The organism is Paenibacillus sp. FSL K6-2393, assembly GCF_038002545.1.
GTDB lineage: Bacteria > Bacillota > Bacilli > Paenibacillales > Paenibacillaceae > Paenibacillus.
On sequence record NZ_JBBOCU010000001.1, the window covers coordinates 4,959,748 to 5,075,090 of the forward strand.

A 115,343-nucleotide genomic window follows, 5' to 3' on the forward strand; every position below is an offset into this window, starting at 1 on the left:
CCTTATGATCCTTCTCATAGGATTCAATGACGGTCCCATCAGGAGCTTTAAGACTAAAATTCATCCTCACAACCTCCTTCAATGATATTGCTAAACTGCTAAATAGAACTTTTACCTGAATTATAGCATACAACCATGTTGCATCTCAGCCATCAATTTTAGGATTACCAATAATATCAATCATATAAAATATACCAGGTTTTAACTCCCTCTTTTCTAATCATTCCCCTTACAAACTGCTCTAAAAACTAAAACGGCAAGTTCCCTATACGTGATTGGGGATTTGCCGTTTAAGATATACTTCAGCTAAACTGTAAGATCCTTTAATTGAAATGTTCACTCTGATTATACCAGTGGTGCACCATTACCCTGCAATCGCAGCGGCACAAAAAAATCATGCTCCACTTCACTTGCTGGCAGTGGACGACTGAAATAATACCCCTGTATCTCCCGGCAATCATTCTGCATCAGAATATCCAGTTGGCCTTTCGTCTCAATGCCTTCGGCAATCACTTCCATCTTGAGATTCTGTGCCATCGATATAATGGTCGCCACAATGGCCTGATCGCTATGACTCTCCGTAATGTCCGTCACAAATGAACGATCAATCTTAAGCTTGTGAATCGGGAAATGCTTCAGATAACTCAGTGAACTGTATCCCGTACCGAAATCATCCAAGCTGATCTTGACACCCAGTGCTGTCAGTTCATTCAGAATCGCCGTAGATACCGTTGCATCCATCATCATGCTCTCTGTTATTTCCAGCTCCAGATATCGGGACTCAAGCCCTGTCTCTAAGAGTGCATTCTTGACCTGTTCTACCAAGTTGGATTGGTGGAACTGCTGGCTGGACAAGTTAACCGATACCGGAATGAGCGGTCCGCCACTCGCGTGCCAGAGCTTCATCTGTCTGCAAGCTTCCCGCAGCGTCCAGTTGCCAATCTCATAGATCATGCCTGTCTCTTCTGCAAGCGGGATAAACACATTGGGTGCGAGCAGACCTTTGAGTGGATGGTTCCAACGTATAAGAGCCTCCACACCAATCATGCGGCTATCCTCGGTACGAATCTGTGGTTGATAGTATAGGACCATCTCATCGCGTTCCAAAGCTTTACGAAGATAACCCTCCAGCTCAATGCGTTCATATAGTTCGGAATCCAGTTGGGCAGTGTAGAATTGGAAGCCATTTTTGCCGTTTTTCTTCACTTCATACATGGCGGAGTCCGCATGTTTCAGCAAAGCATCAACGCCCACTCCATGATCCGGATACATCGCAATCCCAATGCTGGCGGTCACATAAAAATCATTTTCCTTCAGTCGATAAGGTAACTGAATGGCTTCAACAATCTGTTTTGCAAGTTCTGCCACTCTTACTTCTGTCGCTTGATCCTGGGTCACAACGAGTGTGAACTCGTCACCGCCCATCCGGGCCAGCATGACATTCTCCATAGCCAAGGGATCAGAAGCTTCTATGGCTTTCATGATCCGGCTGCTGACTTCTCTTAGAAATACATCTCCAATGGAATGTCCCAGCGAGTCATTAATCATCTTGAAACGATCTATATCCATCACCATAACGGCAAAAGAATTCCCTTTTTCTGCTGAATCGTGAATCGTACAAGCCAGCACATCATCCAACTTGCGCCGATTGGGCAACCCCGTCAACGGATCATGCAAAGCTTGGTGACGAATCTTCTCCTGAGCCTGTTTCTCCTCCGTAACGTCTTTGATCAAAATGTGACTTCCCACATGTCTGCCATCAATGACAACAGGAACTACAACAATACTAAGGTCCAGAAGTTCACCCTGTACGTCTCTCATTTTGGCCATGTAGTGCGCCTGCTCCAGTCCATGATCATCCCAATCGATGGAATCAAATTCACTTATCCACTGGATATCGATTTGCTGAGCGATCTCATCAATGGAACGATCCATGACCCCTTTTTCAGGATATCCGGTGATTGTTGTTACAGCAGCATTAATCCCTTTGACAATACCTTCCTTATTCACTGAAATAATAGCATCCGAATGGTTATGATACAGGGCCTGATACCATTGCTCATTCTCATGAATCCGTCGATCTTTCTGTGACATTCGCTGATTGATAAATATGCCAAACAACGTCAAGCCCAAAGCAATAAATGTGCCCGATGCGATCAAGTAGGCGAGAATGCCTGGCTCAATCTGCATACCTGAACTTGCCATCGAGCCATGTGAGTGATGGAAATGTGCGGCTGACATCCCGGTATAATGCATGCCAGAGATTCCAATACCCATAATGAGACCGCTGCCCATCTTGTAAACCCAGGTATGTCTTGATTGATGATAACGGAAGAAAAACATAAGCCACAATGCTGCAAAGGAAGCAAGCGCTGCAATCAGAATGGATAACACCACTCTGCCTGGTTCATACGTAACCGGAGTTGACATCGCTGCCATTCCCACATAATGCATCGAGCTGATCCCCGCTGTCATCAGCACTCCAGCAATCATGAGCTTGCTTATCCTGCCCGATTGTCTACCCGCAATGTTCAAGGCCACTCCCGATGCGACAATAGCAAGTAGAACAGATAAAACAACCTTACCGGTGGAATAGGAGACTTGCGTAGGCAGAACAAAAGCCAGCATACCTACGAAATGCATGGACCAGATTCCCAACCCCATCGAGACTGCTCCGCAGGTAAGCCATACATTTCGCGCCATCCCGCTGGCCTGACTTACACGGCCTGCAAGGTCGAGGGCTGCGTATGAAGCTAACGATGCAATAATATAGGATAAAATAACAAGTTCTAAGTTGTACGTACCATGTAGGTGCTCCACTCACTCTGTCCTTTCAACCGGGAAATGCCTTGTATGTATGCAAAAATGTAAAAAAGAAGCGAGTGCGCTGTCTGGATGACAGGCACTCCCTCCGCATCATTTGACTCGTGACCACAGACTTAGTTGAAGCCGTTGTCATACATTGGAACCCGTTTATTTGAATGTATATAGTCTAAACGTCCCAGCATTTAAAATCAACACTTATTTCCAGATATACGATGTCGAATAGCTAACATTCTCATATTCTAATTTACAACTGAATATTCTATTTGCGAGTCAGTAACAGACTGCCAAAACCGGAAGTATCTTGATAAGAATTACCTGATGAATCACTCCAGATGGACACACTGCTTCGCTTGCCATCCCCCGCGCCATCATCATTAACTTGCAGATCAAATCCAATCCATCTTTGGCCTTCAGCACGAACGCTATCTAGTGGGATTGCCACTTCAACTGTATACCCTCCGCTTGTTAATCGAGTAGCTGATTTGAAGCTTTCTTTACGTGCATTTCCTCCAAAAGAAGCCTCATTATCAAAATTGACCCGGTACTGGGCGTCATCCTCCTGATAGAATGTTGTCTGATCTTTGCTCGGGTCGATAAAAATCTCAATCGAATCCTGCTCATGTGCATTAGAACTTAATTTGCTTCGCAAAGGATCCGTCACATCTGCCAATACGTACAGGTATTTCTCATCCCATAACAGCTGTGCAGTTGCCGTTGCACCGGAGTTTCCGACCACCCAGACATCCGTTTTAACAGATGCAGCCTTTTTCCAGACGTTATCCTTTTTTGCATCAATTACAGGTTTGCCATAAGTGACCTTGGTTTGTTTCAAGACAGAACCGAGCTTCAGTTTGCCCCGGTTGGCTGGTTTGTCGGGCTGCTGATTGGAAATATCATTCCAAACAATGGTCGCTGTCTTTCCAGCAGCATGTTCATCCGTAATCCGAAAATCCAGAGACAAGACCTGGCCTTCGGTAAGTAAAGCAGCTGACATAGGCAGTGATGCGTATACAACATACCCGGTTTTTGTCTCCTGTACGTTGTAAGTATTTTTATCTTTGCCTTTACCGCCATCCCGTTTAAATGTATATTGACCATTTGCAGACGACGGATTTTTCTTCTTGGCAGACAGATCAGCTTCAGAAGTTGCAGCGCCTGTCCCCTTGACTTCTTCCGCGAGGAAAACCTGCACCTGATCCCCTTTGCGACGTGTGGTATCCTTCACTTCCACTCGTAAATTCACCTTTTTGGCATCCCACATCATACGAGCCTCACCCGTAACAGCAGATGTACCATCTGCCAGATGATTAATTTCAAGTCCTTTCACAGCACCCCAAAGAATATCTTCCTGTCCTTTGTGATTCGGGAAAGAAGGGCTGGCCTTAAGTGCTGTCCATTCATTACGATAGATCGGAAGAGTGGTAGCATCCACCAGTGCCCAATAGGCCGGTTTCGCTTTCAATTTACGATCAAACAGCAACGGTGCATCTTTGCGTCCTTTGACTGGATGATTGTCAAGCCATGTACCATCATCCGCAAGTCCCCAGACCGTAACACTGTCCATTACACCGCGTTTTCCTAACTCGTCGAACAGGTCGAACAGTTCACGATAACGATAAGCCTGTTGCAGCATTAATTCATCTGTGACAGGCATCTCCAGTTCAGAATTACTTGAATAGATCGAAACGTCCAGCTCTGTAACCTGTACATTCACACCAAGAGCGATCACTTTCTCAAAAGCCTCACGAATGAGCTTTACATCCGGTCCGTACATGGATACATGCATCTGGAATCCAACCGCATCAATCGGTGTTCCTTTAGCAAGCAGCTTCTCTACAAGCTTCACCATATCATTCAGCTTGTTTCCATTGCCCTCCATTCCATAGTCATTAATCACCAATACCGCATCAGGGTCAGCCTCGCGTGCATATCGGAAAGCCAGCTCAATGTAATCACTGTCATCTCCGTCGCCATCCACATCCCCAATAATATCTTTCCACTTGGAATTACTGGCCCCATTCCGCAAGCCGCCTCCGTCTGAGATGACTTCATTGACGACATCCCATGTATGAACCTTTCCTTTGTAACGAGTCACGATGGTCTGAATATGAGTTTTCATCCGTGCAAGCAACTGTTCCCGCGTGGCAGGTTTTGAAGCATCATTCGGATCGGTAAAGAACCAGTCCGGCACCTGACTATGCCATAACAGCGTATGACCTCTTACCTCCATGTCATTTGCTTCGGCGAAGTTCACCAGACGATCCGCCTCTGACCAGACAAACTGCCCTTCCTTTGGTTGCATCGCATCCATTTTCATAAAATTGCCCGCTGTAATACTATTAAAATGTTTCGTTAACAACTGGGAATGTGGATCTTCTGCATCCAGTGCAGACTGGTCGATTGCCGCTCCCATTGCATAGTGTTGTCCCACAACATCCACTAGATTCGGAATGTTTGGCTCTATTTCAATTTTTTCGGCTTCCGTAATCAGAACATCATCCACGTAAAATGTAATTGTATCCGCCGGCGTCACTTCCGCTGACGTCTTCCAAGGTGTCTCTGCATACATGCGGAATCCAGTGATGCCGCTATTTTCACCAGGGATCACCACATCTGCCTCGATTTTTTTCCACTGTCCCTTGTTCAGAGTTGCAGAGGCAAACGTAGCATATTCACGACTTGAAGCATCGTTATTGTACTCTTTCTCAAGCGAACCGTTAATGACCTGACTGTCCGGTCCTTCATCGTACATGGCCCAAAACGAAATATGAACCGTGCTGCCCTTTTGTACATGGTCTATTACTTCAATTAAGGGTCCATGGAACGTTTCGGTACGGGAAGAGGTTCTCAGGCTGCGTGTACTGTCGTGACCTACTTGCGTTACGATATCTAGCTTTTCACTCGCACGTGGACGCCATTGTCCCAATACACCATCTTCAAAATTAGCCTCGAACAGCACTTCATCATCGCCAGTCTTAACGTCCGCTGCCGAAACACGTGTCCCTCCTGTTCCCACACTTGGGAACAAACTGAAGATCAATACAGCCGACAAGCACAAGCTCCACCATTTTCTCAAATGCATCCGATCTCCTCCTTGGTTGGTTGTGAAGAGTAACCTTTGTTCTGTCATGCGCCAGCCCTTTACAAGATCGTTGTGCAGGATTGGATAGACGTTATTCAATAGAAATTGAAAGCACTTTCATTATACGATTGCCAGCGAACTTTGTTTACCCGTTAAACTATAGGACTTGCACCACTCCATAAACCATATGTTTCCAAATCAGATATAGAACGACAAAAAGCACAGCTTATTAGCTGTGCTTCGTGTAAACATCTTTACTATTTAGGCTTTTAAGGGTGCTGTCGTCTGACGAATGACCAGATTGGAAGGTTCCGTCACCACAGGAGGAGAATAAGATGGATTCTCGATCATCGCAATCAGATATTCGATGGACTTAATGCCGATGGAATAGATATTCTGATTCACCGTGGTCAACCCCGGTTTGAATACCTCAGCATAATACGTGTTATCGAACCCGACAACCGAGATATCTTCTGGTACACTCAGTCCATGCTTTTCAATTTCATGAATCGCACCAAACGCAGACATGTCTGATGCACAGACAATTCCCGTTGGTTGATCCTGAAGTGCCAACAATCGTCGGGCAGCCTTGCTTCCTCCGTCGAAGGAATAATCGCAGATCTCCAGATATACCGTAGAATACGGGATGCCGCATTCTCGCAGCCCTTCCCGATATCCTTCCAATCGCAGATTGGCTACGGCAGGTCCAAGTGTCCCTGAGATATAGGCAATTTTGCGGTGCCCAAGCTCATGCAGATGTTTGACACCCATCGAGATCCCGTTCGCGTTATCCGTAGTAATGTAACCGGCACGCTTGCCCAACATGTCCGTATCGATAAACATCGTTGGAATCTCTGCATCCACCAGTTCCTGAATACTCGCGTTTTCTCTGCCTTCCCCGAATACCACAACCCCATCCACATTACGACTGCGGCAATGTTTGATGAACGAGTACGCCGGATCATCGAATCGAGTAGACAACCGGACCAGATCATATCCACTGTTCTCCAGCGCTGTTTTGATCCCTTCCAGCAACTCCGACACAAAAGGGTTCGTAAACGGAACCGTTAACAGTACTCCCACCGTCCATGAACGGCGTTTGACAAGTCCACGTGCGACCACATTGGGTTGATATTTCAATAATTCGATGGCTATATTGACTTTTTTGCGTGTTTTTTCACTTACATCAGGATAATCGTTTATCACTTTGGAAACGGTTGCAACAGATACTCCCGCTTCCTTGGCTACATCATGGATAGAAGCCATCTGATCACCTCAACCTCTTTCAAATCCCCTGTCTCCGGCTGCTTTTCTATAACATCGGCAGGTTTGTCTACCCATTATAGCTTAAAACAGCCTGAAACGGTATGGAAGGTTCCTAATGCTTTTAAGCTCTATTCCTGCTGTTCCAGATTCTTCAAATCCAGAGACAGTTTCTCCATTGTTGTTGCAAATACAGCGAGTTCAGCCGAGCGTGAAGCTTGGCTACGTGCTCCGCGAGAGGTATGATCTGACTCCTGCTGCACACTGCTCAGTTTCTTCATGATCTGCTCCAGATTAGACTGAATTTTACCCTGGGCGTCCCGAGAACTGGCTGCAAGCTTGCGCACCTCACTGGCAACCACTTCGAAGCCACGTCCGAACTCTCCTGCATGAGCAGCTTCAATCGCTGCATTCAGACCGACAAGATGACTCTGATCCGATATCTCGCGAATGAGTTCACCCATTTTTCCGATCTGCTGGATCTCCCCTGTTAATTCCGTGAGCAGAACTTGAGCCTGATCCTGAGAAGCCGCTGTTTCTTTGGCTACACTCGATATAGCCATTGCACTCTCATTTAATTCACTAATCATGCCTGTAAGCTCTTGGGTAATCTGCGTAATCGCCTGCAACGTATGTTGTTGGTCATCGGCAAGCTGATGTAACTTTTCTTTTTCTTTCTTCTCATAGGCTTCAAGGACAAGCTGTGAATCCAGATTAAACATTTTGCTGAGCGCCTGAATGACAAGATGCCAGGAATCAGGGATAACCTGTTGGAATATGCTCGTTGCAATATCTAGGTATACCATATAGGTACCCAGATAATAATCTTCGGACAGGCCAATACGGGAATGAACAAGCCCAATTGCAATCCGTTGCTCAATATATGCGTCGTCCACGATTCCATCCGTCATCGATAACCAGTACATCTTCTGTGTTTCTTTTAGACGATCAATGGTAGAAAATCGAGCGATCAGATCTACCAATTCAGGATAATTTCCCACATGATTGTAGAAATGATCTACCACTTCATTAACGACTTTTTTAAAAACAGGCCGATGATCGGCAAGCAGTTTTAGATCCCCTGCGGTTAATCCCATGTAATCAAGTTGCTTCTGTCTTGTTGCGGAAATACTGCTCATATCTGGTTCAGTCAGCTCCTTAATAAACACTAAATTACTTTAAATTGTAAATATATGTATTGATTATAGACTAAAATACCTAAATATACATATACCATTAGAACTAATTCTCTTTAAAATTAACCTTATTTGTCAGCTTTTTAGATTAATATGACCTTCATGTAATTAAAAAGGCCCTGACCCTGCTGTGAAGGAGCCTCACAACAGGCATCAGGAGCCTGATCCGGAATGGTTCGTTGCCGATTAGCGGTTAAGCAGACTGCCCACATAACGTAACAGTTCATTCGCGCTGGCTGCGGTGTATCCATGTTCCTCAATTAAGCGTTTAATGACTTCATTCATACGTTTCAATTGTGTTGCATCCGGTGTTTTGGTTGAGGTTGTGATCTTGACGATGTCTTTCAGATCGGTGAACAACTTCTTCTCAATCGCTTCACGCAAACGGTCATGACTGCTGTATTCGAACTTGCGCTCCTTGCGGGAGTATGCCGAGATTCGGATCAGAATCTCTTCTCTGAACGCTTTCTTTGCATTCTCGGAGATCCCGATCTGTTCCTCAATGGATCGCATTAGACGCTCATCCGGGTCCATCTCTTCATCCGTGAGCGGGTCACGAATCTTGGACCAGTTGCAGAATGCTTCAATATTATCGAGGTAATTCTCGAATAACGTTCTTGCGGATTCCTCGAATGAGTACACAAATGCTTTCTGCACTTCCTTCTTGGCCAGTTCATCATACTCCTTACGTGCAAGAGCAATGAAGTTCAGATAACGCTCCCGCTCTTCCTTTGTAATCGAGGCATGTTGGTCCAGACCGTCTTTGATCGCCCGCAGAATGTCCAGCGCGTTAATGCACTGAAGATTTTGCTTGATCAAAGCACTTGAGATCCGGTTAATAACATACCGTGGATCAATGCCGGACATCCCTTCATCCAAATACTCATTTTGCATCTCGCGCAGATCGGCTTCTTTATAACCTTCTACTTCCTCACCGTCATACATGCGCATCTTTTTAACGAGATCCATGCCTTGTTTCTTCGTTTCCTTCAAGCGGGTAAGTATCGAAAAAATGGCTGCAGTCCGCAGTGCATGCGGTGCAATATGAACATGCTTCATGTCACTTTGCTGAATGAGCTTGGCATAGATTTTCTCTTCCTCGGACACTTTCAGATTGTACGGAATCGGCATGACAATCATCCGGGATTGCAGTGCCTCATTCTTCTTGTTGGAGATAAAAGACTTATACTCCGATTCATTTGTATGCGCCACAATCATTTCATCCGCACTGATTAAAGCGAAGCGTCCTGCTTTGAAGTTCCCTTCCTGCGTGAGCGACAGGAGATTCCAGAGGAATTTCTCATCACATTTCAACATCTCCTGGAACTCCATCAGTCCACGGTTCGCCTTGTTCAACTCCCCATCAAAACGATAGGCACGTGGATCGGATTCGGAACCAAACTCGGTAATGGTGGAGAAGTCGATACTACCCGTCAGATCGGCAATATCCTGTGATTTCGGATCGGATGGACTGAACGTTCCTATCCCCACCCGATTATCTTCGGAAACAATGACCCGTTCCACCGGCACCTTGCTGATATCACCACCATATTCGGTACGGAGTCTCATCTGGCAGGATGGGCAAAGGTTACCCTCAATACGGACTCCAATTTCCTTTTCCACTTCAGGACGAAGCTCCAGTGGAATCAGATGCAGCGGTTCCTCATGCATCGGGCATCCATCAATGGCGTATATGGCACCTTTCTCTGTCCGCGAGAACTGTTCAAGCCCCCGCTTCAGCAGCGTCACCAGCGTTGATTTCCCTCCACTTACGGGACCCATCAGGAGCAAAATCCGTTTACGTACATCCAGACGACGTGCTGCCGAGTGGAAGTATTCTTCAACCAACTTTTCAATCGAACGATCCAGTCCAAAGATCTCCTGTTCAAAAAACTTGTACCGCTTATGCCCACCTACTTCTTCTACGCCAAACGATTCAATCATCTCATACACTCTGGCGTGAGCCGTCATTGCCGGAGTCGGGTCCTCTCTCAGCAGTGCAATATAATCTTCAAATGTTCCGTTCCATGTCAAACGGTCACTCTCTGCCCGATGTTCCGCAACGCGTTCAAAAATATTCATGCTTGGTACCTCCCATGGCTCCTTTAGTGTGATTGTCAACCATTCCGAATGGTATGAAGAAATCAATAGAATTGCGGCTCCTGCTTGAATACCAATCTTGCGGTCCTGTGTAGTCCCGCCACCCTCTGTCCAAACGTCTTGTTTTGTTGTGAAAAGTGTATTACATACCTATGCGGCAATTCGGATAAGTTGACCTCTTTTTTTTCAATCAACCGCTTCGAATTTTGGCTTTTCCCTGTTCTATCAGACATCTTGTGCCTTCAGAAAAAAAAGAACGAATATGATATAATGAGGGTTCTAAATTCAGGACACCGGACAACACATGGTCAGAGACAGGCCACTTCTGGAAAGGAGCACGGACGATGGCAGTGAAATACGAAACAGAATTATATTCGCCTGTGAAGGCTTTCTTCGAGCAGCGTGGCTTCGACGTCAAGGCGGAAGTCAGACATTGTGACCTCGTCGGGGTCAGATCGGACCAGAACGAACCACTCATTGTGGAAATGAAAAAAACATTTAACCTCTCCCTGTTGTTGCAGGGCATGCAGCGATTGAAGCTTAGCCCGTTTGTGTATCTGGCCGTCGAACGTAATCGCAGCAAACGCGGAGCTGTGAACCAACGCTGGAGCGAACTGACCGCACTATGCAGACAACTCGGTCTGGGGCTGCTGACTGTCACATTTTACAAAACCAAAGCTCCCCTGATTGATGTACTGTGCGAACCATCTGCCCAGACGGCCCTCACTAGCCACAATCAAGTTACCCGCAAAAGCGGTATTCGGCGGAAACGTTTGCTTAAGGAATTCGATGAACGCAGCGGAGACTACAATACGGGAGGCAGTACACGCAGACAGCTGGTCACCGCATATCGTGAGAAGGCCTTACGCGTCGCATCCGCTCTACGGACGAACGGAGAAGCCTCTCCTGCCAATCTTGCCAGACAGACAGGTGTAGGTTCTGCAGCGGCGATTCTGCAAAAAAATTATTATGGCTGGTTTGAACGCCTCTCCCGCGGAAAGTATATTCTGACAATTAAGGGAGTACAGGCGTTAACCGAGCATGCACACATGCTTGAGGATAATGATATGATTGAACAAACCATTAATGAACTCGATGTAACGTATTCTGTATCTGGTGATAATAAGGACGACCTTGCACACATCGCTGAAGCAGCGGAGTTTTACTTAAAAAATACAGGCAAGATCTGAACCGAATCATCTGAAGTAACGGATGTGAAAAAAATGAGAATGCAAAAAAAACACCTGTAATCTCCACTGGAGACTACAGGTGTTTTGATGTGTTCTATATAGAAGATTGTTATTAGAATTTTACTGCTACTTCGGAAGCCAATTTCAGACCTGCAGTAACGATTTCTTCAGCACGATCTGCAGAAGCGTTATGTCCTTCAACGATAACCAATTCAGGGTTTTGAATGCCCCAGAAAGCCAATACGTTAGTTACATATTTAACAGACATTTCAACAGAAGCCATTGGCTCTACGGAATAAACGCCACCACGTGCGTTCAGCAATGCCACTTTTTTGTCGCCTACGAGACCTACAGGGCCTTCAGCTGTGTATTTAAACATTTTACCAGCTTGGCTCAGGTAGGAGATGTAGTTTACCAGTGGAGCCGGAACAGTGAAGTTCCAGAGTGGGAATGCAAATACCACTTTGTCTGCTGCCAAAAATTGATCTTGCAGTTGTGCAGCAAGCGCTGCAGCTTTTTGCTCTTCAGCAGTTGCTTCAATGCCGTTTGCTGCTTTATAGCCACCTGTAATTACAGTGTTGCCATAGTAAGGAATATCTGTATTGTAGAGATCCAGCTCAGTAACTGTGTCACCTGGGTGGGACTCTTTGTATGCGCTCAAGAATGCATCGTACAATTTAACGCTGACTGCTTGATCTGCAGGACGGTCATTTGCTTTTACGAATAAAATATTAGACATGTTGAATTTTCCCCCGTTAAATAAAATATATGAGTGCTTTTTCTGAACTGGCCACCATTGTAGCTTATATAAAGAAACCAACAACTCATTAATACATATTATATATAAAAATGTTAGTGGATGCAATAACGTAATCACTTTGGTCATGAACCAATTTTAATTTTTGCTACAATCTATTTGTTGATCTGACTTAGCTACGAGCCGTAAATTCGGAAATGGCTTCACTGATCAGGTTCATGCCAAGCAGCAATTCATCCCGGCCTGGATGGCTAAAGTTCAATCGAATGTAACGTTGATCCTGTACACCTGTGGAGCATAGCGATCCAGGAAGAAAAGATACACCTTTGGGCAAAGCCGCCTTAAGCAGAGCGCCACTATCCAAACCTTCAGGCAACTGTACCCACAGATACATTCCGCCCTGAGGGATGTTGTACTGACACCCTTTCCAGCCCGGTCTCTTCAACAGTTCAAGCATCAGTTTGAGTCTTGTCTTATACTCCCTATTCAACATGGATAGGTGATCACTCCAACGAAAAGGGGAATGGGCAAGCAATTGATACAACAGCCGCTGATTCATCGGACTGGACTGACCATCTGCAATTCGTTTAACCGAGGCCATTGCCTGAATCAGCGCAGGATGTCCAGCAGCCCATCCGGTTCGAAGAGCGGGCGCTACTGTTTTGCTGAATGAACCAATGTAGAGAACATGTCCACCCTGATCGGCAGTATCCAGTGCAAAGAGTGAAGGATATTTACGATAGAATTCCGTTGGCTCAAGGCCATCGAAATGGAGCTCTCCGTAAGAATCATCTTCCACAAGCAGTACACCATAGCGCGAACACAGCTCAAGGACAGCCTCCCGCCGCTCCATACTCCACAAAGCACCGGTCGGATTCGAGAAACTGGGTGCAGCAAAAAGCAGCTTCGGTCTAACCTGCTGCATGTGTTGCTCCAAAAGGTCTGGCAGTATGCCGTCCCGATCACCCATTACGGGCACAATCTTGGCTCCTTGCATCTCCAATACCTCAAGACAGCCTGGAGATGTGGGATGTTCAACCAGTACAGAATCTCCTGGCTCAAGCAATAGACGCATCACCAGATCGATGGCCTGCTGGGTACCAGTGGTCAACAGAATCTGCTCGGGTACCGTTCGTATGCCTTTGCGTGCATTCCAGTCTTTGTTCAACCACTCTCTTAGGGGCGTGTAGCCTGCTGGCTCTCCATATTGCAATGCGGAGGGGCCTGAACTAAAGACAGACACGGCTGCTTCTTCCAACAATTTGAAAGGAAACAACTCCTCCGCAGGCAATTCTTCTGCCAGAGAAATGAAATAATCCCTGCCAGACATCTCACGTATATCCCTCAGTGGTGATGACAAAAGCCTGTTGGTACGGGAAGCAAAGAAATATTTCATCGATCCGTTCCCCTTTCGTCCCTATTCCGAAACTGTAATCGCAGTCCGCAGCCCTACAACCTATTCCTGCGCGCCATCGAATATGACCGGATGCATACAGAACTGTTGTGATCATGGGAAGAACAAACCTGTTTCGTCAGGATCCCGTCTTCACTTGTCTTGCATACAAGGCATAACGTTCAATGGCCTGTGCTCTACTGCTTACTTCCAGCTTCACGTATATTTTACGCAGGTAATTATCAATGGAACGTCTGCTAACGTTGATCTCATTCGCTATTTTATCATAGGTTACACCCTGAACAATTCTTTCCATGATAAAAGTTTCGGTTTCTGTTAATTCAATGACACGTGCTTCTGTCGGAGACTCCACAGGTTGCGCCCACTCCGCACTGTTTAACCACGACAATGGAATGGACACATGGCCCTCACGTAATCCAGAGATCAGATGAATCAGCTGGCTAGGGGAAGCCTGTTTGGATAACATGCCGCTTGCACCAAGGCTCATCAGATGACGAAACAGCTTCACATTGTCTTCATCCGTCAAAATGATGATGTGACTGTGAGCTGACAGATTCTTCATCTGGGCAATATATTGATCTGCCTGGCCCTCTGGAAGACGATAATCCATGAGAATCAGATCAGGCTGGTGAATATTCACCAGATCGAGCCCTTCTGTTCCGGTCGAAGTCATGCCACGTACCGTCAGATCTTGCTGCTCTTCCAAAATCAATTTTGTACCGAGCATGCTGGTGGGGTGGATATCTATGATGACCACCTGCCATACTTTTTTCATTGTTGTTCCCCCTGTTATGTATTGGACAAATAACTTCTAGCTTCTATCATGATATTTCCATTGTCTATGCGACAGTCCGAGTATAGAAGAAGCATAGGTCGGATTATGTCGAAAAACAGAAAAATACAGGAGGCAGCCGATAAAAAAGCTCTATTTTCACTGTATTTTGTTATAAAAACACCATGACGTCCATCTTCCCATCCCCGGAAAGGTCAAAATATAGTATAAATTTCCTGCATTTCTATCTAAAAAAGTCGAAAAACCTGCCCAAAGTTCCTACTTATTGCATCTATAAGAAATTGTATCCTAGGACTTCCTTCCGATGCAATCTCTTTTTACTCTATTAAGTAAAGAATTTCATTTTTGCGTAATCAATAGGGGCATGATAGAATGAGGACTGGAAATTTTTTTGTACCTATTAATGACCAGGAGTGATGATATGAAACCATCTGCCCCGTCCTCTGACATCCATCACACCCGGAGCGCCAAAGGCAAGGCTGGATCTTCAATCAAGCTGTTTCTGGTAATGTGGATTGTCCTCATTGCACTAGGAGTCGTTGGAACCTACTATTATAGTAACCATCTCCAACAACAGATGATTAACCAGCTTCAAGCCCATAATCAGCAGCAGATTGCAGCGCTAAAAACCGACTACGAAAATCAGCTAACAACGATATCTAAGGAAGTAGAAGACCTGCAGGGACAGGTTCAATCCTTCAATGAATTGCTGACTTTCACCAAGGATAATGCAAGTGACAAAACGGATAACAGCAACAAACTGTATACCCAGCTGAGCGAAGTCAAAAAACAACTGGAGACACTCCAGAAAAAGATGGACCTGCTCAAATGATTACACCCGTCAAACAGGTTAATCGTTTTTTTATGCTTGCACTCGCTCCTTTTGTTGGATTGATATTATGCCTGCTGCTGCTTCGTCCTCCACTTGAACCCGGAGGTTTGATGCCTACCGAACTGTCAGAGGATACGATTACACCCCGGACCCAAGCAATTAGCCAAGAGCTTGCGGGGGCAAAAGATGCTGCTGTCCAGACTTCTTCTTCTATTAAAAGAACGACACAGCTCTATAATAAAACAACAAGTACGATGTCTACACTTGTGCAGAAGGCTTCCGCCCAAGCGGATCGTCCGGAAACGATCTACAACAAACGGATTTCATCCAAGCTTGGCGTTCCATTTGAACGGGTAGACAGTGACCGGCTAACGATTGAAATGTACAGAGTGAATCCTGGCAGCTATAAGGGCTATGCCATGAAGATCAAGTTAAAAGACCCTACGGCCATGCAGATGGCTCTAGACAGTGAACCTGGGCGTTCTGAGACGACCATGCAGGCTGTGAAGCGTAACGGCGCAATTGCCGGGATCAACGCAGGTGGATTTGCTGACAGTGGAGGCAAACGTTATCCACTTAGCACAACCGTCATGGACGGGAAATACGTGAACGGTTTCCAGGCCAGTTTCAAAGATCTGTTTTTTGTAGGACTTAATGATGCCGGCAAACTGGTTGGAGGCAAGTTCTTTGACAAAAACTCACTGGATCGCCTGCAACCACAATTTGGAGCTACGTTTGTACCCGTGCTGCTACAGAATGGACGTAAAACCGCAATTCCCGACAAATGGAAAGTATCACCAAAACGAGCACCACGTACAGTCATTGGCAATTATAAGGATGATCAGTTATTGATTATTGTAGTTGACGGATATAATGAGGGCGGAAGTTCCGGTGCTACCCTTGAAGAGTTGCAAGGGAGGTTGTACAAGCTTGGGGTGATCGACGCCTATAATCTGGATGGCGGTGGATCATCCTCGCTTATTCTGAATAATCGGGTCGTGAATAACCCTTCAGATGGCAGCCTCAGACCGGTGCCCACACACTTTTTATTTTACAAATAATAGGGTGAAGCATTTCTTTTCTACCTATAATGGTTATAATAGAAGAAAATGAGCTTGTGCAGGAGGTGCGAAGGGCATGTCATTTTCACTGACATTCTGGATTATTGCAATTGTATTGACTCTCTTCATTACAGGCATTCTCACTTCATCCTACAACAATGACAAAACAAAAGGCTTGTAAAGGCCAAGCCTCTCTCCGGAGAGGCTTTTTCTATTGCTTCATCCTCGAAATAGCAAGAGACAAGGCTTAAAAGAATGATTCGATTCTTCTAAGCCTTGTCTCTTGCTGTATTCGGGATCAATAGCTAACCGCCCGGTCATTCCGCATAGATATAACCGAATCAGACGAAATAGGCCCACTCACCGACCCGCCCTCAACTAATGTGACATAAATTCGTTCATGATCGACGGGTTCTCCAGCAATAATTTTGATCAATTGTTCAGCAGCGAGCGATCCCCACTTGCGCTTGGAATAATCAATGCTTGCCAGTCTCGGCTGCACGTATTTGCTCAATTCAATATTGTCGAATCCAATGACATCAATCTCCTGACCAACGCCAAGTGCACTGTCTGCCAGACGATCACACAAGCCAATAGCCATCTCATCATTGAGGCAGAATACCGCTGCGGGTCCATCATACACCTGCGCAATTTGATCTGCGGCTTTTTCTCCACCACTCTTTTCAAAATCTCCCGTGATCTCAATCCATTCCACATCGGCTTCACGTTCAGCAACCTGTCTCACAGCCTTTAACCGCTGCACAGAGTCAAACGAACCTTCCGGTCCTGTCACCACGTAGATTTTCTTGTGTCCCTGTTCAATAAGATGTTCCATCGCAAGTGTTGCCCCGGCCTTATTATCCAGCAGAACCTGATTAATGTTGGGATGATCCATCTCACGGTCCAATACAACGATTTTGTGCCCACGATCGGCATACTGCATTAGTTCCTCACTTGCAAACGTATGATCCAGAATGATCGCACCATCAATCATTCTCTCTGGAAGCATGCGATGGGATTGTTTACCACTGCACACGATCAGGTCATAGCCTTGAGCATTACATACGGCTTTCATGCCACTCAGCAAGTCTCCATACACATCTCCTCTAAAATCGGTCAAGAATACACCTAGAATTTTGGATTCCCTCTTCTTCAGTGTTCTTGCTGCGGCATTTGGAACATAGTTCAGTTCTTTGGCAATGGCCAAAATTTTGGAACTCGTCTCATCGGTCACTTTGTTGCTGCCATTCAGCGCATATGACACAGTAGAGATGGAAACTCCCGCCTGTTTGGCGATATCCTTGATACTGACCACATTCTTCGCTCCCCTGTTATGTTCATCAGGCCTTTCATAACAAAAGGCCTGACACATTACTCTTTTCATTCACCGGATTAAACAAGTCTGAATGATTTCTTCTGAGTATCCCGACTGTTTGCACCCACAAGAATATGGAACTCGCCTCGATCACTGCGATGGCTTAAGTCGGAATGGTGATAACGAAGCTGTTCTTCATTTAAAGTAAACGTAGCTGTACCACTCTCGCCTGGCTCCAGTGCAAGCTTCACATATCCTTTCAGCTCACGCATAGGACGAACAACTTCACCTGTTACATCACGAACGTACAACTGGACGGTCTCCACACCTGCGCGCTCACCTGTGTTCGTTACACGTACTTGGATGCTCAGGGACTCTTTGGCAGTCATCTCGTTACTTGACACTTCAAGATCACCATAAGAGAAAGAAGTATATGAGAGACCATAACCGAACGGAAGCAGAGGTTCATTCGGGCTGTCAATGTATTTGGAGACATAACGTTCTTCTGTCTTCTCCGGGTTCAACGGACGACCTGTATTGAAATGGTTGTAATAGACCGGAATCTGACCTACGGATTGTGGGAAGGACATCGTCAGACGTGCAGATGGATTCACTACACCTGTCAGAACATCTGCGATCGCTGCCCCGCCTTCACTACCTGGGAACCAAGCTTCAAGAACTGCATCCGATTCATCGATTACACCATGCAGATCCAATGGACGGCCGTTGAAAATAACGCTGGCAATCGGTTTTCCCGCTGCTTTGAGCTGTTTAACCAATTCCAGTTGGGCTGCTGGCAGACGAATATCCGTGCGCGAGCCACCTTCTCCACTCATCTCTGAGTCTTCACCAAGAGCAAGGACAATCAGATCTGCTTTGCTTGCCACTTCCAAGGCTTCGGCGATCTGCTCAGCTGTAATCGTATGAACATTACTGCCTTGAGCAAATTGAACTTTCCCACCCGTCAGGCGTTCTTGCAGAGCTGTTCCCAACTTAACTGCGTCTTCCTTAACCCCTTCACAGGACCACCAGCCCAGAATATCAGGACTCTGTGCAAAAGGACCAATGAGGGCTACATTAGCGTCAGGTTGAAGTGGAAGCACGCTGTCATCATTTTTCAACAAGACAGCAGATTTGGTTGCCAGTTCATACGATACCTGACGGTGCTCTTTGGAGAATACAATCTCACGTTCACGTTCAGGATCAGCTGCACGCAGCGGGTTATCGAACAATCCCAGCTTCTCTTTCAGTTGCAGAATTCGCAGAACAGCTTCATCAATGAGCTTCTCTTCCACTTCACCACTCTCAATCAGTTCAGGCAAATGATGCACATAACAAGGTGTCATCATCTCCATATCTACTCCTGCGCGAATGGCACGATATGCCGCTTCACGATCATCTTCTGCAGCACCATGCGCAATCATCTCGCGAATGGAAGCCCAATCCGAGATTAATACACCATCAAAGCCCCACTCGTCACGCAAAATGCCGCGCATTAACTTCTCATTGCCACTTGCCGGAATACCGTCAACCGTATTGAACGAAGTCATGACCATCTCCACACCCGCATCCAACGCTGCTTTGTACGCTGGCAAATAGTACTCACGCAAGTTACGCTCGGACATGTCCACCGTATTGTAATCCCGACCACCCTCAGCTGCTCCATATGCCGCAAAGTGTTTAACACAGGCTGCAAGACGATCTGGCTCATCCTTCAAGCTATCGCCCTGATATCCACGTACAAACGCAGCCGCAAACAAACTGTTCAGAAAAGGATCTTCTCCTGTCGTTTCCATCACACGACCCCAGCGCGGGTCACGAACCAGATCCACCATCGGTGCAAAGGTAACATGCAAACCGGATACAGCTGATTCACGTGCTGCAATTTCAGCACTTTTCTCAGCCAGTTCTGTGTCCCATGAACAACCGATCGCCAGTGGAATCGGGAAAATGGTTTTGAATCCATGAACTACGTCAGCCATGAACAAAAGCGGAATGCCCAAACGGCTTTTTTTCATATAAGCTTGCTGTACATCAATGATGGCCTGCGCACCGGACAACCCCAGAATGGACCCACTGGCATCCACGGACTGCTCCGTAATCCCCATCTCTTCCATCGGCCCTGTGATCTGACCTTCGACATTTGTTCCTTCATAAAAGTTGGCAGTCAACTGAAGAAGCTGAGCTGTTTTTTCCTCCAACGTCATCTGTTTTACCAGGTCTAACAACTGCTCGTTATTCATCTGATCGTATCCTCCACTACAAGTTGTTGAAATAAAGAACCCGGCTGCGTTCGGGGAGAGACCGCGCACCGGGTTCAAAATGAATTACTGAATGATTACTAGAATTTATCGTTTAGCTCATCCAGGTAAGGTTGAACCAGGGACATTTTACTGTTTACCCATTCTTTCCAGTTCGCCTCTAGATCTCCGTTTTTGAGGATCAAGTTGGCATATTCGTTCTGGTAGTCGAATGAAGCCTGACTCTTAGCTTTGGAATCGTACAGGTTGACATCCCAATCGTAAGTTGCAAGGGATTTACCTTCTGTACCAAGTTTTGCTTTTTCTTCGAACAATTTCACGGCTCTATCACGGTAATCTTTTTTGATTGCAGGGTTTACAACACTGAAGTCGTCACCGAGCAGATACAGACCTTCGAAACGTGCTGGATATTTATCTTCCAATACCGTTCCTTCTGGCAACAAGCTAACGAGTTCGTTGTTTTCATCATATTTCCAATCTTTTCCTTCAAAGCCCATATTGATGAGCAACTGTCCTTCTTTTGTTGCGGAGTAATCGATCAGATCCATGATCCGTTCGAATTTCTCGTCACTGATGTCCGGATTGAAGATCAATGCAGACCAGAAGTTGGCTTGCTCCATGTTACGGTATTTCCCGTCATCGCCTACTACGATTGCTGTGTGTACCAGTTCATCACTATCTACACCCAGATTTTTTCTCATATCGGAATCCAGACCTTGTCTGTACGAAGCCAATCCGCCCAGACTTGTTACAGCAGCTGTACCTGTTACTTTGAAGTTGTTTTGACCTTCATTGTTTTTCCATGTGTAGAACTCAGGATTGAGCAGTCCGTCTTTATAGGCTTTTTGCATCAATTTAAGTCCTGTCAGCGTTTCAGGATCTGCTGGTCCCCAGTGGAATTGGCCATCTTCACCTTTGTAGAACGGAGAGTCAGTCATGGCATGCACACTGTTTGGCATAATCATGTTTGTCATGGCATCTGCCGCATTGTAGGACAGAGGTACAAGTTTGTTACCCACTTTGCCTGGATCTTTTTCTTTCACTAGTGCAGCATATTCATTCAATTCGGTTGTTGTATAAGCATCTTTAAGTTCAAAACCAACTGCTTCAGCCCAGTCTTTACGAAGCGCGATGACACCAATTTGGTTCGTCAGTGGGTCAGCTGGTTTGTTCTCGAAATAGATTGGTCTAGGCAGGACATATGTTCCACCCGTCAATTCTTCCAACTTGTCTCCAAGACCCGTCAAATTGTAAGCTGCTGCCACGTTAGGCCAGCGTTCTTTCCAGTCATCCGGGAATTTGTAGAACAAACCTTGTTCAATACTGTTAATGGCATCGCCATGTACGTAGTTCCATACCGCTACATCCGGCAAGTCGCCAGAGTTGATCCACAGACGAAGCTTCTCGCCCCATGAATCCCAATCGATATAGTTGTAGTCCCAAGTTACATTGAATTTGTCTGTCCAGAACTTGTGGAAGTCATTATCCAGGTTCCCGTTTTTGATTTCGGTCAGGTTAGCTACAGAGATGGTCAGGTTGTCTTTGTAATTTCCCTCTGCATCTTTTTCGTTACCACCTGAAGCTCCTTGGCTGGAACAAGCGGTCACCATCAGCATAACTACACTAAGCGTGATGGCAAAGAGAGCTCTTACTGACAACTTTTTGTTCGTTTTCATGTTTTACCCCCATGTTTTTAGTAGAATTTTATTGCAAAATCCTATACGTATAATCAGGTCTTGATTGCCCCTGTTAATACCCCTTTGGCAAAGTGTTTTTGCAGCATTGGGAAGAAACACATAATTGGTACCATGGTGACAAATACGGCCGCCATCTTCATGCCCATTGAGAAGTTGCTTGCCTGGGCAGCATCCACACTGGATGCATTGGATGCATTCGTCGTAGATGTCACGATAATATTTCGGAGTACATTCTGGAGCGGTAACTGATCCGCTTTTCGAAGGAATATCATCGCATCATACCAACTGTTCCAGTAAGCCACACCGTAGAACAACGTGATTGTAGCCATAATTGGTGTAGCCAGCGGAAGAACAACGGAGAACAAAATTCTCCACTCTCCGGCTCCATCCAGTCTCGCCGATTCCATGAGTGATTCAGGCAAGGTGTAGAAGTAGTTCATCATCAGAATCATGTTAAACGCACTGAAGCTTCCCGCCAGGATAACAGACCAAAGCGTACCTGTAAGATGAAGAGATTTCATGATCAGATACAGCGGTACGATACCACCATTAAAGATCATGGTGAACAGTACTAGGAAAAAGAGAAATTTCTTAAACGGAAATTTGTTGCGACTAAGGCCATATGCCATGCTTGTTGTCAGGAACAAGCTGAGTGGCAAGCCGATGACTAGCAATATAATTGTATTTTTGTACCCCGACAGAATCGTTCCGTCAGCGAACAATGCCTTGTAGGAATCCAATGTCCATTCTTTAGGGAACATCAAAAATGGATTGTCAGCATATTCTTTTTGTGTTGCAAACGAGATCATGATAACATTCCAGAACGGAATCAGGATCATCAGGGCAAGCACTAGTAATACGGCAAAAATAATGTAATCGAGAAGTGTCATTTTTTCTGTACCAATTCTCGGTTTTTTGTTAGCTTTCTTGCTCATCTCATTTTTCCTCCTCTCTTATCGGAACAAACCGTCTCCGCCAAGCCACTTGGCAAATCTGTCAGCAAGAAGCAGCAAGGCCATATTCACCAGGGAACGGAACAAGCTGACCGCTGTCGAGAATGAGAAATCGGTAGATGACTGGAACGTAATCCGATAGATATATACATCGAGTACTTCCGATACATTTTTGGTAGCGGCATTTGCCAAGTTGAAGATCTGGTCAAACCCGGAAGACATCAATCCACCAACCGACAGAATAAACATGATTGTGATGGTTGGAAGGATGTTAGGTAAAGTAATTTTGAACATCTGTTGCATACGGGAAGCCCCGTCAATCTGTGCTGATTCATACTGATCCTGATCAATACCGGAAATGGCAGCCAAGAATATAATCGCGCCCCATCCACTTGATTTCCAAATATCAGTCAACAGCAACATTGGTACAAAGTTGGATTCAGACCCCAGGAAGTTAATCGTTGGCAATCCGAGTAATCCGAGCGCGCTGTTTACCAGTCCGTCATATGCCAGCACATTGATGACTACCCCGGATACGATGATCCAGGACAGGAAGTGCGGGAACGTAAGAACGGTTTGGAACAATTTTTTCCCTCTGCGCATCCGCAATTCATTCAACAACAGCGCCAGAATGATCGGGAATGGGAACTGAATAATCAGTTTTAGAATATTGATGTACAGCGTACGCCATACTGCGTCGATAAAGGTTGGATCACGGAAAACATATTTGAAGTTCTCGAATCCGCTCCATGGACTTCCCCAGATGCCCAGGTTGGCTTTGTAATCTTTGAATGCCAGAGACAGGCCACCCATCGGCATGTAGGCAAACAGGATTAGCCAGACAAGCCCCGGAATAAGCAGGGTGTATGTCATTCGGTGCTTCCAGATTTCAGTCCAGAGCGAATTGCCCTTCACGTTTCCCTTCAGCTTTTTGCTAGGTCCTTCGGCTGCAGGTTTCACATTGCATCTCCTCACTCTACTATGGTCTTGTCGTTGTACAGAAAATCAAACATCGTTCTCAGGTGGTGCTCCCAAAATCTCCATTCATGAGCCCCCGGCGTCTCCACATACCGAAAATCAAAGGCAGTCCCCTGCATGTATTTCGCATAGTCGCGATTCATCTCTACGAAGGGGTCACTATCGCCACAGCAACTGAGGATATCCGGTAAAGGAACACCCTGTTCCAGCAACTTGGCCGACAGTGCGTAAATATCCTGATCGGCTTTCACCTGTAAACGTTCTCCAAAAACCGCTTTCATTTCCTTGATCATGCTCGCTGGCATATGGGGATCATGAAGTCGTGTCTGGATATCCGTTACGCCGGATAGAGACACTACTTTGCGATATCGCTCTGGATAAGTTAGTCCACATTTCAGTGCACCATATCCACCCATGGATAAACCGGCGACGTATGTTTTCTCCGGATCAGGATTCAGATTGAGCAGACGCTTGCATATTTCAGGTAACTCCTGCGTGATGTAGTGGAAGTAATTCAGGCCGTATTCCATATCGGTGTAGTAGCTTCGATTCGCTTCCGGCATAATGATGGTACAGCCATATTGGGCTGCATACATCTCAATTGTAGTTAACCGCTGCCAGGTACTCGCATTATCGCCTGCCCCGTGCAACAGATATAGTGTACCGCCTGAAGTCTCTCCGGAGTCACTGGACACAACATGTATGCTGGTGTTCATGCATAAAGTTGGCGATCCAGTTTCGATCGTTATATGTGCCATAATGTAACCCCTCTCATCATCGCCTGCTGTCTTTACTCATTCGTTTCTCTGGCGTTGGATTGCAGGCTGTTGTAGATTCCCTTGTATTACGATGGGTTATCGAAACGATTTTCTCGAATCGTTTCAAAACATAGCCAACGTTGATTCACATGGACTTCATTACAACACTTTTAATGTGGAAGCGATTTCTTCGAATCGTTTCGAATAAATCATAAGCCCGATGAGTAAATCCTGTCAATAACCTTTTTACAAATTTCGCGTTTTTTTCTCGAAAAAATGCTTTTTTAAGTCTAAATTTGCATCGAAAGACACTATTATTACGAAAAAATGAAAATTTAGTAAGTGCTATTACAACTTTAATTGACACCAAACCAGGTTTATACTAACATGAGTTCTGATTTTGCATTCGAATTACGGAAACGTTTCACCAACCGATTTTACTCAGGTTTCACCTGATATTAGGGAGGTTAATATGTCTGAGCAACTCAAAGGTTTCATTCATACGATTACTGAGCAAAAATTGAACGTTTTTTCCATTCGCATATTACAAAAAGGGCATCTGCTTGCCCATTGGGACCGGGATAAGGATCAGCGCAGGGTACAACATTCCATCAGTAAATCCTTCACGTGTATGGCCGTTGGTCTTGCGCTTGAAGAAGGTCTGTTACATCTGGATGCGACACTTGGTGATTATTTCTCTTATGATCATGTACCAACTGCACAGCGCAATCTTCCATCGCCGCAGGAATTGAAACTGCGTGATCTTCTCCGAATGTCTTCGGGCCATGACTCTCCCCCTCTTTGGGCTGATGAACGAGCTTCATTGACCGAAAAGGACTGGGCGAAATATTACATGTCGCTGCCTCTGGACCGGCTACCTGGAGAACAATTTACATATAGCAGTGGGGATACATTTATGATCTCAGCCATGCTACAGGCTGCTACAGGCCAAACCGTGAAAGATTACCTGACTCCACGGTTATTTGATCCACTTGGCATTCATGATGTAGAGTGGGAAACCTCTCCATTGGGGGTAACACTTGGCTGTGCAGGTCTTTGGATAAGCAATGAGGAACTGAGTCGATTTGGACAGTTACTGTTGCAGGAGGGCTTTTGGGAAGGCAGACAGCTTGTACCTGCGGATTGGATTCGACAGGCTACGTCCCAGCAAATCGAAACGACTGGAGACGGTGATTGGGGAAAAGGTTACGGCTATCAGTTCTGGATGTGTTCTCATGGCGCTTATCGCGCGGATGGAGCCTATGGTCAATTGTGTATCGTAATTCCCTCAAAGGAAGCTGTCATATGTATTAATAGTGAGGAAGAAAATATGCAAGGCATCCTGAATGCCGTATGGAGTGAGGTTTTACCTATATGTATTCAACCTTAGATTTCATACTCTTCTTTTATTCATATGGAACTGAACCATGCACTGGATACTGAAAACAAAAAAAACGCCACGGGGTTAATAAACCCCATGGCGTTACTTCTTATCCGTGTTGTGGAAGCTGAGTCATTTCATCTAAACATTGTGCGCATATGTAACGCTCTTTGAACTCGTTGACTTCCTCGATGGATCCGCAGAAAATACATTTTGGACGATATCTCTCCAAGATAATATGGTCCCCTTGTACTAAGATTTCTACAGGATCTCCCTCATTCATTTGATACCTTTTACGCAAAGATTTAGGCAATACGATCCTACCTAATTGGTCAACTTTGCGAACTACTCCAGCTGGCTTCATAGCTACGGCACACCTCTCCTATCTTACTCTAAATTTCTAGGTACATTTGTACTATGTTTATAGATTCGCCAACATTTTGTCGAATCCTGCTGGAAATAAACATTTTTTGTCCTTTTTTTTGAAAAATGTTTTTTTACCGAATTCTAGCCGTCATTTATAACCCGGATTTATCCTTCTAACCCCGGAAAATTAAGCTGACGCAGTGCTTCATACACAATAATTGCTGCCGAATTGGACAGATTTAATGATCTAACATCACCAGTCATTGGCATTTTCATGCATGTATCGGGATTCGCAGCAATTAATTCAGGTGGCAGGCCTTTAGTCTCTTTACCAAAAACGAGGAAATCCCCATCCTGAAAATTAAAGTCACTGTATCGGTTCTTTGCCTTCGTAGTTGCGTAGAAGAAGCGACCTTCCGGATATTTTTCCTGAACCTCTGCAAATGAGTCGTGGTATTCAATATGAACGGCATGCCAGTAGTCCAGCCCTGCCCGTTTCAATGTAGCATCATCTGTTCGAAATCCAAGTGGACGCACGAGATGCAGATGGGTACCGGTTGCCGCACAAGTACGCGAAATATTTCCTGTGTTCGCCGGAATTTCTGGTTCAACCAGAACGATGTGTAAAGCCATATGTGTTCAATCTCCTTTTCATTTCATGTTGACGACAACCCTCTAATCTTAAAGAAAAGCCCTCCACACGTCAATGTGGAAGGCTCTGGTAAGGCACAGGATAAGACACGAAGGTCCATTACACCGTACCCTATACTAATTATCCATTTGTCTTCTGGAAGTGGCTCATAAAGTCTGTCAGTGCCTTAACACTCTCATAAGGAGCAGCATTATAAATGGAGGCACGGAGACCACCCACACTGCGATGTCCTTTCAGACCTACAAATCCTTCTCCCTCCGATGCCTTGATGAACTTTTTCTCCAGTTCCTCAGAAGCAAGACGGAAGGTTACATTCATCAGGGAACGATCTTCTGGTTCCACACAACCACGGTAGAAATCGCCGGAAGCGTCAATTGTGTTATAGAGCAATTCCGCTTTTTTCGTATTTTTTTGCTCAATACCAGCCAGTCCGCCCTGTTCTTCAATCCATTTCAATACTTCATTCACCATATATACCGAGAAGGATGGCGGCGTATTGTACAGGGAGTTGTTATCTACATGTGTGCTGTAACGAAGCATGGTTGGAATCGTTTTAGGCGATTCGCTCACCAGTTCCTCACGAGCAATTACAACCGTAATTCCGGATGGACCCAGGTTCTTCTGTGCACCCGCGTAGATCATGCCAAACTGATTAAGATCAAATGGTTTACAGAAAATATCACTCGACATGTCCGCAATCAGAGGTACTGAACCGGTATCCGGGAACGACTTGAATTGCGTACCTTCGATCGTTTCGTTGGAAGTCAGATGTACATAAGCCGTACGTTCTGGCAAACTCAGATTCGAAACATCCGGCAATTTCATGAACTTCTCTGCTTCTGAAGATGCAGCAACATGTGTCTCGCCAATCAATTTCGCCTCAGACAGAGCCTTTTTGGCCCAGCTGCCAGTCATCACGTAACTTGCAGTCTGCCCTGCACCGAGCAGGTTCATTGGCAACATCGCGAACTGAGTGCTTGCACCGCCCTGCAGAAAGAGAACCTTGTATCCTTTTGGATTGCCTAGAAGCGACAACAACCGCTCCTGAGCTTCATTATGTACAGACTCATACACCGCTCCACGGTGAGACATCTCCATAATCGACATGCCTGTATTACGAAAATCTACAAATTCCGCCTGTGCACGCTCCAGTACCTCAAGTGGTAACGCCGCAGGTCCTGCATTAAAGTTATACGCTCTTTTTGTCACAAAATCCCCCGCCCTTTCCATCCGTAACTCTGACATACAAACAGCATTTTGCACAATTCGATTAGAATCGCTCACGGGTATAAGATATAGACCAATCGAATCATTTTGATCTATATCTTACTTATTGAAAGTCGATCTATGGATTTGCGCAAAATGCACTCAAAGTGAATATTATCGCTATGATATCAGTATTCTCTATCTGCTTCAAGGGCAATATGCACTGAAGTGTTGAATTCAGGTCATCAAATTCCTTTATCACCCTGCAAAGTTAAAGCACTACATTGTTTAATTCAAGGAAAAGCCTCCGAGAACGTGTCCCGGAGGCTTTAAGTTGGAACAAGAACTGTTCCGACCCCAACCGATTAGCAGTCGAAGTAGAGGCTGTACTCGTGCGGATGAATGCGGATCGCTACTGCTTTTGCTTCATCACGTTTGAGGTTGATGTAGTTTTCAATGAATTCTTTTGTGAATACGCCGCCTTCAGTCAAGAACTCGTTATCAGCTGCCAATGCATCAAGTGCTTCTTCGAGAGAAGCTGGCACACTGCGGATGTTTTCTTTATCTGCATCAGACAGGTCATAGATGTTTTTATCGAGCGGACCATATCCAAGCTCAGTTGGGTTGATTTTGCGTTTGATTCCATCCAGACCAGCCATCAACATTGCGGAGAATGCCAAGTATGGGTTAGCTGTGGAGTCTGGTGTACGGAACTCGATACGACAACCTTTTGGTGTCACTGCTGCAACTGGAATACGAACTGCTGCGGAACGGTTACCTTTGGAGTAAACCAGGTTAACTGGTGCTTCGTAACCAGGTACAAGACGTTTGAATGAGTTTGTACTAGGGTTAGTCAAAGCGATCAGTGCCGGAGCATGGTACAAGATACCTCCGATATAGTGCAATGCCATTTCACTCAGGTTAGCATATCCCGCTTTGTCATAGAACAATGGGGAGTCGCCATCAAAGATGGATTGGTGAACGTGCATTCCGCTACCATTATCACCGAACAATGGTTTTGGCATGAAAGTTGCTACTTTACCATATTGACGTGCAGTGTTGTGCACGATGTATTTGTATGCAAGCAGGTTATCTGCTGTTTTCTTCAGTGTATCAAAACGGAAGTTGATTTCGGCTTGACCCGCTGTCGCCACTTCATGGTGATGACGCTCGATCGACAGGCCTGCTTCTTCCAAAAGGCGACACATTTCGCTACGAATATCTTGTTGTGTATCCACTGGCGCTACTGGAACATATCCACCTTTAGTGCGAACTTTGAAGCCCAGGTTTCCGCCTTCTTCTTTGCGGTTAGTGTTCCATGAAGCTTCTTCGGAATCTACATAGTAAGAAGAGCTGTTCGTGCCGCTCTCATAACGTACATCGTCGAAGATGAAGAACTCGGATTCAGGTGCGAAGAATGCCGCTGTACCTACACCGCTCTCTTGCAAATAAGCTTCTGCTTTAACAGCGATGCTGCGTGGGTCACGCTCATAACGCTCGCCATCCGGAGTGAAGATATCACACATAACATTCAATGTAGGGTGTGCAGTGAACGGATCGACATAAGTCGCTTCAGGATCTGGCATCATAACCATATCGGACTCTTCAATTCCGCGGAAACCTTGGATAGAAGAACCGTCAAAAGCTACTCCATTTACGAACGTGTCTGCATCAACAGCCGAAGCTGGCAACGAGATGTGATGTGCACGACCAGCTAAATCTACAAAACGAAAATCTACCCACTCGATGTTGTTCTCTTGAATTGATTTCAATACGTTTTCAACCGACATGTATTCGTCCTCCCAAATATTCCGAACATTAAACAACCCCACTAAGAAAATGTCTAAATTCGAATTTTTTTCTGTCGTCATTATAAATTTTAAAACATGACATCGTCAATACTTATGTAAGGTATTTTTTGAAGGGATGTTAGATATACTCACACTTTATAAATAACATAAATTCATATAACAACTAGTTTCATATACATTTAACTGGTTTAATGCGGTAAAGCGACCTCTATTTTAACCTAAATCATGGAAAAAACTTCACATCATAAATGTTTCTTATCACTATTGATTAATAAATACGTTCAAAACTGCAAAATATGCAAAAAACCGAGCATCTATCTGATTCCGTTGCAATGAACGAGATCGGAGGAGATGCCCGGATGATGATCCAGACCTTGACTATGAAATTCTTATTATACGCCTACACGTGCCGGGAAAAATTCTGCCGGTTGTTTGGCTGTGCTGAATGATTTACCCACGATTGGTGCCAATTTCTCCAGATCCTGCAACAGGTTGGCGAATTGGTCAGGGAACAAGGACTGCACACCATCTCCTGTCATGGAGTTATCCGGATCGGTATGCATTTCAATGATCAGTCCATTGGCGCCCGCAGCAACGGAAGCTTTTGTCATCGGCTCCACCAGTTCACGTCGTCCAGTACCATGACTTGGGTCAGAAATAACCGGCAAATGGCTCAGAGACTGCAGAACAGGGATCGCTGACAGATCCAGCGTATTCCGTGTGTAGGATTCAAACGTACGAATACCACGCTCACACAGCATGACATTTGGGTTACCACCCGCAAGAATGTACTCAGCCGCATTCAACAATTCATCGTATGTCGCACTGAAGCCACGTTTCAACAATACCGGTTTGCCACACTCACCCAATTTGCGGAGCAGATCAAAGTTCTGCATGTTACGTGTACCTACTTGCAGAATATCGGCGTACTCGGCGCAAATATCCACATACTCAGGTGTCATGACTTCTGTAATGGTCAGCAGATCATGTTTCTTGCCTGCTTCCGCCATCATGATCAATCCCTCTACGCCCGTTCCCTGGAAACTGTAAGGACCCGTACGCGGCTTAAATGCACCTCCACGTAACACTTGCCCACCAGCAGCTTTCACAAGCCCGGCAATCTCATCAATCTGGGCAGCGGATTCAACCGCACATGGTCCGCCCATGACAACAAGTTCTTTTCCGCCGATATCTACACCTTTGATGGAGATCACCGTATCTTCCGGATGGAAGTCGCGGCTTGCCAATTTGTAGGACTTCGAGATTTTAACGACATTCTCGACACCTTTCATTTGGCGAAGATGCTCTTGCATTTTAGGTTCAACTTTTCCAATCAAACCAATGATAGTACGATCCTCTCCGCGAGAGATATGCACCTGAAGCCCTTCTTTTTCAATAACTGCAACGATATCCTGAATCTGTTCCTCCGGCGTAGCCTTGCCTGCAATAACGATCATATTAATTCCCATCCTTCCTAGTATGAGAGCACCATAATTTCTTAATGTGCGTCTGATTAAATATAAAAACTCTGTCGCGCTTAAACGCTTGTTCGCTTTTAAGCTTTTATCCGTTAAAGTGAATATAACATAGTTCTCCTATTGCGTCAAGGTACACATTCTTTATCCCTATATCAAAAAGAACCCTGCTCCACAGGCTCCGACATTCGGATCTGCGTAACAGGGTTCTTCTCATTCACAACTCGTTTTTAATTCACATACACGTAGACTTACATTTTACATTTCTTTCGCCCTATGGTGTACGTGTTTTTTCTCGAACTGGAGGCAGCAGTTTGCTCATGTTCACGGTACGTTTGATCTCCCACGTCTCCGGCTTGTCATGTTCATACTGCTCCAGATAAAGGATGACTTCCTTCGTAATCGGTGTTGGTGTTGATGCACCCGAAGTAACCGCCACCTTATTTACACCTTTCAGCCATTCTTGCTGAATCTCGGAAACATCGGATACACGGTAGGCCGTAACCCCGGCGATCTCCTCCGACACTTGTGCCAGACGATTAGAGTTATTGCTGCGAGGATCACCCACCACGATAACCAGGTCCGCTTGACCTGCCTGTTCAGCAACAGCTTCCTGACGAACCTGAGTTGCGAGGCAAATCTCATTATGAATCTCTGCGCCCGGAAACTTCTCCAACAGACGGCTCATAATGTGTTTGATATCCCACTGGCTCATCGTTGTCTGATTCGTAATAAGGATTTTGCCCGGAGATACGCTCAGTTCTTCGATCTCTTCTTCCTTCTCGATCAGATGAACGAGATCTGGTGCAACACCTACGGCACCTTCTGGTTCAGGGTGATTCTTTTTGCCGATATAGATGATCTGATAACCCTCTGCCGTCTTCTCCCGAATGAGATCATGGGTCTTGGTGACATCAGGGCATGTTGCATCCACTGTTGTCAATCCTTTGTCCCGTGCCAGCTTACGCACTTCAGGAGACACACCATGAGCTGTGAAAATAATCGTGCCACTCTCCACTTGGCTCAAAATATCCATCCGGTTCGGACCATCCAATGTAATAATGCCTTCATCTTCAAAGGAATCCGTCACATGTTGGTTATGCACAATCATACCCAATATATAAATAGGTCGTGGTAAATCCAGATTGCGTGCCGCTTGACGCGCGAGCACCATCGCATCCACAACGCCGTAACAATATCCCCGCGGCGAAATTCGTAGTACTTCCACTTGGTTGCCACCCGCTTTCTTTCTCGGCAACGTTGCCGATGTAATTGCAGTCCTGTCTATTATACCTTTATTCGATAGGCGGAGCAAAGACAACCGGCAACCAGATAATAAAGGTGGTTCCTTCTGCACGTCTGGTCACAACCTCAACCGATCCATGATGTTCCTCAATAATCCACTTCGCAATCGAAAGTCCCAGACCTATGCCCGGTGTAGCCCCGCGGGATTCATCTGCCCGATAGAAGCGATCAAAGATGAACGGCACTTCGTCCCGATCCATCCCAATACCGGTGTCGCTGATGCGTAGTCCCACTTGGCCTTTGTATAATACGGCATCCAGCGTCACAGAGCCTTCAGGTGTGTATTTAAATGCATTTTCGATGAAGATAAATAACATCTGTTGCAGATAGTCCTTGCTACCGTTCACATAAATGCCGTTAAGGATGGAAAAATCTCCCGGAAGCCAGTCTGCCTGACGATCCAGAAATTGTGCTCTGCGTGCCACTTCCTGTACGAGAATCTGCAGCGGGATCGGATTCAGTTCAATTTTCTGACCCGTATCCGCTCTCGCCAGCGATAACATGTCGCTGATCAGCCTGCTCATACGTTTTCCCTCGTCCGCCATATCTTCAATGGCTTCCAGCGACATTTGTTTGACAGTCTCCTCATCCAGATTCGGTCGGTCGGTTCCCTCCTGATCCCACAGCTTCTTCAAGAAGTCTACGTTCCCGCGAATGGTGGTCAGCGGCGTACGCAGTTCATGCGATGCATCGGATACAAAGCGGCGCTGGGCAGCATTCGTCTCCTCCAAACCACGGAATGACAATTCTGTACGTTCAAGCATATTATTCACCGTTTCAATCAGACGCCCGATCTCATCCTTCGGCCCAGCATATTGAATACGTACACTTAAGTCATCTCCAGATTGAATCTGATTGGCGGCATCAATGACAGTCACGAGCGGACGCATCGACTTGCGAGCCAAGACGAGACCTGAGGTAATAGCGAGGGCCATCGCTACCAGCCAACCAAAAACCAAAATATTAAGCAACGCTTCCAACAGGCGCTCCTGTGAACTTACATTCGCACCAACCTGAAGAATTCCACGTACTTCATTGGTACCCTGAAGAGAAAGGGGAAGCTGATTCACCAGAAACGGTGTCCCATCCACATAGATCTTGGATATGCCACGCTTTTCAAGAATTTCATTGGTTTTTAATACCGGAAACTGAATCCCTAATTTCTTCATATTGCCGGAAATTATGCCCGAGCGGCTCTGGTAATCCCAGAGTTGAATATAGATTTGTGCCTCCTGAAGCTGACTCTCTGTAAATGGGTCCAGATCCAACGACTGTGAAAGAGGATTAACACCGATCTGCTCCGTAATCCGGGTACTCTTCACCTTCAATTGCTGTTCGACTTCCTGATAGGAGTTAAAATAAACAAAGGCATAAATTACAACGCCCCAAAAGATAAGAACAGCCGCCAAAATGCCAGAATACCATGCGGTTAGTCTTAACCGGATGGACATATCAGGAGTCACCTCTCAGGATATAGCCGGCTCCCCGGATGGTCTGGATTAGACGCTTGCCACCGTATTCTTCGGTCTTCTGTCTGAGCATGGCAATGTACACTTCAAGCACATTAGACTCACCGCTGTAATCATAACCCCAGATTTTATCCATAATCAGATCACGGGAAAGTACCCGTCTTGGATTTTGCATGAACAGATTCAACAGTTCGAATTCTTTGGCAGTCAGCTCCAGACGCTGCCCATCTCGCAATACTTCACGTGAGTCATTGTCCAAAATGATATCTTCATACATTAAGCGGTTGTCCGGCGTACCCCCACTATCAGACTTGCGGCGCAGCAATGCACGGACACGTGCCAATAATTCTTCCAGCGCAAAAGGTTTTACAAGGTAGTCATCGGCTCCCGTGTCCAGTCCGGTCACGCGGCTCTGCACTTCATCCTTGGCCGTCAGCATCAGCACAGGCACTTTACTGCCTGCTTCTCTCAATCTGCGACATACCTCAAATCCGTCAATCTGCGGCATCATCACATCCAGCACAACGATGTCCGGCTCCTTGTCCATCAGTTTGCTGAGGCCTTCAGCTCCGTTGGAAGCCGTCTGTACCTCATATCCTTCAAAAGCCAGCCCCCGGCGGAGCATGGATACAATTTTTTCGTCATCATCCACAATCAAAATAGTTGAGCGCATGGTCTTTCTCCTTTATCCTAACGTTTTATCCCATTGTAACAGGCAGAAGCACAATCTGCATCTTCAAGTAGGCGGACTCCAATCAGTATTAGTCCATTAAACCTTACCCCATCAGGGCAAAAAAACGGAAGGGCCTTCAAACCCTTCCGTTCTGTCAATCCGTACCCGATATTTATGGTTGCTGCTGTTGTGTACCTGTTGTTTGTGAAGTATCAAAATCATTTTTGTTGCCGATTTTGATTTTCAGATCCATTTTCTTACCGTCACGCACCACGTTTAATGTCACTTCACTGCCGATTTCCTGTTTCTTGATGAAATCAATCAGATCTTGACTTGTCGCGTAAGGCGTACCGTTGGCACCTGTGATGATGTCATATGCACGAAGATCTGCTTGATAAGCCGGTGATTGGAAGATCGTGCTGGCTACGACAGAACCTTCGGTTACATCTGTTCCCATTTGTTTAGCAACTTCAGGCGTGAGAGCCATCAGGGACGCACCGATAAATGGTACTGGCTCTTTGGGAACTTCTTTGTTCTCTTTAAGATATTTAACAGCTTCAGAGATGACGCTCGACGGGATCGCAAAACCAATCCCTTGTGCATCTGCGCTTACTGCAACGTTCATTCCGATGACTTCCCCATTCAGGTTAAGCAATGGGCCACCGGAGTTACCCGGATTAATCGAAGCATCTGTTTGCAGCAAATGGCTGTACTCACGTGTTTTTCCTGTTTCTTCATCTGGAATGCTGATCGTACGTTCTTTAGCACTCAATACACCTGCTGTAACCGTGTGTTCAAATCCTTCCGGGTTACCGATAGCTACAAGCCACTCACCGACTTGAGTACTATTGGAATCACCCAGTGGAGCTACAGGGAACGCATCGTCACCACTGTTTTTCTCAATTTTCAATACAGCCAAATCCAGATCAAAGCTGCTTCCCAGCAGTTTAGCTTCATATGGTTTGCTGTTGTTCTCCAGGGTTACCTGTATTACGTCTGCACCCTGAACAACGTGTTGATTCGTCAGGATATATCCTTCTTTGTCAAAAATGAACCCGGAACCAATGCCCATAGGCACAAGCTGATTACTGCTTTGTGGTTGCTGGCTTTGGCCTTGATTGCCTTCCGTTCCGCCGCCATTACCAAAGAAATATTGGTACAACGGATCACTTGTATTTGATCCACCCTGACCCAATCCTGTACGTGAGGACTGCTTCGCGAGTGTTTCGATTTTGACGACAGCCGGACTTGTACTTGTTACTACGGAAGACACATCTTCTTTGCCTGTTGGCAGTAACGACGCTGTCACATTGTTGCCTCCGCCTGTGTTTGTGGACGCTTCCTGTCCTGAACTTTGATTGTCAGTGTTCGTAAGTGCCGTCTCCGGTGTGAACATGTTTGTTCTGTCAGCTGTGTACATGAGAACGGTGATGACCAGCATACCGGCAATAAAGGAAAATAGAAGTGATCTTACGGAAGAACGCGGCTTGCGGTTATTATAGTTCCAGTTGCCTTTGCCGCCATTCCCTTGATCTCCACCGTTACCTGAGCCGTTTCCGCCGCCTCCTGATGATCTTTTCGCTTGTTCAGATGATTCACTATTATAGTAAGTAGGTACGGGTCTCACCGGATCAGGTTTTGTAATCTCTACATTTCCTTCTTCACGCTGATTATTGCTTCCCATGTGATTTGCTGTATCTTCCTGATTCACGGACTGAAAAGGTCCATAAGAATAATAATAGGAGGATTCGTCCGTTCCGGAAGAATTGCGGTTCTCCGTTTGTTTGGTTTCGTTTTCCTCGTCTTGACGGTTCGATCTATAGTTGCGTTCGTCCATGCCTCTCTACCTCCCAATCTCTTATTCCCAAGAGATATTCTTTAACTGTCCTTATTTTGTACTTTAAACCTTAACCGTACCTTAAAAACAATTAAAAAGGAGATAAAAGCACGTAAGAATAGACTCTTTTCCCTGTCATGACAGCATTTTACCCTTTCGTTTTCACCCAACCCTGACGATGCGCATAGATGGCCAATTGTGTACGATCGTCCATCTCACATTTCATCAGCAGGTTACTCACATGTGTTTTGACGGTTTTGATACTGATATGTAATTCTTCTCCGATATCTTTGTTGGTCTTTCCCTCTGCAATAAGCAGCAGCACTTCCTTCTCCCGTTCAGTCAGACCCGATTCACTCTCTCTAGCTGTACGTTGTCTGATTCCCCGGGTTAATGCCTGCGACACATCACCTGTCATAACAGGCATGCCTCTATAGGCCCCTTGAAGAGCATAGATCAGTTCTTCAGCAGAGACTGTCTTCAGTACATAACTTACCGCACCCGCTTCAATCGCTTGCACAACAAGATCATCCTCCAGAAAACTGGTGAGCATCACAATTTTCATCCCTGGAAATTCAGTCATAATGGCTTTTGTTGCTTCAGCGCCATTCATTACCGGCATCATCAGGTCCATCAGGATCAGGTCCGGCATTTCGCTATCATTTAACTTACGCAACTGATCAAGCGCATCCTGCCCGTGGCCCGCTTCTCCCATCACATGAAAAGTAGGTTCCAGCATCAGATACGTTTTCAACCCCATGCGCACCATATCATGGTCATCCACAATCATTACGTTTACTTTCCCACTCATTCCGTCTCCCCCTCTGGTTCATTCAGAAACATTCGGAAATTTCGGGATTAATACCCGTACCGTTGTTCCCGCTCCCGGCTTTGATATAATCTGAACTTGCCCCCCAAGCTTCTCCGCCCGTTCACGCATGGTAGATAAACCGTATGAACCCGGACGCTCCGCTTGCTGCAAAAATCCCTGACCATCATCGCTGATGCTCATGCTGATCTGATGTTCACTCTCCCGTATGGACAGACTAACCACTCCCGCCTCTGCATGCTTCACAACATTGGCAACCGCCTCCTGAATAACAAGAAACAGCTGGTGCTCAATGGCATCCGAGATTCCGCCATCCAGTTCCAGCTCTTTCACACCTTTAAGACCATTCTGCCTGCAATAATCAGGAAACCAACTATCCAGTGCTGCGGTGAGATCACGCCCTTCCAGCTCCACCGGTCGAAGTTGGGCAATCAGTCCTCGCATCTGACGCTGTGCAATATGTGACATCTGGATTAACTGGTCCAGTACTTTTCCGCCATGTTCAGGATTCATCTCCAGCAGACGAGGTAAGGACGAAGCCGACATATGCATGGCAAACAGCTGCTGGCTAACCGTGTCATGAAGGTCCCTTGCCATTCGTTTGCGCTCTTCAAGCACAGCCCGCTCCGAGGCTTGCTCCTTCTCAATGACTTCCTGCTCACCGAGGCGCTGAAGCAGTCTCATTTTTTTCTCAATCGAATCCATCATGACATTGAACTCCTGATAGACACGACCAAACGAAGCGTCATCCGCTTCAGGCATTCGCACCGCCAGATTACCCTTGGAAACTTTCAACATGTTGAGATCTAGCAGGTCGATCTTACGCTGAAGCCGTAATGCAGCGATATATCCGGTGATAACGGTGGCCAGCACAACAACGGCAACATAGGTCCATGCCCGCTGACGACCAGCCCCCATCAACACCTCTCCATACAATAGATAGAAGCCGCCCAGCGTAATCAGACCGGTTAGCGCAAAATACATCATCAGTTCCCATTTATTGGCCTTGAGAATTGTTCGAATCATGCGTTAACCCACCTTATTCACTTTGACGTCTCCGATAAACACACTTACGATAATCCGTACCTTTTTGCTTGCTTCATGGTAATGAGCAGTTTCAGCTTGGGCACTACTCAGGAATCCGCCGCGTTTCTGGTTCAACAGTGACATATCTCCAATGAAGGAATTTGTCGTCACCGTCACACCCAAATCCATATCTTCCGGTACAAATACTTTCACATCCCCAATAAATGAAGAAATGACAATCTTCGTCTCCCCATAAGGAATCTGTGCCTTGGTCAAATCAATTACAGTATCTCCGATAAAAGCCGAGATGTTCATTGGTTTCAACGAGAACACTTCCTGCCCCATGTACAGATCACCGATGAACGCCGATTTGTTAATGGTATTGCCACTGCCATAATCCCCATAACCATTTCCGTAGCCATCACCATAATGTTCTCCATATCCGGTATCGTTAGAGTTATACGATTGATGTTTCTTCTTATATTGATGCCCTTGTGATGATGAATCCGTTGATCCTGTGAAATGAGGGCCATGTGAATCGTTCTTCTGTTCCTGTTTTGGTTTGCCAAATGTTTTCTCGAATTGTTCGTCAAACGACGACGGCATCTCCAGATCCTCCGGAGCCAACGGTTTATAAGGTTGCTCAGGTGCTGGAGGTGGCTGCATCTTGTCATGATGTTTCCGATCACGACGTCGTGGCCCGATCAGTACAAACAATCCTCCGCCAATCAGCATAACCGGAATCAGATAACGGATGAACTCACCCATGGAGTAATCAATCCATCCCAGGTTACGGGCAAGAAAGTAACCACCAATCGCCAGTACAATTACCGGTCCAATAAAGGCGTAACCCCCGTTGCGACGAATCTCGGAGATTCCTTTGACCCCCCACCAGATTAGAAATAACGGCCAATATGTTCTGAAAATATATCCTACATCAATGTCATATCCCAATTGTCTGAACAAGATCATCGCACCAATAGCAATAAGAGGTATGCCAACCCACCAGCGGTCACGCGTCGATCGTTTCATCGCTCATGTCTCCTTTGTCTGTATTATGTATCCAGTGTAACTCAGACAAGACAATGAGAACAGCGGCGGCAGATGGAATTCATCTCGGTCTCGAGACTGAGATGAGAGGATATTAATGTAAAAAACTTCGCATATGTAAAACACCCCGGAGCTGCTGCTCCAGGGTGCTGAATCATCATTAGATTAATGAATCTTCAATTATTTTTTGTATTTTGATGCTTTGCCTTGACCTTGGCCAGTTTGGCCTGTGTTTTCTACACCGAACTCGGCATTGTATTTTTCATCAGGTGTTTGGAAATTATCTTGTACTTTGTTTTGAGCGGATTGCTTCACTTTTGCTGCTGCATTCTCTTCTCCAAACTCTGCATTGTACTTCTCGTTTGGCGTTTGGTACCCTTGTGATTTCTTAGCCACAACGAATCACCTCTCTCTTCATATTTACGATGCATTGCTGCACCGCGGGGTTCGTCCCCAGTCAATATTATGTGGAGAGAGCACTTCTGTTATTCATGTTCACATGTGAAATTAAATGGCCTTGTCCAGCCAGGAATCCGGTACAGATTTGTACACATCGATCGCATCGGCCAACTCGCTGAGCATCTTTTCTGTACACTTTCCAGCGCCTTGCCTGATCACCTGTACCTCCACATCCTTTTTGCCCCACTCTTTGTACACTTGCTTGGTTGTCGGGAAATACAGATCGATTTTATTACCTTTGATCGCCGAACCAGTATCTGCAACAATACCGTATCCATAACCCGGAATATACAGAATGGAACCCATCGGGAACAATTTTGGATCAGCTGCAATCGTGGAAACTGTTTCTTTATCACGACGTACTTTGACACCGGAATACGTAATTCCGTATTGAGGATGTTTAGGCCCTTTTCCTGTAGACTCCACTCCTGCCGTATATCCCGTTGCTGTAACCTTTTGTGTACCCAGGATTTGTTCAGAACGCGGAGCAAGCACCGGCATAGACGGATCCGCCACTTGTTTTTCTGGAAGCTCAGGCCTTGGAATGACCATTGGTTGTGGTGACCACAATAATGCCATATACACCATGGTGGTCAGCTGGGCCTCATCGCTGTATTGATGGCTGACCTGTTCTGGAAATTCTTGATAAGACTTGCTCGAAGTTTCAATAATCGGACCTTCACTGCTGCTGCTCTGACTCTCGACATGCAGTACTGTACTTTCCTCTTCAAATGTATAGGCATCCGCCTGATTCAGGTTAATCATCATCCCGGCGAATATCACACAGCCAACCAATAAACCCCGTATATGTTTCTTTTGAATTGAGAATTGCTTTTTCATTGTATAACCTCCCCCTCACTGCAAAGGTTTTCCAAAAAGCAATTAATCTATACTTTTTACTGCAAACACTACGAAAAAACGCCTGAATAACATAGTCAATCCCATGTTATCCAGGCGTTATGCAGAGTGATCAGCGCAACTTATGCACTGGTTATCTGATAGATCATTTGTTCATTTATACCAAACGTGTTGCAATTTCTTCTTTCAATTGAGCGATAATTTCATCGACCGGTTTCATGCCCAGATCGCCTTCTCCACGCTTACGCACAGATACTGCTTCTGCATTGCGCTCATTCTCACCAACAACAAACATATAAGGCATTTTCTCAAGCTGCGCCTCACGGATTTTATATCCAAGCTTCTCATTCCGCAGATCAGCTTCAGCAGAGATTCCCGCACGTTTCAGCTTTGCTTCCACTTCACGCGCATAATCGTCGAAGTTTCCGGATACCGGGATTACTTTTGCCTGAACCGGAGACAACCACAGCGGGAAAGCTCCTGCAAAGTTCTCCAGCAAGAATGCTGTGAAACGTTCCATTGTACTAATTACACCGCGGTGAATAACGACCGGACGATGTTTCTGTCCGTCATCTCCCACATATTCAAGTTCAAAGCGCTCAGGCAACAGGAAGTCCAGTTGAACCGTAGACAATGTCTCTTCTTTGCCCAGAGCTGTTTTGATCTGAACATCCAGCTTCGGACCGTAGAACGCTGCTTCACCTTCTGCTTCATAGAATGGAAGGTCAAGCTCTTCCACAACTTCACGCAGCATGCGTTGGGACATTTCCCACATCTCGTCGTTCTGGAAGTATTTCTCGGTATCCTTCGGATCACGATAGGACAGACGGAAACGGTATTCGTTAATACCGAAATCCTTGTACACGGTTTGAATCAACTCGATAACACGAGCAAACTCTTCTTTGATCTGATCCGGGCGTGCAAAAATGTGTGAGTCATTCAGTGTCATTGCACGTACACGGTGCAGACCTGTTAATGCCCCCGACATTTCATAACGGTGCATCATTCCAAGCTCGGCAATCCGGATTGGCAGATCACGGTAGCTGTGCATACTGGACTTGTACACCATCATATGGTGAGGACAGTTCATTGGACGGAGAACAAGTTCCTCATTATCCATAACCATTTTCGGGAACATATCTTCCTGGTAGTGCTCCCAGTGTCCAGATGTTTTGTACAATTCCACGTTACCCAGAACCGGTGTGTATACATGTTGATATCCAAGGCTTTCTTCCAGATCCACAATATAACGCTCCAGAGTACGGCGCAGCTTCGCACCGTTAGGCAACCAGATTGGCAGGCCTTGACCGACCAGTTGGGAGAATGTGAACATTTCCAGCTCTTTACCCAACTTGCGGTGATCCCGTTTGCGAGCTTCTTCGAGGAAGTGCAGATGCTCGTCCAGCTGTGCTTTTTTCACAAAAGCCGTACCATAGATACGTTGAAGCATTTTGTTTTTGCTATCTCCACGCCAGTAAGCACCCGCGACATTCATCAGTTTGAACACTTTGATTTTGCTAGTTGATGGTACGTGAGGGCCACGACACAAGTCGAAGAATTCACCTTGCTCATAAATCGTGATCACACTGTCCGCTGGTAAATCACGAATCAACTCAAGTTTGTAAGGATCGCCCACTTCTTCGAACGTTTTGATCGCGTCCTCGCGGCTAACTTCCTTACGTACAATTGGCAAGTTCTCGTTCACAATACGTTCCATTTCCTTCTCGATCTTTTGCAGATCTTCAGGATTGAGCGCATGTTCGAGGTCCATATCATAGTAGAAACCATCTTCAATGACAGGGCCGATACCGAGGCGTACCTCTTTGTTACCATATAAACGTTTCACTGCTTGAGCCATCAAGTGAGCTGTACTATGACGCATCACTTCAAGTCCTTCTGGTGAATCCAGAGTTACGATCTCCACCAATGCTCCCTCATGAAGTGTTGTGGACAAGTCCACCACGATACCATCCAGCTTGCCGGCTACGGCATTTTTGCGCAATCCGCTGCTAATCGAAGCGGCTACGTCTTCAATGGTGCTGCCATCCGCGTACTCACGTACCGAACCATCCGGTAGTTTAATGTTCACTGCCATTTGTCTCATTCCTCCTGTTAATGTAACCTTCGTGTCCAGATATTTATGGACTGATTATCTATTGCTATTCCAGTCATTTTGCAAAGGAACGCAAAAAACACCCGTCCCGGCAAAGGGACGAGTGATATATACTCGTGGTTCCACCCTAATTCAGCTGATTCATCCATATTCGGAAATACAGCCCTCATTGGCATGACGATAACGGGCATGACCCGGCAGATCCTTACTCGCGGATAATCCCCAATAAAGGCGATATGCTAACTCCACTTTCAAAATTGCAGCTACAAAGGGGTAAACCATACGTGATATCCGGAGGAAATTTCAGCCTAGGTTCCTCTCTCTGCACCGATCTTGCGTGTGGTTGTTGTCTTTGTCAACGCTTTTGGTTCAAAGGTTCACATGAAAAATTCATGGATCAACAGTTATTATAATTGCCGAGATCACTTGCGTCAAGACCTGTCAACAATCCTGAGCGCAGCACTTCGCATTCCGGGCAATGATGACATATTTGCACTTTGTCTTCGAAGATCTGGCATATGGTCGAGATGATTGGCAGATCCGGGGTGCGTGTATGGAGCATGACCTTCTCAGGAGAGATGGAGATGAGTGTACTTACAATCATATCTTCGATATCCATCTCCAGTTCCAGACCCGGCATTTCCACAACGACCTGTTCATCCTTTTGCACGGGTAACAGATTAAGTCCAGCATCCAGGACCTGAAATTCATGCATTCCCTTGTGTACAAGATGAACCAGAGGTACTTTGGCTTCTTGAAAAAACACAAAATATTTTAACAGCCCCATAAACTCTTCATATTGCCGATCCATCCAGAACTCATCCAGCGCATACTCCACTAATTCCTGAAGCTCCTGCTTATATGGCCGTATACGGAAATTGATAATGCCTTCAAGGTGAAAAAAGTGAACATCCTCCAGATCCTGCCGTAGTCCACTGGCTAATGTAGTACGCCGGCGCTCCCGAAGTCCGGGCTGATCCAGATCACCATTTAATAGAAGGGGCATGCAGATTCGATTAACCTTCTCCACCTCATGCTCATCCATGACAGAACATGCCTTGGCGATCATATCCTCTACGATGTTCCGTTCTTGTGTCTCCATAATGAAGTCGGCGAGTCCAAGGGAGAGCAGATCACTGATCCGGGGAAGCCATTGCTGGAAGTCTTCGTGATTCTCATTCCCTCTGCACACCCAGGTTGCTCTTCCATCATTATGTTTGAAGGTGAGCCGGAATCCTCTTTTACTTATATGTAAACCTTTGGTTTTTTCCTTGACACAACGATAAAATTGATCCGCTTCCTCTTGCCCTGATACATCGGTCCATACAGCAAACAGTTCCACAAGAATCACTCCTTTCCTTCCTGTTCAAAGTATATGGCAAGGCCGATAGGGATATACGAAGCGGATTGATGGAAAGCGTGTCATGATTTCTCAGTATATTATGAAGAGGTTTGGAGTTAAGACAAAAATGTGTTATTATTTTAATAACAGTATGTTTCACGGAAAAGGAGGGAAGCCAAAATGAGACAACAACCTAGAATACTCCACTATACTATCATTATCATTTTGTGCGTTTTCCAAGCCTTGTGCTTCCCTATTCCGATGCAGTCCGAATCTGCCGTTGGGGTGTCTGTAGAAGCAACTTCCAACAAGGAAGTGCTGTTGCAAATACCCGAATCCCAGCAGAAACCTGTCATTCGCAAATACCCACAAGTCATGTCCAAGCTGATTGCGGTTACGCATAATAAGCCTGTCTTTCTTGTCCTCGCATTGTTATTGATGCTGCGAATCCCTACAACGGGTCTGTCCTTTAAACCGTGGTATTGTCTGTTTAAACGCAGATTATTTCTGCTACCTATTAAGTTTACCAGCATGTATGTATCCCTCACCCCTATAGCACCAAAATACGTGAACGCTCTTAACTAGCCGTTACGACGTATTTACAGGTTGCTTTTGCATGGAGACACCTCTGTATTTATAAGACGGTGTGCTTGTGCATAACTTATAACCCTTTTAGCACACGTTAGATAAACCCATGTTTATGACAGTACCTATTTTTGTTGTACCCACACCGACAAATTCAAATCATATGGCTGTGTCAGGAATTTCTGGCTCTGTTTACCCGCATCTTTTGATGTTCCTTTGAGCAGCAGATTAATCATTTTCGGGAAATAAGCCTGTCTTCTGTGGCCAGCCCCTAATTATAAGGAGGCAACAATCCATGGATGTACGCGAAACAGACTTGCCGGGAATCGGCAAAAAATTTCAGATTGAAACAAGCAGCGGTGATAAAATTGTCATTATTATTCACGATGACGGTCGCCGGGAAATGTACCACTTCGAGTATGACGATCCCGATCAAAGCATCTCGATGATCACACTTGACGATTATGAAGCACGACAGATTGCTGCTATTGTTGGCGGATTAACTTACAAACCAAAGCAGCTTGAAAATATTGAAGTAACGTTTGACGACCTGATTATCGAGTGGTACAAAATCGAACCATCCTTCGGATGTATCGGCAAATCCATCGGTGAATTGGACGTACGTCAAAACTCTGGGGCAACGGTTATCGCCGTTGTAGAGAAAAATCACAAAAAACATATCAGCCCAGGTCCGGAGGTAGTTATCAGTGCAGAATCCACGGTGGTAGCCGTTGGCGAACGCAATCAGCAGAAACTGTTTAAATCCCTCCTCCTGACTGGAAGGGGGTAAATAGATGGATCATTTGATATTCGAAGTAGGTCTGGCCCTTGTGCTCATTGCGGCAGCCGGCCTTTTATCGGCAAAACTAAGATTTTCGGTCGTTCCGTTTTATATTCTGATCGGGATGGCCGTTGGGCCACATGCCATGAAAATCTGGCATCTGGACTTCCGTTTTATTGAGAGTCAGCCTTTTATTGAATTTATGGGTCGGATCGGTATCCTGTTCCTTCTCTTCTACCTTGGACTTGAATTCTCGGTAGGTCGTTTAATTAAATCGGGTCGCTCTATTGCAGTTGGCGGCTCGATCTACATCGGCATTAACTTTACGCTGGGATTAATATTTGGTTTTATGTCCGGTTTCCCAGTTGCAGAAGCACTTATTATCGCAGGTATAACTACCATCTCTTCCAGTGCCATTGTGGCCAAGGTACTCGTCGATTTGAAACGAACGGCCAACCCGGAAACAGAGATGATATTGGGTATTATTATGTTCGAAGATGTATTCCTCGCTGTATATATCTCGATCTTGTCCGGACTTGTGCTTAGTGATTCATCCTCCATCGGAGGCGTCATCATGTCCGCACTTATTGCCCTCGGATTCATGCTTATCGTGATTATCCTTGGACGCAAAGCAACACCGCTACTAAACAAATTGCTTAAAATCCGATCGAATGAGTTATTCTCTCTCGTAGTATTCGGAGCCTTGTTCCTGGTAGCCGGTTTCTCAGAAACCATTCATGTTGCCGAAGCGATCGGTGCATTACTGGTTGGACTGGTGCTTGCTGAAACAGAACACGCGAAACGGATTGAGCACTTGATTCTGCCGTTCCGTGACTTCTTCGGAGCCATCTTCTTCTTCAGCTTTGGATTGTCCATTGATCCATTGTCTCTGGGTGGCGAAGCCGTATGGTTAGCTCTGATTGCAGTTGTTATTACATTGTTCGGTAACTTCCTGGCAGGTATGATGGCCGGACGCAGTGCAGGACTATCGCCCAAAGCATCGGCCAATATTGGATTAACCATTGTGTCACGGGGTGAATTCTCCATCATCTTGGCCAACATGGGTAAAGCAGGAGGACTGCTGCCAATGATTCAACCGTTTGCCGCACTGTATGTCCTAATTCTGGCCATTCTGGGTCCTTTATTAACCAAAGAGTCCAAACATGTATTCCGTTTATTGGATAAAATATTCAAGTTCAAAGATCCTCGGAAAAAGAAAGAAGAACCAAAGGTTCTGCAGAAAGAAGGATAATCCCTATGTCTGTACAGAACAGACATACTAACGTACTTCGCGGCTCTTACGCCGATCTTTCTGTGACTAACCCAGGGAGAATGGCTCGAAAGCCGCACTAAGGAGGATGACCTATGAAAGCACCTCTGATATCGGCTAATCCGGTGCCAAACACCGCCAAGACCAGAATCTCGTCAACCCGCCGCTGGTTAAACCTGTTGCTTGTGATTGTTGGTGGAATTCTGGCCTCCGTGGGACTTGAATTGTTCTTACACCCCAATAAGATCATTATTGGAGGCATTACAGGCATTTCCTCCCTGTTCGCCCACTGGACCGAAATGAGAATTGGATTATTCCTATTTTTATTCAATGTTCCGTTTATATTTCTGTCCTACAAGATTGTGCAGAAGAAATTTGTACTGGTTACTGTTCTGGGTCTGGTTGTCTTTTCGATCGGTGCCATTGTGCTTCATCCCATGCCGCCACTTGTAGAGCATCCGCTGGCTGCCGCCATGTTTGGCGGATTATGCCTCGGACTCGGAATTGGGCTCGTCGTGCGGTATGGTGGGACACTGGATACGCTGGAAATCGGTGATCCGTCTTCCCGCCCACCTGAACGTGTATTTAGCGGAAAACGGATGCTTATCGAAAAAATAATCATGCTGCTTAACTTGTTGATACTGACAGCCGCTGGTGTTGTCTTTGGCTGGGACCAAGCGATGTATTCCGTAATCGCCTACCTTATTGCTTATGAAATGGTGTACATTGCGTTCAGGGGTTTCTCTTCCAAACGCAAAGTATGCATTTTGACCACACAAAGCTCTCAAGTTGAAAAAGCTGTACGCAAACGGCTGCGCCGTGAACCTGGAACGCTGGAAGCCACTTCTGACTCAACACAACTCGCGATGGCTGAAGGATGGATCAGGCAGATCCCGGGTGCACTTTATTATGAGGTACATGTGCTGGAGATGATCTGGTTGAAGTCCATTGTTCGTCACATTGATCCACATGCGGGCATTATGACGAATCCGGAAAAATAAAAAAACGCTCTCTTACCCTATGGATGAACAGTTTTGTTCAACAAGGTCAGAGAGCGTTTTTTTCTGTTTTTATAATTAATTGATATTATAGTTCAACGATAGCTTTGACTACATGTGAATCTGGCAATAACCATTGGTCTATTGCAGTAGGTAACTCATCAAATTCCACTCGGTGTGTGATATACCCATCCATACTTAATTTCTTTTGACGCAAGGTGGACAGGACCTGTTCAAAATCTTCACGGGTTGCGTTCCGACTGCCCAGGATACTCATTTCCCGCTTGTGAAACTCAGGATCATGAAAGGTAATATCCGCTTTCACCAGTCCTACAAAAATGAGTTGACCACTATGCGCAACATATTGAATGGCCTCATTCATGGAATTCACGTTACCTGTTGCATCGAAGACAGCCGTAGCATAGTCGCCCCCCGTGATTTCAGCCACTTGTTGTACAGTATGTTCATTAGCCTGGACCAGGTCATCGGCTCCAGCCCAAGTCCGGCTAAGCTCAAGTCTGTCCAGATTACGATCAACAGCGATAACACGCGCCCCCGCCTGTTTGGCAAATGCCATCACGCCCAATCCAATAGGGCCAGCTCCAATCACAACCACATGCTCACCAGGTTTAATTCCTGCTCTTCTGACGGCATGGGCTCCAATGCTTAATGGTTCTACCATTGCCGTCTCATCCAGCGTCAAACCTTCTGCTGAGAGTAAATGTGAGACAGGCACGCTGATTTTTTCTCTCATGCCTCCGTCTACGTGCACACCCATGACTTGCATGGACGCACAACAATTGGTTTTTCCACTGCGACATGCAATACAGTGACCACAATGAAGATAGGGAATAATACTTACCTGATCCCCTGGCTGTAGCCCTACATCGTTCGGACCGATCTCTTCAATAACAGCCGCCAGTTCATGACCCAGAACACGAGGATAGGTAAAGAATGGTTGGTTGCCTTTGTATGCATGCAGATCCGTTCCACAGATCCCAATCCGCCGAATGGCAACCAACGCCTCTCCTTCTGCTCGTTCCGGTTGAGGCAGGTCCTGGAGCTTCAATTGATCTATTTCTTCACATACAATGGCTCTCATCGTTGTTCCCCCTTGGATGCTTTCGCTGTCGTGTTGCTTGGCTTAATATTATATTCGGGTCGTCCGCTTGACCACGTCTCGTTATGCAATGGAGCCAGAATGCGCAGCACTTCATCCAGCAGGCTCTGATCCAACGGTTCCTCTATCCAGACTGCATTATTGAGGATATTGCGCTGGCTGGCACTGCTCACCAGTGTTGTTGGAATTCGTTCATTCGACGTGGAGAATTGCACGGCCAGCTTGGCAATGTCACTACCTTGTTCTGCACAGAAGCGGGCTGCCTTCAGGCAGAGCTCTTTCACCCGATCATCTGCCGGATGCCAGGCAGGAGCACCTCGGGTACTCAACAAGCCCATAGAAAGAGGCGAAGCATTGACGAGGCCAATTTCTTTTTTTTCCAACAAGGGCAATAACGATAATAATGAGGTATCATTCAATGAATAATGACAATACGAGATGATCGCATCCGCATCGATCTGCGGCAGAACCTTCTCGAACAACGGTAAGGGCAATCCACAAATGCCCGCATGTCGTATAACTCCCTGCTCTTTCAGTCGCAGCAACGTTGGAAAGGCTTCTTCTACGATGATCTCTGCTGGCACAAATTCAATATCATGCAGGAACAGAATGTCGATATAGTCTGTATGCAGTCGATCCAGGCTCTCTTGCACGCTATCCAGAATCCGCTGACGTGAAAAATCAAACTCATTTTCCCCGTACCGTCCGGCTTTGGTTGATAACATATATGAACTGCGCGGCAAGCTGCGGATGGCTTCACCCAACACTGTCTCCGCCTTTGTCAGGCCGTAGTAAGGTGAAACGTCTATGTAATTCATCCCCGCATCTACTGCCGCATGTACAGTGCGAATCCCTTCGTCCCGGTCAATGTCACGAAATACAGAACCGAGTGAGGATGCTCCAAAGCTCAATACAGGTACGTCCAGTTCCGTCTTGCCAAGTATTCTTCTCTTCATCGGTTTACCCCTTCCAGCGTGTCTGACTACACAAGTTCCCTTTCATTGTAACAGTTCAATTTCAATATAAAATATCGCCAATTGCGTAACTTGTACTGTTTGATGACCTCAATCCGCAGAAACAAATCAAAAAGCCCGCCGTCTCTCCAAACGGAGTAGTCAGCGGGCTTGGTTTCATAAATTTTCATAGATACTTATCTAACGATCAGCATTTATGGGAGTAGTATTCAAATAATCAGGATTAGTTCTGCATTACGAAATCTTCATGCACGGAATTCTCTTCGTCGAACATGCGCACAATCTCGTATCGGGTGTTACGTTGTGCCGGAATATAACCGGACTCCCGAATCAAACGCAGAATGGATTCAATGTTAACTTTATATGTTGCACCAGCAGCAGATACAACGTTCTCTTCGATCATCGTACTACCGAAGTCATTACAGCCAAATTCAAGCGACTTCTTACCAATCTCCGGACCCATGGTTACCCATGAGGATTGGATGTTCTTGATATTATCCAGCACCAGTCGGCTGATGGCTACAGTCTTCAAGTATTCTTCCGGAGTCTGGCGCTCCAGCTTAAGGTTTGTATTGTCTGGCTGGAAAGTCCAAGGAATGAACGCCAGGAAACCTTCGGAATCATACTTGTTGGCAATACATTCGTCCTGAGCTTCACGTACGCGGAGCAAGTGCAATGCACGCTCTTCCATCGATTCACCAAGGCCGATAACCATCGTTGCCGTGGTGTTCATGCCGATGCGGTGTGCAGTTTGCATAACGTCCATCCAATCCCGCCATGAGCCTTTCAAGCGGCTGATCTTCCGACGTGTGCGGTCATCCAGAATTTCAGCACCGCCGCCAGGCAAGGAATCCAGACCAGCTTCGTGAATGGCACGTACAACCTCTTCCAATGTAAGGCCATCGGATACTTCAACCATTTTCATAATCTCCGCTGGGGAGAAAGAGTGCATCGTGATATTTGGGAAACGCTCTTTGATGGCTTTCAACAGGTCTGTATAATAGCTGAAAGGCAAGTTTGGATTCGTTCCACCTTGCATCAAAATCTCGGTACCATTCACATCTTCCGTTTCCTGAATCTTCTGGAAAATAACTTCGTCCGGAAGCACATAACCTTCATCCGAACCAGGTCTCCGGTAGAAAGCACAAAAACGGCAGTACACATCACACACGTTTGTGTAGTTGACGTTACGCCCAATTACAAATGTTCTGTATGGTTCAGGGTGCATGCGTTTCATAATAACATTAGCAGCTGCCCCGATTTTGTCCACTTCATTCGATTCAAATAGCTCAATCGTGTCTTCCAAGTCCAAACGTTCGCCCCGAAGGGCTTTATCTAAGATACGGTCTACCGTACTCATCGTAAAAAAGCCTCCCTCATGAAGAGAAATTATATAACGATCCGTCCCAACTTGTTCAAGAGAAGCAAGTTCTGGTGGCAACATCGTATTTCTGTACTCCACATATCGTAACACAGGTTACATGTGAAAAAAAGCACCTTATGTACAGGTGCTTTAAAAATAAGTAAAAATTTTTACATATGGAATGGAATTTATTCGAGATTAAGTGATACGCATCGGCGTATTCGGTCATCCACTTTTATTAGGATTCCTGAAGTGCTTGCTCCAAATCTACAATGAGATCTTCGATATCTTCCAGACCTACAGAGAAGCGCAGCAACCCATCTGTAATGCCACGGTCACGGCGAACCTCAGCTGGCATTGCCGCATGAGACATCATGGCTGGGTAGGATAGAATACTCTCCACAGCTCCCAAGCTTACAGCAACAATAGGTAGCTTCACCCGGTTAAGAACTGCTTTTGCGCGATCGCCTGAACCGACGTCAAATGAAACGACAGCTCCATATCCTGTGGACTGGCGCTCATGTGCCTCACGGCCCGGATGATCCTCCAGTCCAGGATAAAAGACAGCGGTAATATCACTACGCTCATTAAGCCATGCCGCAAGTTTAGCTGTGCTCCGTTCACTATGAGCCATGCGAGCCCCCAAGGTTTTCATCCCGCGCATCAGAAGCCAGGATTCTTGTGCCCCGAGTACAGTTCCAAGTCCATTTTGTAACTGTTTCAGTTGTACGCCAAGTGATTCCGTACGAGCAACGGCTAACCCTGCCAGTACATCACTATGACCTCCGAGAAACTTCGTAGCACTATGTACGACGATGTCCACACCAAGCTCAATTGGACGCTGATAGTACGGAGTCATAAAGGTGTTATCCAGAATCGTGATCAGGTCATGTTCCTTCGACCAGTCAGTTACGGCAGCGATATCCGTAATTCGCAGTGTAGGGTTGGACGGTGTTTCCATATAAACTGCCTTGGTGTTTGGCTTGAGTGCCGCTTTTACTTCATCAATGTTGGTCATGTCTACAAAGGTTGTCTCGATCTGCATACGGCTTAATATGGAAGTAAGCAAACGATACGTACCTCCATATACGTCTTCCGTTACAATCATGTGATCCCCTGCGGAGAACATCATGAACACGCTTGAAATCGCAGCCATCCCCGAAGAATAGGCAAAGCCTCGTGCACCGCCCTCCAGCAATGTGATGTAATCTTCCAAAGCCTGACGTGTCGGATTACCCGAACGACTGTAATCATGCTGAGGCGGATTGAAGATATCAAAATGATGGAAGGTTGATGCTTGGTAGATCGGTACACTGGATGCTCCAGTCGTTTTGTCAATTTCATCTCCAAAATGGAGCAATTTGGTATCAAATTTCAACTCGGAATTAGGCTTGTTATTGGACTCACTCATGAGTGCACGCCTCCTTCCACTTCCTGTTGTGCAGCTGTCAGCGCATTGCCGAGATCTGCAATCAGATCATCCGCATGTTCAATGCCTACGGAGAACCGGAGCAAACGGTCATCCACACCCACGGCGTCACGAATCTCAAGCGGAATATCCGCATGCGTTTGTACCGCTGGGTAGGTCATGAGTGATTCGACTCCGCCGAGACTTTCGGCAAAAGCAATGAGTTTGATATGACGCAGCAATGGTTCAACATAACGTGCATCCTTCACTTTGAAAGAGAAGATACCTGTGTTACCCGTGGATTGTTTGTTCTGTATCTCATACCCCGGATGATCGGATAGACCTGGATGATATACTTCAACCACCGCTGGGTGCTCAAGCAAGTATTTAGCAATAGTAAGTGCATTGTGCTCATGACGCTCCATGCGAAGAGCCAGCGTTTTCATACCTTTCATCAACTGGTAGGAGTCACTTGGAGACAATACCGCTCCAATGGAATTATGCAGGAACGCCATCTCTGCAGATAACGCTTCACCTTTGGTAATAATTAGTCCGGCCAACACATCATTGTGTCCGCCCAGATATTTGGTAGCGCTATGAATGATGATATCGGCACCCAGTTCAATCGGACGTTGGAAAAATGGAGTCAGCAACGTGTTGTCAACAATAGTCAACAGGTTGTAACTTTTCGCCCAGGAAGCAACGGCTTCCACATCGGTGATCATCATCAGTGGATTGGTTGGTGTCTCAATAAATACAGCTTTTGTATTCGGCTGACGAACCTTCTCCAGTGCTGCAAGGTCATTCGTGTCCACATAACTTGCCGTTACGCCGAAACGGGACAGAATACGTTCCAGCAGACGATAGGTTCCACCATACAGATCCAGCGATACAATCAGATGATCCCCTTGACCAAACATGGCAAAAATCGTTTGCAGCGCGGCCATTCCCGAGCTACAGGCAAACCCTGCATCACCAGACTCCAGCGCTGCGGCCGCTTCTTCCAATACTTTACGGGTTGGATTAGTCGTACGAATATAATCAAACCCCGTGCTTTGTCCAAGCTTCGGGTGGCGAAACGCAGTGGATTGATAGATCGGAAAGTTAATGGCGCCTGTTACCGGTTCATTGATGGACCCAATTTGTGCTAAGCGGCTTTCGATTTTCAACTTGTTGTTGTCTTCCATTGCTGCATCCTCCTGTAATCTCGATTAGATTTGCGGGCCAATATCGTAAGGTGTTTCTTGATACACATAGTAATTGAGCCAGTTAGAGAATAATAAGTTGGCATGAGCGCGCCAAGTAGCCGGTGGCACACGGGAAGGATCATCATTCGGATAATAATGTCTAGGCAATGCGATATCCAACCCTTTGGCTGCATCCCGGTCATACTCCCACTTTAATGAGAACGGGTCATACTCGGCATGTCCTGTGGCAAAAATCTGTTTGCCGTCTTTGGTAGCAACCAGGAAGATCCCCGCTTCCTCGGATTCAGCCAAAATCTCTAAATTCTCATTCTTTTCAATATCTTCGCGTCTCACTTCCGTATGACGGGAATGTGGAACGTTGAATACTTCATCGAATCCACGCAACAACGGAACATGTGGTTTATTGATGGTATGCGGGAAAACGCCAAAACACTTTTCATCCAGTGCAACCTTGGGTACGTCAAAATGATGGTATAAACCTGCCTGGGAAGCCCAACATATGTGGAGGGTTGAAGTCACATTGGTTTTGGTCCATTCAAAGATCTCTTGGATTTCATTCCAATAGTTCACGTCTTCGAAATCCATCTGTTCCACCGGAGCACCCGTAATAATCATTCCATCGAAACGGCGGTTCTCAATCTCATCAAAGGTTTTATAGAACAGATCCAAATACTCCTGAGACGTATTCTTCGACGTATGGGATTTGGGATGTACGAGAACAACATCTACCTGAATAGGCGTGTTTCCCACCAGACGAAGCAATTGTGTTTCGGTCGTTTCCTTTGTGGGCATCAGGTTTAATATAGCGATACGGAGTGGACGAATATCCTGCTGATATGCAGAAGTTTCATCCATGACGAAGATATTCTCTCCTTCAAGTACTTCTTTTGCTGGTAGAGTATCGGGTATTTTGATTGGCATAGTAAGTCTAACTCCTCCTTTTGCATAGATAGATGCAGCCACCCCTGGCTTGATGTCTTCACATCAATACAGGTATAGACTGCCTTGAGCTTGTAAAAACATTGAATTACTCTTTCATCCAACGTTACAAACAACCTCAAGTTCCTTAGCGAAAATCACTGCTGAGAAGTCGGGGCATATAACAAAGACCTTCCTCGGATTTCGAGAAAGGTCATATGTAAAAAAGATATGCGCCTCTCTCATCTCTCAGTTACAACAGTGCCACTTGACACTTAGTCGCTGCAAGAATTAGCACCGTGCGGTATACCGCCGGTTGCCGGGTTTCATCGGGCCAGTCCCTCCACCTACTCTTGATAAGATTTCGCTGTATTAGATTGTAATTAAATATGGTTCACCGTCTACTTTATTACATTAATGCCCTCACGTCAAGATGCAGTTCGATGTCTGCTTCCCAGATCGGAACCGTTCATCATCCGTTGTCATACACTGCCTCAGGGCGCGAAATAGACACATTTTTGCGCTTGAAAGCACCTTGTACCAGCGGTATACTAAACAAGGTGTTATAAACCCTTATGTGAGAGGTGACATATTAAATGGATGGCGACCCGAGGCCTGACTGGCAGCCGAATTCCGACAAACTGCATAGAGAATTGACATCAGCATGCCGGCAGCGGGACGTGACTTCCGTTTGATTATATAATGAACGCAGCCCTGATCTCCAGGCTCCGCTGCCGACCGGCTGATTTGTTCTTTTTGCGCCCATAATGATAATATCCGCCAAGTTGGCGGGTGCAGAAGGAGTAGATTAACGATGAAAATCCGGTTGGTAAACAACGGTGTATTTATTCCGGTGGACGACATTCAGCAGGCGCTGACTCCACCAGCGGAAGGATTTTACTGGATTGATGCAGACGTAGACGATTTGGCGGTACTTCAGCCGCTGTTCTTGATGCATGATCTGGCTGTGGAAGACTGTCTCAGTGACGAAGAACAACGTCCGAAGATTGAAATTTATGAGAACCATTATTTTATTGTGATTAATAGTATCCGTTTCGATGATGAAGAGATATTTCTACGTGCGGTGAACTTATTCCTCGGCAGACATTTCATTATTAGTGTTACGAAGCAAAAGGTCAGCGAATTGCGCACACTGAAACCAATCCTGTGGGAACAGGAAATCAGTACACCGGATCGCCTGCTGTATTTGCTGGTTGACTTGATTGTTGATAATTATTTCACCGTAGGTGACCGAATTGAAGCACGGATTGAGAAGCTTGAGGAAGACATTCTGATGCACACCAAAAAGTCACATCTGAATGAAATTATCGGGCTACGCAGTGAGATTCTGTGGCTCAAGAAAGTGCTCGGACCTCAGAAAGAGGTCATTAACACCCTGAACAAAAAAGATCTGCGTCTCATTGATGATCAACTGCAAAAGTATTTCAGTGACATCTATGAGAATGCTGTAAAAATATCTGAAACCTTTGAGACTTATCGCGACCTGATGGGCAACTTGCGAGAAGCCTACCAATCCAGTATTGCGAACCGGGCGAATGAGATCATGCGTGTATTTACCGCCATTACCACGGTCTTCATGCCGCTGACGGTCATTACCGGTATATACGGCATGAACTTTACGAATATGCCAGAGCTTAACTGGAAATACAGCTATTTTGTTGTGATTGGTCTGATGGTTACACTGGGCCTGAGCATGTTCTTCATTTTCCGCAAGAAAGACTGGGTATGAACTCGTATGAAATAACAAAGACGAAGCGCTCCTCCGGGAGAAACGCCTCGTCTTTTTTCATTTCTGATCATTAACCAACATTCTTCTCTGTCTCTGCGTGCCGACGAAAACGGATTCGAATCATGCGCAGTCTTTCATAGACCTGCTCCAGACTTCCTCCATCGGGTTTCTCTCCTCCATACACCTTATGTAATACTGGCTTCAGGAACGTATCTCCCAGCTCCTCATACGCACTCCATACGGCCTCTTGTTCGTTCTCTGGCATCACTGCCAGCTCCACATCAAGAAGACAATCGGTGTCATAACCTTCGTGATCCAGTGCCTCTAACAGCTCAACCAACTCGCGTCGGGATAATCCGGATCGATTAACAATCTCCTCTAACGTATACCCTTCCTTCATGCCTTCAAGCACCTGCTTACGCGTGGTGAACTTATCAAGTTCCTGCTTGTACTTTTGCTCTCTCTGCCTGTATAACCAACTCTCATACTCTTTTTCCTTCAGCGCCGTGTATACCCAGTCCAGCGGGAATGTCGTTGAACGCTCCAACCCGTTTGTAATCTCCATCCATTCCGTACCATACTCAGTTGCTTTGCTCTCTCCTACGCCCGGCAGTTGCATCAGTTCATCCAGCGATTGCGGAACAAAGGCACTGATCAAACGCAGCAGACGATTCGTTGCAATAAAATACGGTGCCTTCCGGTCAGACACAGCTCTCTTCCTGCGCCATGTGCACAGATCCGTATATAATTGTTCATTGCCGTATAACTCACTGTAACAATGGAGCCGCTGTCCACCATAACTGCGTGACTTCAGATCATCATTCTCATGAAATAACCCCTGCAACTGCGGTCGGTACCCCTCACTCATCTGTATGGCAAGCTGATGACGGTAAATATGAAGCAGCTCCTCCCAAGAAGTCCCTTCATACCAGATGCTGTCCTCACGCTCTCCTTCCTCGTAGCGACTCCATCCCAGCTGCCAACTATCTTCCTCTTCCCCAATCCATAACTGTGCATACTCTGCATTCTGATCTGACATTCTGGACAATCTGTTCATGAAAATGACTTCCATTTTCGTTCCCTCCCTTTGAATATTCAGCTTATACGAGTTAGAGATACTACCTACAGGCAGCACAAAAAAAACACCCCTCCTGCAAAATCCATGCAAGAGAGGTGCTTCCTCATTAACCGTACTATGCTGTTGCCCATATCATACCACAATGGTAAAATTCGTCAATCCCTTATTGCTCTACTTATTCAATGCCAATTTGGCAAGCGCCAGCGAACCACACAGCCCTGCATTGTCGCCAAGTCCTGGTGAGACAACATACTGGTCAATCTCGGATTGAAGTGCCGGATGCTGAACGTATCCAGCCAACAACTCCTGCAGTTTGCTACGCACCATCGGGAAGAGATGCTCCTGCTTCATTACTCCGCCACCCATGACGATTTTCTGCGGAGAGAGAATCAGAACATAGTTCATCAGTGCATGTGCCAGGTAATGCGCTTCGATCTCCCAAGCTTTATGATCTGCCGGCAGTTCATAAGCCGGTTGCTCCCAACGTTTGTTAATGGCCGGGCCTGCTGCAAGACCTTCAAGGCAGTCACCATGATACGGACAGAAACCTTCGTATGTATCCTCCGGATGTCTGCGTACAATGATATGTCCCATCTCTGGATGTGACAATCCATGGACCATTTTACCGCCAACCACAGCACCTGCACCAATACCTGTACCCACAGTGATATACAGACAGCTCTCAAGACCTTGTGCAGCACCCCAGGTTGCTTCTCCAAGTGCCGCACCATTCACATCCGTATCAAATGTCATCGGTACATCAAAATGCTCCTTGAGCTTGCCAATCACGTTATACTGTCCCCAATGTGGTTTTGGTGTTGTTGTGATATAGCCATATGTTGGGCTTCCTTCAATCGGATCAATCGGACCAAATGAACCTACACCCAAAGCTTCAATGCCTTTGCCTTCAAAAAATGAAATCACTTGAGCCATGGTCTCTTCCGGTGTTGTTGTTGGAAAACTTACACGTTCCAAAACTTCTCCGTTTTCTGTGCCAATACCACATACAAATTTGGTTCCGCCTGCTTCAATTGCGCCTAAGATCGTCATGTTAGTCACACTCCCAAGTTAGTTTAAAAAAGGAATTCGGATTATTTTACTTGATGACACTATAATTACCCTGCTACTTGTTCTCCAGCTTGGACAATCGTTTCATTAACGTTTGCCTCCAGCTGTCTGACAGTGCAGGAATGGCCAGCAACGCCTGGATACCATCGACATTTTCTTTCCCCTGATGCATAATTCGATTGGCTTCAAGAACCGTCATTGATGCAGGATCGGTGCTGATCCGTCGAAATATCGATGAAGGCCCTACCTCACCTTCTTGCAGTACACGAAAGTAAAAGCCGGTATATCCGCTCTCCTGAAAATAAACAGGCAGCTCCTTATAATCATACCTCGCACCCAGCTTGAAGCAAGGTTGTCTGGGCTGACTGACCTGCACTGTGGCTTCGCCCAACTCGTACACATCACCAATCCTGACGTCTTCTTCGGCACAGCCTTCAACCGTCAGATTTTCTCCACAAGCTCCCCAGTTCAGCTTGCGATCCATCAGTTGTTCCAGCGCCGGATAACGACTGTAATCGTATACACAAACGGCTTTGTCAGGGCCGCCATGATGCACCAGATCCGCCTGCGCGTCCCCTGTCATTCCAGTGAATGACAGGAAAACCGCGTCGGATATAGGATGTTTCACAATGCCGCTCAGCACTTCACGCTTCTGCCCAGGGAGCGGCTGCGGCAGTCCTACATTAATGGCCAGAACAGCTGTATTGCCCTCCTCTGGCTTTCGATCAGATGTGAGTGTCATTTGGCATCATACCTCCCATAATCACTTTCTTTTAACGCACAGAGCCGCCAAATACGAGTGTATTACTCAAGAGCCGGCCTGGAGAAGTCAGCATTTTGCCCCCGGCATACATACCCGAGGAAGCACCGCCATCCAGATTCATGGCCTGTTTGGCACCAAGCTTCTGCATCACCGCTGCCCACTCCTTAATTGTTGCTCCGGAAACAGTAGCCAGCATTACGGAACCATCCGCCATGATGGCGATACCACTTCTGGCTCCGGAAGCATTAAGAATCTTGGCATCCTTGAAACCTTCGCTCGTCGGATTTACAGCTACCTTGCCGTCTTTCACCAGACGGGGTCCTGCTCCCACGGCAGTCACTACATCTTGCCAAGGGATCTCTTTGCCTGCTGCGTTCGTATACTTATAATTCATTTCTACGGTTGAACCAACGGTGAAACGATCCGAAGAAGACTTCTGGTTGCCTGTGAAGACCAATACCGAGCCATTCTTAGGAATCGCTACATTGGTATTGGGCACTTTTTTGGTCACGATACCTTTCTCCATGACTACTGCAGTACCGCCTTTGAACCCAACCGTGGAACCTCGTTCAGGGGTATACAGCATCGTAATGCTTGCATTCGCTGAAGGTGTTCGATTAATAAAGGTTGCATACCAACTCCGTGATTTACCTTTTGTATCCGTTACTTTACCTGTCAAACTCACCTGAAGTGAATCCATGATCGCCGAGCCGTCTTCCTTAAATCCGATGGATGTTCCGTATCTTCCAATATGTATGACCTTACCATTTGCTATTAACATGCCGTATGGATCTGGCGCTCCGTTGTATGCTTCAAAAAATGCTCCGTTAATGGCTGCTTGTGCACCATAGGCTTTCACAATCGATGGCAATGTTGCCGTCTGGCCAACTTGCTTCTTCGCGAGTCCCACGGTAACCGGTGTTCCCTTCGGGATTGAAACTGTCTGCACGGTAAAATTACGTCCTGCTGCTTTTACTTTCTGTACTTTTGTGCTAATTGCTGCTTTGGCATCCACTGTCTGTGGCGCACTTACTGCTCCCGAAAGAATTACGGGCAAGGCCAGGACGAGGGCCATAGCCCCTGTCCACCACTTTTTGCCTGTTCGTACGTTCTGCTTGTTGCTCACCCTATTGCCACTCCCATCCAAGAGCCAAGGCTCTTCATCTCAAGTTGTTCAAACTTGTCCATCACCATATCCGGATCAAGACGCAATTCACAGATATCCAGCGCACAGGCAACCGGAACAGCACAATGAATCTCTGCCAGTTTGCGGGACAGATGAAGCATGTCCAGATCATTCTCAATCTTGTTACGCACCGAAGGGGTCAGTTTATCCATGTTGCTCAAAATCCCTTCAATGGAGCCGTATTCCTGTACAAGCTTCAACGCTGTTTTCTCACCAATTCCCCGTACTCCCGGATAATTGTCGCTGGCATCTCCCATCAGACCCTTCATGTCAATCACTTGACGTGGTGTCAGTTGTTTCTCTGCCATGAGCGTTTCAGGGTTGTACACCATGTAGTTGCCATGGCCTTTTTTCATAATAATGATACTTGTGCGGTCATTGATCAGTTGCAACATGTCGTGGTCACCCGTCAGTACCATAACATTCATATCGGTCTCTTCGGTATAATACTTCGCAAGCGTCCCGATGCAATCATCGGCTTCGAATCCTTGTGCACCTATATTCGGAATACCCAGGCTATCCATCACTTCACGAATCAGGGCAAACTGGGGAATCAGGTCATCCGGAGCTTCGGCCCGGTTGCCTTTGTAGGCTGCATATTCTTCACCGCGGAACGTCTTACCGCCCATATCCCAACAACATACGACATGACTTGGCCCAAAAGTCTGAACCGCATCCCAGAAATAACGGATAAATCCGTAGACTGCGTTGGTAGGCAACCCTGCCTTTGTACGTCTGATATATCCGCTTGCAGATGTCGCATAAAAAGCACGGAACAACACCGCCATACCGTCTACCAGCAACAAAGTAGGTTCATTACGTTGATTCACTTGAATTTGTTCTCTCCTGTCCTGATTCTATAGAAATTAAACTAAAGTATATTTACACTTACCATTCCGATGACAGAACAACCTTCTGATCGCTGTTATCCCCAGATTTTTTTGATTCCCTTTTCCAAAAGGGAAAATCCGGGGATAAAGGCGAACGCTCCGCTTCTTCAGGTTATTTCTGTCCTCTCCATTTTCGTGTAAATGTTTAGTTCAATTTCTATAGCAAATAAAATATCGAACTAATTCTATCATTATAGCATAGTTCCGCCAACCATCGATCAGCCAAAAAAGCCCTGAATTTTGAACAATTCAAGGCTGATATTCAGCACGTTTACGCGTTATTCCATTCCTGCTCGTACGTTTCTTCCTTGAATCCAACCGTCACCTTTTCTCCATCCGTAACGATTGGACGTTTGATCAGACGACCATTGGAAGCCAACAAACGAATCTGTTCATCAGCAGACATGCCCGGAATTTTATCCTTCAGTTGTTGTTCCTTATACACTTCCCCGCTCGTATTAAAGAACTTTTTCACTTCCAGTCCGCTCTTTTGGATGAGTTCTGTTAGTTCAGATTCTGAAGGCGGTGAGTCAAAAATAGGGATTAACTCCAGCTCATGTCCTTGAGCTTCAAGCCATTTTACAGCTTTGCGGCATGTGCCGCATTTGGCATATTGATATACTTTTAAGTTACTCATTGATTTACCTCCTAGTGTGTGGCTCCGGTGTGGCTCCGGTTTCGACTTCTCGCTTCCCTTGGTTTGCTTCGCAAATCCAAAAGTCGCTCCAAATCGATACCATCGCCATGCAACTTTACTGACTTTTGCGAATGAGATCAAAAACACACATTCGCTACATTTTTTTGGGATCAAGACCTTAAAACTTTAAGGACTAAAGAGTCTACAACCATAATGATTAGCCTACGGCATGTTGTTCAGGTGCATTAAGCCCCCTCACATGGAATAGCCCACCAGCGTTGACCTCAACCAAGGCTTGCCGTACAGAAAGCTACGACACCTACTACACAGAGGGCGTATCTAAGGAAATCTAAGAGTCCCGTCGCAGCTTCCTACAGTTCTTCTCTGGGAGCTGCCTCATCATTCAAACGCTGCTCCAGCGCGGCCATATCTGGTGGAAAAGGCGCCTGAAACGTTATGCGTTTCTGTAGAATTGGGTGTTCAAACGTCAGCTCACAGGCATGTAATGCCTGGCGTTCGATCCAGGTATCCCGTTCTTCTCGAACAGCCATGGTCTGCTCATCGATCTCATGCATAGGTAGTGTCTTGTACATTCGATCACCGATTAATGGACAGCCGATGGACGTCATATGTACCCTGATCTGATGGGTTCTGCCACTTTCCAGCTTAAGACTTACTGCACTGGCGCTGCCTTCTGTCCAACGTGTTAAGGTCGTGTACAACGTTCTTGCAGCGTAACCATCAGGTGTTACGATTCGGCGGTGCGGCTCTTCAGGATCACGATCAATCGGGCCATCCACTGCGCCCTGTTCCGGAACAGGGCTTCCGTGTACAAGCGCAATATATTTCTTATCCACCGTTCCCGCAATCATCTGTTCAGACACATGCTGATGCACATAAGGGTTCTTGGCTATTGCGAGCACACCTGAAGTTTCCTGATCAAGTCGATGAATCGGTCTGAACCGGAAGCGCTCGCCCTTGGATTTCCAATAATGAACAACGCCATTTGCCAAAGTACCCGTGTAATGTCCATGTGTCGGATGAACGATGATGCCCGCGTCCTTGTTAACAATAAGCAAGTGCTCATCTTCATACAGAACGGTAAATGGAATAGGTTCAGGCAAAATATCATCCGATTCCTCTTGCTCCATCCGAACTTCAACGACATCACCCGCAGCCACCTTGACGCTAATATAAACGCGCTCTCCATTTAGCATGACACCTTGTTCAGTCAGCTTAATTTTAGACAAAAGCTTACGCGACACCAGCAACCGGCGCTGAAGCACGGTCTTCAGCAGCCAGCCATCTTCTTGTTCGGTCACCGTGTAGACAATCGGCGAATAATATTGGCTCATTCTTTGCGGCGGAAGACTTTTTTGCTCCGCACATATTCAATATCCGCCACCTGTTGTCTCGCGTTGGCCGTCCGTGCAACCACGAAGAAGTAATCAGACAGTCGATTTAGATACCGTCGTACAGACGGATTAATATCTGTATGTTGTCCAAGTGTTACCGTGCGACGCTCTGCGCGACGACATACAGTACGGCACACATGAAGAGCAGAAGACAGCTGACTGCCACCAGGAATAATGAATCGTTCCACTTTTGGATTCTCTGCATCATACTGGTCGATCCATTGTTCCAGACGTGTGACCATTTCATCTCTCACCTTATATTTGGTCTCACTAATCTTCACAAAGGCCAGATCCGACCCACAATCAAACAGTTCCTGCTGAACTTCCAGAAGATGCTCACGCAGATCTTCAAATTTCCCTTGAGCAGAGTCAATAAGGCTGATCGCCTGGCCTACAAAACAGTTCAATTCATCAATCGTGCCATAAGCCTCAACCCGATCATCATCCTTGATGACGCGTCCACCGATGACCGAAGTCTGTCCTTCGTCACCTGTTCGTGTATATATGCCCATCGTTATCCCTCCAATTGGTAATATAATAATGAATACGGGAATGCCATTTTTTCAGAAACCCGTCTATCGCTTTACACGTATATAAGAATTGGTGTGCTCTGCCGAGTATACGACAAATCGAAGGAAACCAAAAGTAAAGGAGACGAATATGCAAAACTGGATAACCGATTTCATGGAACAATACGGCTACATAGGCATTGCACTCATTATTGCTCTTGAGAACGTATTTCCCCCGATTCCATCCGAAATCATTCTGCCGTTTGGCGGATTCATGACCACCTATACCAGTCTCACTCTTCCAGGAGTTATTATCGCCGCAACCATTGGATCCGTCCTTGGTGCTGTTCTCCTGTATGGTATTGGTCTACTCATTGACGTCGAACGCCTTGAGAAAATTGTGGAACGCTGGGGACATGTTCTGCGCATCAAAAAAGAGGATATTCACCGTGTCGATGCATGGTTTGACAAATATGGCATGTGGACCGTATTGTTCTGCCGAATGGTTCCCCTCGTCCGTAGTCTTATCTCCATTCCCGCAGGCATGTCCAACATGAAATTTGGTTTATTCCTTCTCTTTACAACCATTGGTACATTGATCTGGAATGTCATTCTGGTCTGCGTTGGCGCTGCGCTTGGCGCATCATGGGAGAGCATTTTGCACTTCATGGACGTCTATTCCATTGTAGTGTACGTCATTCTGGCCATCATTGTCATCGGATGTATCATCTGGTGGATCAGACGTAGCAAAAAGCAGAAATAAAAAGGATAACTTAATAAATAAAGCCTCCTCGCCACCAATTCGTGGTTAAGGAGGCTTCTTTATGTCACCCGTTTATGTCATCTCGCTATCGTTCATCTTCATTTCGCATGCCCTGACTCTTAAGATCGATAGCCAGACCAGATACCAGCAAGTACATCTTTTCAGCATGTATCTGCAGCATCCGATTAACCGAAGCCATTCTCGCTGTAAATATTCGTTCTTCCTCGGTAGGATGCAATGTGCCATGCATTTCATTGGTAATCACAAGCAACTTCCCCTGATAAGACAATAAAGCATCAAGCAAAAGCTGTGTCTCTGAACGCTGATGATCCAGATCCTCTGTTGCCCTGAAACCGGCAGCCATCCAGGAGGTCAGACTGTCTACAATTACAATTCGCTGATCCGCCAAAAACAGATTGGATTCCCGATTAATCTGGGTGATCACCTCTGTCAGATGCTGACCGTTCCCGGCATGAATGGCACGATAATGAGCGGATGGCAATTCGGGAATAACGGGATCATGATCACCAGTGGATAAATATACACCCTCCCGGCTAATTCCGGCTGCGTACTTGAGGGCAAACCGGGTTTTACCACTACCTATGCCGCCTGTGACCGTAATCAGCAATCCGCTTCCCTCCTTCCATAGCCATTCTGAATTTTCTTTACTCTGTCAGCGCCTTCAGCACTTTTTTGGATTCTTCGACATTGGAAGATGACACTGGAATGGTGGCGAACAAATTGCTCGCAGCATATTCTACATCTTTAAACATTTTCATATCTTCGAGTGGAATGCCGTAAAGATGTGATTCTTGCTTGAGATCTGAACCTCCATCTCCTTCACCCTTCTCTACCAATACTCCACCCTCAAATACACCCCGTTCAAACTTCTTCGGATCAAAAGTATCATCCAGCGGAACATTGGAGCCATTACTTCCGTATTGTTTCATGTCGGACTCAGGCAAAATGAAAATATCATGTCCTCCAGCCGCATATTCTACCATAATTTTCTGAACATCATACATTGCACTGGTAATCACTTCCACCTTGGGTTCCTCACCCAGTTTCTGTTGCAGATTGGCCTGTAACTGCTCTGAGATTACAGATGGATTTCCTTGGTTATCAATGATGAATATGGAAAAACCATCTTTACCTCCACAACCAGCAAGCAGAAAAACGATAGAAATGATTGCAGTAAGCCCCCAAAATCTCTTCATTCCAGTTCCCCCTTTAGTCTCCTATGTCCAATATATCACAATTGTTCCACGCAAAAAAATAACCTGGTTTATCGGGGGATCACCTTGCCTTTTCACACAAAAAAAGAAGACCTTCTCAGGTCTCCCTTTCTAATTCAATTAATGAAACGTTTCACTCCAGCATAAACGTTATTTTCCTTTAATCGGGTTAGCCTTCATATATTCATTAATCTTTAAATCCAGCAAACTGCTGATTTCAATTACAATATCGGATGTGAATGATTTCTCTTCGAGGAAGATCTGTTCCATCTTGCGACGAAGCATATGAATTTCATCTTCCAAGGAAATGTCATGCAAAGATGCGTTATCGGGTTTCACCGACCATCGGTCGCCATGATCGCCTTCTGCCAGATAGTGCCCACGATTCGTCGGTAAATCATATTCAACACAAAACAAAGCTAACCCCTCCTTGGAAAAATGGTTTCCAAATTTATGAAAACTTATTTCAAATTGAAATTATATCACATTATTTTGTAAAAGAAAGTTATTTTTTTTCCAATAATAAAAATGTCACATTTGTAAAAAGATTCTACTTTAGTATTAACCCTCTTTTTGCAGTTTGTAAACAAATTTTCCGATTCGTTCCAAAGCTTCATTTAATTGGGTTACGGAAGTAGCATAAGAACAACGCAAGAAGCCTTCACCCTGAGGGCCAAAAACATTGCCCGGAACAGCAGCCACTTTATTCTCCGTTAACAATCGTTCAGCAAACAGGTCGGAACTCATACCCGTCTTTTGAATGCTTGGGAATGCATAGAATGCTCCCTGAGGTTCATGACAATCAAGTCCAATATCCCTGAAGCCCTGCACAATTAAACGTCTACGCTGATTATACGATTCTACCATCCGATCTTTCTCACCCAAACCATTTGTCAACGCCTCAAGTGCAGCAACCTGACCCATGGCCGGCGCACACATTACCGTATACTGATGGATTTTGAGCATGGCTGCAATAAGCTCAGGATGACCACACATGTAACCGATCCGCCAACCTGTCATTGCAAAAGCCTTCGAAAATCCGCTTACGAGAATGGTCCGCTCCTTCATGTCAGGGATAGCTGCAAAGCTAACATGTTTTTGCGTATACGTCAATTCAGCGTAAATTTCATCCGCGATCACAATCAGATCATGCTTTTTAATCACTTCAGCAATAGGCAGCCACTCTTCATACGTCATGATGGCTCCAGTGGGATTACTCGGATAACACAGAATAACCACTTTCGACTTCGGCGTGATGCCAGCTTCAAGTGCTTCGGCCGTTAACTTGAACTGATCTTTCGCGTAGGTTTCAACACCAACCGGTATACCGCCACCGATTGAAGCGATTGGTGAATAAGCCACGTACGAAGGTTCAGGAATGAGAATCTCGTCGCCAGGTACGATTAATGCTCGCAAAGCCAAGTCAATCGCTTCACTGCCACCCACGGTAACAATAATCTCATCCTTGGGATCGTATTTGGTATCAAACTGAGTATCCAGATATTCACTGATGGCTTCTCTCAACTTCGGCATACCTGCGTTGGATGTGTAACTGGTCATACCTCTTTCCAGCGAGTATACACAAGCTTCACGCATATGCCAAGGTGTAACAAAATCAGGTTCACCCACACCCAATGTGATAATATCCTTGTTGTCTCCAACCAGATCAAAAAATTTACGAATTCCGGATGGAGGTATCTGCTGCACGAGGGGTGCCAGATAAGATGTCATTTTCTTGTTGTTCCCGGTTGTCTGTTCATTCACTATCATGACACATCTTCCTTTACGGCGAGATCATGAGACGGTTGTCTTCCTGATGGTCTTCAAAAATAATCCCGTCCTGCTTATATTTTTTAAGAATAAAATTCGTTTTGGTTGAAAGTACAGAGTCTATCGGAGACAGTTTCTCTGACACAAAATTAGCGACTTCACGCAGGTTGCCACCTTCCACTTCAACGAGCAGATCGTATGCACCAGACATGAGATATACGGACTTCACTTGCGGATAGAGATAAATGCGTTCGGCAATCCCTTCAAAGCCACGACCACGCTCCGGCGTGATCTGCACCTCAATCAGGGCCGTTACTTTCTCATCATCTATTTTGCTCCAGTTCACGACGGTTGCGTATTTTACGATAACGTGGTCTTGTTCTAGCTGTGCCACGGCGTTCTTAATCTTGTCTTCCGACTCCCCCAGCAGCGTCGACAGCAGTGCGGGAGTCCTTCTCGCGTCTTCCTTCAGCAGATCCAGAACTTTTAATTGCAGATCGTTCAAATCTTTCATGGTTTTCCCTCCAGCATCATCCAGGTTCCTGAAAATGAATTAATACTTATATTACATGAATTTGACGTTGATGCATAGACAAAAGACCGCCTGCCCTGAATTCAGGCAAGCGGTGGTATGGTCCTGGAACGTTAGGTGCTTCAAACCTCTTTTGCAAAGGTTACATGTAATAAGGGTTACCGTTATTCGGTTGATGCTGAGGCACATTAGGAGCTTGGCTATATGAACTGTTCTGCGAATTCTTTTCCTGGATGAATTGCTGACACTTTTGTTGGGTCTGGTGGGCGGACTGAATTTGCTTGTCCACATCCTGACGAAGTGCCTTGGATGAGACAGAATACATGTTGTTTTGCTGCATCAGATTGAACAGTTCCCCTTGTAATCTTAGGGTATCGTTCGTCAGATCTGTGAACATTCGACGTGTCATGGGGCAGGAAGCTTCCGTTGTCGCAGTTGTATATTCGCGTGAGGTTCGTCTTAAATCTGCAAGAATCGACTTCAGCAGATCCTGCTCCTGCATAAAATTTCCACCAGATGACAAAGATTGAGTGTACACGTATTTTCCTCCTATACTTTGAAATAACTTGTCATGTTTTGAACTTTACTGTGATTGCGCTGGTGCAAGAGATTGATGTTGCTGTAACGTATTGACAAGAGTATTCAGATGCTGCTCATGTGAGCGAACATAATGATTCAGCGCCTGTTGAATTTGCGGATTATGTGTGATGGAGGCTGTAGCTGCACATTGTTTGATTAACATTTCCTCATTGGAAATTGAATCCGCAATATAGTTCAGTTCCTTGGGGCTCAGTGCTTGCATTTGTGAGTTTTGCATGTATATCTGACCTCCTTAATCTAAAGTTATTGCGAATTTATTGTTACCCTAACCCGAAAAAGTATACTTCAACTATATTCAACAGAGGTGATCAATTATGGAACTTATTAACGGAAAAACATTTTGGCCAACTACCTTTGCTTCCCATCCCCATTATCCTGTTTTGCAAGAAAACCTGTCCTGTGATTGTCTAATCATCGGTGGTGGAATGGGAGGCGCGTTGTCTGCTAAGCTTTTGACGGATCAGGGGATTGACACCGTTGTTATTGACAAAAGAGATATCGGTTATGGCAGTAGTATGGCAAATACGGGCCTGCTCCAATATACGAATGACAAAACGCTCACCTCTTGTATCCAGACATTTGGAGAAGAACGTGGTGTTCGATTCTACGAATTATGCCGGGATGCCATGCACCATCTCGAAAAAATTTCATCGAAGCTTGAGATAGATCCTTGGTTTGTGCCTCGCACAAGTCTCTATTGTGCCAGTCACGAGGAAGATGTATCGTTGCTAGAGGAAGAATATCGTAACCTGAAACATTATGGATTTGATGTGGAGCTGTGGGATCAGGAAAAAATTAGTGCACTATTCCCGTTCAGCAAACGTGCTGCATTATACACAAGCGGGGATGCTGAGGTTAATCCGTATCGTTTGGTTCACTCACTATTCCACTCAGCCTCACGTCAAGGAGCAAGAGTCTATGCTCATAGTGAATTCACCCATTGTGATTATGATGAAAATGGTGTCCTATGTTACACACCTCTTGGCACTGTACGTGCCAAACATGTTATTTTCTCAACAGGCTATGAAACACAAGAAATTAAAAAGGACAGAGGCGCATACCTTCAAAGCACCTATGCTATCGCTACCAAGCCACTACAGGATCTCAGCAGCTGGTACAAGCAATGCATGATATGGGAGACCGAACGACCTTATCTATATATGCGCACTACTCCAGACGGAAGAATTATTGCAGGTGGACTTGATGAGAATCGTCCTCGAGAAGAACAACGGGCTATCAAGGCGGTTCATAAAGGTGAGATTTTGTTACAAAAGATTGCCGAGTATTTCCCATTACCTGATCTCGAAGTCGATTACGCTTGGGAGGCTGTCTTTGGAAGCACCCATGATGGTCTTCCGTTAATCGGTCCACACCCAGACTATCCGAATTCGTACTTTGTAGAAGGGTATGGAGGTAACGGGACCGTATACAGTATGATTGCTGCTTCCTTAATTGTGGATGCCATTACGGGCAAACAAAACCCTGATATGGATCTGTTCTCTCTCACACGTACAAGTAAACCATCTCCTGTATAACCAACAACTGAACCAATACAACTACAAACAGGGTACAGCACACGGAAAGTTCTCTTTTCCCGCCGCTGTACCCTGTCTATATATTGGGAAGCCTGCTAAGCCGAGGGCTCTTGCCCTTCCGTTTGGTTCAATAACTTGCGCATAAAGATCCATCCAATTAGCGGAGAAGCACCGAGGACAATAATAAGCCAGGTTAACATGCGTAGAGACGGAGCATTTAAGACTGTCACAATAAATATGACCAACCCACATAGTCTGCCAAGCATCAGGCATAACTCTCTCAAAACGACAAGTTCAACCCTTTTCTCCACATTTTCGCCACTTGTGCCCATCATGTCGAATCCCGCTGATATCATCGGTAGTACATATAACGGCATCGCAACAGCACTCCCAATCCCCATGATTAACAGCGTTCCATAGGTCACTTTCCAGAGAAGAGGAAGAAGCACAACGAGCAGAATGAGGGCTCCGATGAACATGCCTTTTGATCTATACTGTGGTTTGAACCATTTCCCAGCTGCCCAATAACTTACTAGTGCCACAGCTGAAGTGATGAGTGAGAACTGCCCCAATTTGTACTCCTGTGCGGTAGCCAAATATACAAGCAGTGCAATCAGGAAGGCAAAGACACCTTCACGGGCACCCTGAGCGAATAACCCCAAGCCTAAGGTCCTCCAGGGACTATCCCGCTTGGATAGCTGTATCCAAGGTTCTGACCAGCGGTATGTACCGCTCACCTTTCTTTTTTTCAGAAAAAAACTGAAAACTACCGCTATGACATAAATAACGAGTGATACCGTGAAGATGAGCCGATATCCTGTGTTGTCTGTCATGCGAGTAATAATCAGACCGGAGAACCATGGACCTATAATTCCGGTCATCGAACCAAGTAACCCAACCCAGCCATTGAATAGATCCCTGTTTTCCCGATCCGTTATTTCAAAATACACAACATTAAATGCGATCCAGAATAGCCCCAGGGAACAACCCAGTAGTATACCCAGAGGCCATATCCAGTCTACAGCTTTGGAACCAGCCCAGAGGACTATCATATAAAATATGCCGGACAGCGCAGTACCTAATCGTAGTGCACTCATTTTATTGTGTTCCTTGACCCATTTGCCAGCAAGCCAGAATGTCAGTCCAATGGCCAGTTGCTGGCTGAGAGTGAACCACCCCAACATGGCATAATCCGGACGGCTTTTCCACAGAAACACATTCAAAAAGGTTCCCGACAACGCTCCGGCTAACGCAAACAATCCATTCACGCCCAAAAGCAGAATGGATTGTCGGCCTAAAGTAATCTTCATCTGCTCCTCCTTCATCCACCTGAAGTGAATTGTGTACAGGTAGGTCTTAGGGTTAACGTGCCCCAAGCAAGAGGAAAACATGATGAATCTTCAGGATTGCTATGAAATTGGTTAAAATCTTCCGAAATGTTTATTCCTGCGTACTTAGGTTCTTAATCAGACGCAGACGATCTTCCTCAGACAGACTGTATTGAACTTGGAAACATCCCGAACATACATAGGTCAATACTTTAAACGGTGGTGACAATAGTGACCCTTCACCTGAAGCTGCGTTAGCAACTGGCATGAAGTTATCCTGCGTTGCAGCTTGCGTACCTGCGAGAATCATGAATTCCCGGCAATTCGGGCACTCCGGCACTTCTTCCTGATGATCAAGTTGCTTCTGGACACCTTGTTCATACTGAATGAGGTCATTACCTTCATCCGCATATTTGGTCAACGTTCGCAACTCCGGCAATTTGAGTTCAACTTCATCCCCCCACAGATCTGAAAGATCCGTAGTCTGCTCCTCATCCTTTACATCATCCACATCATAGATCTCGTCCTCAGCTTCATCGTTCTCTTCATCACCGATGTTAATGTTGAGCGTTCGATATCCCTTTAATTCATTGTGGCAGTATGGACACTCTTCTTCAGGACCGAGTTCCTCATCCCATACAATTTCCGTGTGACACCAAGGGCATATTGTTGTTTCCATATTGAATCAACCTCTCTCTTTAAATCATCATGTATTCATTACATAGATCACACCGATGGCAAAAAACACGATCGATGCCGCAAACAGAATCCGTATCAATATCTTCATGACCGGTCCCCCTAGATAATGCTCGCGCCAATAACAAACGACAGCGAGACTGAAATAATCATGGATATCAATCCGACAGCTCGGTTATCCGATTCGATCTCCTTATCAATGGAGAACACGGGTGTCAGGAATTCGAACAAAAAATAGGCAATGAGCAGAAGGATAAACCCTACAAACGACCACGTCATGGCTTCATATACCGAAGATTTTGCTTGTATGCAGAACCGCAATACGTTGCAGATCCCGAAGATCTTACCTCCTGTAGCCATCGCAACGGCCACATTGCCCTTCTTGATCTCAGTCCAGCATTTATACTTAGTCACCAGTTCGAAGCAAGCCAGAAATACAAGCAGCTCCATAATCGCTACCGAGAAAAAACCGAGTACCATCCCCAAGGGATGAGACAGCAATTGGTCAATGCTTTCTATCACGCACCGTTCCCCTCTCCCCATCTGCGACCTTCATGAATAAGGTCGCAGAATATCATTGATTCATGGACCGGCTATTCCAATTCTGCGACGGTCACACCGTTCCCGCCTTCTCCGTAATTGCCCAGCCGGTAGCTTTTAATATGTTTATGCTTACGCAGGTAATCCTGAATACCGGAACGTAAAATTCCTGTACCTTTACCGTGAATAATATAAACTTGGCCCAGGTTGGCAAGGAAAGCTTCATCAATGAACCGGTCTGTCTCCATCAGGGCTTCTTCCAGGTTGGTACCACGCAGATCCAATTCACTTTTCACATTGTCATCACGTGTACGTTTCATACCTGTTACCGGTTTTTGTTTCGGTTTGGCTGCGGGAGCCGACTGCTGCAGTTCCAGGTCATCCAGGGATACTTTCATTTTCATAATCCCCAGTTGTACCATAGCGTCTTTGCTGCCCGCCATCTCTACAACATGGCCTTTTTGATTCAAACTGTAGACAAGCACTTCATCACCAGGACCGATGGCACGAGTCTTCGGCGTGGTTGCCGTCTTCTTGACCGTTTTCCTGCGTTTCTCCGGTTCTGCCTCGTCCAGCTGTTTGCGGGCAGCAATGAGTTTGTGCTCCTTCACGGAAGCACCTTCTTCCATAGCCAACAGGCGAAGATCTGCTATAATCTTCTCCGCTTCCACGCGAGCCTTGTCCACAATGCTACGTGCATCTTCTTCTGCTTTTTCAATCCGGCGATCACGCTGCTGTTCCAGCTTCTCCAGTTCGGTCTGATGACGACTGCGTAATTTCTCCATATCCTGGCGCAAACTCTCTGCCTTCTCACGCTCTTGTTCAGCCGTAAGACGGTTCTCTTCAAGAGAAGCAATCATGTGCTCAATCCGTTGATCCTCTTCCTTCACTTCGCCACGGGCGTAGTCGAGAATGTAACCCGGCAGTCCCAGTCGCTCTGCAATGGCAAATGCATTACTTCGTCCAGGCACACCCACCAGAAGGCGATAGGTCGGGCTCAGTGTGTTGATGTCAAATTCCATGCTGGCATTAATGACACCTTTACGCTCATATGCGTATGCTTTCAGTTCACTGTAGTGAGTTGTTGCAACCATGCGACATCCCGTCCGGTGCATATGCTCCAGCATGGAGATCGCCAGTGCAGAACCTTCAGCCGGGTCTGTCCCTGCTCCAAGTTCATCGAGCAATACCAAACTTTTCGGCGTCATGTTTTTCAGAATGCGAATGATGTTGGTCATATGACTGGAGAAAGTACTCAGATTCTGCTCGATACTCTGCTCGTCCCCAATGTCTGCATAAATCGCATCAAATACACATAACTGACTGCCATCCTCAGCCGGAACAAATAAACCGGACATAGCCATCAGGCTCAGCAATCCAATCGTTTTGAGCGTTACCGTCTTACCACCCGTATTCGGACCTGTCACGATAATGGATGTGTAATCATTGCCCAGCTCTATGTCAATTGGAACCACGTTTTCGATCGCAATCAGCGGATGCCGACCTTTTTTAAGTTTGATGAACCCGCGGTCATTCATGCCAGGCAATGTTGCTTTCAGTTCACGAGCCAGACGTGCTTTGGCAAAGATAAAATCAAGTGATCCCAGCAAGTCGACATCATACAACAGCCACTCTCCCTGCTCACTGACAAGTGCTGTCAATTTCTGCAAAATAATTTCTATTTCGCGTTCTTCCCGAATCCGGGTTTCGCGTAATTTGTTGTTCATTGCAACAATGGATTCCGGCTCAATGAACAATGTCGCACCCGAACCAGATTGATCGTGCACAATCCCGCCAAAGTACGAACGATATTCAGCTTTCACCGGGATAACAAAACGGTCTCCTCTGATGGTGATGAGCTGATCCTGAAGCATCTTGGATACGGTAGAGGATCGAATCATGGAATCCAGTTTTTCGCGAATCCGCGCTTCTCCGCCTCGCAGTTCACGACGAATCTGCGCCAACGTTACGCTTGCACTGTCGGCAACCTCTGCATTATCGTCAATACAGATTTTGATGGCATCCTCAAGCGTTTTTTGCTCTGACAGTTGATCACTGATATAGAACAAAGATTCGATGGGCTCATCTTCATGCAAAGTACCAATCTGACGTTTCAATCGCCGCGCCGCAAAGGTTGTATTGGATATTCCCAAAAGTTCGTGAGGGTTAAGTGTGCCTCCAATTTCAGCACGTTTGATGGAAGCCGTAATATCTACAATTCCTCCAAACGACGGTGAGCCTTTTAGACGATCAAATGTGAAGGCTTCATCAGTTTGCTGCAGCAACCGTTTCACTTCTTCAAGTTCACTGCTTGGTTCAAGTTGCTCCGCTTTCTTTTTTCCCATGGTTGTCTGAGCAAAGCTAAGCAATGTATTTAAAATTTTGCGATATTCCAGTGTGTGTAAAATTTTCGTGTCCAAGTGTACAACTCCTTCCAAACTATATCTGTATTATAACGAAAGAAACTTTCTTACGCTATTTAACGAATCCTTCCACACATAACTTCAACCATAGCACCACAAACTACAGGTGTCAGGACTGTGCAACCTCTCCATCCCCTTGGAGTTGCCCTGCTCAGTTCAATCCGAATAAAAGGAGGTAAACACCATGAATTTTCTGGGACATGTCGTGCGATTTATCATCGCTGCAATTGTATTAATGGTGGTTAGCTGGATCGTTCCCGGATTCGCCGTTGGTGGCTTCTGGAGCGCCCTGTTGCTTGCTCTCGTCATTGCCCTGCTCGGCTGGATCGTTGAAGGTATCTTCGGCAAAAGAGTCAACCCGTTTGGTCGCGGTATTGTCGGATTTATCGTTAGCGCACTGGTGATTTGGCTTGGTCAATATGTTGTAGATCATGTTGAAGTCAGCCTGCTCGGTGCCATTCTCGCTGCGCTGGTCATCGGGATTATCGATCTCTTCATCCCGGTATCCACCCCTTTTGATGCCGGACGAAGCTCCAAAAGTTAATCTCCACTTCACCTTAACGTCCCCATGAATTCTCCTAAACCTCTGAAGGCCCTGTGCCGGAAGGGGTTTATTTCATTCGGGCAGTACGCACGCTCTGCCGTACACGTTCAATTTTCAAAAAAACGACATACGCAGCGTGTACAGGCATCCACATATTGCGGTATGATGACTGGAGCAATCATTCAAATTTTATCCAAATCACGCTTTAAGGAGGCACATGATGAAGAAAGGCATAACATGGCTTGCTGCCTGTATGTTAATTCTGGTCCTCACTGCATGTGGAGGAGCGAAACAGTCCGCAGAATCTGGCAGCAATGGATCCGATGCTGATGCTGGAGTTACAGCCAGTGAAGAATTGGTCATCAAGGCGAGTAACTATGAATTCGATCAACCTGAGTACCATCTTAAAAAAGGCGTTCCGGTCAACATTGTTTATGAAAATGAAAACGGAAATCACGGTATCCTTGTGCCTGAGCTGAATCTTCAACTGGATACCAGAAATAGCTCCAAAGTCATAACCCCGGACAAAGTTGGTGAGTTTGAAATGTCCTGTTCCGTCTTCTGTGGTTCAGGACACAGCAGCATGATCTCCAAAATTATCGTTGAAGAATAGTATTCAAGACAAGGAGCCCCCGCAGCGACGGGAGCTCCTTCTTTAGTATAACAAATTGTACCAGAGTGCGTTGCCCACGAGCCAGTTCTGCTACATTCATTACGCTAGGTCTGGTCCTGTTCAATCAATTCAATCCATTCGTTATATTCCGTCTGCAATTTCGTATATTCATCATGCAACTGACGATATTCCGTGTTCAGCTGCTCTGCCTTCTCCTGCTCCATTTCACGTTCAACCTGTAACAAACGTAATTGATTGGCCGCTAGTTCGTAACGCTCCCCCATCTCAAGCAGTTCAGTTTCCATGATCTCTTTCTCTTGGGTCGCTTCTACACGTAACTTGTCCAGCTGCTGTCGTTCTTGCTCCAGTCCCTCCAGCAACTCACTACTTGCCGCACTTTCTCTCTTCCAAACCGTTAGTTCATTCTCAAGTGCAGCCCAGCGTTCCTGCCAGGATTGTTCCTGAGCCGCCCATTCATCTGCACGGCGTTGCCATACCTGGTCGTTCTGCTCTGCTTGTTCAACGCTTGAGCGAAGTTCTTCTTCACGTCTTGTCAACTGCTCCAGACGGGATGCCAACTCGGTCTGTTTGGCTGACAGTTCTTCGTATTTGATCTGCCACTCCAACGCTTCTTCCTCAGTCTGGGCTAGCCGGCTCTCTTGCTCCGAGTAGCGCTCGGAAAGTTTAGCTGAAGACTGTCTCGCTTCTTCAAGTGCGCTCACAATCTCTTGTTTCTCCTTGCTCAATTCATCCAGCTTGGAACTATAATTCTCTTCCCGTTGTAATGCATCACTGTAATCATTACGGATTTGTTTATAGTTATCCTGAAGTCGGTTCAGCTCTTCCCGAACAACATTTAGCTCAACTTCAAGCTGATTGCGTTTCTCTTCCAAAAGCTCTGCATCCTTCTGGTATTGCACAGCCTCTTCATGGTTGAAACGAGACTCTTCCTTCACCACGGACAATTCATCATGAAGGGATTGCACACCAGACTCCAACGTTTCATTTTGTTCAGCAACTTCAAGAATCTGATTCTCCAGGTCCCCGATCTCAGCCAATCGCTGCTCAGCAAGGTCCTTCCAGGACTGCTCACGTTCCGTAAGCGTGCCGATCTCATTCTGCAATGTACGCACTGCGGCATGAGCCTGTTCAAGCACCTTATGCAACCTACGCTGTTCCTCTTCCGACTTCACTTCAGCCTCACGAAGCTTTTGAACTTCCTGTTCAAGCTGTGCATGTTGCTCCTGAAGTTTGCGTAGCTGTGCTGTGAGAGAGGTTTCTCTATCCACAGTTTCATTATACTTCTGCTTCCATTGTTCCTGTGAATCACGGGATTGCTGGGCAGCCTGTTCCGTTTCACGCAGAAGCTCCTGCAACTGGGAACGGTCCTCTTTCAACTGCTCCAGTTGTTGCTCCAGTTCCGTGATTCGGCGAGTCTGAACTTCCTGCTCCTGTTTACGGACCCCATGCTCATGACGTAACGATTCCAATTGACCACGCTCGTGCTGAAGTTGCTGTTCTTGTTCAGCAACCATGTCCTGTGCACTGATGAGCTGGGTCATGACTTCTTCTAATTGCTCTTCGACATCTAATAGTCGAGTCTCCGCCTGTTTACGTTGTTCCTCAAGTTGCTGCTTGAGCTTGCCCTGTTCTTCTTGCAATAAGGCCTCTGCCGCCGCTTCGGCTTCTTTCGCCTGGGACGCTGCTGCTTCCTTGACTTGCTGTAATTGTTCCTCGAGGGCTGCTTCTTTCTCCATCCATTCGAGTTCCAACTGCTCGGATAACGCCTTAAACTCCGCATTCAACTGATTTATCTCAGTCAGGCGCTTCTGCTCCGCTTGTGCCTGCAAGTCAGCCCGTTCCTGATTCGCCTGATCCGTGAGCTCTTGTGTCTGTTGCAGCGCTTTTTCTTCAGCCTGTTGAAGACGAAGTTCCATCTGTTGCTGAAGTTCGTTATACTGTAGCGCTGCTTCTTCCTGAGCTTTCTTCAGATTGCTCTCTGCCTGCTCCAACTCGGACAGAATGGCCGACTCGGCTTCTTCCTTGGCTGTCTGAACCTGCTGCGCAGCTTTGGCTTCAATCTGTTGACGTTCTGCAACGGCACGGCTTTCGGCTTCTTTTAATTGAGCTGCAGTCTTGTCCTGCAGCTCTTTATATTGCGCCGCAGCTTTGGCCTGCGCCTGCTGCAATTCGGCTGCAGAACGGTTCTGAGCTTCTTTGAGCTGGGAAGCAGCCTGTGCCTGTGCATTTTTAAGCTGGTTAGCCGCTTTCTCTTCCATTTCCTTCAGCTGTTTCGTTCCCTTGGCTTCTGCTTCCTTCAGTTGTGCCGTCGCTTGGGCCTGCAATTTCTGCACTCGCTCCGTTGCTTGAGCGCGTTCTTGCTCCAGCAGCGTATTCAACTTGGCTATCTCTGAATTTTTGTCCGATTCGGACTTTTGCAACGCCTGCTCTGCTTCAATCTTCAGCTTTTGCAAATCAGCAAGAGCCTGGTCACGCCGTTCCAATTCTTGTTGATGTTCATTTTGTATGGCGTTTAACCGATTCAATTCGTTTCTCAGTTCTGTACGTTCTCCAGTAAGCATCTTCAGTTCATTACGGATTTCCTGAGTCTGAAGAGACTGTTCAGCCATATGTACAGCCGCCAGTACCGCAATACGCGGAGTATCCAGACGGGAATTTTGCTTGGAGATTGCGCCCATACGCTCATCTACCAGGTTAGCTACTTGTTTCATATAGTCGGCACTGCTGCCAACCAGTTTATAGGAAGTCCCGTAGATCTCTACGGTGACGCGTGTACGATCAGGTGTAGTCACAGTTGTGCCCTCCTTCAAGTCTGTATGTTGATTCTAAGCTGTAATCACAAAAAAGTCACATCGATCCTCTAATGCTAAGGATTCGATGTGACTTCAAACAATTCCTGCTAATCTTTGTTCAAAAAATCTTCTTTTGTCCTATTTGCGCAATTCCGCTCCGAATTGCTCTTCCAGACGAGCCACTACACGAGCATGAACTTCAGTAACTTCCTCATCGGTCAGTGTACGTTCACGATTCCGGTATACCAGTGCCATCGCCACGCTTTTCTTGTTTTCACCCAGTTTACTGCCAGTAAACACATCGAATACCTGTACGTTTTGTAACAATTCACCCGCCGATTCACGAATGGCGCGCAGCATATCTCCAGCTTCAATATCCTCATTCACAACAACCGCGATATCACGTTCCATGGCTGGGAAACGCGGAAGTTCACGATAACGAATGTCAGCGTCTGCTTCGTTGTAGATTGATTCAAGTGCAATCTCTGCGATGTACACATCATTTAGATCATACTGCTGTTGCAGTTCCGGATGCAATTGACCCAATGTACCGATCAATGTGCCTTCCCCGCCATCCTTGCCTTCCAGATAAACCGATGCGGAACGTCCCGGATGGAATCCTTCAGGGCTGTTTGCTACCAATCGAATGCGTTGTTCAAGCCCCACATAGGCAAACAGATGCTCAGGTGCACCTTTCAGATCGAAGAAGTCTACTTTCTCTGCTCCAACATTCCACTGCTGGCTTGCACGATTCCCGGTGAGCAGCAAGCCCAGTACCGGAATCTCATGCGGTTGCTTGGTCAGCTGATCTTCTTCGGTGAAGAACACATTGCCCACTTCAAATACAGCCAGTGAATCCTGTTTACGGTTCATGTTATACACCGCTGCATCCAGCATTTGCGGCAAAATACTCGTACGAAGCACACTGCGGTCCTCACTCATAGGCATCGCGAGTTTCACGGCTTTACTGCCTTGTGTCAATGCCGGGAACAATGTCGCTTTATCCGGGTGTACAAAGGAGTAACTGATCATTTCCTGCCAGCCACTGCCTGAGAGCAATCCACGAATGGTGCGACGCATCGCTTGAGAGCGTGTATATGCCCCTGGAGTCGTTGGTCCTTCAATCCATGTGGTTGGAATGTTGTCGTATCCGTACAGACGTGCAATCTCTTCAAACAAGTCTACGTCGAGCGTAATATCCCCTCTGCGTGTTGGTACTTCCACATCCAGCAATCCTTGATCAGCATCACCACATGCAAAGTGCAAACGAGCGAAGATGGTTTTTACCTCAAGCAAAGACAGATCGGTTCCCAGATAACGATTCAGTCTATCCAGCGACAATTGAATTACACGTTTCTCCGCAGCTTCAGCTCCAGCTTCCACGATTCCTTGGTGCACTTCACCTTCAGCATAACGCTGAATCAGTTCAGCCGCACGATCCAATGCCGTAATCACCGCACCCGGGTCTACTTCCTTCTCAAAACGCATGCTTGCTTCGGAACGCAGCCCCAGTTGGCGCGACGTTTTCCGAACGGTTCCGCCGTCGAATTTGGCGGACTCCAAGAGCAGATTCACCGTGCCTTCCGATACCTCGGAATTCTCGCCACCCATAACCCCAGCGATGGCTACAGGTTTCACGCCGTCCGTAATGAGCAACATGTGCGGCTCCAGCTTACGCTCCTGTCCATCCAGTGTAACAATCGTTTCGCCTTCGTTGGCCATCCGCACTTCAATATGGCCCTTTTCCAGCTTATCCGCATCAAATGCATGTAGCGGTTGACCGTATTCAAGCATGACATAGTTCGTGATATCAACGATGTTATTGATTGGGCGAACACCTGCAGCCATGAGACGGTTTTGCATCCACAGCGGGGAAGCACCCAGCTTAATGCCAGTTACATAACGAGCTGCATAGTGACTGCATTGCTCCTGTGCCTTAATCTCTACAGAGATATGATTTGCAGCTGCATTACCAACTTCAACCAGTTGGTCTTTGGGACTCGGCAGCTTCACTTCACGACCCAGGATGGCACCCACTTCATAAGCTGCACCACGCATGCTGAGACAGTCGGAACGGTTTGGTGTCAGGTCCAGTTCAAGCACATGATCGTCGAGACCAAGAACCTGGCTGATTGGCGTGCCAACCTCCGTTTGTTCTGGCAGAACGAGAATACCTTCCTGCTGATCTTTCGGCAGCAATTTGTCGTTCATGCCCAGCTCTTTGGCGGAACAGATCATGCCAAGGGAGACAACACCGCGCAGTTTGGCTTTTTTGATATCCAATCCACCAGGGAGCTTCGCTCCAACCAGGGCTACGACTACTTTTTGGCCAGCATCCACATTTTTCGCACCACACACGATCTGCAGATCTTCTTCTTGGCCGGCATCGATGACACATACATTCAGTTTGTCTGCATCGGGATGTTTCTCCTTGCTCTTCACATAACCTACAACAACTTTATTCACGCCCTTGTTGCGGTTCTCCACTACATCAATTTCGACACCCGCACGGGTGATTTTCTCCGCCAATTCCTGTGGCGTCACACCTTCAAGGGAAATATAATCAGACAGCCAATCTGTCGATACTCTCATGGACGTTCACTTCCTTCATCTATAAATTGGTATTCCCGGTTCATAACGCTTGCTCTATATACGTTAATCTATTAATTGTAAAGTTACAGCCGTCCGAATTGCTTCAGGAAGGTCAGATCACTGTTGTAGAAGTGACGGATATCATCGACACCATACTTCAGCATGGCAATACGTTCTACGCCCATACCAAATGCAAAACCACTGTATTTCTCCGGATCGTATCCACCCATTTCCAGTACTTTCGGGTGAACCATACCGCCGCCCAAAATTTCAAGCCAGCCTGTTTGCTTACATACGCGACAGCCGCTGCCGCCACATTGTACACAAGTTACATCCACTTCCGCACTTGGCTCTGTGAAAGGGAAGAAGCTTGGACGCAGACGAATTTCTGTGTGGGAACCGAACATTTCGCGCACGAATTGCAGCAGGGTTCCTTTCAGATCGCTCATACGAATGTTTTCGCTGATGACCAATCCTTCAACCTGGTTGAATTGGAAAGAGTGCGTCGCATCGTCATCATCACGGCGGTATACTTTACCTGGGCAGATGACTTTGACAGGCACTTCGCCCTTCATGCTCTGCATGGTACGTACTTGAACCGGAGACGTATGGGTACGCATCAACAAGTCTTCTGTAACATAGAAGGAATCCTGCATATCGCGCGCCGGGTGATTCTTCGGCAGATTCAATGCTTCAAAGTTGTAATAATCCATTTCGACTTCAGGACCTTCCGCAATGCGGTATCCCATACCGATGAAAATATCTTCGATCTCCTGTACCACTTTGGTCAGTGGATGCAGTCCGCCTTGACGTCCACGACGTCCTGGCAGAGTTACATCAATTTTCTCGGATTGCAGACGCTTCGCCGTCTCTTCCTTCTGGAACTGATCCTGCTTGCTGTCGATAACTTCCTCAATGGCAGCTCGAACATCGTTGGCTACTTGACCAATAACCGGACGTTCCTCTGCACTAAGTGCACCCATTCCGCGCAAAATCTCAGTCAATGCACCCTTTTTCCCCAAATACTTTACACGCAGATCACCGAGCGTCTGCGGATCATTCACACCAGACAACTGCTCCAGCGCTTCGATCTTCAATGCCTCTAAACGTTCTTTCATGTGTAATTGCCCCCTTTTTGTGGTGTTTTTGCAACAAAAAAAGGCCTTCTCTCCCCTGAAGGGACGAAAAGACCGTGGTACCACCCTTGTTAGACATCCATTGCTGCGTGGCCTTCTGGCCTGCAACTGGTTCTGTCTCACTTTGTACGGAATAACGACCGTTAACCGTTTGCCCCTACTGTTGCCTCTGTGTCTGCACACAAACAGGTTCAGGGAACCGCTTCGGAGTGAATTTCGGCAGCCTTGTTCTACAGAAACGCTCTCAATCTACGGCGCTTCCTCCCTGTCCAGAGGCACTGCTTACTTATCTCCATCATCACGTTTACTTGTTAGTTAAACCCATATCGATGTAATCATCGATGATCGTTCATAATTATATGCAAAATAGATCGAAATAGCAAGCCGTCCATGTTCTAATTTATGCTTGCACCCTTATCTTTCAATTGTTTCAGGCGCTGCTGGATTTCGCGAATCTCAGCTGCCTCGACTGCTCGCTCATTCGAATGCTCGGGCTGTGTCAGACTGTCTTTTCCAGCAGTGCTTACAGGAGACAGCAACTCCGATAGGCGCATCTCCAATCGTAACCGCTCATCATCGGATTCCCGGGTCTCCAGCGCCACCTCCCGAAGTTTGGTGGACTGCTCCCAATCCGACACACCTCCTTCAAACAGAGTTGCTGTGCCACCAGTCTCCAGATCGCATAACCGATTCGCGAGTGACTTCGTCAGCATCCGGTCATGGGATACAAGCACCAAAGCACCTGAAGCCTGTTTTAATACATTCTCCATGACTTCCTGGGTATCGATGTCTAGGTAGTTTGTCGGTTCGTCCAGCACCAGCAGATTTGCTCCGCCAAAATACAGTCTCAGAAATGCCACTCTGCACTTTTCCCCCATGCTCAAATCCCCAATGTGCTTGAACACATCATCTCTGGAAAATAGGAAACATCCCAGAATGGTACGTGCCGCACTTTGTGTCATGGATGGAAGAGTAAGCAAGCTGTCCAGCAGCGTCTGATTCTCCGGGAGCCCTTCCAGCTCCTGTGAAAAGTAACCGATTTTCAGCTGTGGATGCCGTGTGACCTTGCCTTGTGAAGGTTCCAGCTCACCAATCATCAACTTCAGCAGTGTTGTCTTGCCCGTTCCATTAGGACCTCGTACAGCAAGCCGATCTCCACGTTCCAAAGTAATCCGAAGATCCCGCAGCAATAGTTTGTCTCCCGTATATGAAAAACTCACCTCTTCCAGCGCAAGCAGCTGGCGTGCAGCCAGTGGATTCATATGTAATTCCATGTTCAATTTTGCAGCTTCACGAGGTTTATCCACCCGTTCCCGCTCCAAACGCTCCAGCTGTTTTTGTTTCGCATGGTATCGTGAAATATTTTTGTTGGCTTTGGCCTTGTAGAAGCTCTGGGTGATCTTCACCTCCACATCGGTTGCCGAATTATGCGCTTTATGGAACCATTCCTGATAATTTCGAATCGTTTCTTCCAGCGCCTTACGTTCCAATTCCTGCCTGCGGTAGATCGTTTCCTGTTCGCGTAATTCACGCTCTTTGTGGATCTTGTAGTCGGAGTATCCGCCCTTGTATTTGGTCAGGGCATCTGGACTGAACTCAATGACGCCTGTTGCTACCTGATCAATAAACGTACGATCGTGTGATACAAATAACAGCGTACCTTCATATGAGGATAACCACTCTTCAAGCCAGCGCATGCTTCCCTCATCCAGATGATTCGTCGGTTCATCCAGGATCAGGAATTTGGGTTTGCTGACAAGCAGCCCCGCCAAACGAGCCTTTGTTTTTTGTCCACCGCTCAAGGAATGATAGGGTCTATTCCAATGCTCTGCGGATAATCCAAGGCGAGTCAGTACTTTCTCTACCTCAGTCTCCCACATATAACCGTTCAACTGTTCATATTGCTCCATCACTTGTGTATAGGCTGCAAGCAGCTCTTCATCCGCTTCAGTGCTCATGCTCAAACGTTGTTCCAGTTCTTCCAAGTTCCGTTTCACTTCATAGATCTGACCGCTCTCTCGCCGGACCGCATCCAGTACATTCATCCCCGTCTCAATCTCCGAGCGCTGGCGCATGAACCCCCATTCCTGCTGTGGAATATGACGTTCAATCCGTCCACCACCGTGCTCTTCACCCAAAATGATGCGTAACAACGTTGTCTTGCCGCATCCGTTGCGACCTAGAATGGCGAGTCTCTCGCCCTCATTAATCTCCAAATTTAATCCCGTAAACAATTCAATACCGTTCCACTCTTTTGATACTTCATGTAAGCGTACCAATGTCATCATGAGGCCTCATCCTTCCTGCATCCTTTTTGCTGAACAAAAAAAACCGCTGGCATCAGCCGGCGGTTTGGCAATTCAGGGTTGGGTCAAGCATTCAAAGACAGATCTAAGGTAAGCTACGGCATGAACAAAGAAACCCCAAACACAGGGTACACGTAAACCTTCAAGGCTTACTTGTTCCATACCTTTTCCCATAGCTGAATTTGGACACACGAATCCCCTCATTGCTCAGCCGCTCTGGCTGACTGCGTCATAAAAACGTCTGCAGTTAACTGGGGTTCAATTCATGTGTTTTACTTCATGGGACGTATGGTTACCTCTCATTCATGTGTAGTATCAATTTCTCCGTTATTGTACCAGATCATTGTAAAAAAGCAAAGGGTATATAAATTAAACTAAAGAATACTTACTTACTGGCCACTACGAAAACAGAACAACCTTCTGCTCGCTGTTACCACGGGATTTCCTTTAGCGCAATAAAAAAAGTCCTTGCATCGCAAGGACTCCGGTACTGCTTCGTTAAGCGGGTGATGGGAATCGAACCCACGCTATTAGCTTGGAAGGCTAAAGTTCTACCATTGAACTACACCCGCATGATTGAAGATTTTATTGTTAAGTTCCTTAGGAATTTAACAGTGATTTTACAAATAATAATATACCATGATCCTCTATAGCATGCAAGTCATATTTCCCATTTTTTTTCATTACGCATCCATCAAAAAGAGCAGGAGCACCCTCGCGCCCCCGCTGTTCCCTAGCCTGTAGGCTTATCCACATCTCTCAAAAACTGCTTTTCAAATTCAGCGGCTTTAATCGGTTTACTGAAGAAATAACCCTGTGCCTCGTGACAGTGTTGATTGCGAAGAAAGACCATCTGATCTTCGTTCTCCACGCCCTCAGCTGTCACTTTCAGTTGTAAATGATGCGCCATTGAAGTGATGGTAGATACAATCGCAGCGTTATTGCTGTCTTCCATGACTTCATTCACAAATGAACGGTCAATCTTGAGCCGATCAATCGGCAGATCCTTCAGATAGTGCAACGAGCTGTATCCCGTTCCAAAATCATCAATACTGATATGCACACCAATTTCTTTGATTTTGCGCAACTGTTCGAATGACCGGTCTTTATCAAATGTCATGCTCTCTGTAATCTCCAGTTCAAGCCATACAGGCTCTAGTCCCGTCTCTTTGAGAATGCCATTGATATTGTCCAACAAATGGGAGTGCCTGAATTGTCTCATCGATAGATTCACCGAAACACACAGTTTACGATAACCGGCTTCCTGCCACTGTTTGTTCTGTGCACACGCTTCACGAAGCACCCATTCGCCAAGTGGCACAATGAGCCCACTCTCTTCAGCCAGAGGAATAAATTCCGCCGGAGATACCGAGCCTCGCTGCGGATGCTGCCAACGCACCAAGGCTTCCATGCCAACGATTAGCCCACTTTGCAGATTAACCTGCGGCTGGTAGACCAAGTAAAACTGACCTCGATCCAACGCCTTGCGCAGATCATTCTCAAGCTGCAAGCGCTCCTGTGCCTTCATCTGCATCGCATGGGCAAAACGATTCAGTTCCATTCCTTGTTCCTTGGCACTGTGCAAAGCCGTATCTGCATTCTGAATAATCTCCAGTGGTGACTCCCCATCATGTGGGAAAATGGCCATCCCGATTCCAAGTGTAAGATGATACTCATTGCCATCAACCAAGACGGGCTTCTCAAAAAGTTGCAAAATGGATCTTGTCCGACGCAACGCTGTATCGGTTGAACTGAAATCTGTCATCGTTAATGCAAACTCATCTCTTCCCAATCCAAAGACTTCTTCTCCTGGAAGTGACAGATGTTTCAGTCGTTGACCTACCTGACGCAAAACCCGATTAGCTGCTTGCTGTCCGAGCGAATCATTAATGGTTTTGAACCGATTAATATTCAGGACCAATACACCAACAAGCTGTTCCTGCACCACGGCATCATCCATCATCTTTTTCAACCGCTGGGAAAGGCGACGACGGTTGGGAAGTCCCGTTACATCATCATGATGAGCAATATAGTTCATCTTGGCTTCCGCGACCTGCTGTTGCAGGAAAGGTGTGTCCACAACGGACGTATATAGGCCTTTTTGAATGAAAAAATACGCCATGCAATTACTCAGCAATCCTAATAACAGATTGAGATCGTTCACCCCAGTTGCTGAAACAAAATAACATTCACCAAAAAAGAAACACAGAATGCCACATAGAATGGTTGGTAGATCACCATCTTTGGTTTTTTTCCACTGCACAAACAAAAGAACTGCAATAATGCCATAGAGCAATCCGACCATAAAATGAACTCGGGTGAAGATACCACCAAGCACTTCCCCATCAAGCATACTTGGTAACATGCTCCATTCCTGGATAGCCAGTATGTACAAAATAACAAAGGTACCCAATGTCCCACTGAACAGTAAGAATTTGCGTGGTAATGCAATTTCTTTCTCATTTAAGGTATACACGAGCAGTAAACCTACGGAACATACCAAAGATCCCATGGTTGACATCATTAAGGAGAACTCCGATTCCATCATGGCTCCATTTGGAATCTCTTCTGCAAATGAAACAATATGAACCAGTTCAAACAGACCAATCAATAAAAAGAGTGTTGTCAATAATGTCCTCCGAAGAGTTAGCTTCTGTGTCCGAAACAACCAGCTTTGATTGTAGATGCCGATACAAGCCGCTGCCGCAGCGAATCCACCCAAGAGTGTCAAAACCGGGTAACCCGATATGATCAGATCAGAGCTTGAAGAAGAACGAAACCATTGACTTGCGAGGAAACACAATAAGCCGCACACAGCGACCCAACTTATTTTTCTCTGATCTTGCAGATTAACCTTCATGCCGTGTTTTCCTTCCCGGGATCACCTATCCTGAATTACATTAACCAAACCTAACAACTTACTACACGATTCGACAAAAAAAATATTAACCAACGTTCAATTCACATGCATACACATGCTATCTGGTACATAATAACATTTAATTTTGTATACGTGAACTAAAAAATAGTTACTCCTAGGAATATTTATTCATAAATATAGAGAAAAACAAGGCATTAAGAACTAAAAAAACATGGATCTCCATTTAGAGTCCATGTTTTCCTATTTTACAACTGTATTTCAGACTATATTACTTATCAAAATTCACTTCTGGTGTTGTTAATTTATCATAGAAATCAACAACCTTATCCTTGTCTTCCGATGAGCGAATCGCCATCGCTGAACGTGGATGCTCGTCCAACGCACCTGTAATCATGTAAGGCAGAATGTAACCCCATTCTTCTTTTTCTCTCAGTGGAACCATCAGCTGTTCCAATACACCAAGTACTGGACGCAGATTGTATTTCGTTCCTTTCAGATGAGCTACGAGCAATTCGGTTGGACAGTTTCCTGCCGCACGTCCCATGCCATACACAGAAGCATCAAGCAGTTCGACGCCAAGTTCTGCCGCAACCAATGTGTTAGAAAACGCAAGCTGCATATTATTATGTGTGTGAACACCAAGACGCTTGTTAGGCAAGTGAGTCTTGAACTTCTCTACCAGGTATTTCACATCATTATGGTCCAAGCTACCGTAGGAGTCTACAATGTAAACAACATCCACAGCACTTTCTTTGATCAATTCAAATGCTTCCAGCAACTCATTCTCCATAACATTGGAGAGTGCCATAATATTAAGTGTAGTTTCATATCCACGATCATGGAATGTTTGAACCAGAGCAAGTGCCTTGTCCACATCTTTGCTGTAGCAGGCAACCCGGATCAGATCCAGCATGCTCTCACTGCGAGGCAAGATATCATTTTCGTCCACACGACCTACGTCAACCAGAGCAGACAGTTTGGTATTTCCTTTTTGAGGAATAACTTTACGCAGGAAATCATCGTTCAGGAAACGCCATGGTCCTGCTTCCTCGGCACCTTTAAGCAACTTCGGAGAGTTCTTATATCCAATTTCCATATAATCAACGCCAGCTTCATTCAATCCAGCATACAGCTGTTGAACAAAGTCCACGCTAAAGTCCCAATTATTCACCAATCCGCCATCACGGATCGTACAATCTACAATTTTGCAATGATTTGTCTTCATTAATGTCTGCTCCTTTTCTGACCAACTTGTGTATTCCTCTCATGATACTTGAACGTGACAAGAAAAGTAAAGGGATTCCGGACTTATTTACTTCGATAAGATCTCCAGATTCGGTCAATCTCAACCATATCGGAACGATCGGGAGCTTTCTCTCCATAACGAACGGCATTATACGTATCTGGCAGTCTCGCAGACAGCTCATCTTCTTCTACCTTCACACCATTCTGAATAATGGTCTGTGCAGCCTCCAGCGGAGTATGCGTCCCCTGTATTACCACGCCTCGATGAGCTGCTTTTTCAATCCAAGTCCGATAGTAATACCGAACACGTTCGACATCCTGTGCAGGGGGCGCTTCTTTCTTCCGAAACCAATTCTTTCGGACTTTCGCTGGCGCATCAAGCGTCTCACTGACATCGATATACTCCGTCCGTGGTTCTGCCTTCTTTTCACCGGGTTGTAACATCCCCTTGAATCGGTCCATAAGTCTGTTTATCGTTTTTTGTCCCAACCTCAGAAGCAGCCACAGAATTGCTCCTGCTACAGCACACATCACTACCCATCCGAGGATGTTCCAGAAGACTGAGGGCTCGGATGGCGGCTCTCTCCAGTCATTCGGTATATTTAACTGCTGATTGGGGTTGTCCATTGGTAATCGTGGCTCCTCGCCGGAAATCGGACCAAACCATCCCCTGATCCATGCGAGCAAGCGATCACGTAGCGGTCCCAGCCAGGCAGCCAGACTTGGGAAAGCACCAATCGCGACGATAACAATAAACATCCACATGAACCGCTGATGATTCGCACGTGCAAAATCTCTTAATACCAATCTTCTCTTGCCATCGTTGAGTATTGCCTGATCCAGTTGCAGCATATATCGTCCAACCAGCCAAAAGGCAAAGCTGATCACTCCCGCAATATAAATCCATAGGGTATAGGTTCGTATCGGCTGCATGAATTCCAACGAGTTCGAAGCAATCATAAGCACGATTGCACTGATTACACCCATAATCTGCAAGCGCCATAACAACACAGAATGAAAGACTGGCTGGAAGGTCAGACCTGCATAAGCCGAGATGACTCCACACAGTACCAATGTGATGATATCCGGCAACGGGAGAATGAGGCTCATCCCAACAACGAGTGCAAAGAGAAATCCTATGACGAGTGCCGTTACTCCACGAATGAATGTACTCTTCTCGCTAAAACCTGGAATTTTATGTTGAATGAACTGTCCTAACCAACCTACAAGAATGACCAGGATGAATAATGTGAACGGCAAATGTTCCATTGCGTAGAATGAAGCAAGCGTAAATATCGGAAAAAGGTAGATGCCAGCCATCAAGACGGCAAGCATTGCTATGAGTCCTTTGGTCGTCGCTACCGGTCTGTTCCTCATGCACTCACCGCCTTTGTATTACCCTTCACGTCCTCTACCGGGAGAATCGTTACACGATGTCCTTGTTCGTGCAGACGTACAATCTCGTGCTCCATAGCGGCAGATACATAGGATGTAATCAGCAGATAGCTGCGGATTTGCTGTGCTTCTTCATTCAGACGTACTTCATCATTCAGGAATTGCTCCATGGGCACCATGCATTTCAACTCTGTCTCAGCCATAGCTTCCAGTAACCGTTCCAGATGAGGCGTGCCATAATCCGGCTCAATCCGAAGTGTATCGCGGCCTCCACCCACATGATAACCATTATGGGCGAAGCCTGCCGGCAACCCTCTAACAATGGCATCCACTGCAGCCGTGGCAGCATAACGGAGTGCCCGTTCAATCTTTTCCGGTCGAGTGACTACACTCCACATATCTGCAGATTCTTGAATGTTGACTACAATCCAGGACTGCGGATCAGCTGTCCATCCCTGTTTGTAGACCTGTAATTCACCTGTACGTGCACTCGCTTTCCAGTGGATACGATTCATGGGGTCTCCTGCACCATAAGGCCGAACACCCAGGATCAAGAACGGATCTTCAACGATCCATCGTGATACTTCCACTTCTCCCTGCCATACCTGATAAATTGCAGGAAGATCCTCTGCATTCACTAATGAAGGATACACAATCATAGACATTTGCAAAGGAATCGGTTTGGTGGAACGCCACACGCCAAAGAGATCCCCACCTGTCATCGTTGCTGTATTTAATGGATAAATTCCACGCTGAGTACATGTAAAAGGATGCTTACGCGTAATACGAGTAAACGGTTTTAACGTAAAAATACTCTTATGGTTCTGATAGATTTCGCCTTGGCTAATATCCATACCTGAGCCGGAACGAAATACAAACGACACTGGCATCATCGATTCAAGTCTGAGCCACGGAACAGAGACTCGTTTCTCATTCGATATCGTCTCCACCATCTCAAGTTCATCTCCAGCGTAACAACGCAGCTTGCTGAATTGTCTGCTGTACTTGAGTTTTCGCAGTGCAGGTCGTCCAAACCACACACCATGTATAACTACGACAATGCCTCCAACAAGGACAAGCCATAATAATGCCATAAGATTAACGCCCGCTTGTAGCGAGATTCTCCGTAGGCACTTCTGTCTGATTCAGAAGTTCCTGGATGATACGCTCAGCCAAGCCCTCTTGTTGTCTGATCCGGTTACGGAATACAAGTCGGTGGGCCAGCACAGGTTCCGCCAGCACTTTAATATCATCAGGTAAAACAAAATCTCTGCCATGCAGTGCAGCCCAAGCCTGACTTGCCTTGAGTAATGCCTGAGCCCCTCGTGGACTTACGCCAAGCGAGAGCTCGGGATGTTGCCTTGTCGCTTCGGTTAACTGAATGATATATCGCAGCAAATCTTCGTTGATTTGCACTGTTTTATACGTATCCTGCGCCTTCAAAAGTTCTTCACGACTGATCACTGCCGAGAGATCATCAACTGAACGACTGTCTACCGTACGTCTCAAAATTTCTACACTCTCTTCACTGCTTGGATAACCCATGCGAATTTTCATCATAAAACGATCCATCTGCGCTTCAGGTAGCGGAAAAGTTCCCTGGTTATCTACAGGGTTCTGGGTAGCGATAACGATAAATGGCCGTTCCAGCTGTCTCGTTGAACCGTCGATACTGATCTGGCGCTCTTCCATGCACTCCAGCAAGCTTGATTGTGTACGCGGTGTAGCCCGGTTAATCTCATCAGCAAGTACAAGATTGGCAAACAAGGGGCCGGGTCGGAATTCAAAATCCCCTTCTTTTTGATTAAAAAAATGAATCCCTGTTAAGTCAGAGGGCAGCAAGTCCGGTGTAAACTGTATCCGTTGGAATGTGCAGTCCAATGAAGAGGCTACCGATTTGGCAAGCATCGTTTTCCCGGTACCCGGTACATCCTCCAACAGCACATGTCCTGACGCTATGATGGCTGTCATCACCAGCTCTATGGTATGCTCTTTTCCCACAATCACTTTTCCCACGTGATCCATCAGTTGTTGATTCATTTGTTCCATTCCTTGGATTTCCATCTACATCTCATCCTTCCGTTATGGAGCTTATGTATTCGCATTCATTACTAACTATAACCCTAATTGGCAACATAAAACAAAGGAGTTGGCAAATGGCCAACTCCTTGACTCCCCACTTTTCTCAATATACCAAGGGTAACATAATCATAAACTGCGTGCCTTCGCCCTTTTTGCTATCCACAGAGATGGTGCCTCCATGGTTCTTGATGATTCGGTAACTCACCGAAAGTCCAAGCCCCGTTCCGCTCTCCTTGGTCGTGAAGAATGGATCAAACAGACGTACAAGCGTATTATGGTCCATTCCATGACCGTTATCCGCGATGGAGATCTGCACGAACTTGTTTTCCGTAGCGGTAGATATTCGAATTAAACCCGTATGTTCTTCGCCAACTTCCTCAATGGCATCCATTGCATTTTTCACCATATTCAAAATAACCTGCTTAATCTGTTTGACATCAATGGACACATTCAGCGGGGCATCCCCTTCATCCAGTATGATCTCGCATCCCTTCATCAAACCTTCGCTTTCGGTCAGCAAGACCACCTCTTTGAGCAAAGAGTCGACGGACATCACGGTCTTCTGTGGAGCTGACGGTTTGGAAGAATTCAAAAATTCGTAGATGATGTCATTCGCCCGATCAATCTCCGTCAGTATGATTCGAGCGTACTCGTCTTTGCCGAGCTGCAGCAAATGGGGCCTGAGCAATTGGATGAACCCACGGATTGCAGTCAACGGATTACGAATTTCATGAGCAATAGATGCTGAAATTCGCCCCAGCATCGCAAGTTTGTCATTTTGATAAGCGGTCTGTTCAATTTGTTTATAATCAGATACATCTTTGACGCTGAACAAGAAGTCGCCATCCATCTGATCACCGTACGTCACAGTAACCAGCCAATGCCTTCCGTATTCATCAATCAACTCATGATAGCGCTTACGGTGAAAAATAGTTTCCCGATAGATACGTAAAATTTTCTTTTTCTTGAATCGGCTCATCTGCGGATGATGCAGCATTTGCATCAGGGTGCAGCCGCTCAACAGACTTCTTGGAAGTTCCAACAACTTTGCCATCTGAACGTTAATAAACGTCAATACACCGTGACTGTCAAACAACATTATACCGCTATCCAGATGTTCCAGTACATTCTCGTACTTGTTGTTATCCAGATGCACAGGCGGGAAACCATCCGTTGGTTGAGGCACTGTATCCTGAAATTCACTAATCATGTCAGGTTCCTCCTTTTCACGTAAATGATAAACTTGCCATTCGGACATCATATCATCACAGAAACAGGAAGGGCCGATTTTATTTTTCATTACCGGTGCCCTTTCGTTGGGGGGCTGAGCCGAAAATATGGATGGCATGGCCGGAACTCAAGCTGGTCTATTCCCGGTAACCAACAGTCGATCCGGAAAATCATATACGTTTGTCCCATTCTGACCTTCTCCTATTCCCAAACACGAACATTTTTTTGCTCCGCCTCTTTTGCAAGTCTGTTTTTATCATAGACAAGTTTATAGAAGAGAGTCAATCGGAGAAAGTGTCGAATGGAAATTATTTTAAAAAAAACCTCGAACTAGTTCCAGAATACAGCAAAAAAACGAAGCCGTTTCACCCAATAGGCAAATCAGCTTCGTTTTTAATATCTTTAATTTGTGATATATCCGAGTTCATCTATAGTCCGGTCTTATTATGCTGAATTTTCAGTCTGCGCTGACTCATCACAGCTAATCGACGTTTAAGTTCGCTTTCCCACTTCTCGTCTTTGGTTTCCTTCGCGAGCCTGAGCAAATCCAGAGCCATATCAATCTGGCGCTGCACAATAACCATGGCATCCTCGCTCTCACGGTTTACACAGTTTTCAAAAATCGCATCCTCATCTTCTGTAACATAATCTTGAAAGTCGATCTCAGATGCACCGTCTCCATGCGCATATTCAGCCAGAATTTCATATTCATTTTCCACTTTATAATGCACCTCAACCCGGTGACACACCGGGCAAAACAGCAGGGGAACATTATGAACCTGGGTGCGGTAATGCTTCAGCGTGCCCTTCGTTCCAACCATACTTGCCCCACAACAGTAACTCATTTTTGTTCACCCTCCTTATTACGTGCCGGGACTTTTTTGTTAAAATGCCATCCCGTACACTTCCAGCACTTCCGAAAAGGAATAGTTCCATCAGTGTATCACATTCATGTACAGATTATAAATGCAGAGCACCGGAATATTTACCGGGTTTCCATACCCTATTCGCCTTAAAGGCCATCAATTCCTCTTTCAACAGATAAAAAGAAGACTTTCTTCTAATATATTATTAACACGCTTAGCTGCTTGTTCAAACACTTTTGATTAACTTCGTGATAACTTCCGGCAAAAGGGTGCAAAAAGCCCTCAATCCCTAACGGGATGAGGGCTTGAACAAAAAACGTTCAAGTTAATCTGGCTTACAGGTTATTGTCGCCTGGTTTCCAGTTCATTGCACACAATCCTCCGGATTGCAGTGCTTGCAGTACGCGAAGTGTTTCTTCAACACTACGGCCTACATCGTTGTGGTTAACCACTTGATATTTCAATTCGCCTTCTGGATCGATGATGAACAAGCCGCGCAATGCTACGCCTTCTTCTTCGATCAGAACGCCGTAATCTTTAGCCACTTGCTTCGTGATGTCAGAAGCCAGCGGGAAGTTCAATTGACCCAAACCATTGCTGTCTACTGGTGTGTTGATCCATGCTTTGTGGCTGTGTACGGAGTCTACGCTCACGCCAAGGATTTCTGTATCCAAAGCTTTGAATTGCTCGGAAGCAACGCTCAAAGCTGTAATTTCAGTTGGGCACACAAATGTGAAGTCCAAAGGATAAAAGAAGAATACAAGCCATTTGCCACGATAATCGGACAGTTTAACGGAACCAAAGTCTTGTCCGTCTCCCGATACTGTTTCCATTGCGAAATCCGGTGCTGGTCTACCTACCAAACGTTCTGCCATAACTAAAAATTCCTCCTTTGGGATTATGTAAGCATCCTTGCGGATTGCTCATCATCAAGAAAAACGCGTACGCTTTTCCTGTAATTAAAATGATTTGATACTTGATAACAAGTACAAGTAAAATGTTATCATCCGGACTTCCCAAAGTCAAGATTATAAACATTATTTTTTTATAATCATTATAAATAAGGATTTTTCGTGGCAAAAATGATAAAGGAACAGCCCTCTGTACATTCCATAACTGGAAACAAAGGGCTGCCATGTTGTTGGTAATATAATTACGCCTGTTTCTGTATAGCCGCTACGATCAAATCGCCCATCTCGGTCGTGCTGATCGCTGTGCTCTTGTCTACAGCAATATCACTTGTGCGATGTCCTGCGTTCAATACATCCGACACAGCTGCTTCAATGGCATCTGCACCCTCTGCATAACCAAAGGTTGTGCGGAACATCAACGCCAAAGAAAGAATGGTTGCAATCGGATTAGCGAGGCCTTGACCTGCGATATCTGGTGCAGAACCGTGTACCGGCTCATAGAGTCCGAAGCTGCCTTCTCCCAGTGATGCAGATGCGAGCATACCGATGGAGCCAGTCAGCATCGCTGCTTCATCACTCAAGATATCTCCGAACATGTTTTCCGTTACGATGACATCGAAGCTGGACGGACGACGCAGCAATTGCATCGCGCAGTTGTCTACCAGTACATGCTCCAGTTCAACATCCGGATAATCTGGTGCTACCCGGTTCACGACTTCACGCCAGAGACGGGAAGTTTCCAATACGTTGGCTTTGTCTACAGAAGCCAGCTTTTTGCGACGTCCTTGCGCAATTTCGAATGCCTGACGAACGATCCGCTCCACTTCTGTTACATTATACGCACATGTATCTACTGCCTCTTCGCCCTGTGCACTTTCACGTCTGAACTTCTCACCAAAGTAAATACCACCTGTCAACTCACGTACCACCATCAGATCTGTACCTTCCAGGACTTCAGGCTTCAGAGTTGAAGCATCCTTCAGGCAATCAAATACGACAGCTGGACGCAGGTTGGAGAACAATCCAAGTGCTTTGCGAATACCCAGCAGGCCTGTTTCCGGACGAAGCTCCTTGCTGTTGTTATCCCATTTTGGACCGCCAACTGCTCCAAGCAGGACTGCGTCTGCACTTTTACATACAGTCAGTGTTTCTTCAGGAAGAGGTGTACCCTTCTCATCAATTGCGATTCCGCCAAACAATGCATGCTCTGTCTCAAAACGATAACCGAATACTTCCTCCGTACGTTTAAGAACTTTCTCAGCCTCAGCTACGACTTCAGGGCCGATTCCGTCACCAGCAATAACTGCAATTTTTTTCACATCTGCCATTGGGTTGTCCACTCCTTATATTTCATTCATTAATTATTCATAAAGTAACGTCTCATATTAACTCTCTCTTTTGTATCATATTCCAAGGTCATTTGACCAAGATATACAATCTATGACTTTAATAGATTTTACCTATAAGCTAATAGAGATTAGCCTTTCCAAGTTGTTCTGACCTCCCGGCTGGGTTAAAATATAGCTGAATTCAAATTAGGTACGCAGGAGGGATAAGCAACATGCAATATTCGTATTTGGGTAAATCAGGACTCAAGGTCAGCCGAATCTGTCTCGGTACCATGAATTTCGGGCCTGCTACAGATGAAAAAGAAGCTTTCCGCATTATGGACGCAGCACTTGATGCAGGCGTGAACTTTTTTGATACCGCTAACATCTACGGCTGGGGTGAGAATTCCGGTCTTACCGAAGAAATTATCGGACGCTGGTTCAACCAGGGTGGTGGCAGACGTGAGAAAGTGGTTCTGGCCACCAAAGTCTATGGCTCCATGCATGATGATACAGATGGTCCCAACAACGAAGCTGGCCTCTCCGCCTACAAAATCAGACGGCATCTCGAGGGTTCCCTCCGCCGCTTACAGACCGATCATATCGAACTATACCAGATGCATCATGTAGACCCTGCCATATCGTGGAATGAGCTGTGGGGCGCATTTGAAAATGCCGTTCATCAGGGTAAAATCGGTTATGTAGGATCGAGTAACTTTGCTGCATGGCAGATTGCAATCGCTCAAAGCGAAGCCAAGAATCGTCATTTCCTCGGCCTGGTTTCCGAACAACATAAATATAGCCTCAACTGTCGTTTGCCCGAGTTGGAAGTACTGCCCGCTGCCAAAGAGCTGGGCCTCGGCGTTATTCCATGGAGTCCACTGGATGGTGGTTTATTGGGACGTAACGCTCTGCAGAAGCTGGAAGGAACACGCAGCGGGGGCATCGCTGGACGGATCGAGCAGCAGCAAACTCAGCTTGAAGACTTTGTCGCACTGTGTCGTGATCTCGGTGAACCACAGGATACGGTGGCTTTGGCATGGGTTGCAGCCAATCCGGCAGTGACCGCCCCGATTATCGGACCGCGTACGCTGGAGCAGTTTGAGACCGCACTCAAATGTCTGGACGTGACTTTGGATGAAGCGGTGCTCAAACGTCTGGATGAGATTTTCCCGGGTCCAGGTGGACATGCCCCTAATGCATACGCGTGGTAATAGCTTGATAGCGTAAGCCAATGCAATAGGTAAGCGAAGAAAAGGTTCTGTGTTTCACTGCCATAATTATATAAATCAGCATTTTGCATAATTCGAATTATACCGCTCACGGGTACAAGATATAGACGAACAGAATCATTTCGATCTATATCTTGCTGATTGGAAGACGCTTAGAGGCTTTATGCAAAATGCTTAAATACAAGCAAAAGAGTCTGACCCTCCACAGGAGAGTCAGACTCTTTACGTCCCTCACTGAACGTAACAAAACAAGCCGAACGAATTACGATATCAATTCAAATCAAGATAGATCTTCCTGGCAGCGTACATGTGTCCCAGCTTAAAGTTCAGTTCAATGGGGTTCGTGCTTGCTGCACCAGAGTCTACAGGTTAACGTTTACACGGTTCGTGTATGTTTTACGCTTCTCAATCAATTGATTCAGACCGTCTACATAGGCACGTGCACTTGCACCCAATATATCTGTGCTTACGCCACGTCCTTGTACCGAAACCTGATTTTGAGTCAGCACAACATGTACTTCACCCAATGCATCCTTGCCATGCGTTACCGATTTGATGGAGTAGTCAGACAACGTTACGTCTTCCCCACTCACTTGGTCAATCGCATTGTAGATTGCATCTACCGATCCATTACCCTCTGCTTGCTTCTCAAGCGTATCCCCGTCAAGCGTTGCAATGCGAACTTTGGCTGTTGGTACCGATTCATCTCCGTACGTTACGAAGATCGATTCCAGTTTATACACCTCAGGTGCATCCTGCAATTTCTCTTCAATTACAGCGAGCAGATCTTCGTCAGTAACTTCTTTTTTCTTATCAGCCAGATCTTTGAACTGAGCAAAAGCACGATTCAATGCTTCTTCTTCCAGCTCATATCCCAGATCAATCAACCGTTCACGGAAGGCATGACGACCAGAATGTTTACCCAGTACAAGCTTGCTTTCTTTCAGACCGATGGACTCTGGAGTCATAATTTCGTACGTTGTTTTTTCCTTCAGCATGCCGTCCTGGTGAATGCCGGATTCATGTGCGAAAGCATTTGCGCCAACAATGGCTTTGTTTCCAGGCACAACCATACCTGTCAAACGGCTAACCAAACGACTGGTCCGTGCAATCTCAGACAACTGCAGCGATGTTTTCGCCTGGAAAAATTCCTGACGTGTCTCCAGTGCCATAGCAATTTCCTCGATCGCCGTGTTTCCGGCACGTTCACCAATGCCATTGATCGTACCTTCGATCTGATCGGCTCCGTTGAGAATGGCAGCAAGTGTATTGGCCGTCGCCATACCCAAGTCATTATGACAGTGGGCACTCAGCTGTACCTTTTCAATACCGTGTACATTCTCCTTGAGATGTTTGAAAATGTTTCCGTATTCATATGGGCTCAGGTAACCAACCGTATCCGGAATATTCACGACCGCTGCACCTTCTTCAACAGCCATATTCACCATTTCCACGAGGAAATCATACTCGGTACGACCTGCATCCTCAAGTGAGAATTCAATCTTCGAGAATGTTTTCTTTGCATAACGAATCGCGGAACGAGCTGTATCCAGTACCTGCGCTTTGTCCATGCGCAATTTATGTTGGCGGTGAATAGGTGAAGTTGCCAGGAAAACGTGAATACACGGGTCCTGTGCACCTTTAAGCGCTTCTTTAACCGCATCAATGTCTTGCTCTCTGGAACGGGACAAGCCAATTACAGTCACATTTTTGACCGCATTTGCTACTGCATTGACAGCTGCCAGGTCACCTGGAGATGCCGCCGGGAAACCCGCTTCCATCCGGTCAATGCCAAGCCGCTCGAGCTGATGGGCAATTTCCACCTTTTCACGAGTGTTCAGATTGACTCCCGGGGATTGCTCTCCATCACGCAGCGTTGTGTCAAATACATAGATTTTACGCACGCTTCGCACCTCCTGTACTTGTTATTATATGTTTCTCTGAACCAGCAATAGCGGCTCACGCATAAGCACGGCCGCTATTCCCAGTTAAAGCTCTAAGTTTACTTGAATATCTTAAAGTGCATGTTCTAGAAGTTAATGCTTACTTCTTGATCCAGTGCATCATCTCACGCAATTGTCCGCCAACCACTTCGATTGGGTGTTCTGCTTCGTTACGACGAGTTGCTGTCAAGAATGCACGTCCGGATTGGTTTTCCAGGATGAAGTCGCGTGCGAATTTACCTTGTTGGATATCCGTCAGCACTTCTTTCATTGCTTTCTTCGTATCTTCAGTTACAACGCGAGGTCCAGTTACGTAGTCACCGTACTCAGCTGTGTTACTGATGGAATCACGCATGCTTGCAAGTCCACCTTCATACATCATGTCAACGATCAGCTTCAGTTCGTGCAGACATTCGAAATATGCCATTTCAGGAGCGTAACCTGCTTCTGTCAATGTTTCGAATCCAGCTTTTACCAATGCACTCACGCCACCACACAGGACAGCTTGCTCACCGAACAAATCTGTTTCTGTTTCTTCACGGAAGGAAGTTTCGATAACCCCTGCGCGTGTACAACCGATACCTTTAGCATAAGCCAAACCGATTTCTTTAGCTTTACCCGTTGCATCTTGCTCAATCGCGATCAGGCCCGGTACACCAAAACCTTCCACATAAGTACGACGTACCATGTGACCAGGGGACTTAGGAGCTACCAGCAATACATCGCTGTTTTTTGGAGCAACGATTTGACCGAAATGAACGTTGAAACCGTGTGAGAAGAGCAAGGCAGCGCCTTCTTTCAGGTTTGGTTCGATTTCGTTTTTGTATACAGAAGCTTGAGTTTCGTCTGGCAGCAAGATTTGAACTACATCTGCGCGGCTTGTTGCTTCAGCCGGGGACAGAACTTCAAATCCGTCATTTTTTGCAGTGTCGAAGGATTTACCTTCACGAAGTCCGATGACTACGTTCAATCCGCTATCACGAAGGTTTTGAGCTTGGGCGTGGCCCTGGCTACCATAACCGATTACCGCGATCGTTTTTCCTTTCAATACGTTAAGCTCTGCATCCTGTTCATAATAAGTAGTTACTGGCATGTTTATAAGTCCTCCTTTGTATTGTAAAGAACCCTTCATTAATGAGCGGGTGTCTCAAGGGACCGACTCGCTTGGAGTGTCAAAAGCATCTCTGGTCTGATCCGATCCGTTCAGACACCCGTCCATTAATGCGGGAATGTAGCTATATTTTCAAGCGTTACATCACTAAAATGTTAAATTACAACTGTTAAGGGACTGACACTCACATAAGATCAACTGTATATGTTAGCTAACCGTCGTCCCTACTTCATTCATTATAGCTTTATACGTTGCCGCGTACCAATGCAGTTATGCCTGTACGGGACAATTCGCGAATGCCATATGGCTTGAGCAATTCAATCATAGCATCAATTTTGTCCGTATCTCCGACTACCTGCACAATCAGGCTGCCTGGACCAACATCTACAACAGATGCGCGGAATGTTTCTACCACACCCAGAATCTCAGGACGCTCGGAAGGCTCTGCTTTCACTTTGATCAGGGCAAGTTCACGGGCGACCATCGGTTTCAGGCTGAAATCAACCACTTTAATGACATCGATGATTTTGTACAATTGTTTCTCAATCTGCTCCAGCGTTTTATCGTCACCAATGGTGACAATAACCATCCGGGAGAGTCCAGGTTCTTCCGATTGACCTACTGTAATACTCTCAATGTTAAATCCGCGTCGACCGAACAACCCTGATACCCGCTGAAGGACGCCAGGCTGATCGTTTACCAGTATCGAGATCGTATGTCTTATCATTCGTCAGCATCCCCCATCAGCATTTGATCAATTGTCGCTCCTTGCGGAACCATTGGATATACATTTTCTTCCTTGCGTACTACGAATTCAACAACGACCGGTCCTGGTGTATCCAAGGCTTCCTGCCAAGCACGCTGGGCTTCTTCCTTATTGGTTGCACGCAAACCTTTTACGCCATAAGCTTCAGCCAGTTTTACAAAATCCGGACTGCCTGCCAGATCAATATGGCTGTAACGGTTCTCATAGATGATCTCTTGCCATTGGCGAACCATTCCGAGTACCTGATTGTTAATGATCACAATTTTTACCGGTATATTGTTAATGGCACAGATCGCAAGTTCTTGGGAACACATCTGCATTCCGCCGTCACCGTTAATGGAGATAACTAGTCTGTCCGGATTGGCCATCTGAGCACCTATGGCAGAAGGGAATCCAAAGCCCATCGTTCCGAGACCACCCGAAGTTACCCATGAACGCGGTTGATTAAATTTATAATATTGTGCTGCCCACATCTGATGTTGTCCCACATCCGTAGTTACAATTGCTTCACCTTTGGTTGTATCATTCAGCATTTCAACAACCCACTGGGGTTTCAGCACTTCGTCTGAATCCGTATAGCTGTAAGGTTTCTCTTGTTTCCACTGTTTGATCTGGTCTCTCCATGCATCTGCACGCTCTGCACGTCCAACTTCTTTGTTGGCTATTTCCAGTACCGTCTTCACATCACCAACGATTGGAATATCGGTTGCAATGTTTTTACCAATCTCAGCCGGATCAATATCGATATGAACGATCTTGGCATGTGGAGCGAATCCATCCAGCTTGCCTGTTACCCGATCATCGAATCGAGCGCCGATATTAATCAGCAGGTCTGCTTTTTGAATAGCCTGATTGGAAGTGTACGTTCCGTGCATACCTGGCATACCCGTCCATAATTCATGACCGCTTGGGAAAGCGCCTAGACCAAGGAGAGTAGTCGTAATTGGAATGCCTGTCTTCTCAACAAACTCGAACAGTTCTTCATGTCCTCCCGAGTATACCACACCGCCACCAGCCAGAATCATTGGACGTTCTGCTTCCTGAATGGCTTGGGCCAAACGGTCAACCTGCAGTTTGTTTGGTACTGTCCGTGGATTGTACCCTCTCAATATAACAGGTTCAGTTGTCGGTTCAAACAATGTTTTGTTCGCTGATACATCTTTTGGAATGTCGATCAGTACAGGACCTTTACGACCGGTATTGGCAATATGGAATGCCTCATGAATTACGCTGGACAGATCTTTTACATCTTTCACCAGGTAACTATGTTTAGTGATTGGCATTGTAATCCCGGTAATATCCGCTTCCTGGAAAGCATCTGAACCGATCAGGCTTGAAATAACATTCCCCGTAATGACTACGAGTGGTACTGAATCCATATACGCTGTTGCAATACCCGTAACCAGATTTGTTGCTCCTGGTCCGGAAGTAGCGATGCAGACACCAACTTTGCCGCTTGCACGTGCATATCCGTCAGCTGCATGTATTGCACCTTGTTCGTGACGAGTGAGAACGTGTTTGAAATCCTCGAAACCATACATCGCATCGTAAATGTACAACACTGCGCCGCCCGGGTAACCAAATACGCACTCGACACCTTCAAGTAACAAACTTCTCAGCAGAATTTCGGATCCGCTAATGACCTCCGGCTTCATCCATTTTTCACGTAATTCATCTGTTGACCGTACTTCTGGAATTTGAGCTCCCATCAGTCATCCTCCTCTCGAAATTTACACCATTCTGACATTTAAAGTTACAAAAAAAACCTTCCATCCCTGCAAACAAGTTCATGCTTGCGAGGGACGAAAGGTTATCGCTTCCGTGGTACCACCCAACTTTGCCCGAAATTTCGCAATAACGGACCTTACCAGGTACAACAAAACGAATAGCTCAAACGAACATAGTCGTTTCCCATACCTGTTGTCTGTAACGCAGACATACGATTTTCCCTAATACGCGAAAGGAGTGACATCCAGTGCTTTTCAGGAAAACAGCTCCGAGGTGAGCTCGTATATAAGGGATAATGGTGGTGGTTTCAGCAATTCCAGCCACTCTCTGAGCAAAAGAGCCCTTAAAACTTCGTCCTCTTCATAGCCGATGAAATATTCTCGTTAAATGTTAGGAACATTATATGATTCCTCCAACCGATAAGTCAATACCTGTTTTGCATAAAAATTCAGAGAACCTTCCTTCATCCCTCTTCAGCCTATAAGGTTGCCCTAATCCCAGCGCTTCATTCAGTCACCTTTTATCTTGCTTCGGGCATAGGATATACGAGCAGCACGACTGGTCCTGAAAGGAGGCTCCGCATGGTGATTCGGCAACGCACATCCAAGCTGGATGATGGCGCCATCATGAAGTTGATTGACACTCAACTTGTTCCTTTATCCCATATGAGCGAAAAGGAAATTAATAAAATCCGCAAAGAAATACCCCTGCGAATGAACAGGGGCATGACCTTTGTTGTCTCGCCGGAGCCAGACAAAGCTGCTGTGGCATTCATCCATTTTCTCATGCATGGGGAATTGCTCTATGTCGATATGATGGCCGTTAGTCCGAAAGAACAACGCAAACGTTACGGGCAAACTTTGTTGCTCAAAGCAGAGAGCTTTGCGGCATCTCGGGGTTGTCGAAGATCTAAAGTGATGGTGGATGAGGGCAATACCAAAGGGCTTCAGTTTTATCAAAAAAATGGATACAGCGCGATTCGATACATCATGATAAGCCGCTGCTACGAATTGGAAAAAACATTGTAGAATATCCTAGAAAAATCCTGGTGGGCGTGGACCTGGACCATAAGGGCCGAATCCAGGACCAGGTCCATATCCGCCACCAGGTCCTCCAGGTCCATATCCCGGTCCGTAGCCAGGACCATATCCAGGGCCTGGTTTTGGTCCAGGTCCATATCCGGGACCGAAGCCGGGACCACCTCCATAAGCATAAGGCAGTGTGGCAATAGCGAGCAGATCAAACAATACCAGTGGCAGAATCGCTTTTGTACGTACTTTTTTGCCATTCAAACGCTTGAGTACCAGTTTGTTGCCCGATACTTTCAACAGCTTTCCCGTAACCCGAGTGCCGTCTTTTTTGATTGCAACAATATTTTTGCCTATTAATTTCATCGCTTCATCACGCGTAACTTGTTGTTTCATACTTTCCCCTCCTCCTCGGATCGTTCAAAACAGTGTATTCGTCCATCACTGAATTCGCCTGTTTCTTTGTCCCTACCTGAAAATATGGGTATCTGCATGAGAACCAAAACAAACGTGAAAAAGTGGATTGGTGACGCTCAAGAAAACAAAAAAAGGCCCGCACAAGGCGGACCCTTTTATCAAGCTTTTGGATAGTAAATTGACATATTGCAAGTTTACCTTTTACCCGGGTCATACGCTTCACCGAGTGCAGACGGAGCCGAAGAACGTCCAACCGCTGCAACGAGAACGATGATGGTAAGCAGGTAAGGCAACATAAAAATAATTTCCTGGGGAATACTTTGTGACCATTCAAACAACTGTACATAGTTTCGGATCGCTTGTGAGAATCCAAAGAAGACAGCCGCACCAAAGGCACCAATCGGATTCCACTTACCAAAGATCATAGCTGCAATGGCAATATAACCTTGGCCGGAAACTGTATTGTGTGAGAATGTACCCGTAGTTGTCAACGTAATCGCAGCTCCACCAATGGCCGCAAGCGCACCACTGATCATAACGCCAATATAGCGATAACGAAGCACTTTAACACCAACCGTATCAGCCGCACTTGGATGTTCACCTACAGAACGAAGGCGCAGACCAAATGGCGTTTTGAACATAATGTAATACGTCAGGAATACGAACAGAATGGCCAGATATGTCGTTGGATATACGTTCTTGAAAAAGGCTTCTCCAAGCAAAGGAATGTCTTTCAAGAATGGCACATCAAACTTGCTGAAGCCTTGAACCAACGGTGAATCACCAGAACCTTCAAACAACAGTTTAACCAAGTACAACGTACTTCCTGCTGCCAAAAAGTTAATGACGATACCACTGATAATCTGGTCTGCCTTAAATGTGATAGACGCAACGGCATGAATCAGCGATACCAGTACGCCCAATACAATCGCAAGCAAAACCCCCATCCAGGCCGAAGTCGTTCCACCCATGCCCGCTTCTTGAGCATAATGCGCCCCGATTCCAGCTGCAAAGGCACCAAAGACCATAAAACCTTCAAGTCCAAGGTTTGTTACACCTGATTTTTCCGAGAAGATTCCGCCGAGTGATGCAAAAATCAATGCCGTAGCAAAGACAAGCGTCGTATTGATAATTTGCCCAATTGTCAACAAGTCCATCTACAACACCTTCTCTTTCTTACGCTTCGAATAGAACGGTTTGAGTATCCAGCGCACGATGCCTTGTGCCGCAATAAAGAAGATAATCGAACCGATCACAATCCGAATAATCTCAGGCGGAACATCCGCAGCAAAACTCATACCTGCAGATCCGTACGTGAGGGTACCAAACAACACTGCACCCAACAACACCCCAAACGGATGATTCAAACCAATTAGCGCAACAGCTATTCCGTCAAAGCCTGTACCTGGTGAACCCGACATTACGGTCTGGTAATGGAACACACCAAGAACCTGGAAGGCACCACCAAGACCGGCAAGCATACCACTGATAAACATCGCTTTTACGATATTCCGGTTAACATGCATACCTGCATATTCAGCCGCATTAGGGTTGTAGCCTACCGCGCGGATTTCAAAACCTTGTTTTGTTTTCCACATATAGATATAAAAGAGCACAGCCATCACAAGGGCAATCAACGTCCCCATGTGTACACGGGAGTTGCCCATCAGTTCAGATAACCATGTGAGACTAATCGAAGCCGATTCGCTGATATCCACGGAGCGATTCTCGCCCTTCAACAGCAAGAATTGGCGTACGATAAGGTTGGCCAGATACAGACCAATCCAGTTCAACATGATACTACTGATAACTTCATTTACCCCACGTGCCGCTTTCAGATAACCAGCAATAGCTGCCCAGAGACCACCAAACAGTGCACCAGCAATCAAAGCCAGTGGCGCATGAAGGTAGATCGGCAAACCTGCAAATTTAACACCAACAAATGTCGCAGCTGTCATTCCGACGAGAAATTGACCTTCTCCCCCGATGTTAAACAGCCCTGCACGTGATGCAAATGCAAATGCAAGTCCAGTCATAATTAATGGTGTCATTTCCCGTACTGCTTCACCAAAGTTGTACATGTCTCCAAATACCTTGGTGAACAATGCACCATAGGCTTCGATTGGATTGTAGCCACCAATCAGCATGACAACTCCACCGAGAATAAGACCCATAATAATAGCTACTACAGGCAAAATAAATGAATCTCGCGTAAACCATTTCAATACGTTATTCATGCGCAGTACCTCTCTTTTGAGTGCTGCCCGCCATCATCAAGCCGAGCTCCCTATCATTGGTTTCTTCCGGCAGCACCTCGCCAACGATCTGGCCTTCATAGATGACAGCAATTCGGTCAGATACATTGATAATCTCATCAAGCTCAAATGAAATCAGCAGAACAGCCTTACCTTGATCACGCTGTGCAATCAGTTGCTTTTGCACGAACTCAATAGCCCCTACGTCCAAACCACGCGTTGGCTGTGCAGCGATAAGCAGTTCAGGGTTTTTATCTACCTCACGGGCGATAATGGCCTTTTGCTGGTTTCCTCCGGACAAGGAACGAGCTTTGGTCTCGATGCTTGGTGTACGCACGTCAAATGCCTCAACAAGCCGCTTAGCCTGCTTTTTGATCGCATCGAAGTTAAGGAACCCTTTACGTGTGTATGGTGCTTTATAATACGATTCCAGAACGATATTTTCACTCACTGAAAAATCAAGTACAAGTCCGTGTTTATGTCGATCTTCCGGAATGTGGGCTACACCCGACTCCGAGATATGGCGCGGAGAATGATTGGACAGCTCCTTACCCTCCAAAAGAATCGAACCGCTCTCGACTTTACGAAGTCCGGTAAGGGCTTCAATCAGTTCACTTTGACCGTTACCATCCACACCTGCGATTCCGACAATCTCTCCTGCACGTACGTTCAGGTTAAGTTGGTTCAGAACCGAAATACCTTCTTTATTCTTGGCCGTTAATTTACTGACTTCGAGCACATTAGCTCCAGGTGTAGCCGGTTTTTTGTCCACTTTGAATGTGACATTCCGCCCCACCATTTTTTCTGCCAGCTCATTCGGATTGGTTTCCGATGTTTTAACCGAATCAATTACTTTACCCCGACGAATAATGGTTACCGTATCGGAGATTTCCATAATCTCTTTCAGTTTGTGTGTGATCAAAATAATGGACTTTCCTTCAGCAGCAAGCTTCTTCATGATGATTATCAATTCTTTAATCTCTTGAGGAGTCAATACGGCTGTAGGCTCGTCAAAAATCAAAATATCTGCACCACGATACAATGTTTTAACGATCTCAACACGCTGCTGCATTCCGACAGAGATATCATGAATCTTGGCATGAGGATTCACTTTCAGTCCATACTGTTCAGACAGACGCTGAACTTCAGCGGCTGCTTTTTTATAATTAATATTGAGACCCTTCGTTGGTTCAGATCCCAAAATAATGTTCTCTGTTACCGTGAACGGCTGTACAAGCTTAAAGTGCTGATGCACCATGCCGATGCCAAGATCGATCGCTCGGTTAGGACTGTCGATGATGACAGGCTTGCCATTCACTTCAATGGAACCTTCATCTGGCTGATAGAGACCAAAAACAATATTCATCAACGTTGACTTACCAGCGCCGTTTTCGCCCAGTAGCGCATGGATCTCGCCTTTACGAAGCTGAAGGCTGATGGCGTCGTTGGCAACAATGCCTGGGAAACGCTTCGTAATTTGTTTTAACTCAACGACGGGGGTTGCTGCACCCATGTAATCACCCTTATAACTGATATAGTGTGGTTCCGCAAACGTAAAAAAAAACGTCTATCGACGTACTTTCAAAGAAGACAGACCGCGCTTAGCTGAAGTTTTTCTTGCGATAATCGAATGGTTCAGCTCAATAAGAACATGTACATTCTATTATCTTAAGAAAAGCTCCTACCGGAGCGTTGGTGCACAGTGACCTTGTACAATTGTTATGATGACTTGATCAAATGTTCCTGTTTTTGCAATCATAAGGCCGGTCAAGACCGGCCCCAATGATTATTCTTTTGCAACGAAGATCAAATTACTCTGTAGGAACTTTGATTTCGCCGCTGATGATTTTTTCTTTGTACTCGTCCACTTTTGCAAGTGTATCAGCAGAAACATTTTTCGTGGAAGTATCAGCGACACCTACACCGTTGTCTTTCAAAGTCAGATTCTCAGCTCCGCCTTTGAAGGTACCATCGATGATTTCTTGGTTTACGCGCTTAACAGCTTCGTCAACTTTTTTGATCATTGAAGTCAAAGTGATCTCATCACCAAACTCAAGAGATTGGTCTTTGTCAACACCGATAACCCATACATCTTGACCTTGTTTCTTGCGAGCACTTGCTTCGATAAACACACCGTTACCTGTTGCGCCAGAAGCGTGGAAGATAATATCTACGCCTTCATTGTAAAGTGTTGCTGCTGCTGCTTTACCCAAGTCAGGTTTATCAAATGCACCTGTGTAGTTAGAAATGAATTTAGCGTCAGGGTTAACTGCTTTAACACCTTCTCTGAATCCAACTTCAAACTTTTTGATCAGTGGGCTTTCCATGCCGCCAACAAAACCAATTTTGTTCGTTTTTGTTGTCAGACCAGCAACAACACCAACCAAGAAAGATCCTTCTTCTTCAGCAAAAGTTACGGATTTAACATTAGGAGAATCCACTACGCTGTCAATGATCGCGAGTTTAGCATCCGGGTTTTGGTCAGCAACCGTTTTGATTGCATCAGCCAATTGGAAACCTATACCCCAAGTCAGATCATATCCACCTTTAACGAATTCGTTCAAGTTAGGAATGTATTCTTCATCGGATTTACTTTGCAGGTATTTAACAGCAGTACCTGTTTCTGTTTCAGTCGCTTGCAGAGCTTCCCAAGCGGATTGGTTAAAGGATTTGTCATTAACTCCACCTACGTCAGTAACCATACCGATTTTGAGATCGGATTTCGCTTCAGTGGAAGTGCCACCTGTATCTCCTCCGGCATTTGTTTCTTCTTTCGGTTTGCTACCGCAACCTGCGAGCATAACCGATACCGCCAGCAACATTACCAAAGACAAGCTGAGCATCTTTTTCATTTCTCTTTTTCCCCCTTAATGATATATCCCTCATTCCAATCCAGCCTACAATTGAACGGTTAACAGATAGCAGGAATGACTTTTATGCAGAATGTATGGTTTCTTCGACATTAAAAGCGCATTCTCACCCTTGTAGCATCCTATCATCTGTCGAAAAACCGAACATTATGACATGGAGAGAAAGATCTAGGACTAGCCTACTAGAGGTGATTATACAATCAACCAGTGTTAAAATCCAGATGTTTCATCACCAAATATCACATATTTTTGTTCTTTTTTTATTGAAAACGCTTAATAATTTAGCGTTTTAACACACTAACGTTACAACGATGTGATGTTATATAACAAAAACATATCGCGAACTTTAGTGATAAGTGGGATTTACCTGTTTTTTTTGTATTATTTCACCGTTCGTATTTTATGTATTCCCATGGGCCTTTATTCACCAGTTATCTGGTTTCATTGTTCCCTTCCAGACTTCAGCCTATTCGCTCTATTCATTCAGAGATTCATCTTCGAATTTCTTCCAAGCCGTAAAAAAAGCCGCCATATAGGTACGGCGGCTTGTATCATACAATTTAAGCGTTGATTTTGCCTTTAGCTACAGTAGCCAAAGAGTTGAACGCATTGATGTCGTTAACGGCCAGATCAGCCAACATTTTGCGGTTCATGTCTACTCCAGCAAGTTTCAGTCCATGGATCAGTTTGTTGTAAGACAAACCATTCATACGTGCTGCAGCATTGATACGAACGATCCACAGTCTGCGGAAGTTACGTTTCGTGTTGCGACGGTCACGGTATGCGTATACCAGGGATTTCATTACTTGCTCGTTAGCTGTTTTAAAAATACGGTGTTTGGAACCGAAATAACCTCTTGCCAGTTTCAAAACCTTTTTATGACGACGACGTACTACAAAACCGCCTTTTACTCTTGCCATATTAAAGAACCTCCCAAATAAATATAAATGTATCCGTGGTATGTGTACGGCCGTAGCCGATCCCCCATACGGAATGTACTAATTAGAATTAGCCTTTCAAGTTAGCCAAACCTTGTTTCAAACGTCTAACATCCCCGGCAGCCATAACTGGGTTACCGTTCAGAACGCGCTTAGCACGTTTGGATTTGTGGGAAAGCAAGTGGTTTTTGTGAGCTTTGTAACGAAGGACCTTACCGGAACCGGTAATTTTGAAGCGTCCTTTCAAACTGCTGTGTGTTTTCATTTTAGGCATTTTGTGTTTCCTCCTCCAATGTTATCAGGCTTTAGGAGCCAAGATCATGATCATACTGCGGCCTTCCAATTTTGGTTGACGTTCAACAGTACAAAGTTCTGCAACTTCTACCTTAACGCGCTCCAAAATCCGTTGACCAATCGCGGCATGTGCAATTTCACGTCCGCGATAACGAACAGAACATTTCACCTTGTCGCCTTCGTTCAAAAACTTAACTACATTACGAAGCTTCGTTTGATAATCGTGCTCCTCAATATTGGAACGGAACCATACTTCTTTAATATCAACAATTTTCTGGTTCTTACGGGCTTCTTTATCTTTCTTTTGTTGCTCATAGCGGAATTTGCCATAGTCCATAATACGACACACCGGCGGTTTAGCCTGTGGTGCCACATTGACCAGATCCAAATTCAGGTCAATCGCCATTTGCAGTGCTTCGCGAATGGGCGTAATCCCAATTTGTTCTCCTTCAGCTCCGACAAGGCGTACTTCCTTCGCCCGAATCTCATCATTAATCATGTGATCTTTACTAATAATCGTCCACCTCCAGGTCATTTTGAATATCCAGTTAAACAAAAATAAAAGGGATGCCGGTCAAGCTACCGACATCCCTGTAATCAACACAATTCTTCATGAGTATACACTTCATAAATTATTGGGATCGTTGACCAGCCAACATGTTTGTTGATCAGGTGAGAAGTCGGACTTCTGCTTGTGATTCCATTTCTATTCGTTTTAAGGCACTTGAATACTATATCACCCATAAAACACATTGTCAACATTCTTCACAACTTTTTTCGTGAATTACACATTTGTGATATCAGATGTCGACAAAGTCTCATGTGCATGTTCCTTACCCTTGTTTGCTCTGTACCTCATCCAACCGTACAACACGTGTATGTTGAGTGTGGCTCCACTGTTTGTTGTTCTGCGTAAAGAAAGCGTAGAACGTAATCGGGTACCAAGACAGCAGGTAGATCGGGAACAAAATCAGATATAGATAAACTTTGGCAAAGGTAACCTTCTCCAGCGCCATGGACAGTAGGAACGTCAGAATGTTCAAGCCAATAGCCACGAACCCAACCCATAACGGGAAGTATCCATAAATATTAGCAATGTGCGGACCGCTGAATATAGCCATGTCTACCCACATCACAGCCGTCATCAGGAACGTAAGCAATACCACATAGACATTGGCTCCATAGATAGCAAGGTCAAATTTCACCAGGCTTCTTTCCTTAATGGACTGCCAGAGCAGCGGGAAGAAGTATCTACGTGCAACTGTAAAGTGACCTTGCATCCAGCGCAGACGTTGTCTCGCTGAAGCTTTAAATGTCAATGGCTTCTCATCAAATACTTTGGCGTCATAGTTGAAAACAGGATACACATTACGTTGCACACTGCGCATCGTAAACTCCAGATCTTCAACCAGACTTGTTGCACCCCAACCAATTTCCTTCAACAGGTTGGTCTCGAAGCACATTCCGGTTCCTCCGAGGAAATTCGCCATATTCAAGTTATGACGAGACAACTGCCACAGACGGTTGATGTACCAGTAAGATACACCGTAAGCTGCAGTAATCCAGGAATCCTCCGGATTTTTCGTATCAATGTATCCTTGGATAACACGCGAACCATTGTTCAAGTCATCATTCATCTCAAGCAAGAAGTTACGGTCAACCAGGTTATCCGCGTCAAACATAACAACTGCGTCATACTGACGCGGCAATTTCCACAGGTACTTAAGCATCCATTCGATGGCATACCCTTTACCTCTTAAATCGGCATTGGTACGTACACATGCGTTTAATCCATGCTCTCTGACAATTTGAGCCGTTCCATCCGTACAGTTGTCACAGATGACAAACACATCGTACAGATCTTCCGGATAATCAAGTTGTTTCAAGTTCTCCATCAAGGCACCAATGACTTGTTCCTCATTGTGTGCTGCGACGAGTACAGCGAATGATTTTGTCGCCGGATAATGTTTCTTTTTCTTTTTCTTAATCAGACCGAACAGCGAAAACGTGAATTGGTACACGGCTAGCAGTGCCAGAATGACCTGCATCGTGACGAATATAGCGTCCAACATCGTTCTCTGTTACCCCCTTTTTTTCAAAACCCAGTTTACTCAAGCATTTCTCTTCCTGATTCTGCAATTTATTTTTTTTTGATCTGCAGAATATGACCCTGTTCTTTTGTGTACTACGTGAATATATCAGGCAATGTTTCAAAGCTTGGTTGCTATCAGTTGGCTGCTTTATCGATTCTGTATCCTTTTCAGTCATTTGTCAAAACCCCAATTCCACTTTCTGAAGCAGAAATGTGATCTTTAAACGCTGAATAGACACTTCGTGATACCACAACCTCGCATTCATGCCTGTTATATCTTATTTTCAGCCGTTTACTTGATTTTTATTTCTAAAGTCCCTGCTTTTTTCATCAGCATGTTATTCTTCGTCAGAGGCTCTATAACAAATAACGCAAACAGACCTCAAAAAGTTTGAAACAGAACTCACATTTTTTTACCTCATTTCAGCCATGTTGAATCATTGTATCTTTTTTGGCTGACCCAAGTCAAAAAGTTAAGATGGGTATATATCCACTCTTTAACATGAATTTAACGTTCTTTACATGGGTTCTTCTTGAAAAGGACAACATTTAAAAATATGATAAACATATACCTGAAATAACCTCAAGTTCATGAAAAACGGTTATATACTAATCAGGACGAAACCGGATGCAGAAAATCACCGGAAATAATGCCGCCATTACGGGCGGCCTGACTGGCAGGAGGCCAATATGAGCCGTTTATTCTTAAAGTTTCAAGATTATGATCGAAATGTTTTTATGTGGATCAACGGCCGACTTCATAATCGTTTTATGAATTTTTGGCTGTATTATTTCACCCATCTGGGTGGAGCAACTTCTTCTATTGCAATATCACTGTTAATCTGGCTGCTTGCTCCAGCTCCTTGGAGCACAACAGGACTCCAGGCATGTATCGCTCTTGCGGTCAGCCACATCCCTGTAGCCATCGCGAAAAAATTGTATCCCCGCATTCGACCTTATCTGGCATTGCCGGATACAATTACGTTCCGTAATCCCCTGACGGATCACTCGTTTCCTTCAGGGCACACAACTGCCATTTTTTCGGTCACGGTTCCC

Annotated in this window: 99 protein-coding genes, 1 tRNA gene and 1 riboswitch (2 of these 101 only partly in view); of the genes, 16 read left to right on the forward strand and 84 right to left on the reverse strand. The window is 45.9% G+C overall.

The window, feature by feature from the left end:
* From MHI14_RS21840 to MHI14_RS21865, 6 genes are all read right to left on the reverse strand, one after another.
* Positions 1–64, reverse strand: the 5' end (the start) of a protein-coding gene (locus tag MHI14_RS21840) for a hypothetical protein (protein ID WP_091032678.1). Its footprint begins 170 nt before the window's first position; the window shows 64 of its 234 coding nt (coding positions 1–64); its start codon is at positions 62–64; its stop codon lies off the left edge, out of view.
* A 281-nt stretch (positions 65–345) separates the two neighbouring features.
* A complete protein-coding gene (locus MHI14_RS21845; RefSeq protein ID WP_133384150.1) occupies positions 346–2,820 on the reverse strand; it encodes an EAL domain-containing protein in 2,475 nt (824 codons plus the stop codon).
* A gap of 265 nt (positions 2,821–3,085) precedes the next feature.
* Positions 3,086–5,908, reverse strand: coding sequence for an endo-1,4-beta-xylanase (locus tag MHI14_RS21850; protein ID WP_341131195.1), 2,823 nt, complete (start codon positions 5,906–5,908; stop codon positions 3,086–3,088).
* Between the two features lie 261 nt (positions 5,909–6,169).
* Entirely contained in the window at positions 6,170–7,174 is a 1,005-nt protein-coding gene (locus tag MHI14_RS21855; protein ID WP_091032684.1) for a LacI family DNA-binding transcriptional regulator, read from the reverse strand.
* 128 nt (positions 7,175–7,302) lie between these two features.
* Positions 7,303–8,310: a globin-coupled sensor protein gene (locus MHI14_RS21860; RefSeq protein WP_047842288.1), complete on the reverse strand. Its 1,008-nt coding sequence runs from the start codon at positions 8,308–8,310 to the stop codon at positions 7,303–7,305.
* Between the two features lie 243 nt (positions 8,311–8,553).
* Positions 8,554–10,449: a PrkA family serine protein kinase gene (locus tag MHI14_RS21865; RefSeq protein ID WP_036610009.1), complete on the reverse strand. Its 1,896-nt coding sequence runs from the start codon at positions 10,447–10,449 to the stop codon at positions 8,554–8,556.
* A 362-nt stretch (positions 10,450–10,811) separates the two neighbouring features.
* Here MHI14_RS21865 and MHI14_RS21870 point away from each other — a divergent pair, with 362 nt between their 5' ends.
* Entirely contained in the window at positions 10,812–11,657 is an 846-nt protein-coding gene (locus MHI14_RS21870; protein ID WP_339309035.1) for a DUF2161 domain-containing phosphodiesterase, read from the forward strand.
* Between the two features lie 112 nt (positions 11,658–11,769).
* Here the strand turns inward: MHI14_RS21870 and MHI14_RS21875 are convergent, their stop codons facing one another.
* The 3 genes from MHI14_RS21875 to MHI14_RS21885 form a co-directional block, all read right to left on the reverse strand.
* Positions 11,770–12,396 (reverse strand): FMN-dependent NADH-azoreductase, encoded by a 627-nt coding sequence (locus tag MHI14_RS21875; protein WP_091032692.1) that lies wholly within the window; start codon positions 12,394–12,396, stop codon positions 11,770–11,772.
* Between the two features lie 190 nt (positions 12,397–12,586).
* A complete protein-coding gene (locus tag MHI14_RS21880; RefSeq protein WP_091032695.1) occupies positions 12,587–13,810 on the reverse strand; it encodes an aminotransferase-like domain-containing protein in 1,224 nt (407 codons plus the stop codon).
* Between the two features lie 136 nt (positions 13,811–13,946).
* Positions 13,947–14,603, reverse strand: coding sequence for a response regulator transcription factor (locus tag MHI14_RS21885; protein ID WP_133384146.1), 657 nt, complete (start codon positions 14,601–14,603; stop codon positions 13,947–13,949).
* Between the two features lie 439 nt (positions 14,604–15,042).
* On the opposite strand from MHI14_RS21885, the gene MHI14_RS21890 reads away from it, so the two are divergent.
* Both MHI14_RS21890 and MHI14_RS21895 read left to right on the forward strand, forming a co-directional pair.
* On the forward strand, positions 15,043–15,453 hold the full coding sequence (locus MHI14_RS21890) for a uroporphyrinogen-III C-methyltransferase (protein WP_017689578.1): 411 nt from the start codon (positions 15,043–15,045) through the stop codon (positions 15,451–15,453).
* Entirely contained in the window at positions 15,450–16,514 is a 1,065-nt protein-coding gene (locus MHI14_RS21895; protein WP_091032697.1) for a phosphodiester glycosidase family protein, read from the forward strand. The genes MHI14_RS21890 and MHI14_RS21895 overlap by 4 nt, the downstream gene beginning before the upstream one ends.
* Positions 16,515–16,812: 298 nt before the next feature.
* On the opposite strand, the gene MHI14_RS21900 is transcribed toward MHI14_RS21895, so the two are convergent.
* From MHI14_RS21900 to MHI14_RS21925, 6 genes are all read right to left on the reverse strand, one after another.
* Complete coding sequence (locus tag MHI14_RS21900) at positions 16,813–17,829, reverse strand: LacI family DNA-binding transcriptional regulator (protein ID WP_091032700.1); 1,017 nt, start codon at positions 17,827–17,829, stop codon at positions 16,813–16,815.
* A gap of 77 nt (positions 17,830–17,906) precedes the next feature.
* Entirely contained in the window at positions 17,907–20,072 is a 2,166-nt protein-coding gene (gene bglX, locus MHI14_RS21905) for a beta-glucosidase BglX (RefSeq protein ID WP_341131196.1), read from the reverse strand.
* Between the two features lie 98 nt (positions 20,073–20,170).
* Positions 20,171–21,766 carry an ABC transporter substrate-binding protein gene (locus tag MHI14_RS21910; RefSeq protein ID WP_091032705.1) on the reverse strand — a complete coding sequence of 532 codons (1,596 nt, stop codon included), beginning with the start codon at positions 21,764–21,766 and terminating at the stop codon, positions 20,171–20,173.
* 53 nt (positions 21,767–21,819) lie between these two features.
* Entirely contained in the window at positions 21,820–22,722 is a 903-nt protein-coding gene (locus MHI14_RS21915) for a carbohydrate ABC transporter permease (protein ID WP_076209164.1), read from the reverse strand.
* Positions 22,723–22,740: 18 nt separating this feature from the next.
* The gene (locus tag MHI14_RS21920) at positions 22,741–23,700 is read right to left on the reverse strand and encodes an ABC transporter permease (RefSeq protein WP_017689585.1); all 960 of its coding nucleotides are present in this window, start codon (positions 23,698–23,700) and stop codon (positions 22,741–22,743) included.
* Between the two features lie 11 nt (positions 23,701–23,711).
* Positions 23,712–24,434, reverse strand: coding sequence for an alpha/beta hydrolase (locus tag MHI14_RS21925; protein WP_341131197.1), 723 nt, complete (start codon positions 24,432–24,434; stop codon positions 23,712–23,714).
* A gap of 514 nt (positions 24,435–24,948) precedes the next feature.
* On the opposite strand from MHI14_RS21925, the gene MHI14_RS21930 reads away from it, so the two are divergent.
* Positions 24,949–25,866 (forward strand): serine hydrolase domain-containing protein, encoded by a 918-nt coding sequence (locus MHI14_RS21930; RefSeq protein WP_289391844.1) that lies wholly within the window; start codon positions 24,949–24,951, stop codon positions 25,864–25,866.
* 100 nt (positions 25,867–25,966) lie between these two features.
* Here the strand turns inward: MHI14_RS21930 and MHI14_RS21935 are convergent, their stop codons facing one another.
* The 17 genes from MHI14_RS21935 to MHI14_RS22015 form a co-directional block, all read right to left on the reverse strand.
* Positions 25,967–26,221: an AbrB/MazE/SpoVT family DNA-binding domain-containing protein gene (locus MHI14_RS21935; protein WP_036610032.1), complete on the reverse strand. Its 255-nt coding sequence runs from the start codon at positions 26,219–26,221 to the stop codon at positions 25,967–25,969.
* Between the two features lie 167 nt (positions 26,222–26,388).
* Positions 26,389–26,856: a tRNA (uridine(34)/cytosine(34)/5-carboxymethylaminomethyluridine(34)-2'-O)-methyltransferase TrmL gene (gene trmL / locus MHI14_RS21940; protein ID WP_017689589.1), complete on the reverse strand. Its 468-nt coding sequence runs from the start codon at positions 26,854–26,856 to the stop codon at positions 26,389–26,391.
* Between the two features lie 139 nt (positions 26,857–26,995).
* Positions 26,996–28,084: a 3-phosphoserine/phosphohydroxythreonine transaminase gene (gene serC / locus MHI14_RS21945; protein WP_091035043.1), complete on the reverse strand. Its 1,089-nt coding sequence runs from the start codon at positions 28,082–28,084 to the stop codon at positions 26,996–26,998.
* A 362-nt stretch (positions 28,085–28,446) separates the two neighbouring features.
* Positions 28,447–29,871, reverse strand: coding sequence for a type I glutamate--ammonia ligase (gene glnA / locus MHI14_RS21950; RefSeq protein ID WP_074094318.1), 1,425 nt, complete (start codon positions 29,869–29,871; stop codon positions 28,447–28,449).
* Positions 29,872–30,284: 413 nt separating this feature from the next.
* Complete coding sequence (aroF, locus tag MHI14_RS21955) at positions 30,285–31,349, reverse strand: 3-deoxy-7-phosphoheptulonate synthase (RefSeq protein WP_036610039.1); 1,065 nt, start codon at positions 31,347–31,349, stop codon at positions 30,285–30,287.
* Between the two features lie 292 nt (positions 31,350–31,641).
* Positions 31,642–32,595 (reverse strand): 4-hydroxy-3-methylbut-2-enyl diphosphate reductase, encoded by a 954-nt coding sequence (locus tag MHI14_RS21960; protein ID WP_133385915.1) that lies wholly within the window; start codon positions 32,593–32,595, stop codon positions 31,642–31,644.
* Between the two features lie 67 nt (positions 32,596–32,662).
* Positions 32,663–34,123, reverse strand: coding sequence for a sensor histidine kinase (locus MHI14_RS21965; RefSeq protein ID WP_091032716.1), 1,461 nt, complete (start codon positions 34,121–34,123; stop codon positions 32,663–32,665).
* A 1-nt stretch (position 34,124) separates the two neighbouring features.
* Positions 34,125–34,814 carry a response regulator transcription factor gene (locus tag MHI14_RS21970; protein WP_091014684.1) on the reverse strand — a complete coding sequence of 230 codons (690 nt, stop codon included), beginning with the start codon at positions 34,812–34,814 and terminating at the stop codon, positions 34,125–34,127.
* A gap of 172 nt (positions 34,815–34,986) precedes the next feature.
* Positions 34,987–36,651 (reverse strand): S1C family serine protease, encoded by a 1,665-nt coding sequence (locus tag MHI14_RS21975; RefSeq protein WP_091032719.1) that lies wholly within the window; start codon positions 36,649–36,651, stop codon positions 34,987–34,989.
* Between the two features lie 148 nt (positions 36,652–36,799).
* The gene (locus tag MHI14_RS21980) at positions 36,800–37,462 is read right to left on the reverse strand and encodes a response regulator (RefSeq protein WP_017689597.1); all 663 of its coding nucleotides are present in this window, start codon (positions 37,460–37,462) and stop codon (positions 36,800–36,802) included.
* An 18-nt stretch (positions 37,463–37,480) separates the two neighbouring features.
* On the reverse strand, positions 37,481–38,506 hold the full coding sequence (locus MHI14_RS21985) for a HAMP domain-containing sensor histidine kinase (RefSeq protein ID WP_091032721.1): 1,026 nt from the start codon (positions 38,504–38,506) through the stop codon (positions 37,481–37,483).
* 3 nt (positions 38,507–38,509) lie between these two features.
* Complete coding sequence (gene liaF, locus MHI14_RS21990) at positions 38,510–39,538, reverse strand: cell wall-active antibiotics response protein LiaF (protein ID WP_091032724.1); 1,029 nt, start codon at positions 39,536–39,538, stop codon at positions 38,510–38,512.
* A 198-nt stretch (positions 39,539–39,736) separates the two neighbouring features.
* Positions 39,737–39,952, reverse strand: coding sequence for a hypothetical protein (locus tag MHI14_RS21995; protein ID WP_036610057.1), 216 nt, complete (start codon positions 39,950–39,952; stop codon positions 39,737–39,739).
* Between the two features lie 111 nt (positions 39,953–40,063).
* Positions 40,064–40,855, reverse strand: coding sequence for a 3D domain-containing protein (locus MHI14_RS22000; RefSeq protein WP_256332303.1), 792 nt, complete (start codon positions 40,853–40,855; stop codon positions 40,064–40,066).
* Positions 40,856–41,030: 175 nt separating this feature from the next.
* Positions 41,031–42,968 carry a threonine--tRNA ligase gene (gene thrS, locus MHI14_RS22005; RefSeq protein ID WP_091014697.1) on the reverse strand — a complete coding sequence of 646 codons (1,938 nt, stop codon included), beginning with the start codon at positions 42,966–42,968 and terminating at the stop codon, positions 41,031–41,033.
* 159 nt (positions 42,969–43,127) lie between these two features.
* Complete coding sequence (locus MHI14_RS22010) at positions 43,128–43,268, reverse strand: hypothetical protein (protein ID WP_341131198.1); 141 nt, start codon at positions 43,266–43,268, stop codon at positions 43,128–43,130.
* A gap of 115 nt (positions 43,269–43,383) precedes the next feature.
* Positions 43,384–44,328: a putative sporulation protein YtxC gene (locus MHI14_RS22015; RefSeq protein WP_143023581.1), complete on the reverse strand. Its 945-nt coding sequence runs from the start codon at positions 44,326–44,328 to the stop codon at positions 43,384–43,386.
* 180 nt (positions 44,329–44,508) lie between these two features.
* Between MHI14_RS22015 and MHI14_RS22020 the strand changes: the two genes are divergently transcribed.
* From MHI14_RS22020 to MHI14_RS22035, 4 genes are all read left to right on the forward strand, one after another.
* Positions 44,509–44,913: a hypothetical protein gene (locus tag MHI14_RS22020; protein ID WP_091032733.1), complete on the forward strand. Its 405-nt coding sequence runs from the start codon at positions 44,509–44,511 to the stop codon at positions 44,911–44,913.
* 295 nt (positions 44,914–45,208) lie between these two features.
* Positions 45,209–45,703 (forward strand): cation:proton antiporter regulatory subunit, encoded by a 495-nt coding sequence (locus tag MHI14_RS22025; RefSeq protein WP_091032736.1) that lies wholly within the window; start codon positions 45,209–45,211, stop codon positions 45,701–45,703.
* A gap of 4 nt (positions 45,704–45,707) precedes the next feature.
* A complete protein-coding gene (locus MHI14_RS22030; protein ID WP_076289901.1) occupies positions 45,708–46,946 on the forward strand; it encodes a cation:proton antiporter in 1,239 nt (412 codons plus the stop codon).
* A 113-nt stretch (positions 46,947–47,059) separates the two neighbouring features.
* Positions 47,060–47,965 (forward strand): YitT family protein, encoded by a 906-nt coding sequence (locus MHI14_RS22035; protein WP_091032738.1) that lies wholly within the window; start codon positions 47,060–47,062, stop codon positions 47,963–47,965.
* Between the two features lie 85 nt (positions 47,966–48,050).
* Here the strand turns inward: MHI14_RS22035 and MHI14_RS22040 are convergent, their stop codons facing one another.
* From MHI14_RS22040 to metA, 6 genes are all read right to left on the reverse strand, one after another.
* Positions 48,051–49,064, reverse strand: a complete 1,014-nt coding sequence (locus tag MHI14_RS22040; protein WP_341131199.1) for a zinc-binding alcohol dehydrogenase family protein — start codon at positions 49,062–49,064, stop codon at positions 48,051–48,053.
* Positions 49,061–50,038, reverse strand: a complete 978-nt coding sequence (locus tag MHI14_RS22045; RefSeq protein ID WP_091032743.1) for an aldo/keto reductase — start codon at positions 50,036–50,038, stop codon at positions 49,061–49,063. Before MHI14_RS22045 ends, MHI14_RS22040 begins: the two co-directional genes overlap by 4 nt.
* A 241-nt stretch (positions 50,039–50,279) precedes the next feature.
* Positions 50,280–51,416 (reverse strand): cyclic dehypoxanthinyl futalosine synthase, encoded by a 1,137-nt coding sequence (gene mqnC / locus MHI14_RS22050; protein WP_091035048.1) that lies wholly within the window; start codon positions 51,414–51,416, stop codon positions 50,280–50,282.
* A 241-nt stretch (positions 51,417–51,657) separates the two neighbouring features.
* Positions 51,658–52,830 carry a trans-sulfuration enzyme family protein gene (locus MHI14_RS22055; protein WP_036669808.1) on the reverse strand — a complete coding sequence of 391 codons (1,173 nt, stop codon included), beginning with the start codon at positions 52,828–52,830 and terminating at the stop codon, positions 51,658–51,660.
* Positions 52,827–54,014, reverse strand: a complete 1,188-nt coding sequence (locus MHI14_RS22060) for a PLP-dependent transferase (RefSeq protein WP_091032745.1) — start codon at positions 54,012–54,014, stop codon at positions 52,827–52,829. The genes MHI14_RS22055 and MHI14_RS22060 overlap by 4 nt, the downstream gene beginning before the upstream one ends.
* A 24-nt stretch (positions 54,015–54,038) precedes the next feature.
* A complete protein-coding gene (gene metA, locus MHI14_RS22065) occupies positions 54,039–54,956 on the reverse strand; it encodes a homoserine O-acetyltransferase MetA (protein ID WP_341131200.1) in 918 nt (305 codons plus the stop codon).
* Between the two features lie 236 nt (positions 54,957–55,192).
* Positions 55,193–55,316: riboswitch (SAM riboswitch) on the reverse strand.
* Between the two features lie 451 nt (positions 55,317–55,767).
* Between metA and corA the strand changes: the two genes are divergently transcribed.
* Complete coding sequence (corA, locus tag MHI14_RS22070) at positions 55,768–56,703, forward strand: magnesium/cobalt transporter CorA (protein ID WP_062833460.1); 936 nt, start codon at positions 55,768–55,770, stop codon at positions 56,701–56,703.
* Positions 56,704–56,773: 70 nt separating this feature from the next.
* Here the strand turns inward: corA and MHI14_RS22075 are convergent, their stop codons facing one another.
* The 8 genes from MHI14_RS22075 to MHI14_RS22110 form a co-directional block, all read right to left on the reverse strand.
* Positions 56,774–57,775 carry an HRDC domain-containing protein gene (locus MHI14_RS22075; protein ID WP_341131201.1) on the reverse strand — a complete coding sequence of 334 codons (1,002 nt, stop codon included), beginning with the start codon at positions 57,773–57,775 and terminating at the stop codon, positions 56,774–56,776.
* Between the two features lie 177 nt (positions 57,776–57,952).
* Positions 57,953–58,831: an ROK family protein gene (locus MHI14_RS22080; protein ID WP_017689617.1), complete on the reverse strand. Its 879-nt coding sequence runs from the start codon at positions 58,829–58,831 to the stop codon at positions 57,953–57,955.
* A 73-nt stretch (positions 58,832–58,904) separates the two neighbouring features.
* A complete protein-coding gene (locus tag MHI14_RS22085) occupies positions 58,905–59,591 on the reverse strand; it encodes an MOSC domain-containing protein (protein WP_249911265.1) in 687 nt (228 codons plus the stop codon).
* Positions 59,592–59,622: 31 nt separating this feature from the next.
* On the reverse strand, positions 59,623–60,738 hold the full coding sequence (locus MHI14_RS22090; protein WP_249911266.1) for a phosphodiester glycosidase family protein: 1,116 nt from the start codon (positions 60,736–60,738) through the stop codon (positions 59,623–59,625).
* Entirely contained in the window at positions 60,735–61,628 is an 894-nt protein-coding gene (locus tag MHI14_RS22095; RefSeq protein WP_017689620.1) for a 5'-3' exonuclease, read from the reverse strand. The genes MHI14_RS22090 and MHI14_RS22095 overlap by 4 nt, the downstream gene beginning before the upstream one ends.
* Before the next feature lie 331 nt (positions 61,629–61,959).
* Entirely contained in the window at positions 61,960–62,325 is a 366-nt protein-coding gene (locus MHI14_RS22100) for an arsenate reductase family protein (protein WP_341131202.1), read from the reverse strand.
* 371 nt (positions 62,326–62,696) lie between these two features.
* Positions 62,697–63,680 carry an RluA family pseudouridine synthase gene (locus MHI14_RS22105; protein ID WP_091032756.1) on the reverse strand — a complete coding sequence of 328 codons (984 nt, stop codon included), beginning with the start codon at positions 63,678–63,680 and terminating at the stop codon, positions 62,697–62,699.
* Positions 63,677–64,252 carry a cob(I)yrinic acid a,c-diamide adenosyltransferase gene (locus MHI14_RS22110; RefSeq protein ID WP_124113702.1) on the reverse strand — a complete coding sequence of 192 codons (576 nt, stop codon included), beginning with the start codon at positions 64,250–64,252 and terminating at the stop codon, positions 63,677–63,679. The genes MHI14_RS22105 and MHI14_RS22110 overlap by 4 nt, the downstream gene beginning before the upstream one ends.
* A gap of 148 nt (positions 64,253–64,400) precedes the next feature.
* Between MHI14_RS22110 and MHI14_RS22115 the strand changes: the two genes are divergently transcribed.
* On the forward strand, positions 64,401–65,012 hold the full coding sequence (locus tag MHI14_RS22115) for a DedA family protein (RefSeq protein ID WP_091014720.1): 612 nt from the start codon (positions 64,401–64,403) through the stop codon (positions 65,010–65,012).
* 85 nt (positions 65,013–65,097) lie between these two features.
* Here MHI14_RS22115 and MHI14_RS22120 read toward each other — a convergent pair whose 3' ends face one another.
* The 7 genes from MHI14_RS22120 to MHI14_RS22150 form a co-directional block, all read right to left on the reverse strand.
* Complete coding sequence (locus MHI14_RS22120; protein WP_017689625.1) at positions 65,098–65,640, reverse strand: bifunctional adenosylcobinamide kinase/adenosylcobinamide-phosphate guanylyltransferase; 543 nt, start codon at positions 65,638–65,640, stop codon at positions 65,098–65,100.
* A gap of 37 nt (positions 65,641–65,677) precedes the next feature.
* Positions 65,678–66,229 (reverse strand): hypothetical protein, encoded by a 552-nt coding sequence (locus tag MHI14_RS22125; RefSeq protein WP_017689626.1) that lies wholly within the window; start codon positions 66,227–66,229, stop codon positions 65,678–65,680.
* Positions 66,230–66,397: 168 nt separating this feature from the next.
* Complete coding sequence (locus tag MHI14_RS22130) at positions 66,398–66,619, reverse strand: aspartyl-phosphate phosphatase Spo0E family protein (RefSeq protein ID WP_176872852.1); 222 nt, start codon at positions 66,617–66,619, stop codon at positions 66,398–66,400.
* Between the two features lie 189 nt (positions 66,620–66,808).
* Positions 66,809–68,017, reverse strand: a complete 1,209-nt coding sequence (locus MHI14_RS22135) for an aminotransferase class I/II-fold pyridoxal phosphate-dependent enzyme (RefSeq protein WP_341131203.1) — start codon at positions 68,015–68,017, stop codon at positions 66,809–66,811.
* Between the two features lie 13 nt (positions 68,018–68,030).
* Positions 68,031–68,531 (reverse strand): Lrp/AsnC family transcriptional regulator, encoded by a 501-nt coding sequence (locus tag MHI14_RS22140; protein ID WP_024628343.1) that lies wholly within the window; start codon positions 68,529–68,531, stop codon positions 68,031–68,033.
* A gap of 160 nt (positions 68,532–68,691) precedes the next feature.
* On the reverse strand, positions 68,692–69,087 hold the full coding sequence (locus MHI14_RS22145) for a spore coat protein (RefSeq protein ID WP_091032758.1): 396 nt from the start codon (positions 69,085–69,087) through the stop codon (positions 68,692–68,694).
* 45 nt (positions 69,088–69,132) lie between these two features.
* The gene (locus tag MHI14_RS22150; protein WP_091032761.1) at positions 69,133–69,366 is read right to left on the reverse strand and encodes a hypothetical protein; all 234 of its coding nucleotides are present in this window, start codon (positions 69,364–69,366) and stop codon (positions 69,133–69,135) included.
* Positions 69,367–69,463: 97 nt separating this feature from the next.
* Between MHI14_RS22150 and MHI14_RS22155 the strand changes: the two genes are divergently transcribed.
* On the forward strand, positions 69,464–70,684 hold the full coding sequence (locus tag MHI14_RS22155) for an NAD(P)/FAD-dependent oxidoreductase (RefSeq protein WP_091032763.1): 1,221 nt from the start codon (positions 69,464–69,466) through the stop codon (positions 70,682–70,684).
* A gap of 95 nt (positions 70,685–70,779) precedes the next feature.
* Here the strand turns inward: MHI14_RS22155 and MHI14_RS22160 are convergent, their stop codons facing one another.
* The 4 genes from MHI14_RS22160 to MHI14_RS22175 form a co-directional block, all read right to left on the reverse strand.
* The gene (locus MHI14_RS22160; RefSeq protein ID WP_091032766.1) at positions 70,780–71,994 is read right to left on the reverse strand and encodes an MFS transporter; all 1,215 of its coding nucleotides are present in this window, start codon (positions 71,992–71,994) and stop codon (positions 70,780–70,782) included.
* Positions 71,995–72,124: 130 nt separating this feature from the next.
* Positions 72,125–72,691 (reverse strand): hypothetical protein, encoded by a 567-nt coding sequence (locus tag MHI14_RS22165; RefSeq protein WP_341131204.1) that lies wholly within the window; start codon positions 72,689–72,691, stop codon positions 72,125–72,127.
* A 119-nt stretch (positions 72,692–72,810) separates the two neighbouring features.
* Complete coding sequence (locus tag MHI14_RS22170; protein WP_036610109.1) at positions 72,811–73,230, reverse strand: DUF350 domain-containing protein; 420 nt, start codon at positions 73,228–73,230, stop codon at positions 72,811–72,813.
* Between the two features lie 71 nt (positions 73,231–73,301).
* A complete protein-coding gene (locus MHI14_RS22175) occupies positions 73,302–75,668 on the reverse strand; it encodes an endonuclease MutS2 (protein WP_341131205.1) in 2,367 nt (788 codons plus the stop codon).
* 187 nt (positions 75,669–75,855) lie between these two features.
* Here MHI14_RS22175 and MHI14_RS22180 point away from each other — a divergent pair, with 187 nt between their 5' ends.
* Positions 75,856–76,215, forward strand: a complete 360-nt coding sequence (locus MHI14_RS22180) for a phage holin family protein (protein ID WP_017689637.1) — start codon at positions 75,856–75,858, stop codon at positions 76,213–76,215.
* 220 nt (positions 76,216–76,435) lie between these two features.
* A complete protein-coding gene (locus MHI14_RS22185; RefSeq protein WP_289392723.1) occupies positions 76,436–76,828 on the forward strand; it encodes a cytochrome C oxidase subunit II in 393 nt (130 codons plus the stop codon).
* Between the two features lie 104 nt (positions 76,829–76,932).
* Here the strand turns inward: MHI14_RS22185 and MHI14_RS22190 are convergent, their stop codons facing one another.
* The 14 genes from MHI14_RS22190 to leuB form a co-directional block, all read right to left on the reverse strand.
* Positions 76,933–79,641 carry a hypothetical protein gene (locus MHI14_RS22190; protein WP_289391830.1) on the reverse strand — a complete coding sequence of 903 codons (2,709 nt, stop codon included), beginning with the start codon at positions 79,639–79,641 and terminating at the stop codon, positions 76,933–76,935.
* Positions 79,642–79,779: 138 nt separating this feature from the next.
* On the reverse strand, positions 79,780–82,233 hold the full coding sequence (pheT, locus tag MHI14_RS22195; RefSeq protein ID WP_341131206.1) for a phenylalanine--tRNA ligase subunit beta: 2,454 nt from the start codon (positions 82,231–82,233) through the stop codon (positions 79,780–79,782).
* An 83-nt stretch (positions 82,234–82,316) separates the two neighbouring features.
* Entirely contained in the window at positions 82,317–83,351 is a 1,035-nt protein-coding gene (gene pheS / locus MHI14_RS22200; protein WP_124113690.1) for a phenylalanine--tRNA ligase subunit alpha, read from the reverse strand.
* 413 nt (positions 83,352–83,764) lie between these two features.
* Positions 83,765–85,657 (reverse strand): ribosomal protection-like ABC-F family protein, encoded by a 1,893-nt coding sequence (abc-f, locus tag MHI14_RS22205; protein WP_341131207.1) that lies wholly within the window; start codon positions 85,655–85,657, stop codon positions 83,765–83,767.
* Positions 85,658–86,176: 519 nt separating this feature from the next.
* Positions 86,177–86,247: transfer RNA gene (locus MHI14_RS22210), tRNA-Gly, on the reverse strand.
* 161 nt (positions 86,248–86,408) lie between these two features.
* Entirely contained in the window at positions 86,409–88,535 is a 2,127-nt protein-coding gene (locus MHI14_RS22215) for a bifunctional diguanylate cyclase/phosphodiesterase (RefSeq protein ID WP_091032783.1), read from the reverse strand.
* 289 nt (positions 88,536–88,824) lie between these two features.
* Positions 88,825–89,781 carry an aldolase catalytic domain-containing protein gene (locus MHI14_RS22220; RefSeq protein ID WP_047842252.1) on the reverse strand — a complete coding sequence of 319 codons (957 nt, stop codon included), beginning with the start codon at positions 89,779–89,781 and terminating at the stop codon, positions 88,825–88,827.
* Between the two features lie 83 nt (positions 89,782–89,864).
* Complete coding sequence (locus MHI14_RS22225) at positions 89,865–91,178, reverse strand: DUF4129 domain-containing protein (RefSeq protein WP_341131208.1); 1,314 nt, start codon at positions 91,176–91,178, stop codon at positions 89,865–89,867.
* The gene (locus tag MHI14_RS22230) at positions 91,175–92,290 is read right to left on the reverse strand and encodes a DUF58 domain-containing protein (protein WP_341131209.1); all 1,116 of its coding nucleotides are present in this window, start codon (positions 92,288–92,290) and stop codon (positions 91,175–91,177) included. The genes MHI14_RS22225 and MHI14_RS22230 overlap by 4 nt, the downstream gene beginning before the upstream one ends.
* Before the next feature lie 4 nt (positions 92,291–92,294).
* On the reverse strand, positions 92,295–93,260 hold the full coding sequence (locus tag MHI14_RS22235; protein ID WP_341131210.1) for an AAA family ATPase: 966 nt from the start codon (positions 93,258–93,260) through the stop codon (positions 92,295–92,297).
* A gap of 121 nt (positions 93,261–93,381) precedes the next feature.
* On the reverse strand, positions 93,382–94,488 hold the full coding sequence (locus MHI14_RS22240) for a PAS domain-containing sensor histidine kinase (protein WP_091032835.1): 1,107 nt from the start codon (positions 94,486–94,488) through the stop codon (positions 93,382–93,384).
* A 448-nt stretch (positions 94,489–94,936) separates the two neighbouring features.
* Entirely contained in the window at positions 94,937–95,353 is a 417-nt protein-coding gene (locus MHI14_RS22245) for a hypothetical protein (RefSeq protein WP_017689649.1), read from the reverse strand.
* Positions 95,354–95,709: 356 nt separating this feature from the next.
* Positions 95,710–96,249: a peroxiredoxin gene (locus MHI14_RS22250; protein ID WP_091032840.1), complete on the reverse strand. Its 540-nt coding sequence runs from the start codon at positions 96,247–96,249 to the stop codon at positions 95,710–95,712.
* A 278-nt stretch (positions 96,250–96,527) separates the two neighbouring features.
* Entirely contained in the window at positions 96,528–97,613 is a 1,086-nt protein-coding gene (gene leuB, locus MHI14_RS22255) for a 3-isopropylmalate dehydrogenase (RefSeq protein ID WP_133384120.1), read from the reverse strand.
* Between the two features lie 233 nt (positions 97,614–97,846).
* On the opposite strand from leuB, the gene MHI14_RS22260 reads away from it, so the two are divergent.
* On the forward strand, positions 97,847–98,827 hold the full coding sequence (locus tag MHI14_RS22260; RefSeq protein WP_341131211.1) for an aldo/keto reductase: 981 nt from the start codon (positions 97,847–97,849) through the stop codon (positions 98,825–98,827).
* 380 nt (positions 98,828–99,207) lie between these two features.
* On the opposite strand, the gene MHI14_RS22265 is transcribed toward MHI14_RS22260, so the two are convergent.
* The 4 genes from MHI14_RS22265 to ilvB all read right to left on the reverse strand — a co-directional run bounded on the left by MHI14_RS22265 (position 99,208) and on the right by ilvB (position 104,374).
* On the reverse strand, positions 99,208–100,749 hold the full coding sequence (locus tag MHI14_RS22265; protein WP_017689653.1) for a 2-isopropylmalate synthase: 1,542 nt from the start codon (positions 100,747–100,749) through the stop codon (positions 99,208–99,210).
* A 139-nt stretch (positions 100,750–100,888) separates the two neighbouring features.
* Entirely contained in the window at positions 100,889–101,881 is a 993-nt protein-coding gene (gene ilvC, locus MHI14_RS22270; protein WP_062833429.1) for a ketol-acid reductoisomerase, read from the reverse strand.
* Positions 101,882–102,143: 262 nt separating this feature from the next.
* On the reverse strand, positions 102,144–102,626 hold the full coding sequence (ilvN, locus tag MHI14_RS22275; RefSeq protein WP_024628317.1) for an acetolactate synthase small subunit: 483 nt from the start codon (positions 102,624–102,626) through the stop codon (positions 102,144–102,146).
* Positions 102,623–104,374 (reverse strand): biosynthetic-type acetolactate synthase large subunit, encoded by a 1,752-nt coding sequence (ilvB, locus tag MHI14_RS22280; protein WP_091032851.1) that lies wholly within the window; start codon positions 104,372–104,374, stop codon positions 102,623–102,625. Before ilvB ends, ilvN begins: the two co-directional genes overlap by 4 nt.
* 603 nt (positions 104,375–104,977) lie before the next feature.
* Here ilvB and MHI14_RS22285 point away from each other — a divergent pair.
* Positions 104,978–105,421 carry a GNAT family N-acetyltransferase gene (locus MHI14_RS22285; RefSeq protein ID WP_237176231.1) on the forward strand — a complete coding sequence of 148 codons (444 nt, stop codon included), beginning with the start codon at positions 104,978–104,980 and terminating at the stop codon, positions 105,419–105,421.
* A gap of 6 nt (positions 105,422–105,427) precedes the next feature.
* On the opposite strand, the gene MHI14_RS22290 is transcribed toward MHI14_RS22285, so the two are convergent.
* The 9 genes from MHI14_RS22290 to MHI14_RS22330 all read right to left on the reverse strand — a co-directional run bounded on the left by MHI14_RS22290 (position 105,428) and on the right by MHI14_RS22330 (position 114,267).
* Positions 105,428–105,817 carry a hypothetical protein gene (locus tag MHI14_RS22290; protein ID WP_047842246.1) on the reverse strand — a complete coding sequence of 130 codons (390 nt, stop codon included), beginning with the start codon at positions 105,815–105,817 and terminating at the stop codon, positions 105,428–105,430.
* Positions 105,818–106,032: 215 nt separating this feature from the next.
* Positions 106,033–106,995: an ABC transporter permease gene (locus tag MHI14_RS22295; protein ID WP_062833426.1), complete on the reverse strand. Its 963-nt coding sequence runs from the start codon at positions 106,993–106,995 to the stop codon at positions 106,033–106,035.
* Positions 106,996–108,075, reverse strand: a complete 1,080-nt coding sequence (locus MHI14_RS22300) for an ABC transporter permease (RefSeq protein WP_091032853.1) — start codon at positions 108,073–108,075, stop codon at positions 106,996–106,998.
* Positions 108,068–109,606: an ABC transporter ATP-binding protein gene (locus MHI14_RS22305; protein WP_091032855.1), complete on the reverse strand. Its 1,539-nt coding sequence runs from the start codon at positions 109,604–109,606 to the stop codon at positions 108,068–108,070. The genes MHI14_RS22300 and MHI14_RS22305 overlap by 8 nt, the downstream gene beginning before the upstream one ends.
* Before the next feature lie 298 nt (positions 109,607–109,904).
* Positions 109,905–110,945: a BMP family lipoprotein gene (locus tag MHI14_RS22310; protein ID WP_091032858.1), complete on the reverse strand. Its 1,041-nt coding sequence runs from the start codon at positions 110,943–110,945 to the stop codon at positions 109,905–109,907.
* Between the two features lie 578 nt (positions 110,946–111,523).
* Positions 111,524–111,883: a 50S ribosomal protein L20 gene (gene rplT, locus MHI14_RS22315; RefSeq protein WP_017689664.1), complete on the reverse strand. Its 360-nt coding sequence runs from the start codon at positions 111,881–111,883 to the stop codon at positions 111,524–111,526.
* A gap of 88 nt (positions 111,884–111,971) precedes the next feature.
* On the reverse strand, positions 111,972–112,175 hold the full coding sequence (rpmI, locus tag MHI14_RS22320; protein ID WP_017689665.1) for a 50S ribosomal protein L35: 204 nt from the start codon (positions 112,173–112,175) through the stop codon (positions 111,972–111,974).
* A gap of 24 nt (positions 112,176–112,199) precedes the next feature.
* Positions 112,200–112,694, reverse strand: coding sequence for a translation initiation factor IF-3 (gene infC / locus MHI14_RS22325; protein WP_017689666.1), 495 nt, complete (start codon positions 112,692–112,694; stop codon positions 112,200–112,202).
* 334 nt (positions 112,695–113,028) lie between these two features.
* Positions 113,029–114,267: a glycosyltransferase family 2 protein gene (locus tag MHI14_RS22330; protein ID WP_036610177.1), complete on the reverse strand. Its 1,239-nt coding sequence runs from the start codon at positions 114,265–114,267 to the stop codon at positions 113,029–113,031.
* Positions 114,268–114,977: 710 nt separating this feature from the next.
* Between MHI14_RS22330 and MHI14_RS22335 the strand changes: the two genes are divergently transcribed.
* A protein-coding gene (locus tag MHI14_RS22335; protein WP_017689668.1) for a phosphatase PAP2 family protein crosses the window boundary here: on the forward strand, positions 114,978–115,343 show its 5' portion. Its footprint extends 162 nt past the window's final position; 366 of the gene's 528 nt are visible here — the first part of the coding sequence; its start codon is at positions 114,978–114,980; its stop codon lies beyond the right edge, outside the window.

Bases quoted from the DNA above. Each gene is read 5' to 3' on its own strand.
- MHI14_RS21915 (WP_076209164.1), bottom strand. From the start codon at position 22,722: ATGAGCAAGAAAGCTAACAAAAAACCGAGAATTGGTACAGAAAAAATG.
- MHI14_RS21870 (WP_339309035.1), top strand. From the start codon at position 10,812: ATGGCAGTGAAATACGAAACAGAATTATATTCGCCTGTGAAGGCTTTC.
- MHI14_RS21880 (WP_091032695.1), bottom strand. From the start codon at position 13,810: ATGAAATATTTCTTTGCTTCCCGTACCAACAGGCTTTTGTCATCACCA.
- MHI14_RS22110 (WP_124113702.1), bottom strand. From the start codon at position 64,252: ATGGGCATATATACACGAACAGGTGACGAAGGACAGACTTCGGTCATC.
- MHI14_RS22180 (WP_017689637.1), top strand. From the start codon at position 75,856: ATGAATTTTCTGGGACATGTCGTGCGATTTATCATCGCTGCAATTGTA.
- MHI14_RS21910 (WP_091032705.1), bottom strand. From the start codon at position 21,766: ATGAAAACGAACAAAAAGTTGTCAGTAAGAGCTCTCTTTGCCATCACG.
- MHI14_RS22295 (WP_062833426.1), bottom strand. From the start codon at position 106,995: ATGGACTTGTTGACAATTGGGCAAATTATCAATACGACGCTTGTCTTT.
- ilvN (WP_024628317.1), bottom strand. From the start codon at position 102,626: ATGATAAGACATACGATCTCGATACTGGTAAACGATCAGCCTGGCGTC.
- MHI14_RS21925 (WP_341131197.1), bottom strand. From the start codon at position 24,434: ATGAACACCAGCATACATGTTGTGTCCAGTGACTCCGGAGAGACTTCA.
- MHI14_RS22185 (WP_289392723.1), top strand. From the start codon at position 76,436: ATGAAGAAAGGCATAACATGGCTTGCTGCCTGTATGTTAATTCTGGTC.
- MHI14_RS22150 (WP_091032761.1), bottom strand. From the start codon at position 69,366: ATGCAAAACTCACAAATGCAAGCACTGAGCCCCAAGGAACTGAACTAT.
- MHI14_RS22100 (WP_341131202.1), bottom strand. From the start codon at position 62,325: ATGAGTAACTTAAAAGTATATCAATATGCCAAATGCGGCACATGCCGC.
- MHI14_RS22020 (WP_091032733.1), top strand. From the start codon at position 44,509: ATGAGACAACAACCTAGAATACTCCACTATACTATCATTATCATTTTG.
- corA (WP_062833460.1), top strand. From the start codon at position 55,768: ATGAAAATCCGGTTGGTAAACAACGGTGTATTTATTCCGGTGGACGAC.
- MHI14_RS22240 (WP_091032835.1), bottom strand. From the start codon at position 94,488: ATGATTAGTGAATTTCAGGATACAGTGCCTCAACCAACGGATGGTTTC.
- MHI14_RS22085 (WP_249911265.1), bottom strand. From the start codon at position 59,591: ATGACACTCACATCTGATCGAAAGCCAGAGGAGGGCAATACAGCTGTT.
- MHI14_RS22245 (WP_017689649.1), bottom strand. From the start codon at position 95,353: ATGAGTTACTGTTGTGGGGCAAGTATGGTTGGAACGAAGGGCACGCTG.
- MHI14_RS21850 (WP_341131195.1), bottom strand. From the start codon at position 5,908: ATGCATTTGAGAAAATGGTGGAGCTTGTGCTTGTCGGCTGTATTGATC.
- mqnC (WP_091035048.1), bottom strand. From the start codon at position 51,416: ATGAGTACGGTAGACCGTATCTTAGATAAAGCCCTTCGGGGCGAACGT.
- MHI14_RS22310 (WP_091032858.1), bottom strand. From the start codon at position 110,945: ATGAAAAAGATGCTCAGCTTGTCTTTGGTAATGTTGCTGGCGGTATCG.
- MHI14_RS22115 (WP_091014720.1), top strand. From the start codon at position 64,401: ATGCAAAACTGGATAACCGATTTCATGGAACAATACGGCTACATAGGC.
- MHI14_RS21975 (WP_091032719.1), bottom strand. From the start codon at position 36,651: ATGGACGAACGCAACTATAGATCGAACCGTCAAGACGAGGAAAACGAA.
- MHI14_RS22165 (WP_341131204.1), bottom strand. From the start codon at position 72,691: ATGGAAACAACAATATGCCCTTGGTGTCACACGGAAATTGTATGGGAT.
- MHI14_RS22105 (WP_091032756.1), bottom strand. From the start codon at position 63,680: ATGAGCCAATATTATTCGCCGATTGTCTACACGGTGACCGAACAAGAA.
- MHI14_RS22155 (WP_091032763.1), top strand. From the start codon at position 69,464: ATGGAACTTATTAACGGAAAAACATTTTGGCCAACTACCTTTGCTTCC.
- MHI14_RS21875 (WP_091032692.1), bottom strand. From the start codon at position 12,396: ATGTCTAATATTTTATTCGTAAAAGCAAATGACCGTCCTGCAGATCAA.
- MHI14_RS22140 (WP_024628343.1), bottom strand. From the start codon at position 68,531: ATGAAAGATTTGAACGATCTGCAATTAAAAGTTCTGGATCTGCTGAAG.
- MHI14_RS22055 (WP_036669808.1), bottom strand. From the start codon at position 52,830: ATGAGTGAGTCCAATAACAAGCCTAATTCCGAGTTGAAATTTGATACC.
- MHI14_RS22025 (WP_091032736.1), top strand. From the start codon at position 45,209: ATGGATGTACGCGAAACAGACTTGCCGGGAATCGGCAAAAAATTTCAG.
- MHI14_RS21980 (WP_017689597.1), bottom strand. From the start codon at position 37,462: ATGAGTGGGAAAGTAAACGTAATGATTGTGGATGACCATGATATGGTG.
- MHI14_RS22010 (WP_341131198.1), bottom strand. From the start codon at position 43,268: ATGGTTTACCCCTTTGTAGCTGCAATTTTGAAAGTGGAGTTAGCATAT.
- MHI14_RS22125 (WP_017689626.1), bottom strand. From the start codon at position 66,229: ATGAAGAGATTTTGGGGGCTTACTGCAATCATTTCTATCGTTTTTCTG.
- liaF (WP_091032724.1), bottom strand. From the start codon at position 39,538: ATGAAACGATCGACGCGTGACCGCTGGTGGGTTGGCATACCTCTTATT.
- MHI14_RS21895 (WP_091032697.1), top strand. From the start codon at position 15,450: ATGATTACACCCGTCAAACAGGTTAATCGTTTTTTTATGCTTGCACTC.
- MHI14_RS21885 (WP_133384146.1), bottom strand. From the start codon at position 14,603: ATGAAAAAAGTATGGCAGGTGGTCATCATAGATATCCACCCCACCAGC.
- thrS (WP_091014697.1), bottom strand. From the start codon at position 42,968: ATGGCAGTGAACATTAAACTACCGGATGGTTCGGTACGTGAGTACGCG.
- metA (WP_341131200.1), bottom strand. From the start codon at position 54,956: ATGCCAATCAAAATACCCGATACTCTACCAGCAAAAGAAGTACTTGAA.
- MHI14_RS22040 (WP_341131199.1), bottom strand. From the start codon at position 49,064: ATGAGAGCCATTGTATGTGAAGAAATAGATCAATTGAAGCTCCAGGAC.
- MHI14_RS22250 (WP_091032840.1), bottom strand. From the start codon at position 96,249: ATGGCAGAACGTTTGGTAGGTAGACCAGCACCGGATTTCGCAATGGAA.
- MHI14_RS21965 (WP_091032716.1), bottom strand. From the start codon at position 34,123: ATGTCCATCCGGTTAAGACTAACCGCATGGTATTCTGGCATTTTGGCG.
- trmL (WP_017689589.1), bottom strand. From the start codon at position 26,856: ATGGCTTTACACATCGTTCTGGTTGAACCAGAAATTCCGGCGAACACA.
- MHI14_RS22045 (WP_091032743.1), bottom strand. From the start codon at position 50,038: ATGAAGAGAAGAATACTTGGCAAGACGGAACTGGACGTACCTGTATTG.
- rpmI (WP_017689665.1), bottom strand. From the start codon at position 112,175: ATGCCTAAAATGAAAACACACAGCAGTTTGAAAGGACGCTTCAAAATT.
- MHI14_RS21985 (WP_091032721.1), bottom strand. From the start codon at position 38,506: ATGATTCGAACAATTCTCAAGGCCAATAAATGGGAACTGATGATGTAT.
- MHI14_RS22260 (WP_341131211.1), top strand. From the start codon at position 97,847: ATGCAATATTCGTATTTGGGTAAATCAGGACTCAAGGTCAGCCGAATC.
- abc-f (WP_341131207.1), bottom strand. From the start codon at position 85,657: ATGATGACATTGGTACGCTTACATGAAGTATCAAAAGAGTGGAACGGT.
- ilvC (WP_062833429.1), bottom strand. From the start codon at position 101,881: ATGCCAGTAACTACTTATTATGAACAGGATGCAGAGCTTAACGTATTG.
- infC (WP_017689666.1), bottom strand. From the start codon at position 112,694: ATGATTAATGATGAGATTCGGGCGAAGGAAGTACGCCTTGTCGGAGCT.
- MHI14_RS21935 (WP_036610032.1), bottom strand. From the start codon at position 26,221: ATGAAGCCAGCTGGAGTAGTTCGCAAAGTTGACCAATTAGGTAGGATC.
- MHI14_RS22215 (WP_091032783.1), bottom strand. From the start codon at position 88,535: ATGAAGGTTAATCTGCAAGATCAGAGAAAAATAAGTTGGGTCGCTGTG.
- MHI14_RS22235 (WP_341131210.1), bottom strand. From the start codon at position 93,260: ATGGAAATCCAAGGAATGGAACAAATGAATCAACAACTGATGGATCAC.
- MHI14_RS21855 (WP_091032684.1), bottom strand. From the start codon at position 7,174: ATGGCTTCTATCCATGATGTAGCCAAGGAAGCGGGAGTATCTGTTGCA.
- pheS (WP_124113690.1), bottom strand. From the start codon at position 83,351: ATGAAAGAACGTTTAGAGGCATTGAAGATCGAAGCGCTGGAGCAGTTG.
- MHI14_RS22035 (WP_091032738.1), top strand. From the start codon at position 47,060: ATGAAAGCACCTCTGATATCGGCTAATCCGGTGCCAAACACCGCCAAG.
- MHI14_RS22330 (WP_036610177.1), bottom strand. From the start codon at position 114,267: ATGTTGGACGCTATATTCGTCACGATGCAGGTCATTCTGGCACTGCTA.
- pheT (WP_341131206.1), bottom strand. From the start codon at position 82,233: ATGAGAGTATCGACAGATTGGCTGTCTGATTATATTTCCCTTGAAGGT.
- MHI14_RS21970 (WP_091014684.1), bottom strand. From the start codon at position 34,814: ATGCGCTCAACTATTTTGATTGTGGATGATGACGAAAAAATTGTATCC.
- MHI14_RS21865 (WP_036610009.1), bottom strand. From the start codon at position 10,449: ATGAATATTTTTGAACGCGTTGCGGAACATCGGGCAGAGAGTGACCGT.
- MHI14_RS22305 (WP_091032855.1), bottom strand. From the start codon at position 109,606: ATGGGTGCAGCAACCCCCGTCGTTGAGTTAAAACAAATTACGAAGCGT.
- MHI14_RS22080 (WP_017689617.1), bottom strand. From the start codon at position 58,831: ATGACGATCTTAGGCGCAATTGAAGCAGGCGGAACCAAATTTGTATGT.
- glnA (WP_074094318.1), bottom strand. From the start codon at position 29,871: ATGTCGGTTGAAAACGTATTGAAATCAATTCAAGAGAACAACATCGAG.
- MHI14_RS22135 (WP_341131203.1), bottom strand. From the start codon at position 68,017: ATGATAGTGAATGAACAGACAACCGGGAACAACAAGAAAATGACATCT.
- MHI14_RS22030 (WP_076289901.1), top strand. From the start codon at position 45,708: ATGGATCATTTGATATTCGAAGTAGGTCTGGCCCTTGTGCTCATTGCG.
- MHI14_RS22220 (WP_047842252.1), bottom strand. From the start codon at position 89,781: ATGAAGACAAATCATTGCAAAATTGTAGATTGTACGATCCGTGATGGC.
- MHI14_RS22000 (WP_256332303.1), bottom strand. From the start codon at position 40,855: ATGAAAAAGCAATTCTCAATTCAAAAGAAACATATACGGGGTTTATTG.
- ilvB (WP_091032851.1), bottom strand. From the start codon at position 104,374: ATGGGAGCTCAAATTCCAGAAGTACGGTCAACAGATGAATTACGTGAA.
- MHI14_RS22060 (WP_091032745.1), bottom strand. From the start codon at position 54,014: ATGGAAGACAACAACAAGTTGAAAATCGAAAGCCGCTTAGCACAAATT.
- MHI14_RS22225 (WP_341131208.1), bottom strand. From the start codon at position 91,178: ATGAGGAACAGACCGGTAGCGACGACCAAAGGACTCATAGCAATGCTT.
- MHI14_RS22230 (WP_341131209.1), bottom strand. From the start codon at position 92,290: ATGGCATTATTATGGCTTGTCCTTGTTGGAGGCATTGTCGTAGTTATA.
- MHI14_RS21890 (WP_017689578.1), top strand. From the start codon at position 15,043: ATGAAACCATCTGCCCCGTCCTCTGACATCCATCACACCCGGAGCGCC.
- MHI14_RS22290 (WP_047842246.1), bottom strand. From the start codon at position 105,817: ATGAAACAACAAGTTACGCGTGATGAAGCGATGAAATTAATAGGCAAA.
- MHI14_RS21860 (WP_047842288.1), bottom strand. From the start codon at position 8,310: ATGAGCAGTATTTCCGCAACAAGACAGAAGCAACTTGATTACATGGGA.
- leuB (WP_133384120.1), bottom strand. From the start codon at position 97,613: ATGGCAGATGTGAAAAAAATTGCAGTTATTGCTGGTGACGGAATCGGC.
- MHI14_RS21930 (WP_289391844.1), top strand. From the start codon at position 24,949: ATGTCTGAGCAACTCAAAGGTTTCATTCATACGATTACTGAGCAAAAA.
- rplT (WP_017689664.1), bottom strand. From the start codon at position 111,883: ATGGCAAGAGTAAAAGGCGGTTTTGTAGTACGTCGTCGTCATAAAAAG.
- MHI14_RS22300 (WP_091032853.1), bottom strand. From the start codon at position 108,075: ATGAATAACGTATTGAAATGGTTTACGCGAGATTCATTTATTTTGCCT.
- aroF (WP_036610039.1), bottom strand. From the start codon at position 31,349: ATGATCGTTATTGCAGGCAAGGCTACGCCGGAGGAACAGATTCAGGAT.
- bglX (WP_341131196.1), bottom strand. From the start codon at position 20,072: ATGAATAACGAGCAGTTGTTAGACCTGGTAAAACAGATGACGTTGGAG.
- MHI14_RS22160 (WP_091032766.1), bottom strand. From the start codon at position 71,994: ATGAAGATTACTTTAGGCCGACAATCCATTCTGCTTTTGGGCGTGAAT.
- MHI14_RS22075 (WP_341131201.1), bottom strand. From the start codon at position 57,775: ATGGAAGTCATTTTCATGAACAGATTGTCCAGAATGTCAGATCAGAAT.